We start from the raw sequence: 115,343 nt of genomic DNA on the forward strand, positions 1-115,343 counted from the left end.
ATCGTCAAGCTCACGCCCAACATCACGGACGTGCGCATGCCGGCGCGCGCGGCCAAGGCGGGCGGCGCGGATGCCGTCTCGCTGATCAACACCATCAATTCGATTACCTCGCTGGACCTGGACCGGATGGTGGCCTTGCCTATCGTGGGCGGCGCCAGCACGCACGGCGGGTATTGCGGCGCGGCCGTCAAACCGATCGCCCTGAACATGGTGGCGGAAATCGCCCGCGATCCGCAGACGCGCGGCTTGCCCATATCCGGCATCGGCGGCATCGGAAACTGGCGCGACGCGGCCGAATTCATCGCCCTGGGCGCGGGCTGCGTGCAGGTGTGCACGGCCGCCATGCTGCATGGTTTCCGCATCGTCGAAGAGATGAAGGATGGCCTGTCGCGCTGGATGGATGAAAAGGGCTATGAACGCATCAGCGACTTTTCCGGCAAGGCCGTGGCCAACACGACGGACTGGAAATACCTGGACATGAATTACCAGGTCATCGCGCAGATCAACCAGGACGACTGCATCAAATGCGGCAAGTGCTACGTGGCTTGCGAAGACACCTCGCACCAGTCGATTGCGCAACTGATCGACTCTGCCGGCACGCGCACGTATGAGGTGATCAAGGAGGAATGCGTGGGCTGCAACCTGTGCGAAATCACCTGTCCGGTGCAGGGCTGCATCACGATGGTGCCGCAGACGACAGGCAAGCCATACATGAACTGGACGCAGGATCCGCGCAACCCTCGGGCGTTGGCGGAGTCGGCATAGGGCACGGTTATTGCGTGCGTTTTATTTGTAAACAGCGGCCGGCCTTTGCGGTAAGCTAGATCGACTTAAAGGTCGCGCCGTTTCTATAAAACCGATTCCCTCCCAACCGATGGAGCATACCTGTGAACCACGACTATTCAGGCAACACGCAACTCTGGAATGAAGACCTGGCGCCCACCACGGCGGCGCAGCGCACCTGGCGCTGGTATCACTTTGCCGCGCTGTGGGTCGGCATGGTGATGTGCATTCCCGCCTACACCCTGTCGGCCAGCCTGATCGACAGCGGCATGTCCGGTTACCAGGCCGTGCTCACGGTATTTCTCGCCAACGCCATCGTGCTCCTGCCCATGCTGCTGATCGGCCATGCGGGCACCAAGTACGGCATTCCGTATGCGGTGCTGGCGCGCGCCTCGTTCGGCACCATGGGGGCGCGTCTGCCCGCCCTGATGCGCGCCATCGTCGCCTGCGGCTGGTATGGCATCCAGACCTGGTTCGGGGGCCAGATGATCTACACCCTGATGGGCGTGCTGATGGGGCATGAGCTGGGCGGCGAGAAGATCGCGGGCCTGGGCATCAACGGCAGCCAGTTGCTGTGCTTTTTGGCTTTCTGGGCCATCCAGTTCTATTACATCCTGCATGGCATGGAATCGATCCGCAAACTGGAAACCTATACGGCGCCGCTGAAAATCCTCATTTGCTTCGTGCTGCTGTACTGGGTGCACAGCAAGGCCGGCGGCGTGGCCAGCCTGCTGGACCAGCCATCACAGTTCATCCCCGGCGGTAAAAAGGCGGGCCAGTTCTGGAGCGTCTTCTGGCCATCCTTGACGGCCATGGTGGGTTTCTGGGCCACCCTGGCATTGAACATCCCCGACTTCACGCGCTTTGCCAAGACGCAGCGCGACCAGGTGATCGGCCAGTCGATCGGCTTGCCCGTGCCCATGGGTTTGCTGGCCATGCTGGCCGTGATCGTCACGGCGGGTTCCGTTGTCATGTACGGCAAGGCCATCTGGGACCCTGTCGACCTGGCCAGCCGCATGACGGGCGCCGCCGTGCTGATCGCCCTGATCATCCTGCTGATCGATACGGTCAGCGTCAACCTGGCGGCCAACCTCGTGGGCCCGGCGTACGACTTTTCATCGCTGGCGCCGAAGCAGATTTCGTACAAGATGGGCGGCTACATCACGGCCTTCATCGCCATCGTCATGATGCCGTGGAAGGTGCTCGAGTCGACGCAGGGCTATATCTTCACGTGGCTGATCGGCTACTCGGCCCTGCTGGGGCCCATCGCCGGCATCCTCATCGTCGACTATTATTTTGTGCGCAAGACGCAGCTTGATGTGAAGCAGCTGTACCGCGACGACGGCGTCTACTCGTATGGCAATGGCTGGAACATGGCGGCGCTGATCGCCTTTGTCATCGCCGTGCTGCCGAATATCCCGGGCTTTTTGAACGCGGCTTTTCCCACGGCGTTTCCCGGCGTGGCCGAAGGCTTTAAAACCATTTACACCTACGCCTGGTTCGTGGGCGTGGCCATCGCCGCCGTCGTGTACGGCGCCATGATGAAGGGCAAGGCCGTGGCGCACGTGCAGCAGGCGCCGCAGTCGTAATCACTGAAGGAGACAAGATGACTACACTGATATGTGGCGGTACCGTCGTCAACGCCGACCGCGCGTTTCGCGCCGATGTGCTGATCGAGGGCGACACTATTGCCGCCGTCGGCGAGAACCTGGCCGTACCGGCAGGGGCTACCGTGATCGACGCGGGCGGCCTGTACGTGATGCCGGGCGGAATCGACACGCACACGCACATGAACTTGCCCTTCATGGGCACCGTGACGTCCGACGATTTTTTCACGGGCACGGCGGCGGGGCTGGCGGGCGGCACCACCACCATCATGGACTTTGTCATCCCCGCGCCGAAGCAATCCTTGATCGAAGCCTATCACCAGTGGCGCGAGTGGTCGGCCAAGGCGGCCGGCGACTATACCTTCCATGTGGCGATCACCTGGTGGAGCGAGCAGGTGCATGCAGAGATGGGCACCCTCGTGCGCGAGCATGGCGTGAACAGCTTCAAGCATTTCATGGCCTACAAAAACGCCATCATGGCCGACGATGAAACCCTGGTGAAAAGCTTTACCCGTTCGCTGGAGTTGGGCGCCCTTCCTACCGTGCATGCGGAAAATGGCGAGCTGGTTTTTCAACTGCAGCAAGCCTTGCTCAAGAAGGGGATCACCGGACCGCAGGCGCATCCGCTGTCGCGCCCACCGGCCGTGGAAGCGGAGGCGGCCAACCGCGCCATCGCGATTGCGAATGTCCTCAATACCCCCGTGTACATCGTGCACGTCTCGTGCGCCGAGTCGCTCGATGCCATCACACGGGCGCGCGCCAACGGCCAGCGCGTGTATGGCGAAGCGCTGGCGGGCCATCTGGTGATCGACGACAGCGTCTACCAGAGCGATGATTTCGATTACGTGGCCGGCCACGTCATGAGCCCGCCATTCCGCGGCAAGCACCATCAATCGGCCCTGTGGCATGGTCTGCAAAGCGGCAACCTGCACACGACGGCCACCGACCACTGTACCTTCTGCGCCGAGCAGAAGGCGGCCGGCAAGGATGATTTCACGCGCATCCCGAACGGCTGCGGTGGTGTCGAGGAACGCATGGCCGTCGTGTGGGACGCCGGTGTCAATTCCGGCATGCTGACGCCTTCCGAATTCGTCAAGGTATCGTCCACGAATGCGGCGCAGATTTTCAATATGTATCCGCGCAAGGGTGTCATCGCCGTGGGCAGCGACGCCGACATCGTGCTGTGGGACCCGCAGGGCACGCGCACCATTTCCGCCGCCACGCAGTTCGCCAAAGGGGGCTTCAATGTCTTCGAAGGGCGCACCGTGCGCGGCATCCCCAGCACCACGATTGCCGCCGGCAAGGTGGTGTTCCACCAGGGTGAACTGATGGCCGTCGAAGGGGCGGGGCGCTATATCGAACGGCCCGCTTTTTCCACCACCACCGCATAAGGAGTTGACGATGGATGCATTGCGTATCAATGGCGAACGCCTGTGGGCGGCGCTGATGGAACTGGCGCAGATCGGTGCGACAGCGAAGGGCGGCGTCAAGCGCCTGGCCCTGACGGACCTCGACAAAAAAGGCCGCGACCTCGTGGTGGGCTGGGGCCGGGAAGCGGGCATGAGCATCACGATCGACCAGATCGGCAACGTCTTCATGCGCCGCGACGGCGTGGATAACACCTTGCCGCCCGTGATGACGGGCAGCCATATCGACACGCAGCCCACGGGCGGCAAGTTCGATGGCAATTACGGCGTGCTGGCGGGCCTGGAAGTGGTGCGCACGCTGAACGATTTACAAATCAAGACGCGGGCGCCCATCGAGGTGGCGTTCTGGACCAACGAGGAAGGCTCGCGCTTCGTACCCGTGATGATGGGCTCGGGCGTGTTCTGCGGCGCCTTCTCGCTCGAAACCGCGTATGCGGCCAAGGACACGGAAGGAAAAACCGTGGGCGAGGAGCTGGCGCGCATCGGGTACAAGGGCGAGCAGGTGCCGGGCGACCATCCGATCGGCGCTTATTTTGAGACGCATATCGAGCAGGGCCCCGTGCTGGAAGACGCCGATAAAGTGATCGGCGTGGTGCCGGCCGTGATGGGCTTGTCGTGGTACGACTGCGTGGTGACGGGCATGGAAGCGCATGCGGGTCCCACGCCCATGGGACTGCGCAAGGATGCGCTGCAGGTGGCCGCCACCATCATGCAGGAAGTCGTCGCCATTGCCAACCGCTACCCGCCGTACGGGCGCGGCACGGTGGGCATGGTGCAGGTGTTCCCGAACAGTCGCAACGTGATTCCCGGTGAAGTCAAGTTCAGCATCGACCTGCGCAATGTGAACGATGAACTGCTCAACACCATGCATGGGGAGATCACGGCCTTCATCGACGCCACGCGCGACAGGACGGGCCTGGGCATTTCACTGGAACGGGTGTCCTACTACCCGCCATGCCCGTTCCACCCCGACTGTGTGGGTGCCGTGCGCAACGCCACGGAAAAACTGGGCTATTCCGTGATGGACGTGGTGTCCGGCGCCGGCCACGACGCGATCTACGCGGCCCGGCTGGCGCCGGCCGGCATGATCTTCGTGCCGTGCAAGGACGGCATCAGCCACAATGAAATCGAAGACGCCAAGCCCGAGCACCTGGAAGCTGGCTGCAACGTGCTGCTGCACGCGATGCTGGAGCGGGCCGTGGCGGTATAGTCTTACGGCTTCGGCTGGAAGTTGCGTAAAAACGCCAGCAGCGCGCGCGCCGCGATGTCGGCGTCGTCGGCCGTCATGGTTTCCAGCGGGTTGTGGCTGATGCCGCCATTGCCGCAGCGGGTAAACAGCATCGCCACGTCGGTGATGGCGGCCATGGCCATGGCGTCGTGGCCGGCGCCCGACAGCAGCGCATACGGTTCGATGCCGACTGATTCCACGGCTTGCGCCAGCTGCGCCATCAGCCATGGCGCGCACGGCGCCGCACGCGCCGACAGCAGCAGTTCCAGCTGATAGTCGATCTGGCGCCGCGCGCAGATGGAGGCGATGCCATCGAGAATATCGTCGACGGCACTCTGGCGCACGGCGTCAACAGCTGCGCGGATATCGAGCGACAGGGTGCAGGCGCCGGCGATCACGTTGACGGAACCGTTGGGCACGTGCAGCTGGCCCACGGTGCCTACCAGCGCTTCGCCCTGCCTGCAGCGCTGCTCCACCAGCAGGATGATTTCGGCGGCCGCGCTGGCCGCGTCCTTGCGCATGGTCATGGGCGTGGTGCCCGCGTGGCTGGCCACGCCGCCCAGATTGACCAGGTAGCGCGAGCTGCCTGCAATCGCCGTGACGATCCCCAGCGGCAGGTCGCGCTCGAGCAGCACGGGTCCCTGTTCGATATGCACTTCCACATAGCCAAGCAAGTCGGCGGGATCGCGCGCGATGGCGCCGATGGCGCCCGCTTCGTGGCCGGCGGCGGCCAGCGCGTCGCGCATGCTCACGCCGTCCGTGTCACGCTGCTCCAGCAGCGATACGTCGAACTTGCCCGTGACGGCCGTGCTGCCCAAAAACGTGCTCTTGAAGCGTACGCCTTCCTCTTCGGCGAAGCCGACGACCTCGAAATGAAACGGCAGCTTTTCGCCCCGTTCGTGCAGGTGGCGCACGACGGCGATCGGCAGCACGATCCCCAGGCGGCCATCGTACTTGCCGCCGTTGCGCACCGTGTCGTAATGCGATCCCGTCATCAGGGTCTTCGCGCCGGGGGTATCGGACAGATAGCGGCCGACGACATTGCCGACGGCGTCGACGTGCACCTGCATGCCGGCTTCCCGCATCCAGTCGGCCAGCTGCGCAGCCGTTTTTTGGTGCGCCGGCGTCAGGTAGGCGCAGGTCAGGTTGTAGTCGCTGTCGCTCCAGCCGGCCAGGGTTTCGGCCTGCTGCATGATGGTCGGGCCGAAGTCCAGGCGCACGTCGAACAGCTCGTTCAGGCGCAGCTCGGCGATGCGCTTGATCTGCCGCAGCGATTCGGCCAGTTCATCGGCGTGGCGGTTTTTCAGGCGGCGCGCAAACGTGGAGATGATGTCCTGGCGCGTCAAGCCTTCGCCCGTCGGGCCCTTGACGGCCAGGATGAAGGGAAAGCCGAATTTGGCGTTGTAGTCGCTATTGAGGCGCTGCAGGGTGGCGAATTCGTCGGCACTGCACAGGTTCAGGCCGGACTTGGCCTGCTCGCGCGTCGATTCCGCCGTCAGCTGCCCGGCGATGGCGGCCTTGCCGGCCAGCTCGGGGTGGGCGCGTATCAGCCCCAGCTGCTCTTCGGGCGAGGCTTGCGCCAGCACGCGCTGCAGCTCCGTCTTGAGTGCCGTCAGGCTGGCAAACGGCCGGGCGGCGGCCGCGCGCTGGGCGATCCAGGGCGAATGTTCGTAGATGCCATGCAGGCGCGCGATAAAATCGGCCGGGCTGCCGGCGTTCAGGTCTGAAAGGGTGGTCATGGTTTTCCGATCATGCAAGCGGTGATGATAGCGCCCAGTTCTGCGTCCATTATATGCGCGCGCTGATAGCGGCTATCGCTGCACCAGCGCCTTGGCGGCCGCGCTGACCTGATCGCGCAGCCATTTGTGCTCGGGCGCCTGGTGCACGCGCTGGTGCCACAGCTGGTAAAAGCGCATGGGCGGGAATTTCAGGGGCACGGTGTACGTTTTCAGCGGCAGGGTCTTTTCATAGAAGCGCATGAATTGCCGGCCCGTGGTCAGTACCAGGTCCGTCTGCGTCAGCATGTAGGGGATCAGGCCGAAATACGCCGACTCCACCACCACGTTGCGCTGCAGGTTTTGCCGCTCGAGGAAGGAATCGATCACGCCGTGGTAGCCGGGCATCATCTGCGACGGCGCCACGTGGGGCATGCTCAGATAATCGTCGAGCGTCATGGCGTCGCTGGCCGTGCGCCGCGCATAGGCGTTTTCCGCATGCATGGCGCAGATGATGGGGTCTTCGAACAGCTTCGAGATGTGCAGGTGGGCGGGCGGCTCGTCCCAGTTGGCGATCACCAGGTCCAGGCCGCCATCGGACAGCTGGCGGATATGGTCGATGCCCGGCCCCAGGCTGTGCAGCACGACGCGGCTTTTCGGCGAGCCGCGGCGCAGCAGGGCCACGACGTTGGGCAAGAACTGGCTGTCCAGGTAGTCGGGTGCGGCGATGTGGAAGGTGCGCGCCTCTTCCTGCGCCACGAACGGCGTCTTCTTGACGAACAGGCTTTCCGTCTGGTCGAGGATGCGCTTGGCGGGATTGAGCAGGCTTTCGCCATGCTGGGTGGGCACCATGCCGCGCGCACCGCGCACGAGCAGCGGGTCGCCCGTGAGTTCGCGCAGCTTGCGCAAGGAGGCGGAAATCGAGGGCTGCGGCTGGTTGAGCTTCAATGCCACGCGCGAGACATTCTTTTCCACCAGCAGCAGGTAAAGGATGCGGATCAGGTGCAGGTCGAGGTGTTGCGGCAGGCTGGACATGTGGCGGCGGCTCTGTTGTATATCGATTTGAATATGTCAAATATACGATATTTTTCATGTGATGGGCGGTAAATCCGTTTATCTTGTGTAGATTGGCACGAATATTGGTTCGGTCTGACTAGAGGAAATTTATGGAAGTATTTGCCTACCTGATCCCGTACGGCCTTGAGTGGCTGAACCTGATCGTCCGCTGGCTGCACGTCATCACGGGCATCGCCTGGATCGGTGCTTCCTTTTATTTCGTCTGGCTCGATAATTCGATCCGCCCGCCCGCGCCCGGCTCAGAGCTGGCGAAGAAGGGCGTGTCGGGAGAACTGTGGGCCGTGCATGGCGGCGGCTTCTATAACCCGCAAAAATACCTGGTGGCGCCGGCCGAACTGCCGAAGGAACTGCACTGGTTCAAGTGGGAAGCGTATTCCACGTGGCTGTCCGGCTTTGCGCTGCTGACGATTGCCTACTACTTCAATGCCCAGGCCATGATGATCGACAAGGCTGTGGCGGACATCTCCAGTGGCCAGGCCGTCGGCATCGGCATCGCCACCCTCGTCATCGGCTGGACCGTGTACGACCTGCTGTGCCGCTCGAAGCTGGCGCAATATGAACTGTGGTTCGGCGTGACGGTGTTCGCGCTGATCGTCGGCGCCGCCTACGTGCTCACGCATCTGCTCAGCGGGCGTGCCGCCTACATCCACGTGGGCGCCATGATCGGCACCATCATGGTGGCCAATGTGCTGATGCTGATCATTCCCGGCCAACGCAAGATGGTCGAGGCCATGGCCGCCGGCAAGCTGCCCGACCCGAAGCATGGCTTGAAGGCCAAGCAGCGCAGCGTGCATAACAATTATTTCACGTTGCCCGTGCTGTTCATCATGATCAGCAACCACTACGCGATGACTTACCGGAACGACCACGCGTGGCTGGTGCTGGCGCTGATCATGGCGGCCGGCGTCTTCATCCGCCATTTCTTCAACCTGCGCCACAAGGGGCGTGTCGAGTGGCGCTATCCGGCTCTCGGCGTGGCGCTGCTGCTGGCCGTGGCCGTGGCCATCGCACCGAAGGCACCAGCGCCGGTAGCTGCCGTGGCCGCGGTGGACCCGGCCGCGCAGTTCAAGGCCGTGCATGCCATCATCGCCCAGCGCTGCGCCACCTGCCATTCGGCCCAGCCCACGCAACCGGGTTTTGCCACGGCGCCGGCCGGCATGATGCTCGATAATGAAACTCAAATCCGCCAGCACGCGGCGCAAATCTACAAGCAGGCCATCGAATTGAAGGCCATGCCGATCGGGAACCTGACCAATATGACGGAGGCCGAGCGCAGCGAATTGGGCGCCTGGCTGCAACAGACCATGCAAGGAGCAAAATGACAACGCACGCAGAAAAAATCACGGCCTGGATCGACGACCACTTCGACGAAGAAATCGCCTTTTTACAGCAGGTGGTGCAGCAGCCGACGGATACGCCGCCCGGCAATAACGCGCCCCATGCGGACCTGGTGGCGCAGCTGCTGCAGGCGTATGGCTGGCAGGCCGAAAAGCACGCCGTCCCAAAGGACCAGGTCGAGGCGTACGGCATGCAGAGCATCACCAACCTGATCGTGCGCCGCCCATACGCGGCGGGCGGGCCGACCGTGGCCCTGAATGCGCATGGCGACGTGGTGCCGCCCGGCGACAACTGGACCTATCCGCCGTATGGTGGCCAGATCGACGGCGGTTATATGTATGGCCGCGCGACGGCCGTCTCGAAAGGCGATTTCGCGACCTATGTGTTTGCCGCGCGCGCGCTCGAGGCGCTGGGCATTCCGCTCAAAGGCCAGCTGGAACTACATTTTACGTATGACGAGGAATTCGGCGGCTTGCTGGGGCCGGGCTGGCTGCTGGAACAGCAGCTGACGAAGCCCGATTTCGTCATCGCCGCCGGTTTCAGCTACGGTATCGTCACGGCGCACAACGCCTGTTTGCAACTGGAAATCACCGTGCACGGCAAGTCGGGCCATGGCTCGATGCCTGAGACGGGGCACGACGCGCTGCAGGCGGCCAACAAGATCCTCAACGCCATCTACGGCCAGCTGCCGGAGCTGAAAAAAATCAAATCCAAAGTGGCCGGAATCGACTCGCCCACCATGCTGGTGGGCCGCATCGATGGCGGCACGAATACCAATGTGGTGCCGGGCAAGGTAGTCATGAAGATGGACCGCCGCATGATACCGGAAGAAGACCCGGTGGCGGTGGAAGCGCAGGTGCGCGCGCTGATCGAGGACGCCGTGCGCGGCGAGCCTGGCATCCGCATCGAGATCCGCCGCCTGCTGCTGTCGCACGCGCTGCGGCCCTTGCCCGGTTCCGAGCAGCTGGTGGGCAGCCTGCAGAAAAATGCGCAAGCGATCCTGGGCGAGACGATTCCCGCCGTCGGCACGCCTTTGTATGCGGATGCGCGCCTGTATGGCGAGCGGGGCATTCCTGCCGTGCTGTATGGCGCCGGCCCGCGCACGGTGCCTGAGTCGAATGCGAAGAAGGCCGACGAGCGCCTGGCGCTCGACGATTTGCGCAAGGCCAGCAAGATCGTCGCTCTGACCTTGCTCGACTTCCTGGGCGAGAAATAGGGGCGAGAAATAGAACGGGCGCTTTGGCTTACAATGGGGCGGACACTCAACCTGTGAAGAAGAGCCCCATTGAATACCCGTTTTCTCGAAGCGTTTGTCTGGGCTGCGCGGCTGGGCAGTTTTCGCACGGCGGCCGACAAGCTGCACATCACGCAGGCGGCCATCTCGAACCGCATCGCCTCGCTGGAGCAGGATTTCGGCACGCGTTTGTTCGACCGCGACGCGCGTGAAATCCGCCTGACCTTTGCCGGGCGCAATCTGCTCGTGTACGCCGAACGCATGCTGGAACTGTGCCGCGACATGTATGCGGCCAATTCCTCGCCCGCGCAGATCACGGGCGAAGTGCGCATCGGCGTCATCGAAACCATCGTGCATACCTGGCTGATCCCGTTCCTGCAGCGCGTGCAGGAGCGCTATCCCGGTATCGAGATTCAATTGACGTCGGAATCGACGCGCCGCCTGCACGAACAGCTGCAGCAGGGCGAGCTCGATATCGCGCTGCAGACGGACATGCTGACGGGCGACCATATCCGCAGCAGGGGCAGCGGCGTCATCGCCATGGGCTGGGCCGGCAGGGCCGCCGACTGGCCCGATACGGGCGCGCCATTCAGCGTGGCGCAACTGGCGCAGCATCCGATCATCACCATGAACCGCGGTTCGCAGCCGCATTCGGCCTTGAAGGCGCTGTGCCAGGACGAGGGCGTGCAGCTGGGAAGAGTCCACTGCGTCAGTTCGATCTCCGCCATCGTGCGCCTGGTCAAAGCGGGCTTCGGTATCGCCGTGCTGCCGCTGGCGCCCCTGCGCGAGGAAATCGAGCAGGGCCACATCGCCCTGATCCCCTGCACCAGCAGCCTGGCGCCGCAGCGCATCGTCATCAGCTACAGCGAAGACATCACCACGGAAGCGATCCAATTGGTCGCCATGCTGGCGTGCGAAGAGGCGGCCAGATTCACCCTGGGATTGGGCGCGGAGTACGGTGCGGGCTGACGTCGGCTTACGCTGACGCTAAGCCGACCTACGATGCTGTGGATAGAGAGACGCTGTGACGTAGGTCGGATTAGCGCCCAGGCGCGTAATCCGACAACATTGTTGGCCTCATCCTCACCCACAAGAAAAACTTATCAGTCGCGTTCAGAATAACCCGTTTGCCAAGTGATGGCGTGCCACCTATTCTGGGTTGGCACACCATCCATAACGCAGAACGGAACCATCATGACGACGTCCCCCACCTTGCCAGGCATCCTGTTTGTCTGGACCAGCGCCGACCCCGAACACGAACGCGATTTCAACCGCTGGTACGACCGCGAGCACGTGGAAGAGCGCGTGCGCATTCCCGGCTTCGTCAGCGGCACGCGCTACCAGAGCGTGCGCGGTCCGCGCAAATACCTGGGCCTGTATCGCACCGATTCGCTGGGCGCCTTCCAGACCCCCGACTACTTCAAGGCCTTTGGCCAGCAGACGCCATGGTCGCTGACGAACTTGCAGCGCATGGTCGACCCGATGCGCCGCGTTTGCGCCATCGAGGCGGAAACGGGCATGGGCACGGGCGCCTGGCTGGCCGTGCTGCGCCTGGGCGCGCCAGCCATCGGCCAGGATGCGCAAGCCGTGGACGCCATGGCCACGCTGGGAACGAAGCTGCTGCAGATTGACGGCGTCATCGCCACGCGTCTGCTGACACCTGACGCGAACCTGTCCGGCCCCCTGCCGGCGGAGCGGAAGGAAGGCCGCGTGCTCGACCCGATTTTCCTGATCGATGCGTCCTCCGAAAGCGCCGCCGTGGCGGCCGCCAATGCCGCCAGCGCGGCGCTGGAACTGGATGCGGAACAGGCAGCCATCCTGCAACTGTCCTGGCAATTGCGCGAGGCGGACCTGCGCGCTGCCTGACACGGCCGCGCGCATCTTGCCGGCACCGATAACACGAGACACGGGCCACGGCGCAGGGCAAAGCATCCTGCGCCGGGCCTGCAATAAAACTGACGAGAGAGGTAGGCTATGACCACATATACGAACGCTGCGCATCCGGCAGCCCGGGCACCGGGCGAGAAGGCCACGACGGCCAAGACGGGCCGCCTGGCCACGGCCAGCATGGTCGGCACGACCCTGGAATGGTATGACTTCACCGTCTACAACACCATGGCCGCGCTGATCTTCAACCACCTGTTCTTTCCCTCGTTCGACCCGCTGACGGGCACCATCCTGGCCTTTTCCACGTATGCGGTCGGCTACATCTCGCGCCCCATCGGCGGCGTGATCTTCGGCCACCTGGGCGACAAGCTGGGACGGCGCTGGGTGCTGGTCGTGACCCTGATGCTGATGGGCGTGACGACGGGCCTCATGGGCCTCTTGCCGACTTACGCGACGGCGGGCATCTGGAGCCCCGTCCTGCTGGTGGCGCTGCGCTTCGTGCAAGGCATCGCTTTGGGCGGCGAATGGGCGGGCGCCGTGCTGATCTCCGTCGAACACGGGGCGCCTGACAAGCGGGGCCGCAACGCGTCGTGGACGCAGGTGGGACCGTCGTTCGGCACCTTGCTGGCCACCGGTTGCATCGGCCTGATCACCTATCTGCTGCCGCATGAAGCCTTCATGGACTGGGGCTGGCGCATGCCGTTCATCGCCAGCCTGCTGCTGGTGGCCTTCGGCATGTGGATACGCAGCGGCATCGAGGAAACCCCGCTGTTCAAGGAACTCGACCAGCAGGATGCGAAAGCGGAAGCGCCGATCGGCGACGTGCTGCGCCTCTATTGGCGCCGTCTGCTGATCGCCGGCGGCGTGCGCATCGGCTCGGACGTGCTGTATGCGCTGGTGGTGGTGTTCACCCTGACGTATGTGACGACGGTGCTGCACCTGTCGTCGACCCTGGCGCTGACCGCCATCATGATCGGCACGGCGTGCAATGCGCTGTCGGTGCCCGTGTTTGGCGCGCTGTCGGACAGGATCGGCCGCCGTCCCGTGTATGCGCTGGGCGCCATCCTGGGCCTCGTGTGGGCGTTTGCCTTCTTCACCTTGTTAGACACGGCCAGCCCGGCCGCCATCGTCACGGCCGTCGTCGTGGGCCTGGTCATCCACGCCATCATGTACGGCCCGCAGGCGGCCTTTGTCATCGAGCAATTTCCCACCAAGGTACGCTATGCGGGTTCTTCGCTGGCCTACACCCTGGCCGGCGTCATCGGCGGCGGTTTCGCCCCGCTCGTCATTGCCAGCCTGTACCGCTCGTACAACAGCACCATGGCCGTCTCGCTATACGTGGCGGCGGCCTTGCTGATCACCGGCGCCGCCGTTTTTGCGGCACGCGAAACGGGCCGCGGCCCTCTTGAGGAATAACATCATGACGACATTGCATTTTCAACTGGCAGGCCACGGCCCCGTCACCTTCGACATCGATCACCTGATCATCGCCGGCTGGACGGGGCGCGACATGGCGATGGTGGAGCACCATATCGCCGAACTGGAAGCCATCGGCGTGGCGCGCCCGAAAAGCGTGCCGACGTTTTACCGGGTCTCGGCATCGCTGCTCTCCAGCGACGGGGCCATCGAAGTGCCGGGCGGCGATTCGTCGGGCGAAGCGGAATTCGTGCTGTTCTCCACGGAATACGGCCTGCTGGTGGGCATCGGCTCGGACCACACGGACCGCAAGGTGGAAAGCTATGGCGTGACGGTGTCGAAGCAGATGTGCGGCAAGCCCGTGGGCGATACCTTGTGGCGCCATGCCGACGTGGCCGGCCACTGGGACCAGCTGCAGATGCGCTCCTGGCGCGAGCGCGCCGGCGTGCCGGCCCTGTACCAGGATGGCCCCGTGACGCGCATGCTGTCGCCGGAAGACCTGATTCAGCGCTACACGGGGCAGGCCAGCCTGCCCGTGGGCAGCGCCATGTTTTGCGGCACGCAGCCGATCATCGGCGAGATGGGCCATGGCGACGCTTTCGCGCTGGAGCTGTATGATCCAGCCTTGCAACGCCGCCTGCGGCACCGCTATGCCGTGCAAACCCTGCCCGTGGAAGGATAAACAATGACCAAGACCATCCGTGAACTGGCGGCCGACCTGGCCGCCGGCCGCATCACCAGCGTGGCGCTGACACAGCAGATGCTGGCGCGCGCCGAGGCGCACCGGGCGCAGGGCGGCCATGCCTATGTCAGCCTCGATGGCGAACAGGCGCTGATGGAGGCGCGGGCCAGCGATGCGGCGCGCGCCGCCGGCATCGTTGCCTCGCCGCTGGCCGGCGTGCCCATCTCGATCAAGGACCTGTTCGACGTCAAAGGGCAAACCAGCAGCGCCGCCTCGCTGGCGCTGGCCGATGCACCGCCTGCCGAGGCAGACGCGGGCGCCGTGGCGCGCCTGCGCGCGGCCGGCGCCGTCCTGCTGGGCCGCACCAACATGAGCGAATTCGCGTTTTCCGGCCTGGGCCTGAATCCCCATCACGGCACGCCGCGCAATCCGCACGACGGCGGGCGCGTGGCGGGAGGCTCCACCTCGGGCGGCGCCGTGACGGTGGCGCTGGACATGGCGGCCGGAGCGCTGGGCACGGACACGGGCGGCTCGATCCGCATCCCGTCCGCCTTTTGCGGCCTGACGGGCTTCAAGCCGACGGCCGCTTCCGTGTCGCTGGCCGGCACGGTGCCCTTGTCGCGTTCCCTCGATTCGGCCGGCCCCATCGCGCACAGCGTCGACTGCTGCGCCATTTTGTACGCGGCGCTGTCGGGCCATGACGTCGACGCGCAGGCGCCGGCATTGAAAGGCTTGCGCTTCGGTTTTACCCTGGACTACGTCGGTACGCACGTGGAGCCGCAGGTGCAGCAGGCTTTCGACGCGGCGCTGGACCAGCTGCGGCAAGCGGGCGCCCTGGTGGAGCAGTTCGATTTTCCTGAGTTGCTGGAACTGCCGGGTATCAATGGCGGTGGCGGCCTGGTGGCGGCGGAAGCCTGGCACTGGCACAGGGCGCTCCTGGAAGAGAAGGGCGCGCAATACGACCAGCGCGTGGCGGCGCGCATCCGCCGCGGCCAGCAGCAGGGCGCGTTTGACTACATCGATTTGCTCGATGCGCGCGCGCGCCTGATCGCCACCGCGAAGCAGCGTCTGGCGCCATTCGACGCCTGGCTGATGCCCAGCGTGGCCATACTCGCGCCGGAAGTCGCGCCGCTGGAAGCCGATGACGCCACCTTCTTTGCCACGAATGGCCTGGTGCTGCGCAACGCCAGCGTGATCAACTTCCTCGATGGCTGCGCGCTGTCCTTGCCATGCCATGCCGAGGGCGAGCTGCCCGTGGGACTGGGCATTTGCGGTCTGGCCGGCGCCGACGATCAAGTGCTCCAAATCGGCCGCGCCGTGGAGGCGCTGCTACGGGGGAGTGCAAAAGAATAATGCCGTAGTGCAGGAAAATGCCAACTCTGTCATGATGGCTGGCATTAACATGGGAAAGTCGCGCTTCGGGCGCCGGCAAACTTCACACTGTGCACCGATACGACCTGATTAGCTGTCATGACTGCGGCGTGTTGTACCGCAAGCGTCCGCTGCGTCCACGCGACAAGGCGCGCTGCATCCGTTGCCGCTCGGTGTTGTATCGGGGCGCCCACGCGCGCGGCGCATCGGCCGAATTGAGCAAGGTGGTGGCGCTCACCCTGGGCGCCGCCTTCGTCTTCCTGATCGCCCAGTTTTTCCCCATCGTCGAACTCGACGTCAATGGCCTGACTTCCAGCGCCACCTTGCTCGGTTCCATCCGCGTGCTGTGGTACGAGCAGATGCACATCGTGGCGACGATGGTCTTCCTGTTTACCATACTCTTTCCCGCCATCGAACTCGGTTCGCTGCTGTATGTGGCGCTGGGCCTGCGCTGCGGCGTCAAGGTGCCGGGCTTTAACCGCGTGCTGCGCGCCGTACAGACGGCGCGCGAATGGGGCATGACGGAGGTGCTGATGATAGGCATCCTGATCACCGTCGTCAAGATGACCAGCCTGGCCACGGTGCTGCCGCAACCGGGGCTGTTCGCGTTCGGCGCGCTGACGCTGATGCTGGCCATCGTCGTCTCGTTCGACCCCAAGGCCCTGTGGAACCTGGGCGACGACCTGACCCGCCAGGCGCTGCCCGGCATGCGCTACAAGGCTTTCGCTCCGGGCGAGAAGGTTGTTCCCTGCCATGCCTGCGGCCTGGTGGCGCCGCCCCTGCGCAAGGGCAGGCACCTGGCCTGCGTGCGTTGCGGCACGGCCCTGCACGTGCGCAAACCGGACAGCATCAACCGCACCTGGGCCTTGCTGATCGCCGCCATGATCCTCTACATTCCCGCCAACCTGCTGCCCGTGATGGTGACGCAATCGCTGTTCGGCGCGCAGGACGACACCATCATGAGCGGCGTCGTGCTGTTCTGGACCAGCGGCTCGAAGGGCCTGGCCATCATCATCTTCATCGCCAGCGTGGTCGTGCCGATGCTGAAACTGGGCGTGCTGGCGCTGCTGGCGTTCACGGCGCAGCGGCGTTCGCGCTGGCGGCCGCGCCAGCGCACCATTTTGTACCGCATGGTTGAATTCATCGGCCGCTGGTCCATGCTCGACATCTTTGTCGTCACCCTGACGGTGGCGCTGGTGCGCTTCAAGTCGCTGGCCGTGATTACGGCCGGACCCGGCGCGCTGGCCTTTGGCGCCGTGGTGGTGCTGACCATGCTGGCGGCGATGCAGTTCGACCCGCGCCTGATCTGGGACCCTGTCGACGACAAGGCGGCCGAGGATGAAAAACGCAGCAGTGCGGCAAATACCGGAAACAATACAGTGATTGGAGAACAGCATGGCTGACAAAGAAACGGGCGACCTTGCCGAAACCGGCGCACGGCCTCTGCCCGAACCCGACGTGGACCCGGCCAGCCGCTGGCTGCCGTCGCTGGTGTGGCTCATTCCGCTGCTGGCCGCGCTGATCGGCGCCGGCCTGGCCGCCAAGTCCATCCTCGACCAGGGACCCACGGTGACGGTCAGCTTCAAGAGCGCCGAAGGCCTGGAGCCGGGCAAGACCAAGGTCAAATACAAGGATGTCGATATCGGCCAGGTGCGCGCCATCACCCTGGGCGACGACTTGAGCAAGGTGCTGGTGACGATCGACATGAGCAAGGAAGCGCGCCGCTTCGCCACCGCCGATTCGCGCTTCTGGGTGGTGCGCCCGCAGATCGGCGCCAGCGGCGTGACGGGCCTGGGCACCTTGCTGTCGGGCGCCTACATCGGCGTTGACACGGGAAAGTCGGAAGCCAAAAAAGAGAACTTCATCGGCATGGAAAGCCCGCCCGCCGTGGCGGGAGACCAGAAGGGCAAGCTGTACACCCTGCATGCGGACAGCCTTGGCTCCGTCGACGTGGGCTCGCCCCTGTTCTTCCACCGCCTGCGCGTGGGCAAGGTGGTCAGCTTCGCGCTGGACAAGGATGGCAACGGCATCACCATGTCGGTCTTCGTCAATGCACCGTACGACCAGTTTGTCGGCAAGGATGCGCGCTGGTGGCATGCCAGCGGCGTCGACGTGCGCCTCGATTCGAACGGCTTCAAATTGAATACGCAATCGCTGGCCGCCATGCTGGTGGGCGGTATCGCCTTCGAGGCGGAAAACGGCCGCAAACCCGTCGAACCGGCGCCGGCCGGCACCAACTACCGCCTGGCGGCCGACGAGGCCAGCGCCATGCGCGAGCCCGATGGCGAGGCGATCACCACCGTGTTCTATTTCGACCAGTCCCTGCGCGGCTTGCAGCCCGGCGCCACGGTGGACTTCCGCGGCATCGTGCTGGGCGAAGTGCGTTCGGTGGGCATCGAGTTCGATCCCGTGAAGAAGAACTTCCGCATGCCCGTCACCGTCAACCTGTACCCGGCCCGCCTGGGCATGCGTTTCAAGGCCGCCGTCGACGATGAGGAAGGCTCTGCCGGCCACCAGCTGCTCGAACGCATGGTCAGCCGTGGTTTGCGCGCCCAGCTACGCACGGGCAATCTGCTGACCAGCCAGCTGTACATCGCGCTCGACTTCTTCCCGAAAGCGCCGAAGGTGGCGCTCGATCCGAACCGGTATCCGCTGGAAGTGCCGACCGTGCCGAATACCCTCGACGAATTGCAGACGCAGATCGCCAGCATCGCCCGCAAGCTCGATCAGGTGCCGTACGCCGAGATCGGCAACAACCTGAACGCCACCATCAAGCAGGCCAATACCTTGTTCAAGCAGCTCGATGGCCAGGTGGTGCCGGAAATGCGCGATACCTTGACGGCGGCGAAACAGACTTTTGGTTCGGCCGAACAGGTGCTGCAAAAGGATTCGCCGCTGCAGTCGGACGTGCGCCAGGCCTTGCAGCAGTTGACGCAAACCCTGCAGTCGCTCAATGCCCTGTCGGATTACCTGGAACGTCATCCCGAGTCCCTGATCCGCGGTAAAAAAGGAGATGAAAAAAAATGATGAAAGCGATTTTTTCCGCGCTGCTGGCGGCCAGCCTGCTGGGCGCCTGCTCCACGCCCCAGCCCGAGCATTTCTATACGCTCAGCGGCGGCGCCGACGCGCAGCCGGCCAAGCCCGTCAAATACTATGTCGAGGTGCTGGCCGTCAGCGTGCCGCAGCAGGTGAGCCGCAACCAGTTCGTCGTGACGGCGCCGTCGGGCCGCATCGAATTGCTGGAGCAGCAGCGCTGGGCGGGGCCGCTGGCCGGCGAGATCGGCCAGGCCCTGTCGACGGCCGTGACGAACGACCTGGGCGCCATCGACGTGTTCCGCACGCCATACCCGGACAAGCTGCCCGTGTACCGCATCAGCACCAATGTGCAGCGTTTCGAGTCCGTGATGGGCCAGTATGCGCTGATCGACGCCGTGTGGAGCGTACGCCAGCTGGCCAGCAACAAGGTGGTTACTTGCCGCACGATCGCCAATGAAAAGGTGGGCGCCGGCTACGATGAACTGGTGCTCGGCCATCGCCGCGCCGTGAACCGCATCGCCGCCGATACGGCAAGCGTCGTGCGCGCTTTTGACAACGGCAACGCCGCCTGTCCGGCATCCTGAGCCGCTTTCCGCTACCCAGTCCCGGCGGCCGCTGGTAAAATGCGGCCATGGGAATGACCTTGTTCACGCGCCGCTTTGCCGCCTGGATCGCCTGTTTCGCGATCCTGCTGGCGGCGCTCGCGCCATCGATTTCCCGGGCCATCGCCAACGCCAAGCAGGAATCCGGCTCCGGCTGGGCGGAAATCTGCTCGGTGGCCGGCATCCGTTTTGTCCAGCTTGTGCAGGCCGATGACGGCGCCGCCGATGAGAAATCCGGCGGCAAGGCCATGCAGATGGAGCATTGCGCCTTCTGCTCCACGCATGCGGGTTCCGTCGGCCTGCCGCCCGCCAGCCCCGTGCTGCCGCTGCCCGTCGCCCTGGGCTCGGCCATTTTCCCGTCCCTGTACTACCAGTCTCCATCCCCACTGTTCATCTGGTCCACGGCGCAATCGCGCGCGCCGCCCGCTCTCGTCTGAGTTTTTGCATTTTCAATGCTGGCGCCGTCCACCTTGCGGTGTGATGCGCCGCATCCGTACACTTAGACGAGAATCACATGAACAAGAAATTATTGGTGCTGGCCGCGGCCATCACCGTGGCTTACCCGTGCGCGCAGGCGCAGCAACCTGACCAAACTGATCACGCGATCGACACGGTCGTCGTTTCCGGCTCGCGCGCGCAATCGTGGCTGTCCGAAACGCCGCAGGCGATTGGCGTCGTCAATGCCAAAACGCTGGAACGCGACAAGCCCAGGACCATGGGCGATATCCTCAACCGCATCGCCGGCGTGTACTGGAATGACCTGGGCAATGAACAGCACAGCATGAGCATCCGCCAGCCCATCGGCACGAACGCCGTCTACCAGTACCTGGAAGACGGCATTCCCATCCGTCCGCTGGGCGTCTTCAATCATAACTCGCTCAATGAAATGAACATGGCGGGCGCCGGCGGGGTGGAAGTGGTGAAGGGCGCCGCTTCCTCGCTGTACGGCAGCAATGCCGTCGGCGGCGCCGTCAATTTTCTCACGGCCGGCGCCAGTGCGACACCGACGGCAAGTGTGGGCGTGCGGCGCGACAGCTTGGGCGGTTACACGCGCTACGACACGGCCGCCAGCGATACCTGGGGGCCGCTGGGACTGCGCTTTTCCCATTACAGCTCGCGCCGTTCGCGCGACAACTGGCAAGAGTACAGCTATGGCGACAAGGATTCGTTCTCGCTGCGCGCCGACTATGCGCTCAGTCCCACGTCCCAGCTGCGCGCCACTATCGTCCATACGGATCTCGATGCGGCCATGACGGGCAGCTTGTTCGAGAACGATTACCGCCGCAATCCCGGCAAGAGCCTGAACACGTTCACCTACCGCAAGGACAAGACCACGCGCGTGAATCTGGCGTGGGAAGGGCAGACGACGGCCAATGGCACGAGCACCGTCACCGTGTTTACGCGCAAGAACGATCATGGGCAGCTTCCCGCGTACTCCATCGGCAGTTGCGCGGGACTGTTGTGCAAGGGCGTCATCAACAACAACCACGTCGATTCGCTGGGACTGGACGTGAAGCACCAGCAGGAGTTCGCCTGGCTGCGCTCGCGCCTGGTCGCCGGCGTCTACGTGGACAAGAGCGACAACCCTTTCGTCAGCGACAACCTGTCCATCGTGCGCGATGCGGCCACGGGCCGCTACCTGCGCTATACCCTGGCCAATGCGAGCAATCCGCAGGGCGTGCGCGACTACCAGACGGACATCCTCAACACGGCCGTCTTCGCGCAATGGGAATTTACGCCGCTGGCGGGCACGCGCGTGGTGCTGGGCGGCCGCTCGGACGCCATCCGCTACGACTACCATAACAATCTGGCGCCAGGCGGCAGCGCCAATTACGGCGCGCCCGACGAGTCGCGCAGCTTTTCGCATGTGAGCCCGAAGCTGGGCGCCACCTACGCCATCGCTCCTGCGGGCAGCGTGTATGCGAACGTCAGCCAGGGTTTCACGCCGCCCGAAGTGAGCCAGCTGTATGGCAAGACGGGCATCGCCGACCTGCAACCGTCCGTCTACAACAATTATGAACTGGGCTTGCGCTGGGCTTTTTTGCAGGGCCGCTTGAAACTCGACACGGCCCTGTACCGGCTCGACGGGCGCGACACCATCGTCAGCTATACCGTGTCACCGGGGAATAGCGAAAACCGCAATGCGGGGCGCACGCGCAGCGAAGGGCTGGAGCTGGGCCTGAACTACGACAGCGGCCCGTTCGACGCGCGCTTCGCCACGGCCATCGCGCGCCACCGCTACCTGCGCTACCAGGTGTCCTCCACCCTCGATTACAGCGGCCGCGCCATGCCGCAGGCGCCGCGCGACATCACCTCGTTCGAGATCGGCTACAAGCCCGTGGCGGGCGCGCGCATCGCGCTCGAAGCCGTGCACCAGGGCCGCTACTGGATGAACAACGCCAACACGGTGGAGTACAAGGGCCATGCGCTGCTGAATGTGCGCGCCAGCTACCTGATCGCGCGCGGGCTGGAAGCCTGGGCGCAGGTGCGCAACCTCGCCGACAAGCGCTATGCCGATTCGGCCAGCAGCAGTTACTCGGGCACAGGCAGCTACGCGGCCAATACGCAGAACCAGTACACGCCCGGCGCGCCGCGCAGCGTGATGCTGGGCCTGTCCTATACCTACAGCGCACTGTGAGGATGGCCATGGACGACGCAACTTTTCTCATCGCACGGCGCAAAAGCCTGTACTGGCGCATCCACTTCTGGGCCGCGCTGATCGCTTCGCCCTTCGCGCTGGTGGCCACCCTGACGGGCATCCTGTACGTGTTCACGCCGCAGATCGAAACAAGGCTGTACCAGCACCTCGACCACGTGGCGCCGCAAGCGTCCATGCTGCCGCTGGACGCCGCCGTGGCGGCCGCCGAACGGGCCGCGCCGCGTGGCTGGACGGTGCAGCACGTGGTGCCGCCGTTCCAGGCGAACGACGCGGTGCAGGTGGCGTTCGCGCCGCCCGGCGGCGCGCACGATGAACATGCTGGACATGGGATGCCGGTGAAAGCCAGGCCGAAGTTCGGCCTGCCCGCGCAAGCCATCGTCGTCTACGTGAACCCTTACGATGCGCGCGTGCTGGGCAGCCTGGCCAGCAGCGAGCGCTTTGGCAACTGGGCCAAGAAACTGCATTCGCGCCTGCTGCAAAACGATGGCTGGCGCTGGATGATCGAGCTGGCGGCCAGCTGGCTGATGGTGATGCTGGTGACGGGCGTGGTGCTGTGGTGGCCGCGCGGCGCGCAATCGGGCTTGCCGAAGCGAGGCGCGCGGGGCCGCAACGGCTGGCGCCAGTGGCATGCGTTTCTTGGCGTGGCGCTCGGCATCGTCAGCGTCGTGATCCTGACGACGGGACTGACGTGGAGCCAGCAGGCAGGCGGCCGCATCCGCGCGCTGCGCGACGTCAGCGGCCAGGCGCCGCCGCCCGTGCCGCGCGGCCTGCATTCGCGCGAGGAGGGCGCTCCGCTCGACTGGCAGGATGCGTGGCAGGTGGCGCGCAGCCATGCGCCCGCCATCGCCGTGCAGCTGACGGCGCCGGCCAGCCAGGACGACGTGTGGCGCGCCACCATGGCCGACCGCAGCCAGCCCAGCTTGCGCTTCGACCTGCAGTTCGACGCCTACAGCGGCAAGCCCCTGTATTACGCGGGGTGGGAGGCGCAGACGGCGTTCGGCAAGGCGACCGCCATCGGCATCCCGTTCCATCGCGGCGAATTCGGCTGGTGGAACCAGGCCTTGCTGCTGCTGTTCGGCGCCAGCGTGCTGTTCTCGCTGGTGTCGGGCTGGGTGATGTTTTTCAAACGGCGCTTGCCAGGCTCGCTGGGCTTGCCCAAGCTGCTGCCGGGCGCCTGGACGTCGCCTTCCATGCTGGCCTGGCTGACGGCGGCCGCCATGTGTGCGCTGATGCCCTTGCTGCTCGTTTCCGGCGGCATGCTGATGCTGCTCGAACTGGGGCTGGCACGGGCCATGCGCTGGCGCCGGGCTGCGCGATGAAGGCATACATGGCCAGGCGCTTGCTGGGCTAGAATGAGGGGGCGCGGCCAGGCTCGTTGCCATGGGCCGCACCTTTGCAATGGCCGAACATGATATTCATCGATTTCCCCGCCTTGTCCGCACTGGCCGCCACGTCGGCGCTGGTGACAAAAAAATGCAGCTGCTGCGCCGTGCCGCTCGATGCCTGGCAGCGCCTGCCCACTTCGCTGGAACTGGACCGCTTTGAAGAAATCGGCACCCTGCGCGAAGACCCGTACGAGGAACCGACGTTTGCCGAGCATCACCCGTACGGCACGCGCTACGACAGCGTCGATGCGCCCATCGCGCCGCGCTACTATCCCGCGAACCTGAGCCAGGTGGCCCGCTGCCTGGACTGCGGCCGCCACTACCTGCGCTACAACGAGGCGGGCGGCTATTTCACGGAACTGCGCATCCGCGCGTTGCGCCCGGAATTGCTGGCCGACGCGCCGCTGTCAACGTGAGGGCTACAGGCTTTCCTTGACGTGCGCGATGCCGTGTTCATCGTAGATCGAGTACACGGCAGCGAGGATGTTTTCCAGCTCGGGCGAGCGGTCCCTATGCCGCATGCTGAATAAGATGGGCGAGAACGCATGCTTGTCGTCCAGCTTGCGGTACACGACGTTCCGGTGATGCATGGCCTGCACGCTTTCGGGCACGATGGAAATGCCCTGGCCGGCGGCCACCAGTCCCATGGAAATTTGCAGTTCGCGCACTTCCGTCACGGGGCCGGGCGTGACATTGCCTTCGCTGAACATGGCCAGCACCTGGTCGGCAAAGCTGGGGCGGGGCGCTTTCGGATACACGAGCAGGGTTTCGTGGATCAGGTCAATCAGGCGCAAGCCGCCTTCGCCCTTGGCCAGCCGGTGGCCGGGCGGCAGGGCCACCACCAGCTGCTCCTCGCGCAGCAGGATGCGGCGGATGCTGGGGTCTTCACTTTTCAGGCGTCCGAAACCCACGTCGATGCGGCCTTCCTTCAGGGCCTTCAACTGCTGCACCGTCGTCATCTCATGCAGGGTCACGTCGACCTCGGGATGGCGCTCGCAAAAGCGGTGCACGATGTCGGGCAATTCTCCATACAGGGTCGAGGCGACGAAGCCGATCGACAGCGTGCGTTCCAGCTTGCCCACGCGCTGCGTCATCGCCTGCAGGTCGCGCACCTGGTCGAGCAGGGGGCGCGCATGGGCGAGAAAAAACTCGCCCGCTTCCGTCAGCCGCAAGGGGCGCGACCCTTTTTCGATCAGCGCCACGCCCAAGGTTTCTTCCAGCTGCTGCATCTGCCGGCTCAGCGGCGGCTGCGCGATGTGCAGGCGCGCGGCGGCCCGCGTGAAGTTCCTTTCCTCTGCGACCGCAACGAAGTAGCGCAAGTGCCGTAATTCCATCTTCATACCTTTCAGGTATAGGTTTGATACCAACTCGGTGTTGGACGTGGGGATATTTGGGGAATATCGTGTCACCACTCCACAGAATTATACGGAATAAATATGATTCAAAATATCGAGACCTACCTGGTCGATGTGCCTACCATCCGTCCTCACCGCATGTCGGTCGCCACCATGAATACGCAAACCCTGGTGCTGGTGCGGCTGCGCTGCGCCGACGGCATCACGGGCTGGGGCGAAGCGACCACCATCGGCGGCCTGGGCTACGGCGGCGAAAGCCCGGAAAGCATCAAGACGAATATCGACACCTATATCGCGCCGCTGCTGGTCGGCATGGAAGCGAGTGCAGTGGCCAAGGCCATGGCCAGGGTGCGCAAGCTTATCCAGGGCAACCGCTTCGCCAAGTGCGCGATCGAGACGGCCCTGCTGGACGCGCAGGCGCGCCGCCTGGGCGTGCCGCTGTCGGAATTGCTGGGCGGGCGCGTGCGCGATGCGCTGCCCGTGGCCTGGGTACTGGCCAGCGGCGACACGGCGCGCGATATCGCCGAAGGGGAAAAAATGCTGGACTTGCGCCGCCACCGCATCTTCAAGCTGAAGATCGGTTTGCGCGACGTGATGGACGACGTGGCCCACGTGCTGGAAATCAAGCGGGCGCTGGGCGAACGGGCCAGCGTGCGCGTCGACGTCAACCAGGCCTGGAGCGAGACGGACGCCGTGCGCGGCATCGCCGCACTGGAAGCGGGCGGCGTCGACCTGATCGAGCAACCGGTCAAGGCCGGCAACCGCGCCGCGCTGGCGCGCCTGAAGCAGCGCTTCGACGTGGCCATCATGGCCGACGAAGCCCTGCATGGCCCGGCCGACGCGCTGGCGCTGGCGCAAGCCGATGCGGCCGACGTGTACGCGGTAAAAATCACGCAGTCGGGCGGATTGATGCCGGCGCTGGAAGTGGCCACCGTTGCGCGCCTGGCGGGCGTGGGCCTGTACGGCGGCACCATGCTCGAAGGCGGCGTCGGCACGGCCGCCACGGCCCACGTGTGCTCCACGTTCGCGGAGCTGGCCTGGGGCACGGAGCTGTTCGGGCCACTGCTGCTGACGCAGGAAGTCTTGCGCGAGCCGCTCGTCTACCGCGACTTCATGCTGCAGGTGCCGACAGGCCCGGGCCTGGGCGTCGAGATCGATATGGACAAGCTGCGTTCCATGCAGCGTCAATAAGGAGAAACCATGTTATTCCATGTACGCATGAACGTGAACCTGCCCTTGAGCATGCCCGCCGAACAGGCGGCGCAGCTCAAGCAAACGGAAAAGGAACTGGCGCAGCGCCTGCAGCACGAGGGCAAGTGGCGCCACCTGTGGCGCATCGCCGGCCAGTACGCCAACGTCAGCGTCTTCGACGTGGACAGCGTGGACGAGCTGCATCATTTGCTCACTTCCCTGCCGCTGTTTCCCTACATGCAGATCGACGTGATGCCGCTGTGCCGCCATCCCTCGTCGGTGCGCGACGACGATTCCTGAGGAGGCATGCCATGACGCAGATAGGCAATGACACCGTCGGGCAGACGTGCGACGTGGACGGTATCGGCCTGCATTACCGCACGGATGGCGCGCGCCGCAAGCCTTGCCTGGTCCTGTCGAATTCCCTGGGCACGGATTTGTCCATGTGGGACGCGCAAGCGTCCGCGCTGGCCGGCGACTTTTTCGTCGTGCGCTACGACACGCGCGGCCATGGCCAGTCGGCCAGCGGTAGCGCGCCGTTCGGCATCGAGCGGCTGGGGCTGGACGTGGTGGCGCTGCTCGACCACCTCGATGTGGAGCGCGCCGCCTTCTGCGGCATTTCCATGGGCGGCTTGACGGGCCAATGGCTGGGCATACACCAGCCGCGGCGTTTGACGCACCTTGTGCTGGCGAATACGGCGGCGCGCATCGGCGGCGCCGCGCCGTGGCAGCTGCGGGCGGAGCAGGTGCGCCGCGACGGCATGGCTGCCGTGGCCGAGAGCGCCGCCACGCGCTGGTTCACGCCGCGGTTCATCGCGCGCGAAGCGGACACGGTGGCGCGCCTGGCCGGCATTTTGCGCGGCCAGGATGCGGGCGGCTATGCGGCCTGCTGCGACATGCTGGCCCAGGCGGACTTGCACACCGGCGTCGGCACGATCACCGCGCCGACCCTGATCATCGCGGGCGAGCACGATCCCGTGACCACCGTCGACGACGGGCGCTGGCTGCAACAGCAGATCGCGGGCGCCCGCCTGGCAAGCCTGCCGGCCTCGCATATCTCGAACATCGAGGCGGCGGACATGTTTACGGCGCAGTTGCGGACTTTTTTAGTGTGAGGCTTGCTGTACCGTATCGGTATGGCGGGAATGCGGCTTTCTCCTGAGCACCGCCGCCGGCTGGTCCGGCATGCGGCAGGGGAAGCTTTCTTGAAAAATAATAATAAGAAAAGCAGACTTGGAGTAGACGGATGGAAAACAGATTGATCATCATCGCAGCGGTCACGGTGGGCTATTTCGCCCTCATGTCGTACATTACCTATAGCGTGCGCAAGCATGCCAACAGTGCCGAGGGCATGACGGCGGGCGGGCGCAATTATCCCGCCTTCCTGATCGGCGCCTTGCTGCTGTCGGAATTCATCGGCAGTTCCGTCAGCATCGGCACGGCCCAGAAGGGCTATGAACTGGGCATTTCCGCCGCGTGGAACCTGGTGGCGCTGTCGCTGGGCTTTTTCCTGCTGGCCATCGTGCTGGTGAAAAAATACAAGGAAAGCGGGCAGTCGACGATTTCCGGCATCCTCGCGCAAACGTATGGCGAGCCCGTGCGCTATGCGGCGTCCATCCTCACCATCGTCGCGCTGAGCATCGTTGCCGTGGCCCTGTATGCGAGCGGCGGCGCCGTGCTGGCGGCCGTGCTGCACATCAACAAGACGGTGGCCATCTTGCTGGTGGGCGCCATCACCGTGATCTACGTCAGCCTGGGCGGCATGCGCTCGGTCGTGTACACCAATTTCGCCCATTCCATCGTCAAATACCTGGGCGTGATCCTGGCGCTGGCGTATGCGCTGGAAGCAACGGGCGGCATCGGCGCGCTGCAGGCGCAGCTGCCGGCCAAGATGTTCAACTGGGTCGAGATCGGCTGGGGCCAGATCATCGCCTGGATGATCGGCGGCATCGGTTCCATCTTTGCCACGCAATACGTGATCCAGGCCCTGGTCAGCACGGACAACCCGGCCGTGGCCAAGCGCGCCTGCTATTACGTGTCGTCGCTGATGATCCCGTTCGGCCTGATGGCGGCCTTGATCGGCATGTGCAGCGCCGTGCTGTATCCGGGCATGAAGTCGATCGACGCCTTCCCCACCCTGATCGCCCACATGCCGGCGTTTTCCGCCAGCATCATGATCGTGGGACTGGCCGGCGCCCTGTTCGGCGGCATTTCCGCCACCACGCTGGCATCGGCCACCCTGGCCATGAAGGATTTTTATGATCCCTGGTACAACAAGGCGAAGAACGACGCGAAATCGCTGATGTTCCTGCGCATCGCCATCGTCGTGGCCGGCCTGCTGCCGCTGGTGCTGGCGCTGTATGCGGAAAAACTGCTGATGATCGCCTTCCTCGGCAAGGCCCTGCGCGCCACCCTGGCCGTGCTGGTGCTGATGGCCTTCTATGCGCCGAAATTCGGCACGCCGCGCGGCGCCTTTGTCGGCGTGATCGTTTCCGTGATCGCCACCATCGGCTGGTTCCTGGCGGGTAATCCGTATGGCGTGGACAGTTCCTACCTGGCGCTGGCCGGTCCGCTGCTGACCATGGGCATCAGCCATGTGTTCAAGCCGGCGCAGCCGGTGGGTACCGCGCCGGCCGTGAAATAGCATCAGGCTGGCGCGGCCTTCAGCCAGCGCATCAGGCGTGGCTGGAGGTAGGGCAGGAACACGAGGAAACACAGGCCCACACACAGGTTGAAAATCAGGTGGGCGGCCGCCACGGCCGTGCCGGCCAGAGGCAGCAAAGCGTCCGACAGGGCGGGGATGAAAGGGAAGAAGGCCAGCGCGCCAGCCAGGTTGAACAGGAAGTTGGCCTTGGCCGTGGCTTGCGCGTTGGCGCTCATCTGCAGGCTCGACAGCAGCGCCGTCGAGGTGGAGCCGACATTCGCGCCCACCACGATGGCGATGGCCGCCTCGGCCGGGATCAACTGGTGCTGCGTCAGCACGATGGCCAGGCCGGTGGAGACGCTGCTCGATTGCACCAGCGCCGTAAATAGCGCACCCATCAGCAAGGCGATCCACGGTTCGCGCGCCTGCGCCAAGGTATCGACAAACCACGGCTGCGCCTGCAGCGGCTTGAGTTCGCTTGAAATCAGGTCCAGAGCGAAAAAGATCAGGCCAAAGTAAAACGCCGCCTTGCCCAGCGCCTGTATCTTGCTGGGCAGGCTGGAGACGAGGGCGCCGGCGATGATGAACAGGGGGCCGATGCCCGTTAGCTTCATCGACACCAGCCAGGCCGTGGCCGTCGTGCCGACATTCGCACCCAGGAGGATTGCCAGGCTGCCCGCAAAGCTGATCACTTGCGCGTCGACGAGGGCCACGGCCAGCGCCGTCGTGGCGCTGCTCGACTGCACCAGCGCCGTGGCGATGGCACCGACGAGAAAGCCATACCAGCGGTTGGTAGTGACCCGGGCCAGCCAGGCTTGCATGCCGGCGCCGCCCATCGCTTGCAGCTCGCGGCTGAAGGCTTGCAAGCTGTACAAAAACAGCACCACGGCCGAGACGGCCGCGATCAATACCTGGAAATGATTCATGGAGCGGTGCGAGTGAGCGTCGGGGAAGACGCGATCATACCAGTCCCGTCAGGTAGTAAATGCCGATCACTAAAAACACGGCCACCGTCTTGATGACGGTGATGCCGAAAATGTCGCGGTAGGACTGGCGGTGCGTGAGGCCCGTGACGGCCAGCAGGGTGATCACGGCGCCGTTGTGCGGCAAGGTATCCATGCCGCCGCTGGCCATGGCCACCACGCGATGCATGACTTCGAGCGGAATATGGGCCTGCTGCGCGGCCTGGATGAAACTGTCCGACATGGCCGCTAGTGCGATGCTCATGCCGCCCGAGGCCGAGCCCGTGATGCCGGCCAGGGTCGTCACGGATACGGCCGCGTTGACGAGCGGATCGGGCACGCTGCGCAAGGTATTGCTGACGGCAAGAAAACCGGGCATGGCCGCGATGACGCCGCCAAAACCATATTCGGACGCCGTGTTCATGGCCGCCAGCAAGGCGCCGCCCACGGCCGCCTTGGTGCCGTCGGCAAAGGCGGCGCGGATGCGCCCGAAGGCCGTCACGCAGACGAGCAAAATTCCCAGCAACAAGGCGCCTTCCACGGCCCAGATACCGGTTACGGAACCTATCGACGTCGACACGGGCGCATGCAGGCCGGGCAGGGCCTCGGCGGTGAGCACGTAACTGGCGCCATACCAGTGCGGAATCAGCTTGGTCAGCGCAAAGTTGGCCACGCCCACCAGCACCAAAGGCGCCACCGACAGCAACGGATGGGGCAGGTCGCCCACGCCGGCCGTGGCCTTGTCGGCCTCGGCGCCATAACCTTCGCCCGTCGCCATGACGGAACGGCGGCGCCATTCGAGGAAGGCCAGTCCCATGATCACCGTCAGCACGGCGCCGATGGTGCCCAGCCACGGCGCGGCCCAGCCGGTGGTGTTGAAAAAAGTGGTCGGAATGATGTTCTGGATCTGCGGCGTGCCCGGCAAAGTATCCATGGTGAAGGAAAACGCGCCCAGGGCGATGGCGCCCGGCATCAGCCGCTTGGGAATATTACTCTGGCGGTACAGCTCGGCCGCAAACGGGTAGACGGCAAACACCACGACGAACAGCGACACGCCGCCGTACGTCAGCGCCGCGCACACGGCAACGATCACGGCATTGGCGCGCGCACTGCCGATATAGCGAATGGCGGCCACGACGATGGACTGGGAAAAGCCGGACAGCTCGATCAGCTTGCCGAACACGGCGCCAAGCAAAAAGACGGGAAAATACAGCTTGATAAAGCCCACCATCTTTTCCATGAAGATGCCGCTGAACACGGCCGGCACGGCCGACGGATCGGTCAGCAGCACGGCGCCGAGCGCAGCGACGGGTGCAAACAGGATCACGCTGTAGCCGCGGTAGGCGGCCAGCATCAGGAAGGCCAGAGCGGCCAGAACTATCAGGAAAGACATCGGTCAGGCCCTTGCGAGAGAAGTGGTTAAGATGTTAATGGCGAAATTAATATCATACTTCCCGGCGGCACACCAACGCGCAGGTCAAGGTGCAAGCAGTTCAAGCTGGCGCGTGAGGGGCGAGGCTGGTCGGGGTGAGAGGATTCGAACCTCCGGCCTCTGCGTCCCGAACGCAGCGCTCTACCAGGCTGAGCCACACCCCGCTTTTCTTCATTACAGCAGATGGCGGGGCGGGTTTCAAGCGGCTGCATCAAGCCTGTTTGCTGCAAGCCTGCTTATTTCTTTTCTTGCTGGGCCTTCTTGATTTCCGCTTCGCTCACTTTTTTCGCTGGCGCATTCGTTGCCGGTGCGGTGGGGTTCTTGCGGGTGCGTTGGCTTGGGCCATGACGGCGGCGCAGTCCGTGTCTGGCGCTTTGTCGACGTTGACCAGCGGCAGCAGGGCGGCCAACGGCGTGACGGCGGTGGCCAGGGCCACGGCGGCGCCGGCTTTCAGGGCCAATGGGCCTTTTTGCGGACCCACGTCCGGGTTCTTGAACGTGCCTTTTGCGTACAGTGGCGTGCGCAGGGTGATGATGCGGGCGCCTTTGGTACGGGGGCGCACGTCCAGGTCCAGGGTTTCGGTGGCCAGGTTGACGTTGCCCGTGACATTTACCACGGCCGTGTCCGTGTCGAGCACGAAGCGGCGCACGTCGGCCTGGCCATTCGTGACGGCGAAGTCGCTGGCCAGGCAGTTCAGGTGGACTTGCTTGTCGCCAAAGATTTTCACGAAGACGGCATTGGCCAGGTTCAGGCCCGCCAGTTCCAGCATGAACTGGCTGACGGAGCCTTCGCTGACGGTGGCCGCCAGTTCGCCATTCGCGCTGGCCAGCATGGCCGAGACGGAATTGCCGTGGCCCGTGAGTGCCGCGTCGCCATACACTTCGCCGAAACTCGCTTGCATCGATTGCAGCTTGGGAAACAGCTCGCGTATCTTGAGGTGGCGCGCCGCCACCTTGGCTTGCGCGGCGATGGTCTTTTGACGGCCGTCGAGCGTGATGTTCGAAGTGATGTCGCCGCCCGCCATGCCGAAGTTGAGCGGCGTCAAACTCAGCACCTTGTCTTTCATGCGGATGTTGGCGACGATGTCGTTGAGCGGGATATCATGCGTGCGCACCAGTTTCTTGCCCGTGAACTTCACGTCGGCGTCGAGCGCATCCCATTTGGCCGTATTGAACTGTTCCACGGGCAAGGCTTTGTTGTCGGGCTGCACGGGCGCCTTGCCGCGCGCCTGTTTCCGCGCATTGCTGTCGGCGCCGATGGTGGGGCCCAGGTCTTCCAGGCGTAATTGCTGCGACGTCACTTCGCCGCGCAGCAGGGCGCGCGGTTGGCGCGGCAGGTATTGCAGGGTGCCGGCCAGGTCGCTCTGGCCCACCGTGCCCTTGAAGTTTTGATAGGTCCAGTTCCAGCTGGCGCCGTCCTTCTTGCCCAGCAGGCGGCCCTTGGTGGCGTAGTCCGGTGTTTCCGGCAGCAGCACGCCCGTCAGCGGATACAGGTCGGCCATGCTGGCGCCGGCCAGGCTCAGCTGCAAATCGATGCCGGATAGCGAGCGCGGATCCGTCAGGGTGCCATCGATGCTGGCCTTGTTCTTGCCCAGCACGGCATGCGCCTGCACGGGATACACGGTGTTGTTGTCGGTCAATGACAGCACGGCGCCCGCCTTGCCGCCGCCCGTGACGGGCGCCTTGCGGTAGCTGCCGCCCAGGGTGAAGGCGATGCCGTATTTTTGCATGGGCGCGCTGCCTGGCGCATCGCCGGGCGTGGCGTCGGGCGCCGTCGAGCTGACCTTGGCGTGCACGTCGAGGGCGATGCCCTCGTCCAGATAACGGATGGCGCCGTCGCCGAAGGCCATGCGCTGGATTTCCACGTCCCATGCCGAAGGGCCGTTGTCTTTCAGTGTCCAGCTGTTGCTGCCGTCGGCGCGGCGCTGCAGGGCAATGTTGGGCGCCTCGAGCGCCAGGTCCGTCAGCACCACGCGATGCTGCAACAGGGGCAAGGGATGGATGGCCACGTCGATGCGTTTCGCGCTGGCCAGTTGCGGGCCGGCCGTCGCCCAGTCCGGGTTGCTCATGCGCACGTCCTGCGCGCTGATGACGGGGCGCGGCACGTAGCGGCGCCAGCCCGGCTCCGTCTTCCGCCCTTGCTGCCATTTCACCTGCAAATCGCCGCCGATGACGAAGCTGCGACCCGTGCTTTCCGACACCTTCTCGTTGATGTAGGGGCGGGCGCGGTTCCAGTCGAAGGTCAGCACGAAGATGACGACGATGGCGATCAGGGCCAGCAGGGCGGCCAGGCTCCAGCCGAGGATTTTGAGCGGGGTTGAGCGTGTCATGGTAAGCCAGTCGCAATGATTTTTTCATCAAGGTAGACCGATAGGCCATGACAGTCGGTGCGCTGGGTTACGTAAAATATGTAGCCAAGGCGTGTCGCTTGAAATGATTCAATAATTCGACTATTATTGAATTATGGAAAATGAAAACCCAAATACGGCGCAAGCCGGGCCGCTGACGAGTACGGCCGCCATCGCAGCCCTGGCCGCTTTGGCGCAGGAATCGCGGCTGGCCGTGTTCCGCCTGCTGGTGCAAGCGGGGCCGGACGGCATGGCCGCGACGAAAATCGCCGAAGCGCTGGCGATTGCGCCCTCGTCGCTGTCGTTTCACCTGAAAGAACTGGCGCATGCCAATCTGGTGACGGCAAGCAAGGCGGGGCGCTCCATCATCTATGCCGCCAATTATGCGGGCATGAACGGCTTGCTGGCTTTTTTGACCGAAAACTGCTGCGCGGGCGCGCCTTGCTGCGTCAGCGAACCCACCAACTGAAGGACATCACGACATGACGATCACGATTTATCACAACACGGCGTGCGGCACGTCGCGCAATACCCTGGCCCTGATCCGCAACACGGGCGTCGAGCCCGTCATCATCGATTACGTCAAGCATCCGCCTTCGCGCGAAGCGCTGGTCGACCTGATCAAGCGCGCGGGCCTGTCCGTGCGCGCCGTCATGCGCGACAAGGGCGACCTGTACGATGAGCTGGGCCTGGCCAATCCCGAGCTCAGCGATGCGGCCCTGCTGGACGCCATGCAAGCCCATCCTATTTTGATCAACCGCCCCATCGTCGTCACGGAACTGGGCGTGCGCCTGTGCCGGCCGTCGGAAAAGGTGCTGGAAATCCTGCCGCTGCCGCAGCAAGGGGCATTTGCAAAGGAAGATGGCCAGGCCGTGATCGGCGCCGACGGCAAGCCGGTGAAATAAAAAAACGGCGCCAGTGGCGCCGTTTTGTATGATTGAGAGTGAAACGCGATCAGTGATTGCGGTCCACGGCAAACGAGCACAGTTGCAGCATCGATTGCTTGTAGACGCTGTCGGGCCAGCCGGCGATGGCATCGGCGGCGCGCTGGCCGGCGATTTCCGCCTGCTTGCGCGTGTAGTCGAGGGCGCCGCTGCTGGTGATGGCCGTCAGGACGGTATCGAAATGCTGTTCGTCGCCTTGCTCGATGCAGCTGCGCACCAGTTCGCGCTGTTCCGGCGTGCCGTTTTCCATCAGCCAGATCAGCGGCATCGTCGGTTTGCCTTCGCGCAGGTCGTCGCCCACGTTCTTGCCGATTTCGGCGGCGTCGCCCGCATAGTCGAGCACGTCGTCGATCAGCTGGAAAGCCGTGCCCAGCGAGCGGCCGTATTCGGCGGCCGCTTCGATATCGTCTTCGCTGGCGCCGGCGATCAGGGCGCCCAGTTGCGCCGACGCTTCGAACAGCTTGGCTGTCTTCGAGCGGATGACGTTCAAATAGCTCTCTTGCGTCACGTCAGGATCGTGCATGTTCAGCAACTGCAGCACTTCGCCTTCGGCGATCACGTTGGTGGCGTCGGACAGGATTTGCATGACGCGCATATTATTGAGCGACACCATCAGCTGGAACGAGCGCGAGTGCAGGAAGTCGCCCACCAGCACCGACGCGGAATTGCCGAACAGGGCATTGGCCGTCTGGCGTCCGCGGCGCATCGACGATTCGTCGACGACGTCGTCGTGCAGCAGGGTGGCGGTGTGGATGAATTCGACCACGGCGGCCAGTTCATGGTGCGCCGTGCCGCGATAGGCGTGGGCATTGGCCACCAGCAAAATCAGCACGGGACGGATGCGCTTGCCCCCTGCGCTGATGATGTATTCAGCGATCTGGTTGATCAGAATCACATCGGAGTGCAACTTTTGGCGGATCACCGTATTGACTGCGTCCATATCGGCGGCAATCGTTTGCACGATGGTGTTTTGGTTAACGTGTTTGTTAGCGTCAGACAAGGCGAACCTGCATTAGATTGTGGGTGCCGCGATTATACGACAAGGCTTGCGCGTGCGTGACGTTTGCCTATGACTGTAGGGCAATTGATTGATCTTGTTGGCACTGCCGCGCGTTTTCCTGTCCCCCTGGCGCAAGCCTGACATGATGGTCGGGTTGTCGACATACCACGAACATTCGCCTTTGTGAATAGTTTTTGACGCAATTTCTCAGTCCGTGTATAATCGCTGGTTCCCCCTGTTGTGTACGGCTTGCTTTGCACGGCAATGGGACAAATTCTTTCAACATTTGATGAGGTTTCAAATCATGTACGCGGTCATAAAAACCGGTGGCAAACAATACAAAGTTGTCGCTGGCGAAAAACTTAAAGTAGAACAGATACCGGCAGACATTGGTTCCGAAATCACCATCGATCAAGTTCTCGCAGTAGGCGCGGGCGACAGCATCAAGTTTGGTGCTCCATTGGTCGAAGGTGCAACGGTACTGGTTACGGTTGTGGCGCATGGTCGCCATGATAAGGTCAAAATTTTCAAGATGCGTCGTCGTAAGCACTACCAAAAGCATCAAGGCCATCGCCAGAATTTTACCGAAATCCAAATCGTTTCGATCAACGGCTAATCGCCGCTGTTTGAATTAATCAGCTATCAAGGAGTCTTAAATGGCACATAAAAAAGGCGGCGGCACAACGCGAAACGGCCGTGATTCAGAATCAAAACGTCTGGGCGTTAAAGTCTACGGCGGCCAAGCTATCAATGCTGGCGGCATCATCATTCGTCAACGCGGCACCCCAGTGCGCGCCGGCGAAGGCGTAGGCATGGGCAAGGACCACACGCTGTTCGCGCTGATCGCGGGCAAAGTGAAGTTCGTTGTCAAAGGTGCTGGCTCGAAGCAATTCGTGACCGTTGTACCAAACGAAGCAGTACCAGCGTAATTCATCGCGGAGCGCGTGCTCCGCATGATCGCATGATGTAAGGCGCAAGCCTTCAATCGAAAGGCTCTGCCCAAGGTAGAGCCTTTTTAGTTTTATGGCGGCAAAATTATGAAGTTTATCGACGAAGCAAAAATCGAAGTCATCGCGGGCGATGGCGGCAACGGCTGCGCATCTTTCTGCCGTGAAAAATTCCGGCCTTTCGGCGGCCCCGATGGCGGCGATGGCGGCAAGGGCGGGTCCATCTGGGCCGTGGCCGACCGCAATATCAACACGCTCGTCGATTTCCGCTTTTCCAAAATGCACAAGGCTCGCAATGGCGAGCCTGGCCGTGGCGCAGATTGCTATGGCAAGGGCGCCGATGACATCCATCTGCGCATGCCGGTCGGCACCTTGATCATCGACAACGCGAGCGGCGAAATCCTGGCCGACCTGACCGAACACGGCCAGATCGAACTGCTGGCCAAGGGCGGCGAAGGCGGCTGGGGCAACATCCACTTCAAGTCCTCGACCAACCGCGCGCCACGCCAAAAAGGCGAGGGCAAGGAAGGCGAACGCCGCGAACTGCGCCTGGAACTGAAAGTGCTGGCTGACGTTGGCCTGCTGGGCATGCCGAACGCCGGCAAATCGACCTTCATTTCGGCTGTCTCGAACGCGCGTCCGAAAATCGCCGATTACCCATTTACCACTCTGCACCCGAACCTGGGCGTGGTGCGCGTGTCGCACGAGAAGAGCTTTGTGATCGCCGACATTCCGGGCTTGATCGAAGGCGCTTCCGAAGGCGCGGGCCTGGGCCATCAATTCCTGCGTCACTTGCAGCGCACGGGTCTGCTGTTGCACATCGTCGACCTGGCGCCGTTTGAAACCAACGTCGATCCTGTCAAGGAAGCCAAGGCGCTGGTCAAGGAATTGAAGAAGTACGACGAGTCGCTGGTCGACAAGCCGCGCTGGCTGGTGTTGAACAAGCTCGACATGGTGCCGGAAGAAGAGCGCAAGAAGATCGTCAAGGACTTCCTCAAGCGTTTCGCCTGGAAAGGTCCCGTGTTCGAGATCTCCGCGCTGAACCATCAAGGTTGCCCGGAACTGGTGAATGCGATTTACCAGCATCTGGAAGAGAAGAAACACAGCGAAAGCCGTGCCGAAGAAACGCAGATGACCGAAGAAGCGCGTGGTATCTCGTCGATCGACCCGGATGATCCGCGTTTCAAGATCCTCGACTAAGAGCCTTGCCCTGATGTCGGTACGGATGGCTGCTGCCGCGCCCGCACGCAAGCAAGCGTGGCAGCGCCGAGTATTGCATCTGATCGCGTATGCTTACGGGCTGAGCGCGGTCGCCTGTCTGCTGTTCGCCGATGACATGGCGGCCGGCATGGGCATCTTCCTCAATGGCGTCAACGGCTACAGCCAGTTCTACGCTACTCATGTCGGTGTCTGGGGCGCTACCGCGCTCCTGGCGCTGTTCGCGGCACGGCAGGGCGAACCGCCTGTCCTCGGCGATATCACTGCAATGTTGGTCCTGGCGCAGCCCGCCGGCCGTCTGTTCGCGGCCATCAGCTTCGGCTTGCCCCAGGGTTTTGTGTTGTTCTTGTGCGCAATGGAGCTGACGGCGGGGCTGGTCTTGCTGCTGCTGCGTCCTGCGCGCTGACGTCTATTAAGTGAAGAGCGCCGCCCCATGGATTCCGTGATTCAAAAAGCTACCCGCATCATCATCAAAGTCGGCTCCTCGCTGGTCACCAACGATGGCCGCGGACTCGACCATGCCGCCATCGCGCGCTGGGCCGCGCAGATTTCCGGCTTGCGCGCCCTGGGCAAGGAAGTCGTGCTCGTCAGCTCCGGCGCCATCGCCGAAGGCATGCTGCGCCTCGGTTTCGAGCAGCGCCCCACCGATATCCACGAATTGCAGGCGTGCGCCGCCGTCGGCCAGATGGGCCTGGCGCAAATCTATGAAAGCAGCTTCCGCGCCCACAGCCTGGGCACGGCGCAAGTGCTGCTCACGCACGCCGACCTGGCCGACCGCGAACGCTATCTCAACGCCCGCTCCACCCTGACGACCCTGCTGCGCCTGGGCGTGGTGCCGATCATCAATGAAAACGACACGGTCGTCACCGATGAAATCAAGTTCGGCGACAACGACACCCTGGGCGCCCTGGTCGCCAACCTGATCGAAGCCGATGCGCTCGTCATCCTGACGGACCAGCACGGTCTGTTCTCGGCCGACCCGCGCAAGGACCCGAACGCCTACCTGATCACGCAAGGCATCGCCGGCGATCCGGCCCTGGAAGCGATGGCGGGCGGCGCCGGCAGCAGCCTGGGACGCGGCGGCATGCTGACGAAAATCCTCGCCGCCAAGCGCGCCGCCAAGTCCGGCGCGCATACGATCATCGCCTGGGGCCGCGACAGCGACGTGCTCAGCCGTCTCGCCCAGGGCGAAGCGATCGGCACGCAGTTGCGGGCGCAAACAGGGCAATTGACGGCGCGCAAGCAGTGGATGGCCGATCACTTGCACACGGCCGGCGCCGTCGTGCTGGACGCGGGCGCCGTGCAAAAGCTGCGCCAGGAAGGCAAATCATTGTTGCCGATCGGCGTGACGGGCGTGAACGGCGAATTCGGCCGCGGCGCCGTCATCACCTGCGTCGACGCGGACGGCGCGCCCGTGGCGCGCGGCCTGTCGAACTACACGAGCGGCGAAGCGCGCCGCATCATGCGCAAGCCGTCCACCGAGATCGAGTCCATCCTCGGCTACGTGGAAGGCCACGAGCTGATTCACCGCGACAATATGGTGTTGCTGTAGGTCGGATTAGGTGGAGCCGCCGAGGCCCGAAGGGCCGTAATCCGACAACATTGTTGTCGCGTCCTGTCGGATTACGCGCTGCGCGCTAATCCGACCTACGCAACAACGACAGCGGCCCTTTCGGGCCGTTTTTTTTGGGCTACACCACGGCCGGCATCGGCGACTTGTCCTTGTAGTCGCACAGGTCGGCGATCATGCAATTCCAGCACTGCGGCTTGCGTGCCGTGCACGTGTAGCGGCCGTGCAGGATGAGCCAGTGGTGGGCGTCGTGCAGGAATTCTTTCGGTACGAACTTCAATAACTTTTGCTCGACGATATCGACATTCTTGCCTGGCGCGATGCCGGTGCGGTTCGAGACGCGGAAGATGTGCGTGTCGACGGCCATGGTCGGTTCGCCAAACGCCGTGTTCATGACCACGTTGGCCGTCTTGCGGCCCACGCCGGGCAAGGCTTCCAGCGAGGCGCGGTCGCGCGGCACTTCGCCGCCGTGCTGATCGAGCAGGATCTGGCAGGTGGCGATGACGTTCTTGGCCTTGGTGCGGAACAGGCCGATGGTGCGGATGTAGCTGCTCAGTTCATCGACGCCCAGCGCCAGTATCTTGGCCGGCGTATTGGCGACCGGATACAGCAAACGGGTCGCCTTGTTGACGGACACGTCCGTCGCCTGCGCCGACAGCAGTACGGCGATCAGCAGCTCGAACGGTGTCGTGTATTCGAGTTCCGTTTTCGGGGAAGGATTGGCGGCGCGAAAGCGCGTAAAGATTTCCAGGCGTTTGGCGGCGTTCATGCGTCTTTTTTCGGGCTAGTGGGGGCTGGCGGGGCGGTATCCGTGCTGGCGGCCGCGGCCTTGGCGCGCGCGCGCTCCATGGCGGCGGCGATGATGGCGCGCTTGCGCTCTTTTTCCGCCTGTTCATCTGGCGTCACAGGCACTTCCTGCGTCACTTCGCGCATCTTGGCGACCGCCTTGGCGGCCAGGCGCGCTTCGTTTTCTTCCGTTTCGCGGCGCAAGCGCTGCGTGCGGAAGTCGTGGCGCGCGCGCGCGTCGTCGGCCTCTGCCTGGCTCCAGGCATTCCAGCCCGTGGCGTCGCCGCTGACGGGGTACATGACGATGCAGTCGACGGGGCAGGGCGCCACGCACAGGTCGCAGCCCGTACACAGATCAGTGACCACCGTATGCATCTGCTTGGCGGCGCCGACGATGGCGTCCACCGGGCAGGCCTGGATGCACAGGGTACAGCCGATACACAGCGATTCGTCGATATAGGCGACAGATCGCGGACGTTCGAGGCCGTTGACGGGATTGAGCGGAATGACTTTTTTTCCCAGCAAGCCGGCCAGGCGCGCGATGCCTTGCGCGCCGCCCGGCGGGCACTGGTTGATGTCGGCGCTGCCCGCGGCTATCGCTTCCGCATACGGGCGGCAGCCGTTGTAGCCGCATTTGGTGCATTGCGTTTGCGGCAGCAAGTCTTCGATCTGGTCGGCAAGTGAGGGAGAGGCGGGATGCGGCACGGTCATCTTCGATACGGTAAAACGCCATTATCGGCCATCTGGGGCGCGCACAAGTAAAAACCTGTTTCGTGAGAGGGATTAGATGTGTCGTGGCCGCTTGTTGCAGGCGTGCCGCAATCGTATTTTATTTCCTTTGGGAATGTCAAAGTGCAAATAAACAACTTTGCAATTTCTTTTTTTTGTGGGAGCATGATTTTATCAAGCTCGTTATCAAAAAAAGCCGACCGCCAGTCCTGTTGCCGCATCTGCATTGCAATGCGCGCCAGGCCATAGGAGCCAAACATGCGTTTCCTCCGGACAGTTGGTTTGCCCTTCTGTTTGTTCATGCACGCTGCGCTTGCCCTTGCACACGGGCAGGCGACGTCCCCCATGGCGGCGCCGGGCGCTGCCAGCTCGCGCATCGTCCGCTTCGCGGCGGAAGACTGGCCGCCCTTCATTACCCGCAGCCTGCCTGCCGACGGCATGTCGGGCGCCATGGTCAGCACCGTCTTCGAGCGCCTCGGCTATACGGTCAAATATGAATATTTTCCCTGGAAGCGCGCCATGCAGTTTGGCCTGGCCAGTCCCCGCTACGCCGGGCTGCTGGCCGTCTGGCGCACGCCCGAACGGGAAAAACTCTGCCACTTTTCTGTGCCGGTTGGTAACACGCAAGGGGTGCTGGCCTACTTGAAGGAAGATGGCGTGCCCGGCGCCACCCTGGCCGAACTGGGCAAGTTGCGCATCGGTACCGTGGCCGGCTATTCGAATGGGGAACAATTCGATGGCATGGTGGCGCGCGGCGAGCTGAAGACGGAAGAGGGCTTGAACGATGCGACGAACCTGAAGAAACTGTTAATCAAGCGCTACCGCGTGATCGTCATCGAGCGCCATGTCCTGCAGCATTTGCTGATGGGGCATAATTTCAGCAAGGCGGAACGCGAACGCATCGGCATCATCGATTCCGTCTTCAAGGAGCGGTCCGTGCATGTGTGCTTCCAGCGCGATGCCGAGGGCGCGCTATGGCAAAAGCGTTTCAACGAGGCAGCACGGGATATTGACACGGCCCGGCTCGAACGCGATTACTGGAAGCGGCTCGACCAGAGCCTGGCGACAGGCCCGGTCCATCCCTGACCTGCCGCGCCGCTGTTGTTCGTTGCCAAAACGAAATATCTAAATACGAAACCATTCGTTCTTGTTTGTTTGTCCATCCTTTAGTCTGCAGCCACTGTGTTGACGACTTTGAAAGGATGTTTTCGTATGCCGCAACTGATGCACAAGCAAGACCCCGCCCCCCGTTTGCGGCAGCTGGCGCACGCCGTCTTGGTAGCCGTGCTCGTGCTGGGAGCGCCCGGCGTGGCCCATGCGCAAGCCACGCCGGCCACCGCCCCGCTCGATACCGTCATCGTCACGGGTGCGCGTGGCACGGGTCGCACGGTGGCCAACAGCGCCGCGCCGATCGACGTGATCAGCGCGCAGCAATTGCAGGCCACGGGCAAGTTGAATTTGCTCGACGCGCTCGATACGGCCTTGCCATCGTTTAACTTGCCGGCCCGAGTGCAGCCTGACCTGGGCAGCATCGTGCGCGCCGGGCAGCTGCGCAACCTCGATCCCTCGCATACCCTGGTGCTGGTCAATGGCAAGCGACGCCATACGACGGCCATCGTCAACGAGGACGGCTTTCCCGGGTCCGTCGCCACCGACCTGGCCCTGATCCCCACGGGCGCCATTGCCCGCGTGGAAATCCTGCGCGACGGCGCTTCGGCCATCTACGGTTCCGACGCCATCGCCGGCGTCATCAACATCATCCTGAAAGCGGACGACAAGGGCAGCTTCGGCACGCAGCTCGGTTCCACCTACGAGGGTGATGGCACGAACGGTTCCGCACGCATCGATGGCGGCACGCGCCTTGGCGAACACGGCTTCGCCCACTTCGGCGCCGAGGTCCAGCGCCAGGGCATCGCCGTGCGCAATTTTGGACTCAATCCCGCTTATCTGTCGTATCCGGCCGTGCGCAACAGCGATGGCCAGCTGGTGAAATTGGGACCGAACAACAGCTTGCCAACCGGTGCGTCGCCGAACCCGGCCGAAGCGAAGCGCAACAGCAATCCGTGGCGCAATACGGGCGTGCCGCAAAGCACGACCGCCTCGCTCAGCGCCAACCTCGGCTATGACCTGTCGAACGAGGTGCAGCTGTACGGCTTTGGCACGTATGCGCACCGCAATGCCCGCTCGGCGCAGAATTTCCGCCTGCCCAATACCATTTTCAATAACAACAAAGGCTTGCTGGCCGTGTATCCGGACGGCTTCACGCCATATGAAACGACGAGCGAAAACGATTTCTCCTTGAGCGGTGGCATCAAGGGCGAGACGGCAGGCTGGAGCTGGGACCTGAGCACGACCTATGGCCGCGATGATATCGACGTGGGCGTGGAGCACTCGGCCAACTACTCGCTCACTTATCCCGGCGGCAAGACCGATTTCGACATCGGCAATCAGCGCTACAGCCGCTCGACGACGAATGCCGACGTGCGCCGTCCCGTGCCGCTGGGCTTGAGCGAGCCGGTGGACCTGAGCCTGGGCCTCGAGTATTCGCATGAAACGCAGCAGCGCCGCGCCGGCGAGCCCGCTTCCTGGCAGGGCAGCGGCTCGTCGGCCCTGGCTGGCTACTTGCCCGTCGACGCGTCCGACACGGCGCGCCACAGCTATGCCGCGTACATCGGCCTGGGCGCGAAATTGACGCCGCAATGGCTGCTCGACACGGCCTTGCGCGCCGAGAAATATTCCGATTTCGGCAGTAAGACGACGGGCCGCCTGTCCGCCCGCTATGACCTCACGCCCGCAGTCGCCGTGCGCGGCACGGTCAGCAACGGTTTCCACGCGCCCAGCCTCGTGACGCAATCGTATTCGAACACCTCCGACCATGCGGGCGTGCCCTATACCCTGGCGCAACCGAATTCCGCCGCCGCAAGGGCCCTGGGCGCGCAAGCGTTAAAACCGGAAAAATCGACGAATCTGTCGGCCGGGCTGACCTTCAATCCCTCGTCCACCCTGCGCCTGACCGTTGACGCGTATCAAATCAAGGTCAGCGACCGCCTGGGCGTGTCGTCGAATATCGGCATCGACCGCAGCTCGGGCGTGGCGCTCGACGGCAGTGGCCGGCCACTGACGGCGGCGCAAGCGAACGTCATTGAAAACCTGCTGCGCTCGGCGGGGCTGACGGTGGGCAATGGCCTCGTCGCGCATTACTTTGCCAACGTGGGCGACACGCGCACGCGCGGCGTCGATGTCACCGCCGAGGATGTCTTGCGCCTGGCCGATGGCAAGCTGCGCTGGACGGCGGCCGCGAATATCAACCACACGAGCCTGGTTGGCAAGGCGGAACTCCCCGTCGTGCTGCAAGGCTTGCCGAACATCGGCACCCTGAGCAAGTCGGCCGAGTACGATTTGCTCTACCGCGCGCCGCGCGACAAGGAAATCGTCACCCTCGCGTATGAAAAAGCCGGCTGGACATTCAACCTGCGCGAGACGCGTTACGGCAAGCTCAGGCGCCTGAACGTCATCACGGGTGGCGACTACCAGCTGAAAGCCGCTTTCGTGACGGACGTGAGTGTGGGTTACGACATCAGCAAGCGCATCAACGTGACGGTGGGCGCCAACAATGTCTTCAACCAGAAACCGGGCCAGGTGCCGCGCGAGGCGCGCAGCGCCCCGAATCTGGCGCAGTACACGGGCGCCTACGACAACTCTGGCCCATTGGGCGTACTGGGCGGCTATTACTACGCCCGCGCTACCGTCTCATTCTGATTTGCCGTATCCCTCTATCGATCATCAAGAACAGGAAAACCTATGTCTGACAACAATCAACACGCGGCCATCGATCTGGAATGGGCCAATCTTCTTTCGCCGCAACGCCGCACGGTCTTGCGCGGCGGCGGCCTGGTGGCGGCGCTGGCCGCTTCCGGCCTGGCTGGTTCGGCCTTGGCGCAGGAAGCCAAACCGTCGCGTGTAAAACCTGCACCCGGCAAGAGTCCATGGGGCGAGCATACGGACACGGCGCCCACGCCGCGCCCCGTCAGCGTGCGGCCCGGCGAGGAAACCTTGCCGTCGACACCGCGCGCCTACACGGATATCGAGAGCTATCACGCGCACATCTATTTTGACGAAGACAGCTACCTGAAGGCGGCGCTGATACGCAAGTGGGCGGCCGAACGCTTCCAGATCGAACTGGGCGACTGGAACCTGGAGCCGCGCGGCCCGCACGTGACGCCGTCGTTTTATTTCGGTTTCACCAATGACTTGCTGCCCGTGATCGTGCCGTGGCTGCAATTGAACAGCCTGGGGCTGACGATACTGATCCACCCGAACACGGAAGACCCGCGCGCCGATCATCTGTATTACGCGCTGTGGGTGAACCGCTCGCAGCCTGTGAATGGCTATGCGATGAAGAAGCCGGGGCCGGGCGAGCCGCGGGTCGAGCAGATTTTTGTCAATACGCGCCCGACGGTGAAAATCGAAACGTCGCGCGCATGAGGCGGGCATAAAAAAACGCCACGCCGGTGTGAGCCGGCGTGGCGTGTTGGATGGAACTATCCGGATCAGGAATGCTTCTGGATGAATTCACCGATTTTCGGGCAAATGATTTCGCGCCAGCGGCGGCCCGAGAAGATGCCGTAGTGGCCGCATTTCGGCGCCACGAAGTCTTGCTGCATGTCGGCAGGGATGCCGGAGCACAGGTCGTGCGCCGCCTGCGTCTGGCCGGCGCCGGAAATGTCGTCCAGCTCGCCTTCCACCGTGAACAGTGCCACGTTCGTGATGTCTTGCGGACGCACCAGCTGGCCGCCCACTTTCCACGTGCCCTTGGGCAGGCTGAATTCCTGGAATACCGTTTTAATCGTTTCCAGGTAGTACTCGGCCGGCATGTCCAGCACGGCGTTGTACTCGTTGTAGAACTGGCGATGGCCTTCCGCCGGTTCGTCGTCGCCCGTCACCAGGTGCATATAGAACTCGCGGTGGCTTTGCGCGTGGCGGCCCGGGTTCATGGCGATGAAGCCGGCGTGCTGCAGGAAGCCCGGATAGACCTTGCGGCCAAAGCCCGGATAGTTTGGCGGCACCGCGTAGATCACGGTGTTTTCAAACCACGAGAATTTCTTTTCCGTCGCCAGGTTGTTCACTTGCGTGGGCGAGCGGCGCGGGTCGATCGGACCACCCATCATCGTCATGGTTTTCGGCATGTGCGGATCCTTTGCCGTCGCCATCAGCGAGATGGCGGCCAGCACGGGCACGGTCGGTTGACAGACGGAAATCACGTGCAAGTCAGGCGCCAGCAGGCGGATGAATTCCTGCACATAATAAATGTAGTCATCGAGGTGGAACGGGCCTTCCGTCAGCGGTACCATGCGCGCGTCCGTCCAGTCGGTGATGTAGACATCGTGCTCGGCCAGCAAGCCGCGCACGGTGTCGCGCAGCAGGGTCGAGTGGTGACCGGACAGGGGGGCAACCAGCAAAATTTTGGGCTGTTGCAAGCCAGTGCTTTCTTTTTTGAAGTGAATCAGGCGGCAAAACGGTTTTGTCACGACAACGTGTTCGCGGATGTCGACGCTCTCGCCTTGGACGAGAACGGATTTGATGTCGAATTGTGGTTTTTCGTAGTCTTTGCCAAGGCGGTACATCAGCTCGTAGCCGGCTGCGATGCGTTGCGAAAACGGGGTGTGGGCCAGTGGAGAAACCGGGTTGGTAAATAACTTGGAGGACATGTCTGCCCATTGCATCACCGGAGTGAGGAAAGAGCGTTGCAGTTCGTGCAGTTGGTAAAGCATATAGAGTCCTTGTTTGATTCCAAGCGCCAATATCGGCTCAAATATCATAATCCAATTTTACGATATTTGTTGAGGACAAAATGTGCTTTACCGCGCATAGATTCACAGTTTGCGCATAGTTGTGACAGCGCGCCACACTTGCGTGGATAGACCTGCAACGATGCCTTAAAAGCAAAAAAAGCAGCGTTTCCGCTGCTTTCTGTGTATTTTTTTGCCGCCACGCCGCTGCAGGGAAGTATCTCCCCGCAAGAAGCGCCGCCGCAGCTGCCGTGCGCTTAGCGCACCAGCATGTCCAGCTTGTCCTTGACGTCCTTGTATTGCTCGGCTTCCGGCAAGGCAGCCTTCGTCTTGGTGATCGAAGGCCAGTTACGGGCCAGATCGACGTTGATCTTGATGAAGGCTTGCTGGTCGCCCGGCACGTCTTCTTCCGCGAAAATCGCGTTCACCGGGCACTCTGCCACGCAGACGGCGCAGTCAATACATTCGTCCGGATCGATCGCCAGGAAGTTCGGGCCTTCCCGGAAACAATCTACCGGGCAGACATCGACGCAGTCGGTATAGCGACAGGCGATGCAGGATTCGGTGACAACGTGGGTCATAACAGTCCTATCAATTTTTGGGGGAGGTGCTGTAGCGCCTGCAGGAACCTCGACGGCGCATACTAAAGCAAAGCATTGTATTTTAAGGCAATTCGCTATTTCTCACAAATCCCGCTTATATACAATACATATAAGCAAATTCATTTTTTGGCAGTGCCGTTGCCGCGCAGAGCGGGCAATTCAGCGACTATCGGGGACGTTGCCATGAAGAACGCGGCAAGAAAGCGACAGTCGCCCGATGCGGCAAGGGCAGGGCGGGCGGCGTGCCGGCTTGCCGTGTGGTGTTTTTGTTTTACCCAAATCAAGATCGGCACACAATATGTGCCGGAACCGTCAGGCGCTGGCGCGTATCTGCGTCAGCAGTTGCTGCCAACGTGCATTTTCAGGGCTGCCATCCTCGGCGAACGTGATGGTGCGCCGCGCGGTGGGCGCGTCGACGGTGATCTGCCAGTGGGGAATATCGGCACCCACCTGTTCTCCTGTGGCCTGCGGCTGCGTGAAAAAGCCACTGCTGGCCAGTGCCGCTTCCAGTCGGGAGCCAGCCGGATGGGCTTGCGTATCGATCTCATACTGTTCGCTCAGGCCGGCAAAGCCGCCGCTGCTGCGGGCTGAAATTTTCATGTTGCTCCTTGCTGTGGGTGGTGGTGGGACGCGCCACGGCCTGCCGCAGCTGCGGCTGGCATGACGCGGGCGCGCTGGTGCGCTGTTGTATTCGCCGCTGTATTGTTTAGCGGGGACCGTAATCGCGGCACCAGGCGGCCAGCGCTTCGCGCTCCGCTTCGAGCAATTGATCCGACTCGCTGTATTCCGCATGGTTCATGGTACCGCAGCAGGCACGCCTGTCTTGTACGGCGTCGTCTGCGTCGACGACATCGGGGGCGAATGTCATTTGTCCATCTTCCGTCATGGCATTGGCTTTCAATACTTCGCGCACGGTAAAGCTGTTGCGGATGAAGTCCAGGTAGGCGCCGTTGCCGTCAGCCTGGGCGATCGTCAGCATGTGGCCGGCTACGTCGGCATAGGTGGCGGCCTGGTCGGGCGATGCCACCAGGGCGCGCAGGACGAGGCTGCGCAGGTAGTCGCCGCAGCGGTGCAGCACGGCCGCGTCGTCTTCCAGCTGCGGCTGGCGTTCGCGGGCAAAGATGTCGGCCAGGATGTCGTAGATGGCGCCCGTAAACACTTGCGAGATGGCGTGCACTTCCGTGCCCGCTTCCGATAATTTGATGTCGTTGTCGGCATTGCGCAAGCCGTTGGGACGGCCCAGGGCGAGGCCGAACTGTTCGGCCAGGTCGGCCAGGAACGTTTTATCGTGCAAGTCGGATTTCGTTTGCGCGATCACCGCTTCCACCTGGTCCAGCTGCGACAGGGCCAGGAAGATGGCCGTCAGGTCGCCGAACGATTCGTGCAGGCCGCCCGTTTGTGGCGGGTTGTTGCTGAGCAGCCAATTCGGCTTCAAGCCATCGAGCACGGCGTGCCCCGTTTCATGCGAGACGATGTCGAGCGAGCGGCAGGTATAGACGCGCTCGGTGGCGCCGCTGGGGATGAAGTCGCCGAATTTCAGGGCCTTGTCGCTGCGGCTGTAATAGGCATTCATGACATTGGGCAAGCCGTGCGGGAACACGCGCAGCGGTGCCGTGTTGCTGGCGCTGTTCCATTGCCAGGGCAGGGGCGGCGCCGTGTCGTTGCTGGCCAGCGCGCGCTGGTACATGGTGAGCGTCATGCGCACGATGGCGAACGTGTGCACGGCGTCGAACTGGTCGGTGTTGGGCGAGACGATGAAGTCGCCGAAGGCGTTCGGGCTGACCTGCGCGATGCCCGGTTCGCCAAACGTGATGCGCGCGTCGCGCGGACCTTGCAAGATCAGCCCGGGCAAAAAGCTCTTGCGCGTGCCCAGTTCGCTGACGGACGGGTCTTGCTTCCAGATCAGCACGCGCGAACCGACGGGCACGGCGGCCACGTTGCGCACCGTGGCCTCGGTCAGGCGGGGCGGGCCCGGCTGCAGGGTCAGTTGCGCATTCTTGCGGTGCAAACGGTACGGCGCCGAAGGGGTAGGGACATAGCCGACGGGCAGGGACACGCATTTGGTCAGTACGGCTTCGACCGGCACGATGACTTTCTGGTCCATGGTGGTTCTCCAAGACACGCGCAGCTGGAATTGGAATAGTCGTCCCGCTTCGGCGCATCCGGTTTGATACGGCGCAAGCGATGCGTGGAAAGGACGGGCTTTTTTAGCCGTCTGGCGCTCGCTGCCGCCGTGCCAGCCGCATGGCGGCTGGTATGATGCTGGCCGTATTGCACCCGTTTTTATAATAAAAGGATCGTTTGATGGCGGATATAAATATAGTTCAGCAACATAAGCTGACAGCAGCAAGGGCGCGCGAAGCGGCGCAGCAAGTGGCCGACAAGCTGGCCCAGGAATATGACCTGGCGTGCGCCTGGGATGGCGATGTGCTGCGCTTCGAGCGCAGCGGCGTCGATGGGTCGCTGACCCTGGAAAAAGAGCAGGCGCAACTGCAAATCAAGCTGGGTTTCATGCTCAGCGCCTTCGCTTCCACCATCGAAGGCAAGATTGCCGAGAAGATGCGCAAGGTGTTTGCCGAGCCAGCCTGATGGCGTTTTATCCGCTTGTCTGGCGCTCCATTTGGTGGTAAAAAATGAAGCTGCGGCGGAAGGCGAAAAGACGACGAAAACACGTCGCTTTTCGCCTTTTTACCATCTGACTGTACGCTGGCGAACATTGCTAGCACATTTCTATTTGGAAAGCCATTGGACTTTGCTGGCTTTTTGCGTTATACTTGAGTCATATTTACAACAGCTACACCGCGTTTCACCTTCTGCTTCGCAGTACTCCCCACTCGCTGAGTGGTGAATAATTCTTCGGGTTTTACACCCGCATCCAGTTAAAGTAGCTTGGTCGATTTTTTCTTCGGTCAAATACATTTGGTGCCATGTATTTGCATGGCGCTAGCGTTGTTAAAAGTCCTGAACCACAGCCTCTTTTAGCACGCACACGGCACCCCGGCACCGGCCTTGGCCATCCGCTGGTCACACGCGTGTCACCCCCTGTTTCCTGTCGCTCCCGTGCGCTTGTGCGCCGTGGCGTAGCCGACGCAACAGGGTTTGTCGATTCCCGCCGCAAGCTGGCAGCTTGCTGGGTTTCATTCCATTCGTCAAATCGAGGGAGAACCACATCGTGGCAAAACAAATCATTATCGACCATGTGTTCAAAGTGTTCGGCGACAAGCCAGAAGAAGCACTTGAACTCGTTCATCAAGGCGCCAGCAAGCAGGACATCCTGGCCAAGACCGATTGCACCATCGGCGTTTTCGACGCCACCTTTACCATTGAAGCGGGCGAAATCTTCGTCATCATGGGCCTGTCCGGTTCGGGCAAGTCGACCCTGGTGCGCATGCTGAACCGTTTGATCGAGCCGACCGCCGGCCGCATCCTGATCGACGGCAACGACATCAATACCTTGCCGGACGCCCAGCTGCGCGCCCTGCGCCGCAAGGACATCAGCATGGTGTTCCAGTCGTTCGCGCTGCTGCCGCAAATTACCGTGCTCGACAACACTGCCTTCGGCATGGAACTGGCCGGCATGCCAAAAGCCGAGCGCCATGCGCTGGCCCAGCAAGCGCTGGAGCAGGTTGGCCTGGACGGCTACGGCGCCAGCTATCCCGACGAATTGTCGGGCGGCATGCAGCAGCGCGTGGGCCTGGCCCGTGCGCTGGCTTGCGATCCATCGATTTTGCTGATGGACGAAGCGTTTTCCGCGCTCGATCCGATTATCCGTACGGAAATGCAATCGGAACTGCTGCGCCTGCAGCAAATCAAGCGCCGCACCATCGTCTTCATTTCGCATGACCTCGACGAAGCCATGCGCATCGGCGACCGCGTCGCCATCATGAAAGACGGCCACGTGGTGCAAGTGGGCACGCCGGAAGAAATCCTGCGCAAACCGGCCAACGATTACGTGCGCAACTTCGTGCGCGGCGTCGATGCGGCGGCCGTGTTCAAGGCCAGCGATATTGCCCGCAAGAGCCAGATCGTCGTGTCCGAGTCGCCGAGCCGCGGCTCGCGCGCCGCGCTGTCGATGCTGGAAGAGCAGGATCGCGCGTTTGCCTATGTCGTCAATCCGCAGCGCAAGTTCCTCGGCGTCGTGTCGGCCGATTCGCTGCGCAGCGCGCTCGACGGCCATGTTGGTCCGCTGGGCCTGGCGCATGCCTACCTGCCCGACGTGCAGACCATCAATGCGGACGAACCGGTCGCCGGCCTGTTCGGCCAGGTGGCGCAGCTGCCTTACGCCGTCCCCGTGGTGGCCGATGACGGCAGCTTCCGCGGCGCCATCAGCAAGACAACCTTGCTGAAGTTCCTCGACCGCGATACGCCAGCCATTGCCGAACAACAACAGAAAGGACAAGCATGAATCCAAGCACCGTTTCCACAGTAGAAGCTGTTGTTGAACAGCCGGCCGCGCAAATCAATCCCTGGGCGCTGACGCCGCCGGGCGACACGTCCTGGCTGGATGCGGCCGGACCGGCCGTGCAGCCCGAACACGCGGCCTCCGGTTTTCACCTGACGCAGATTTTCGATGGCTCGCTGCCGCTGGAAAGCTGGATCAACCAGGGCCTGGGCTGGGTTGTCGCCCATTTCCGCCCATTCTTCCAGGCCGTGCGCGCGCCGATCGACAGCGTGCTGTCCGGCGTGGAAGGCTTGCTGCTGGCGGCCCCGTCGCTGACGGTCATCGCCATCATCGGCTTGCTGGCGTGGCAATTTACCAGCCGCACCTTGGCCATCGGCACCGTGCTGGCGCTGCTGCTCGTATCGATGCTGGGCATCTGGCCGGAAGCCATGACGACCTTGTCGCTGGTATTGACGTCGCTCGCGTTCTGCCTGGCCATCGGTTTGCCGCTCGGTATTTTCCTTGCCAGCAGCGACCGCGCGCAGAATATCCTGCGTCCCTTGCTCGACGCCATGCAGACGACGCCTGCGTTTGTTTATCTGGTGCCGGTGGTGATGCTGTTTGGTATCGGTAATGCGCCAGGCGTGATCGTGACGATCATCTTTGCCTTGCCGCCGCTCGTGCGTTTGACCAACCTCGGTATCCGCCAGGTGCGTCCCGACCTGATCGAAGCGGCCCGCGCGTATGGCGCCTCGCCGTGGCAGTTGCTGACCCGCGTGCAGTTTCCGCTGGCCATGCCGTCCATCATGGCTGGTATCAACCAGTCGCTGATGCTGTCGCTGTCGATGGTTGTGATCGCCTCGATGATCGCCGTTGGCGGCCTGGGCCAGATGGTATTGCGCGGCATCGGCCGCCTGGACATGGGCCTGGCAACCGTCGGTGGCCTCGGTATCGTGCTGCTGGCCATCACCCTGGACCGCTTGACGCAAGCGATGGGCCAGCCACGCCGCGGCGTGCGCCATTGGTACCAGACGGGGCCTGCCGGTTTCGTGCTGCGCCTGGTGCGCGGCAATACGGAGAAAAATAATGTTGAACAGCAAGCTACGCTGGCCAACGCACAATAAAGGAACCACATGCATCAAATTGACAATTTTAAAGTGACGCAAAAATCGCAACGCAAGTTCCAGCTGTTTTCCGCCCTGGCAATCGCCGCCATGGCCCTGACCACGAGCCTGGCCATGGCGCAGACGTCGGCCGCGTCCGCCGATGCGCTGCCCGGCAAGGGCATCAAGGTGCAGCCGCTGCAAAGCTCGATCGCGGAAGAAACCTTCCAGACCATGCTGGTCGACAAGGCCCTGGAAAAGCTCGGCTACGAAGTGCAGCCGATCAAGGAAGTGGAATATCCGACCGCGCATATCGCGATCGCCAACGGCGACGCCACCTTCATGGCCGTGCATTGGGATCCGATGCACAAGGATTTCTATAACAACGCGGGCGGCGACGCCAAGCTGTTGCGCACGGGCCAGTATGCCGGTCCTGCCGCACAAGGTTATCTGATCGACAAAGCGACGGCCGAGAAGTACAACATCACGAATATCGACCAGTTGCGCGACCCGAACCTGGCCAAGCTGTTCGATCACGATGGCGACGGCAAGGCCGACTTGACGGGCTGCAACCCTGGCTGGGGCTGCGAAGCGCTGATCGAAAACCACATGGATGCGTATAAATTGCGCGAAACGGTAACGCACGTGCAGGGCAGCTATGCGGCCCTGATCGCCGACACCCTGGGCCGCTACAAGCGCGGCGAACCGATTTTGTACTACACGTGGACGCCGTACTGGGTCAGCGGCGTGCTGGTGCCGGGCAAGGACGTGGTCTGGCTGAAAGTGCCGTTCTCGGCCAATCCGGAGAAAGTAAACACGCGTCTGGACAATGGCAGCGATTACGGCTTTGCCGTCAACACGGCGCGCATCGTGTCGAACAAGGCCTGGGCCGAGAAAAACCCGGCGGCAGCCAAGCTGTTCGAAGTGATGCAGCTGCCCGTGGCCGACATCAATGCGCAGAACGAGCGCATGCGCCGCGGCGAAAACACGCAAGCCGATATCGCACGCCATACGGCTGGCTGGATCAAGTTCCACCAGCAAAAGTTTGACGGCTGGATCGCGCAAGCGCTGGCGGCGGCGAAAAAGTAAGTTCTAGCACCGTTTCAACATGAAAAAGTGGCTACCATTTTGGTAGCCACTTTTGCGTTAACGGCCTGTTTTGGTGGTTTTTGGTGAGTTTTTAGCCGTTTTCGGCCAGTTTCAGGTGCAAAATGGGGAAAGGCTGGCCGAACGGGTCGCGTTCGGAGCGGCTTTCCCCGATAAAGCCCAGGTGGCTGTAAAAGCCATGCGCTTGCGTGTTGTGTTCATTGACGTCGACGGCCGTGGCGCCCAGGGCGGCGATGGCGTGCCGTACCAGCGCGCGGCCGGCGCCGCTGCCGCGCTGGTCGGGATGCACGAACAGCATCTCGATCCTGGCGTGTTCGACGCACAGGAAGGCATAGGCGACGCCGTCATCGGCGCGCAGCACGTGCAGCAGGCGTTCGGCCATCACCCTGGCCAGCTCGTCGCGGACGAAGGGCTCCAGGAAGGCGATATCGCTATCGGCGAGGAAATCGTGGGTGGCGCGTACGGACAGGTGCCAGACATCGAACAAGCGGGGCAGGTCGGTGGCATGGGCCACGGAAACCAGGGAATTCGGTGATGGTGTCATGCAGAAATTATACTGCCCCGGAAGGCGCCGGGGCAGGGAGGGACGATCAGTCCTTCAAGTCTTCGATCAGGTCGATGTATTGTTGCTGCGCATCTTCCTTCGAAGTGCCGGCCAGGGCCGCCCAGGCGTCGAACTTGGCGCGATTGACGAAGTCGGTCATGCCAGGACGCTCGCCCGTGGCGTCACCGCTCGACGCTTGCTTGAACAAGGCGTAGATTTTCAACAAGGTCATATTGTCCGGACGCTCGGACAGGGTCTTGGAATCGAGCTGCGCTTGTTCGAATTGCTCTTGTAAACTCATGATGGCTCCTGTGTGCTGATGGAATCGCTGGAAAAGTGCGGCAGGCCCGGCGGAGTGGCCACCGTGCGTGCTGCAGTGCCTGACATCATAGTGAAAAAAGGGCGCCGTGCATTAGAGGACACCCTCAAAACAAAAACGCCGCCGCTGAGTGAACAGGGGCGGCGCCTGGCGCGGTCGTTGGAGCGCAGCCTTCAGCTTCTTATACGCCCAGCAGTTCGACGTCGAAAATCAGGGTGGCGTTCGGTGGAATCACGCCGCCGGCGCCGCGCGCGCCATAGCCCAGTGCCGCAGGGATGATCAGCTGGCGCTTGCCGCCCACTTTCATGCCCTGCACGCCTTCGTCCCAACCCTGGATGACGCGGCCGGCGCCCAGCGGGAATTCGAATGGATCGTTGCGGTCCTTGCTCGAGTCAAATTTTGAACCGGCGCTGCCGTCGTCGTTTTGCAGCCAGCCCGTGTAATGCACGACAACATTGTTGCCGGCTTGCGCTTCAGCGCCTTCGCCAACGACGGTATCGATGTATTGCAGGCCGGAAGCGGTAGTGGTGGTGGTCATGATAATCCTTGTGTAGGCGATGAAAGCTTCAGATTGTAGAGCAATGAGTTGCAAAGCGCCATTCCAGGCCCGGTGCGGGAAAAAGGGATAATTTCGGCGATGTGTGGCTGCCGCTCGCATTTAAGGGGGGATTTCACACAATAAATACAGTGTTCCACGTAAAATGCATGTTTTGTATTTAACAGTGATTTCTTCCATGTTCCGCAGTCTACGCCGCCTTGTTTTTTCCTCGCTGTGCCTGGTTTCCGCAATATCGACGGCGCAAGCCGAAGTGGTGGTGGTGCTCAATTCCCGTGATGCTACGGTGCAACTGCTGGACCAGAAAACCTATGCTCCCCTGTCCACCTTTGCCGTCGGCAAGGAACCGCACCATCTGATGGAAACGCCCGATGGCAAGTCGCTGATCGTCGCCAGTTCCGTCGGCAATGAGCTGATTTTCCTCGACCCCGTGTCGGGCCAGATCCAGCGCCGCATCAGCAACATCCTCGACCCGTACCAGATCGGCTTTTCGCCGGACCAGAAGTGGTTCATCTCGAATTCGCTGCGCCTGGACCGCATCGACCTGTACCGCTACGACGGCAAGAACCTGACCCTGGCCAAGCGCATCGCGCTGCCGAAACTGCCCAGCCACATGGCGTTCACGGCCGACAGCACCATGGCTTTCATTACGCAGCAGGGCAGCAACCAGGTCAGCGCCATCGACCTGGCCACGCAAACCGTCAAATGGACGATGCCCGTCGGCCCCGCGCCGGCCGGCATCACGATGACGCCCGATGGCAAGCATTTGCTCGTCGGTATCATGGGCAGCGATTACGTGGAAGTGATCGACTGGCGCACGCAAAAGACCGTCAAGCGCATCAAGGCGGGCGCCGGCACGCACAATTTCCGCGCGCTCGGAGACAACCGCATGACGTTCGTCTCGAACCGCGTGTCGAACACGATCAACATCATCGACCAGCAAACCCTGGAAAACGTGGGCACCATCAATGTGCCGGGCGGCCCCGATTGCATGGAAATCACGCCGGACGGCAAGACCATGTGGGTGACCCTGCGCTGGATCAAGAAAGTGGCCGTGATCGACCTGACCACGCGCAAGGTCATCAAGACGATACCGGTGGGCCGCTCGCCCCATGGCGTGTATTTCGCCACCCACTCGCCGCGCATGTAATGGCGGGTGTGATGATGAAACGCTTCATTTTCGCGGGCCATGCGCCCGCCATGCTGCTGTGCGCCAGCGCCATGCTGTCGCCCGCGCATGCCGCCGCGCCGGCACCGGCAGCACAGCCCCCAACCGCATCTTCCGCCCCGGCCGCCTGCAAGGGCACCATCTACATGACCTTCGACACGGGCAGCCAGTCGCAAGCGCAACTGATCGCCGACGTGCTCAATCGACGCCATGTGAAGGCGACCTTCTTCCTGGCCAACGAAAAGACGACGCGCGGCGACTATTCGCTCGACCCCTCTTGGGCGCAGTACTGGAAAGCCCGGGTCGCCGAAGGCCATGCGTTCGGCACGCATACGTTCGACCACGTGTACTGGAAGAAGGATCTGGCCAACGGCTTGATCCAGGTCAAGCCCCAGTTCGGCAAGGATGGCGGCAAGCTGGCCTCGTTTAGCGATAAACAGTTCTGCGAGGAATTGCGCCGCGTCGATACGCGCTTCCAGGAGCTGACCGGCCGCAAGCTCGACCCATTCTGGCGCGCGCCGGGCGGCTACACGTCGCCGCGCACCCTGGCGGCCGGCAGCGCTTGCGGCTACCAGCACGCGGGCTGGGCGCCAGCGGGCTACTCGGGTGATGAGCTGCCCAGCGACAAGTATCCGAACGCCATGCTGCTGAGAAAAGCGCTGGCGAACTTGCGCAGCGGCGACATTTTCATTTCGCACATGGGCATCTGGTCGCGCAAGGATGCGTGGGCACCGGCCAACCTCGATGCCTTGATTTCCGGCTTGCAAGACAAAGGATTCTGCTTTGCCACCCTGCGCGAGCATCCTGCCTACGCGCAAAAGAAGGGCCAGCCATGATGGCCGCCGACATCCTCGGCTTCGTCACGCCCGTGATCGATGCCGTGGTCGACGCCTTTGGCGTGGCGCAAGGCTGGCTGTTCCAGACTATCGTCAATCCGCTCGTGTATCACCTGGGCTTTGGCGAATTCACGGAAGAAGCGTTCGAGGGCACGGAATGGCTGCTGATCGGCTTGTGCGAACTGGTGCTGCTGTTTCTCGTACTGCGCCCGCTCGAGGCCCTGATTCCCGCGCAAAAGATCACGGATCCGCGCGCCCGCTGGAACGATTTCATTTACACGGTGCTGCACCGGATCGGCCTGTTTTCCGTGCTGGTGTTTTTCACGCTCGATCCGCTGATGGATGCGCTGGCGGGCGCCTTGCGTTTCGATGACATCCATCCCTTGAACCTGGAATCGCTGTTGCCCGGCATCAGCCCCTTGCTCAGTTTTATCATTTATTTTGTGATACTGGACTTCGTCGATTATTGCTACCATCGGGCTTCGCACCACTTCGGCTGGTGGTGGGGCTTGCACAGCCTGCACCACAGTCAGCAAAACATGAATCTGTGGAGCGACGACCGCAACCACCTGCTCGACGACTTTCTGCGCGACGTGGTGATGGCCCTGGTGGCGCTCGGCATCGGCGTGCCGCCGGGCCAGTACGTGTTGCTGGTGTCGATTTCGCGCATCCTGCAAAGCTTGCAGCATGCGAATGTGAGGATACACTTCGGCCGCATCGGCGAGCGGCTGTTGATCTCGCCCCGTTTCCACCGCACGCACCATGCGATCGGCGTGGGGCACGAATCGAAAGGCAAGGGCAGCATGGGCGGTTGCAACTTCGGCGTCGTCTTGCCGATTTGGGATATGCTGCTGGGCACCGCGAATTTCTCGGCCGGCTATGCGCGCACGGGCGTGCGCGACCAGCTGGCCCGCATCGACAGCAAGGGCATGGGCCGGCCGGGACGCAACTATGGCCGCGGCTTCTGGCAGCAGCAATGGCTGGGCCTGCGCCGCATGGTGGAATTTGCAAGAATCAAACGAAAAGGACGCCGTTGATGCGTAATGTGTTGAATTCGTATGGCCGCGCCTTGCTGTCGCAATTGCATGGCCGGATATTGCTGCTGAGCGTGGCGCCATTCATCCTGTCGCTGGTGCTGTGGGGCGGCCTGTTGTACGTGGGCCTGCAGCCGCTGATCGACAGCCTGCATGCGCTGTTCACGCAATACGATTTCTTCCGCACCAGCGGCCAGGTGCTGTCCACCTTTGGCCTGGGCACGCTGAAGGCCGTCATCGTGCCGCTGATCGCCATGTTCATGCTGCTGCCGCTGATGATCCTGACGGCGCTGATCTTCATGGGCCTGTTTGCTATGCCGGCCATCGCCCGCCACGTGGGCGGGCGGCACTATCCGCAACTGGACAAGAAGCATGGCGGCAGCCTGCTCGGCAGCGTCGGCACCTCGCTGGCCACCTTTTTGCTGTTTATTATCGCCTGGGTCATCCTGCTGCCCCTGTACGCGTTTCCGCCTGCCGCCCTGGTGGGGCAAGCCGTGCTGTGGGGCTGGCTGACCTATCGCGTAATGGCGTATGACGCCATGGCCGACTACGCCAGCGCGGAAGAGCGCCACGCCATCATGCGCGAACAGCGCTGGCCCCTGCTGGCCATCGGCATGGTGTCCGGCGTGGCTGGCGCCGTGCCGGGCATGCTGTGGATGGGCGGCGTCATGGCCGTGGTGTTCTTTCCCTTCCTGGCGGCGTTCGCCATCTGGCTGTATGTGCTGATCTTTATTTTTACGGGTCTGTGGTTCCAGTATTACTGCCTGGAAGCACTGTCGCGTTTGCGGGGCGTACGCGGCATGACCGACGTGGCGCCAGCGGACGCTTGAGTATTTTATCGAATTCTACGAGGGAGCTTCATGGCTATCGGATTGATTATCATCGGCGACGAAATCCTGTCGGGCAAGCGCACGGACCAGCATTTCCCGAAAGTGGTAAGCATGCTCAAGGCGCGGGGCTTGCAGCTGAGCTGGGCGGAATACGTGGGCGACGAACCGGCCCGCCTGGTGGCCTTGCTCAAGCGCAGCTTTGCCAGCGGCGACATCGTCTTCAGCTTTGGCGGCATCGGCGCCACGCCGGACGACCATACGCGCCAGGCGGCGGCCGATGCGCTGGGCTTGCCGCTGGTGCTGCATCCGCAGGGCAAGCTCAATATCCAGCAGCGCATCACGGAAATGGGCGAGGAAGCTGGCGTGCCGGCCGATTTGAACTCGCCGGAAAACCTGCACCGCCTGAAAATGGCGGAATTTGTCGAAGGTGCCGAGCTGATTCCGAATCCGTACAACAAGATTGCCGGCTTTGCCGTGCGCGAGCATTATTTCGTGCCCGGCTTTCCCGTCATGTCCTGGCCCATGATCGAATGGGTGCTCGACACGCATTATGCCCACCTGTTCAACCAGGTGCCGCATGCGGAACATGCCTTGCTCGTGTATGAAACGGCCGAATCCCTGCTGACGCCGCTGATGGTGCGCCTGGAAGCGGAGTTTCCGCTGATCAAAGTGTTCAGCCTGCCCAGCGTGGGCGATGCGCAGACGCGCCGGCATATCGAACTGGGCGTCAAGGGCGAGCCTGAGCAGGCGGCAGCCGCCTTCGCGCAGATGTGCGCCGCACTCGATACCTTGCGGGCGGAATACACCACCATCTGAGATGCGGCCAGCCCGGCGCCGGCAGCATTTTTGCTGGCGTCCAGCCCGCCTTGCGCCTATGTACGCAAGCGCACACTCCAAGACGTTGTTTTTTTGCGAAAATCTTCAATGAAGCAAGATTTTTGTGCGCGCTCGTCAGTCGTTTTCATGCCGATGTGGTGGAATGGTGAACAGGGGCCTTGCGTGTCGAACGCGGGGCCGCCTGCCTGTGCAGCAACGTGTTTTTTTGATTCACCGGTATGGACATCATGTTAAGCAAGCTTTGTTGTGACCGGCCCTGGCTGGCCCTCGTCTTATCCCGCGCGGAGCGGTATCGCTGCCGCATTTTCCGCGCCGTCCAAACCCAACCTTACCCCAGCATCCCATGAAAGACACAGGCGTCAATCTGGCCGCGCAAGAGCGGCCCCCCTCTGATCCAGCCCCCGAGGCGCCGCCGCCGACGAGCCCGCCGAAGAAGCGCCGTTCGCGCATCTGGCCCATCTTTGCCATCATCGTGCTGGCGCTGATTGCCGGCGTGGCCTGGTTCGTCATGCGCGAAGTGCGCACGTCGGCCCTGCAGGCGGAATTCTTCACGCGCCTGGACCGCCAACTGACGTACAAGGTCGAGCCTGGCCCGGCACCGGCCGGCGCCATCCGCTATCCGCAGCACGGCCCGTATGACGAGCGCCTTGGCTATGCCAGCTTGCCGGATTTTATTAGCAAGCTCAATGCGCGCGACTATGCCGTCACGGCGCAGGCGCGCATGTCGCCGAAGATGGTGCAACTGGTCGACCGGGGTATCTTTGCCACGTATCACGAGAAAAACCGCGCGGGATTGTCCATCCTCGATTGCCGCGCCGCACCCCTGTTCGCGGCCAGCTACCCCGAGCGCATGTTCGACGGCTTCGCCGAAGCGCCGCCCGCGCTCGTGCAAAGCCTGCTGTTCATTGAAAACCGCGAATTGCTCGACCCGGGCACGCCCGAGCGCAATCCGGCCGTGGAATGGGACCGCCTGAGCAAAGCCGTCCTCGACAAGGCGCTGAACCTGTTCGGCGGCCACCGCGGCGGTGGCGGCAGCACCCTGGCCACGCAGATCGAAAAATACCGGCATTCGGAAGACGGCCGCACCAGCTCCATGCAGGACAAGCTGCTGCAGATGATTTCGGCCAGCCTGCGCTCCTACCAGGATGGCGAAAACACCATGGAAGCGCGGCGCAAGATCGTCGTCAATTACCTGAATACCGTGCCGCTGTCGGCCAAGAGCGGTTTTGGCGAAGTCAACGGCATCGGCGACGGCATGTGGGTCTGGTATGGCCGCCCATTTTCCGAAGTGAAAACTTTGCTCAAAGGTAAGATGGACCAGCCGGGCAGTGCCCTGGCCTACAAGCAGGCGCTGAGCCTGCTGATCGCACAGCGCCGTCCCTCGCATTACCTGGTGGCCGGCGGCGCAGACCTGGAAGCGCTGGCGAACAGCCATCTGCGCCTGCTGGCGCAGGCGGGCGTGATTTCGCCGCAGCTGCGCGATGCGGCCATCGCCGAAAAGCTGCGCCCATCGACGGCCTCGGGCGTGCAATCGGAAGCGTCGACCTCGTTCGTCACGCGCAAGGCCTCGAATGCCGTGCGCAACCACCTGGCCAGCATGCTCGGTGATCCGCGCTTGTACAACCTCGACCGCCTCGACCTGAAAGTGGTCAGCACGCTCGATGCGCAGGCGCAAAACGCCGTCACCAAGGTCTTGCGCGAGCTGCGCGACCCGGAAGTGGCGAAGGCGGCCGGCTTGACGGGCAAGGGCATGCTGGGCAATGGCGACCCCGCCAACGTGGTCTACAGCTTTACCTTGCTGCAAAAGGGCGAGCAAGCCAACTTGCTGCGCGTGCAGACGGACAATTTCGACCAGCCGCTCGACATCAACGAAGGCGCCAAGCTGGACTTGGGTTCCACGGCCAAGCTGCGCACGCTGGTGACGTATATGGACATCATCGACCAGCTGCACCAGCGCTACAGTGGCATGGGCGCCGCCGAGCTGGGCAAGGCGGCCGTCGATCCCAAGGACATGCTGTCGCAGTGGGCAATTGCCTATCTGAAGCCATTGCCACTCGGCGAGGCGCGCAACCTGCCAGCCATGCTGGCGGCCGCCATGGAACGCAAGTATTCGGGCAACCCGGCGGAAGGCTTCTTCACGGGTGGCGGCTTGCACCATTTCGGCAACTTCTCCAAGCTTGACGACAGCCGCATCATGACGGTCCAGCAGGCGCTGCGCCAGTCGACCAACCTGGTGTTCGTGCGCCTGATGCGCGACGTGGCCCGCTACTACATGTTCTCGCGCCCGGATTCCTCGGCTTCCTTGCTGGCGGATGCGGACGATCCGCGCCGCGCCCAGTACCTGAGCCGTTTTGCCGACAAGGAAGGGCGCGAGTTCCTGCACCGCTTCTACCAGAAGTATCGCGGCAAGAGCGTCGACGAGCAGGAGAAGATCCTGCTGGCCAGCATCCGCCCGACGCCAGTGCGCCTGGCCAATATCTTCCGCACCGTCAATCCGAAGGGGACCGTGGCGGAATTCGGCGATTTCCTCAACGCCAACTTGACGTCGCAAAACGAAGTGCCGCCCGAGCGCGTGGCCAAGATGTATCAGCAATATGCGATGGAAAACTGGTCCTTGGCCGACCGTGGCTATCTGGCCAATGTGCATCCGCTGGAACTGTGGATGGTGGCATATCTGCGCCAGCACGAAGGTTCCACCCTGTCGCAGATGGTGGCGGCCAGCGAAAAGGAACGCCAGGAAGTCTATAAATGGCTGTTCAATACGCACCGCAAGCATGCGCAGGACCGCCGCATCGCCAACTTGCTGGAAGTGGAAGGTTTCCTGGAAATCCACCGCCAGTGGAAGAAGATGGGCTATCCATTCGACTCGCTCGTGCCGTCCTATGCGACGACCCTGGGCGCGTCGGCCGACCGTCCCGCCGCGCTGGCCGAGTTGATGGGCATCATCATTAACGATGGCGTGCGCAAGCCGAGCGTGCGCATCGATTCCATGCATTTCGCGGCCAACACGCCATACGACACCATGGTCAAGCGGGGCAGCAAGGTGGAAGCGGAGCAAGTGCTGTCGCCGGACGTGGCGAAAGCGGTCGCCAAGGCCATCCGCGAAGTGGTGTCGGACGGCACGGCCAAGCGGGCGAAGACGGCATTCGTCGGCGCCGACGGCGTGCCCATCCCGATGGGCGGCAAGACGGGTACGGGCGACCAGCGCTTCGACGTGTATGGCGCCGGTGGCCGCCTGATCGAGTCGCGCTATGTGAACCGTTCGGCCACGTTCGTGTTCAATATCGGCGAGCGCTTCTATGGCAGCATGACGGCGTACGTGCGGGGACCGGAATCGAAAAACTACGATTTCACGAGCGCCTTGCCCGTGCAATTGCTGGTCTCGCTGGCGCCTAGCCTGATGCCGTTGATCGAGCCGCCTGCGCCGGCCGACGGCGTGGCCAAGCAGTGCAGTAATTAGCAGCTGGCAGGCAGTTGTGGCAAAACGCCGGCGTTCACGCCGGCGTTTTTTTTAACCGGCAAACACGGCCGTCTTGTCCGCCAGCCGCGCATGGTAGGCGGCGATGGCCGGATACGCGGGACGTTGCATGGGCGCCATCAGCCAGCGCTTGACGGACAGGCCCAGCACGATATCGGCCAAGGTAAATTGTTCGCCGCAGACGAAGGCGCCCGTGCGCTGCAGTTGCTGTTCCAGCACGCCCATCATCTTGTTCCATCCGGCAATGCCGGCCGCCAGTTGCGCCGCGTCCTGATGCGCCGGGCTCTGGCGCACGAGCGACATGAAGGCGTAGCGCCAGCTGTTGTTCAAATCGCCCATTTGCCAGTCCATCCATTTTTCCACTTCCGCGCGGGCGCGGGGCGTGCTTGGCAGCAAGTCGTCGCGGCCCGCCTGGGCGCACAGGTAGCGGCAAATCGTGTTCGATTCCCACAGCACCAGGTCGCCATCGAGCAGCACGGGCACCATGGCGTTCGGGTTCAAGGCCAGGAAGGCGGGGTCGTCGGTGCTGCGAAAGCCGCTGCCCCAGTCTTCGCGTTCGTAGGGCAGGTCGATTTCCTCGCACGTCCACAGGACTTTGCGGACATTGATCGAGGCGGCTTTTCCAAGAATTTTCAGCATGCGGGGCTCCGGAGGGCAGGTGGTTGATCTGCCACTGTAGCGGATTTGGCCACGCCGCGCTTGCGAAAGTGCCTTGCATAGTTGAGCTTTTCTTGGCATCGTAGCCACCCATGAAACCTATGCGCCACCACATGTCCAAAATCCTCGCGTTCAGCCGCTTTTCCGTGCGCGATTTCCTCGCCACCGCCGGTCCCACCTTGCTGCTGGTCGGCGCCGTTTGCGCGCTCGCTTACTGGCTGGTCGACCCGGCGCCGCCGCGCCAGGTGAGCCTGTCGACGGGGCAGGACAATAGCGCCTATGAAGAGTTCGGTAAAAAATATGCGGCCACCTTGGCCAAGCACGGCATCAAGGTGACCTTGCAGCCATCGCTGGGGTCGCAGGAAAACCTGCAGCGCCTGAACGCGGGCAAGACCGATATCGCCTTCGTGCAAAGCGGCTCGACGGAACACGCCGATGCCGAGCGGCATGGCCTGATTTCGCTGGGCAGCCTGTTTACGGAACCCGTCTGGCTGTTCATGCGCGAAGACAAGATGGTGACGGAAATGACGCAGTTGAAGGGCATGAAGATCAACCTGGGGCCGGAAGGCACGGGCGTGCCCAGCCTGTTCCGACAGTTGCTGTCCGTCAATGGCGTGGAAGCGAAGGACTTGACGGTGAGCGACCTGCAAAATACGCCCGCCACGGTGGAGCTGCTGGAAGGACGCATCGACGGCCTCGTGTTCAGCTCGGCGCCGGAAGCGCCGCTGATCCAGATGCTGCTGCAAACGCCGGGTATCAAGCTGTTTGATTTTTCGCAGGCGGAAGCCTACACGCGGCGCCTGCCTTTCCTCACGCACGTCGTCTTGCCGCGCGGCATAGTCGACCTGGGGCAGAACATTCCCGCGCAGGATTATCATTTGATCGCGCCGACGGCCACCCTGGTTGCGCGCGAAGACTTGCATCCGGCCCTCGTCGACCTGTTCGTGCAGGCAGCGGCCCGCATCCACGGCGGCACCGGCTGGTTCCAGCAGCAGGGGCAATTCCCGTCCGCGCGCTACACGGAAATTCCCGTGGCGCCCGAAGCGTTGAAATTCTACAAGGATGGCGCACCCGTGCTGCAGCGCTACATGAGCTTCTGGCTGGCCAATTTCTTTGACCGCATGTGGGTGCTGGTGGTGGCGCTCGGTGCCTTGATCTTGCCCCTGTCGCGCGTCGTGCCGCCGCTCTACGTGTGGCGTATCCGCTCGCGCGTGTACCGCTGGTATGGCCAGTTGCGCACGGTGGAGCAGGCGCTGGAAGACGTGCCGCCAGAGCAGCGCGCGCAAGTGTATGCGGAACAACTGAAGCGGCTGGACCAGATCGAGGAGATGGTCAACCAGATCTCGATTCCATTGTCGTTTGCCGATGGTTTATATGGCTTGCGCAGCCATATCAATTTCGTGCGCAAGCGCATCCTGACCCTGATGGGCGAACACCCCGAGGTGGCTTAAACGAGGGTAACGGACAGCTTGCGCCCCAGCAGCGCCGCTGCCCGCTCCAGCGTGGACAGTGTTACGTCGCTGCCGGGATCAAGCAGGCGGTCGAGCTGCGAGCGGCTCGTCTGCAGCAGAGCCGCCATGCGCGTCTTCGACATCGATTGTTCCTGCATCGCCTGCGTCAGTTGCCAGGCGATCACTTCCTTGATGGCGCGGTTTTGCGTTTGCTCGAAAATGCCTTCTTCCTTGAGGAAGTCGTCGAGACTGCTGCCTAGGTGCGAAGCGGTGGCGTTCATGTCAATTCCTTGTAGCGTTTGCGGGCCAGCGCCAGGTCATCGTCGGGCGTGGCGCGGGTTTTCTTGATAAAGCCGTGCAGCGCCACCAGGCAGTCGCCGTGATGGCAGATCAGCACGCGCGCGATGCGGTTGCCGGGCAGGCTGCTGCGTACCTCCGACAAGCCTTGCCCCAGATGGCGGCACAAGGGCATGCCCACGGGCCAGCGCCATTGCGCATGCATCAAGTCTTGTCCGATCACATGGCGCTCTTCGATGGGCAACGATTTGAGCCAGTCGCGCACGGGTTCGCCGCCATTGCCGTTCGCATAGAACGCAGGGTAATCTGCCGCAAGCCGGAAGCATCCATGACGCACCTCTGCGTTGTACTATATAAGGTACATATTCGCAAGGAGAATTTGCGCCGCAATTGAAAAAATCGGGCGCGCATGGATGGTTGTAGCCGATGGCGGACCGCAGGGTGGCCCGCCAGATCAAACACGGTTCAGATAATCAGGCTGCCAGCGTCAGGCGCCCAGCCACGGCAGCCCCGCCTTGCACCAGCCGCCGATCTGCTTGCGGTGGCCGTCGGCATCCTTGTCGCCTTCAAAACCTTCGAGGATGTCGAAGCAGTTCAGGTAGCCGTGCTCGGTCGCCAGCTTGGCCGCGTGGCGCGAACGCACGCCGGAGCGGCACAGGAACAGCAGCACCTCGTTCTTGCCGGCCTGGGCGGCCAGCTGCGCGAGGAAGTCGGGATTGGGCACGCCACCCGGATAGGTGGCCCATTGCACCGCGCCATGCTGGGTATCGGCGATATCGACCCGGCCGACCCAGTCGCGCTCGGCATTCGTGCGCACATCGATGAGCTTGACGGCGGGATCGCCCTGCAGCAAGTCATACGCTTCCTGCGGCGTGACGGCGCCGGCATACGGCGTACCTTCATTGGCCCGGCTGCGGGCGGTGGTCAGGATGTCGGCGGCGGTGGTCATGGCGTCCTCGATGAAAGTGGGCAGGTATGGTCGATTATAGTGCGCCGTCCGCGCCCCGCAAACGGGAAACCACGGTGCGCGGCACATGCACCACAACGAGGCGTTTTTCAGGAATGCGCATAAAATGCACGATAATGGTGCGTTATTCGTTTTTTGCACTTGCATAGTGCATTCTTGATTTGACGCAAACGCAGCAGGAAAATCGCAGGCATGAAAACTTACACTGGGATGGCCGGGTTTTGACCTTGGAGTCCACATCCCTCCAGAAGCTGGCATGGAATCTGCTATGATCCTTATGAGTTTTGGTGGCACGCAATGTTTGCTTCGCTTCATCAGCCCAGACGCACTAAGGTCGGCTCACCCCACATTCATTTAGGAGATACGCATGGCAATGACAGCCGCAGAAGTCTTGAAGATGGTAGAAGAAAACGAAGTCAAATTCGTTGATTTCCGCTTTGCTGATACCCGTGGTAAAGAGCAGCACGTGACGGTACCCGTGTCGCACTTCGACATGGACAAATTCGAGTCGGGCCACGCCTTTGACGGTTCTTCGATCGCTGGCTGGAAAGGTATCGAAGCGTCCGACATGATCTTGCTGCCGGATCCAAACACGGCCAATATCGACCCGTTCATGGAAGAAACGACCTTGTTCATGCAGTGCGACGTGATCGAACCGTCGGACGGCAAGGGCTACGACCGCGACCCGCGCTCGATCGCGAAACGCGCCGAAGCCTACCTGAAATCGTCGGGCATGGGCGACACCGCCTACTTCGGCCCTGAGCCAGAATTCTTCATCTTCGACAACGTGCGCTGGAAGATCGACATGTCGGGCTGCTTCGTCAAGATCGGTTCGGACGAAGGTTCGTGGTCGACCGGCAAGGACATCGAAGGCGGCAACAGCGGCCACCGTCCTACCGTCAAGGGCGGCTACTTCCCCGTGCCACCAGTGGACAGCTTCCAGGACATGCGTTCGGAAATGTGCCTGATCCTGGAATCGCTGGGCATCCCGGTTGAGGTACATCACCACGAAGTGGCCGGCGCCGGCCAGAATGAAATCGGCACCAAGTTCTCGACCCTGGTCGAGCGCGCCGACTGGACGCAAAACCTGAAATACGTGGTGTGGAACGTGGCGCACAGCTACGGCAAGACCGCCACCTTCATGCCGAAACCTATCGTTGGCGACAACGGTTCGGGCATGCACGTGCATCAATCCGTATGGAAAGATGGCAAAAACCTGTTCGCCGGCGACGGCTATGCCGGCCTGTCCGATTTCGCCCTGTACTACATCGGCGGCATCATCAAGCACGCAAAGGCATTGAACGCGATCACCAACCCGGGCACCAACTCGTACAAGCGTCTGGTACCAGGCTACGAAGCGCCGGTGAAACTGGCGTACTCGGCGAAAAACCGTTCCGCCTCGATCCGTATCCCGCACGTGGCCAATCCAAAAGGCCGCCGCGTCGAAGCGCGCTTCCCGGATCCACTGGCAAACCCGTACCTGTGCTTCGCCGCACTGCTGATGGCTGGCCTGGACGGCGTTGCCAACAAGATCCATCCGGGCGAAGCCGCCTCGAAAGATCTGTACCATCTGCCACCGGAAGAAGACGCACTGATCCCGACCGTGTGCGCTTCGCTGGAAGAAGCACTGGACGCCCTGGACAAGGACCGCGAGTTCCTGACCCGCGGCGGCGTGTTCAGCGATTCCATGATCGATGCTTACCTGGAACTGAAAATGCAGGACGTACAGCGCATGCGCATGACCACGCATCCTGCCGAGTTCGACATGTACTACTCGCTGTAATGGCGCCACGCCGGCAATGTGCCGGTAGTGAATAAGAAACGCGGGTGAGGCGATGGTCTTGCCCGCGTTTTTTTATGCCATGCGCCAATGCGGTGATACTGCGGTGTTGTATAGTCGGCCCAGGAACGATGCGGCACGCGCCGACAGGAGTGAAGATTGACCAAGCATTACAGAATGGCGCTGATGGCAGGATTGCTGGGCGCGGCGGCACAGGCGCACGGGCAGTTGTATGTGTGCGCCGATGCGCAAGGACACAAGACGTACACGGACAAGCGGGCTGGCGCGCATTGCCAGCTGCTCGATTTGCCTGGCGCCATGACGGAGCCGCCACGCAAGACGGCGCCGCTGGCCGGCACACCGGCCCGACCGGCCACGCAGGCTGCGGCCACGGCGGCGCCTGCCGCCGGCGCGTTTCCCAAGGTCGATGGCGCCGAGCAGCGCGCGCGCGACCTGGACCGGCGCCAGATCCTGCAGGACGAATTGCGCAGCGAAGAACAGAAGCTGGCGGCGCAGCGCCTGGAATTCAATGGCGGCCAGCCCGAGCGCCTGGGCAACGAGCGCAATTACGCGAAATACCAGGAAAGAGTGGCGCAGTTGAAGGACAACATTAGCCGGACACAGCAGAACGTCGAGGCCCTGAAACGCGAGATCGCGAATATTCGGTAAAGCATATGACACTAGACAACCATTCCAGCCGTCCCGCCCACCTGGCCGGCCTTGATTTGCTCGCTTCGGCCGTGATCCTGCTCGACGGCGACGGCCGCATCAGCTATGCCAACGCGGCGGCGGAAAACCTGCTGGAAAGCTCATTGAAGGCCCTGTCGCGGCAAAAGCTGACGGCGCTGTTCTTGAATCCAGACGAGCTGGCCGGCATTTGCGCGCAGGCGCTCGAACATAAATTTTCCGACTTGCGCCAGGACCTGACTCTGGAACGCCTGGGACGCGAGCCGCTGCGCGTGCACAGCATCGTCAGCGCGCTCGACGCGCCGCGCGACGGCGTGCTGATCGAGCTGCGCGAGAACGTGCAGCAGCTCAAACTCGACCGCGAAGAGCGCATCCTCGACCAGAGCCAGGTCAACAAGGAGCTGATCCGCAACCTGGCGCATGAAATCAAGAATCCGCTGGGCGGCATCCGCGGCGCGGCCCAGCTGCTGGAGCTGGAATTGCCGGCCCTGCACCTGAGCGAGCTGCGCGAGTACACGCAAGTGATCATCAAGGAGGCGGACCGCCTGCAAACCCTGGTCGACCGGCTGCTGGCGCCGCACCGCCGCCCGCACATCGTGGGCGACGTGAATATCCACGAAGTGTGCGAGCGCGTGCGCAGCCTGATCCTGGCCGAGTTTCCCAGCGGCCTGACCATCTCACGCGATTACGATGCGTCGATTCCCGAGTTTCGCGGCGACAAGGAGCAACTGATACAGACCGTGCTCAACATCGCGCACAATGCGGCGCAGGCGCTGGCCGAGCGCATCGAGGCGGGCGATGCGGAGCTCATTTTCAAGACCCGCGTGGCGCGCCAGGTGACTTTGGCCAAGGTCCGCTACAACCTGGCATTAGACTTGCATATCATTGACAATGGACCGGGCATCGCACCCCAGATCCGCGACCGGATTTTCTACCCGCTGGTGTCGGGCAGGGAAGGCGGCAGCGGACTGGGGCTGACCTTGGCGCAAACCTTCGTGCAACAGCACCTGGGCGTGATCGAGTGCGAAAGCCGGCCTGGATACACCGATTTCAGGATCGTTCTACCCTTGCCATAAGCGAGGCGGTATCCCACCCATGAAATCCATTGCGGGACGCACACACTAATGAAGCCAATCTGGATAGTTGACGACGACGAATCAATACGCTGGGTGCTGGAAAAAGCCCTGGCGCGGGAAAATCTCGCCACCAAGAGTTTTGCCAATGCGCGCGACGCCATCGCCGCGCTGGAATTTGACACGCCGCAAGTGCTCGTGTCCGATATCCGCATGCCGGGCGCGTCCGGCCTGGAATTGCTGCAGACGGTCAAGTCGCGCTTTCCCGGCTTGCCAGTCATCATCATCACGGCCTTTTCCGACCTTGATTCGGCCGTCGCGGCCTTCCAGGGCGGCGCCTTCGAATACCTGGCCAAGCCTTTCGACATCGACAAGGCTGTCGAGCTGATCCGCCGTGCGCTGGAAGAAAGCCTGCGCGAGACGAGCATCGAGTCGGGCCCGTCGGAAACGCCGGAAATCCTCGGCCAGGCGCCGGCCATGCAGGAAGTCTTCCGCGCCATCGGCCGTTTGTCGCAATCGAACGTGACGGTGCTGATCACGGGCGAATCCGGTTCCGGCAAGGAACTCGTGGCGCGCGCGCTGCACAAACACAGCCCGCGCGCGGCCCAGCCTTTCATTGCGCTGAATACGGCGGCGATCCCGAAGGATTTGCTCGAGTCCGAACTGTTCGGCCACGAACGCGGTGCCTTCACGGGTGCGCAGACGACGCGCCGGGGCCGCTTCGAGCAGGCCGAGAACGGCACCTTGTTCCTCGATGAAATCGGCGACATGCCGTTCGACCTGCAGACACGCTTGCTGCGCGTGCTGTCCGACGGCCATTTCTACCGCGTCGGCGGCCACCAGCCCATGAAGGCGAACGTGCGCGTCATTACGGCCACGCACCAGAACCTCGAACAGCGCGTGCGCGACGGCCTGTTCCGCGAAGACTTGTATCACCGCCTGAACGTGATCCGCCTGCGCCTGCCCAGTTTGAGGGAGCGGCGCGAGGATATCCCCATCCTGGTGCGCCACTTCCTGGTGCAAAGCGCGCGCCAGCTGGGCGTGGAAGCCAAGCGCATGAGCGAACCGACGATGCAGTTCTTGAGCAGCCTCGACTTGCCAGGCAATGTGCGCCAGCTGGAAAACCTGTGCAACTGGATTACCGTCATGGCGCCGGGCCAGACGGTGGAAATCAAGGATTTGCCGCTGGAATTGACGCAGGGGCAGGGCGATGGCGCGGCGACCACGGCGGCGGGCGAGGCTGCGCCGGCGGCCGTTGCCCAGCCGCACGGCGGCCAGGTATTCGAGGCGGCCGCGCCTGCCAACGGCGCGCCGCCGGGCTGGATCGGCTTGCTGGAACTGCAGGCGGCCGGCATGCTGGGCGCGGGGCAGCAGGAAGTCATGGCCGTGCTGGGTCGGCAATTCGAGTCGGCCCTGATCAAGACGGCGCTCAAGCATACGCATGGGCGCAAGAACGACGCCGCCGTGCGCCTGGGCATCGGCCGCAACACCATCACCCGCAAGATATCGGAACTGGGCATCGACGGCGCCAAGGACGACTGATTCGCGTCCGGACGGGGCTTGGTCCCGTCCGCTTCCCCTCCTGGCGTTTCTCGCACGCCACACCACCCACAGCAGGCGATAAGGTAAGCTAGCGCCTGCCGGACTGTTTCGTCCGGTGTTAACTTGAACTGTGGAATAGCATGCTCATAAACTGCGTGGCCTACCAGGATGGCAAAAAACTGGCCGACTTGCCGATCGACGATATCAGCGATTATGTCGAACGCCCCGATTGTTTCGTCTGGGTGGCCCTGCTCGACGCCACGCCGGACGAGCTGAAACAGATGCAGCACGAGTTTTGCCTGCACGAATTGGCTGTCGAGGATGCCCAGCGGGGCCACCAGCGCCCGAAGATCGAGGAATATGGCGATTCCCTGTTTGCCGTCGTGAAAACCGTGGAAATGGTCGAGAACGAACTGGTGCTGGGCGAAGTCGACATTTTTGTCGGCGCCAATTACGTGCTTTCGTCGCGCAGCAACAGCTCGCAAGGCTTCCTCGGCGTGCGCGCGCGTGCCGAGCGCGAACCGCATCTGCTGCGCCAGGGCTCGGCCTTCGTGCTGTACGCGCTGATGGACGCCGTCGTCGACCGCTACTTCCCCGTGCTCGACGCGCTCGAATCGGAACTGGAATTGATCGAGGACCGCATCTTCGACCGTGGCACCGAGCGCGACAATATCGAACGGCTGTATCAATTGAAACGCAAGGTCATGGTCTTGCGCCACGTGGTGGCACCCCTGATGGAAGCGGTGGGCAAGCTGCACGGCGGGCGGGTGCCGCCGCTGTGCCACGATACCCAGGAGTATTTCCGCGACGTGCACGACCACCTGGCGCGCATCAACGGCACGCTCGACACCATCCGCGACACGATCAGCACGGCCATCCAGGTCAATCTGTCGATGGTGGCCATCGACGAGAGCGAAGTGAACAAGCAACTGGCGGCCTGGGCCGCCATCTTCGCCGTGTTCACGGCGTTTGCCGGCATCTGGGGCATGAACTTCAAGTTCATGCCGGAATTGGACTGGCATTATGGCTATCCGGCCGCCGTGGCAGTGATGAGCTGTGTCTGCGGCTATATGTATTACTTGTTCAAGCGTTCCGGCTGGCTATAAAAAATTCCTGTGTATCTGTATTATTAAACAATAGCCAGGGGTACAATCGCGGCAAGTCCGTTAACCCGGACCTTTGCTGAGGATCGCCGCGCCGGCAGCCGTGCCTGCGCTTTCCGTGCCGCGCAGGAGCATTCATGAGTATTCCGTTGTTTGATGTGAATTCGCAAGAACCCCTGTTCGATGCCGAGCAGCGTCGCACCCTGGCGGAGGCGGCCCTGCGCTCGATCACCGCCTCGACGGCGCACGCCCGCGGCGACGACTTCCTGCGCATCCTCGTCAAGGACCTGGCCGAAGCGCTCGACGTGCACTATGTGATCGCCGGGCGGCTGGTGCGCATGGACGATGGCAGCGAAGGCATCCGCACCCTGGCCCTGTGGGGCGGCGGCGACTACCAGCCGAATATCGAATACAGCCTGCAGCACACGCCTTGCCAGGACGTGACCTGCCAGAGCATGTGTTTTCACGGCAGCGATATCCAGCGTCGCTTTCCATTCGATAGCCTCCTCGTCGACATGCAGGCGGAAAGTTATGTCGGCATGCCGCTGATCGATACCGATGGCAAGACCCTGGGCATCCTGTCGGCCATCGACACGCGGCCCATCGATGAAAACAAGCGCTTGCTGGCGCTGTTGCTTCTGTCGATCTTCTCGGCCCGCGGCGCAGCCGAGCTGCAGCACCAGGAGCGTACCCAGCAGCTGGAAGAGATCGTGCGCGTGCGCACCGAGTCGCTGCTGGCGGCGCAGGCCAACCTGATCGAGCAGGAGCAGATGGCGGCCCTCGGTTCGCTCGTGGCCGGTGTCTCGCATGAAGTCAATACACCCATCGGCGTGGCGCTGACGGCGGCGTCGAGCATGGGCAGCTATGCAGACCAGCTGGTGCAACTGCTGGGCGGCGCCAAGGTCAGCCGCGCCGAACTGGTCGACATTGCCGAATCCTTGAAAGGCGCGGCCGCCCTGATCGAACGCAACCTGGCGCGCGCCGCCGACCTGATCGGCAACTTCAAGCAGCTGGCCGTAGACCAGGTCAGCGAATACGTGGCCGATCTGGCGTTGCACGACTATGTGCACGGCCTGGTATCGGCGCACAGCCCGGAACTGCGCAAGGCGGCGCTGGGCGTGGAACTCGATATCGCGCCCGATTGCCAGGTGCGCCTGGCGGCCGGCAAGCTGTCGCAGATCCTCTCGAACCTCTTGATGAACAGTGCTCGCCACGGCTATCCGCAGGGCGGACCAGGGCGCATCACGATACGCGCGCGCATCGAGGCGGATGGCGATGACGCGCAAGCGCGCTGGCTGCTGCTGGATTTTGCCGACGACGGCATCGGCCTGGCACCGGCCGTGCGCGAACACATGTTTGAACCGTTTTTCACCACCAAGCGTGGCCAGGGCGGCTCCGGCCTGGGCATGCACATCGTCTACACCATCGTGCAGCAACTGGGCGGCCAGGTGTGCGCCATCGACTGCACTCCCGGCTGTCATATACAGATCAGGTTGCCGCTGGCGCATTGATCTCACCTGCTGCTGCACAATATTTGGTGGAATACCTACCTGGATTTATCTTTTTATTTTCACAATGTTGTATGGACGCCATACACCTCGTGAGTTCTGTTGACACCTGGAATGTCCCCGTGATTCTATGCAGTTGTCTAGCTAACTTTCAGTTAGCTGGCATCCGTCTTTTTTGCCATGCGACCATTGCAATGTCATTTCTGGATTCTCGACCTTAAAACCTGCAGTGCAACACCTTGATTGAATGATTGAAGTCCGGATAGTTGATCCGATACTTAATAAATTACAACTTAAAAGGGTTCACTATGCTTAAAGAAACCGTCATCTCCCGTGCCGTTCGCGTTGTCTGTGCCGGCGGCATGGCAGCGGCCTTGTCCGTCGCTTCGCAGTCCGCAGTGGCACAAGATGCACAAGATGCGCAGATACAGCGCGTGGAAGTGACTGGCTCGTCGATCAAGCGCATCGCCGCCGAAGGTGCCTTGCCTGTCACCGTGCTGACAGCCGAAGCCATCCGCACTTCGGGCGCCACATCGGTCACCGATCTGGTCAAAAAACTGTCTTCCGCCCAGGGGGCCACGACGGAAAGTTCTTCAGTTGGCGGTAGCACCTTTGGTTTTTCCGGTATTTCTGTGCACAACGTGGGTGAGACGCGCACTTTGGTCTTGCTGAACGGCAAGCGCCTGGCCCAGTTCGGCGGACAGACGCTGACGGGTTTTGCGGCCGGCTTCGATTTGAATTCCATTCCCATCTCGGCCATCGAACGTGTGGAACTGTTGACCGACGGCGCCTCCGCCCTGTACGGCGCCGATGCCATCGCTGGCGTGGTCAACTTCATTACCAAACACGATACGACAATGGGCGATGTGACCATCGGCTATTCCGCGCCGAAAAATGGTGCACGCGAGAAACGCCTCAGCGCCACCAAGGGCTTCGGCAACCTGGAAGACGATGGCTACAACGTGGTGCTGACCTTTGGTCACGATGAGCGTGACAAGCTGAGCTCGGTTGACCGCTCGTTCGCCAGTACGGGCCAGGTACAGTTCTCGGCCAACGGCAAACGCTATCAGAAGCAGCAGTCCTCGGTCAGCCCGATTCCCGCCAACGCCGTCGATGACAATGGCCAGCTGATCAGTCCATATCAAAAAACCACCGGCTCCTGCCCCGCCAAGACTTTCCGCGTGCTGGAACCGTATGCAGACCCGGATGGCACCCCGCGGTTGAATGACTACTGCGGTTATGATTTTGTAAAAGACTTGGAGATCTATCCGGAACGCAAGCGCGACAATTTCATGGCATCGGGCACGTTCAAGATCGCCGGACAGGAAGTGTATGCCGACGTTCTGTTGTCGCGCACCAAGCAGACTTCGCGTATCGCCCCCGTGCCGGGCGAGATATCCATCGATAAGGGGACGCCGCTGCATGACAAATATTTGTTGCCAATCGGTATTGCCGATAACAGCGTGGCGACCTATCGCCTGTTCGACATGGGACAGCGCACCTCGAAGGATACGGCCGACTTCGCCAGCGTGGTGGTGGGGACGCGCGGCATGGCTGCCGGTTGGGATTACAACGCATCCTACAACTTTTCGGAAAGCCGCGTAAAAGGCAGTATTTCCGGTTATCCTGGCGCGCTCGCCGTCAGCAACCTCACGGCGAGCGGTTTGCTCGATCCCTTCGTCGGTCCGGGCAAGCAGTCCACCGCGGCGCAGGACGCCATCAAGGCGGCCACGTTTACCGGCTATTGGGACGGCGGCACGTCGCGCCTGCAAACGATTAACCTGAATGGCTCGACGGAACTGCGGCGCCTGGCGGGCGGTGCGATGATGTTGGGCATGGGCGCGAACATCAACCGCGAGGAATTCTCCTCGAAACCGAGTCCGTTTGCGCAAGGCATCCTGGCAGACCCTGTGAAGGGCACCTTGTGCGGCGGCACGACGGGGCTGGAGTGTGATCAGCGTTTCGGCGACGCGGCCAGCAGCAAGCCGTACAGCGCCAGCCGCACCTCGAAGGGCATCTTTGGCGAAGTCATCGCGCCCGTGTTGAAGGAACTGGAACTGGGTGCGGCCCTGCGTTTCGACGAGTTCTCGGACTTCGGCGGCGCCACCACGGCCAAGGCCAGCTTCAAGTGGACGCCAGCGTCTACCTTGCTGATCCGCGGCTCCGTCGGCAATGGTTTCCATGCACCAACGGTGCCACAGGTCAATGCCCTGCAACGCGGCTATGGCGTCACCAGCGACAATTACACGTGTACGCCAGCCCTGCAAGCCATCGCCACGCGCCTCAATGCGCAATGCCAGCCTGGCAACCACCAGTACGACCAGCTGGCCGGCGGTAACCGCAACCTGCAGCCGGAAAAGTCGAAACAGGCCACACTGGGTTTCCGCTATGAGCCGATCAGCGCTATCACCCTGGGCGCCGACCTGTGGCATGTGCAGATCCGCGATTCCTTCGGCCAGTTAACCGAGCAGCTGGTGTTCGCCAATCCCGCCGCATATCCGAAATCGTGGGGGGTCAATACGGACGTCGGCACGGGCAAGACGTATCTGGCCTTCCTGGCCGATAACCAGAACTTGGGCAAGTCGTTCGCCACCGGTGTCGATATCGATATCAGCGCCCGTTACCGCTCGGGCATCGGACTGTTCACTTCGCAGCTGAACGCGACGCAGATGCTGCGCGAAGATATACAGCTGGAGCGCGGTGGTCAGTATTATTCTGCGCTGGGTAACTTCGCCGAGCTCGGTACTGTCACCTTCCGCACGCGCGGCCAGTGGACGAATACCCTGAAAACGGACAACTGGGCCAATTCGCTGACGGTCAACTTCCTGTCCGGCTACAAGGACCAGGAAACGACGGTCGACGTGCTTGATGCTTCCGGCGCCGTGACGGGCCAGGAAGATATCCGCATGCGTGTCGGCTTCTATTCAACGCTCGACTGGCAGACGGTATGGACGCCGAGCAAGAGCTGGGTTCTTACCGCAGGCGTGCTGAACCTGACCGACAAGAGTCCGCCATTCGTACCATCGACATCCGGTGCGAACCGCGGCCAGCAATTCGGCTATGACGATCGCTACTACGATCCGCGCGGCCGTACCGGCTACCTGAACGCTTCGTACAAGTTTTAAGCGCAGCGCAGGCGTAAAAAAACCGGCACGGAGTGCCGGTTTTTTTACGTTCCGCCGCAGGGCGAGGAGCGCCAGGCCTATCGCCGTGCCGCCATCGACAGGGCCACCGCCTCGGCCACCTTGATGCCGTCGACGGCCGCCGACAGGATGCCGCCCGCATAGCCGGCGCCTTCGCCGGCGGGGAATAGTCCCCGCGTATTCAGGCTTTGCAGGTCGTCGTCGCGGCGCTTGATGCGGATCGGCGACGAAGTGCGCGTTTCCACGCCCGTCAGCACGGCATCGGCCTTGTAGTAGCCCTTGATTTGCTTGTTGAACGCCGGAAATGCTTCGCGCAAAGCCGTGATCGCGTATTCGGGCAAGGATGGCGCCAGGTCCGTCAGGTGCACGGCCGGTTTGTACGACGGCACCACGCTGCCAAATTCCGTCGAGGCGCGGCCGGCCACGAAGTCGCCGACCAATTGTCCTGGGGCATCGTAGTTGCCGCCACCCAAGGCAAATGCGCGCTCTTCCAGTTCGCGCTGCAGGGCGATGCCGGCCAGCGGGTCGCCCGGGTAGTCGGCCGGCGTGATGCCGACGACGATGGCGCTGTTGGCGTTGCGCTCGTTGCGCGAGTACTGGCTCATGCCGTTCGTCACCAGGCGGCCCGGTTCCGAGGCGGCCGCCACTACCGTGCCGCCCGGGCACATGCAGAAGCTGTACACGGAGCGGCCATTGCTGGCGTGGTGCACGAGCTTGTAGTCGGCCGCGCCCAGGATCGGGTGGCCGGCGCTGGGGCCGAAGCGGCAGCTGTCGATCAGCGATTGCGGGTGTTCCACGCGGAAGCCGATCGAGAACGGTTTCGCTTCGATGTACACGCCGCGGCGGTGCAGCATCTCGAAGGTGTCGCGCGCGCTGTGGCCGATGGCCAGCACGACGTGGTTGCTGGCGATGATTTCGCCATTGTCCAGCACCACGCCGCGCACCTGGCCGCCATCGCTGCCAGGCTCGATGTCGAGATCGACCACTTTGCTGCTGAAGCGGTATTCGCCGCCCAGCCGTTCGATATTGGCGCGCATTTCTTCCACCATCTTGACCAGGCGGAAGGTACCGATGTGTGGCTTGCTCACATACATGATTTCTTCAGGCGCGCCGGCCTTGACGAATTCCGTCAGTACCTTGCGGCCGTAGTGCTTGGGATCCTTGATTTGGCTATACAGCTTGCCGTCCGAGAAGGTGCCGGCGCCGCCTTCGCCGAATTGCACGTTCGATTCCGGGTTCAGCTCGCGCTTGCGCCAGAAGCCGAAGGTGTCGACCGTGCGTTCGCGCACCTGTTTGCCCCGCTCCAGAATGAGGGGGCGCAAGCCCATCTGCGCCAGGATCAGCGCCACGAACAGGCCGCACGGGCCGGTGCCGATGACGATGGGGCGCGGTTCATTGCTGTGGCCGGCCAGCTGTTCGCCGCCGGCAACGAATTTATAGTCGGTGTCGGGCGCGGGCATCAGGTGGATATCGTGGACCAGGCGTGCCAGCACGGCCGCTTCATTCTTGACGTCCACGTGCAGCGAGTAAATCAACACCACGGCACTGCGCTTGCGCGCGTCATAGCTGCGCTTGAAGACGGTAAAGCCGAGCAGCTCATCGGCGGCGATGCCGAGGCGGGCCAGGATGGCGGCCGGCAGGGCGGCATCGTCGTGTTCGAGGGGGAGTTTTACTTCGTTGAGTCGCAACATGGTGTGTATTTTCAAAAATTGCCGGGCTCCGTATCTAGCGGAGAGTATGTGGTGCCGCGTGAGGGCATCAAGGCGCTATTTTACCTGCATGTCCGGCTGCGGGCCATCTGCAGGGTATCGGCGAGGGAGAGGGGGCGCCACAGGAAAGAGGCGGCTGAAAAGAAAAAATCCGGCGGCCAATACATGGCCGCCGGATTTTCTTGCTAACTAGCTGTTATATCTTGCCTGGCGATTAGAACGTGTAGCGGCCGCCCAGCGTGAAGTAACGGCCCACAGCGCCCGACTGGTGCAGCGATGGGTTGTAGTTGATGCGGCCGTAGGTTTGCACGTCCAGCGGTGCCATCTTGTCGAACAGATTCGTGATCGACGCGGTGAGTTCCCATTGTTTCGTGACATTCCACTTGGCAAACAGATCCGTCGTGGTGAACGAAGCGATGCGGCAGTTTTTGTACGGCACCTCGTTGGCATCGACGTCCAGGCAATCGCCGTTGACTTCGTTCTTGTTGCTGATGCTGCTGACGTAGTTCATGTTGGCCGTGACGTTGACCGGACCTTGATCCCAGCCCAGCGTCAGGCGGACTTTGGTCTTCGGCGTACCGCCGTTACCGGACAGGTTGACGTCACCGTGGGTGCCTGCAAATTGCAGTACCGTGCCATCGGCATTGGTACGGGTGAATTCCTTCATGTACGTCACCGTCACGCCCGAGTTGAAGCGGCCGTATTCGCCGGCGTTGTACTTGCCGCGCAGATCCAGGTCGATACCGGAGGTCTTGGTCTTGCCTGCGTTCAGGTAAGGCGCTTTGACCATCAGGATAGGACCAGCCAGGCCTGGGAAGTTGCTCGTAGGTTCGCCACGAACGATTTCCGCATCTGGGTAGCCAGCTGGATTGGCGACCACTGCGCCAGGATCGGAGCCGTTGATTTCGCCATCGCGGACGATTTTCCACCAGTCGATCGACAGGCTGATGTTCTTGATCGGCTCAAGCACCATGCCCAGGCTGTAGCTCTTCGATGTTTCCGGCTTGATGTTCTTGTTGCCGATGGTGATCGCGCCAACTTGTTGCGACGAGCAATCGATAGGCAGTTTCGTCACGGCGCAACGCACTGGATCGCTGGCGATGCTGGTGAACGCCGCCACGGCGCTGTTGCCGTTTTCCGCTGCGCTAGGCGCGCGGAAACCTTCCGCATACGTACCGCGGAAAGCCACAGCCGATGCTGGCGTGAACTTGAAGCCGACTTTTGGCGTGGTCGAGCGGCCATAGTCCGAGTAATCATCGCTGCGCAGCGCGAATTGCAGTTCCAGCTCTTTCATGACTGGAGCGGCGAGCTCGGCGTACAGAGCCTTGACGTTGCGCGAACCTTGCGAAGCGGAATAGCCCAGGCCAACGATATCGTTGATGTCGGTGTATGGCGTCGACTGGCTGTTCGTTTCTTCCTTGCGGTACTCGGCGCCCAGCGCGAGGCCCATCATGCCGCCTGGCAATTGGAACAGTTCGCGCGAAGCCTTGAAGTCCAGCGAGGTGCTCTTCGTCGTGCCCGAGTTGCTCAGCGTAGGCGATACCAGTGCCAGTACTTCAGGGCTGTTGATCACGCCCTTGCCGATGCGGAAGGTGCCGTTGTTCAGCGCCGTGCGCAGGGCGCTGGTACGGTAGTAGCCCGTTTGCGTACGGTCGGTTTTGCTTTCCGCGTACATCAGGCCCGTATCGTAATCCCAGTTGGCGTACGTACCCTTGACGCCGGCCAGGACACGCGTGACGGTCGTTTCGAGGTTCGATACGCGTGGACGCGATGCGTCGACCCAGCGCGGACGTGCATCGACGCCCAGGATGTTGTCCGGGTGGTTTGCTGGCATCAGCAGCTGATCCGGGCCGGTGCCGGTGTTGTTGACACGGGCGTTGACCAGGTCAAAGCCGGCGCCGGTCAGGCCGGACGGGGTGGTGTAGGTGTCGGCCTTCGACTTGAAGATGCCCACTTCCGTGTAGCCTTGCGCATTGGCGCCCAGCGCCAGGGTGCCGCGCATGAACAGGTTGACGTTTTCGGTCTTTGGCTGGATGGTCGCGAACTGGACCGGATCCCACAGGCAACCGCCGCGCGAGTTGTCGTTCGAGCTGCCGCCAGTTGGATCGAGGTTGATCGGATCGCACGAACCTGGCAAGTTGGTTACATTGCCGAGCTTTGGCGAGATTGGACGCAGGGTGCCCAGGAAGGAGCTGCCGCCGCCGTTGCCTGCGGTCGTCTGGCCGGCACGCTGGTCGCGGCCGCCCCATGGACGCGCATCGGCTTGGCCGATCCACTTGTCGCGGTTGCTTTGCTTGATTTCGCCCGATTTTTTCGCATCGAGGGTGGCGAAGACGTTGAATTTGTCGGTGTCCATGTCACCGAAGCCGATGGCGCCGGAGATGCTGGTGACGGTGCCGTCGCCGTGGCCGCTCTGGCCGACGTTGGCGGAGATGGTCTTGCCGACATAGTTCTGGCGCAAGATGATGTTGACCACGCCGGCGATCGCGTCGGAACCATAAATGGCGGAAGCGCCGTCTTTCAGGATGTCGATGCGGTCCACGGCATCGAGGGGAATCGAGTTCAAGTCGACGAAGCTGCGCTGGCCGTCATCGCCGAAGCCGTATGGCGCCGTGCGGCGGCCATTGATCAGCACGAGGGTCGAGCTGACGCTCAAACCGCGCAGCGAAACGCCTGAGGCGCTACCGGCGAAACCGTTGGTGAAGGAGCCGCTGATACTGCCGTTGTTGTCAGCGGAGATGCTGCGCACGACGTCGGCGATCGATGCCTTACCGGTTTGCTCGATGTCCTTGCGGGTCAGCGTTTGAATGACCGAAATGGTTTCGGCTTCCGCGCGCTTGATGCTCGAACCGGTCACTTCGACCTTTTGAATGTTTTCGCCAGTGGTTTGTGCGTTGGCCATGTGCATGCCGAACGCTATGCTGCCGATAAACATCAAACGTATAGAACGCGATAATCCTGTTTCCACCATCATTGCAAAACTCCTCACTTTATGAATATGCAGCTTGTGATCGCCTTGTATTGGCAATGCCGGCCGTATATGTATCTATTATTTTATCGATCGTCTCATGGACGGTTTCTTTGAAACGTTTGAGTATTCAAAATTTCAAGACGTTAATGAAACCATCGCAGCTGCTTGGCTGTCAATTTTTATAGTGGAAATACATATAAAAAAACAACACAAGGCTCAGTTTGGCATGTCCGTTTTGCTGCAGTGCAGCGTCGCGGCTAGCCTGAAAGCCGCATGTTTGCAGGCTTGATGGGGAGGCGCAGGCGGATGATAGTGCAACAAAAGCGTTGTTTTTTTGTGCTAAGTCGGAGAACGATAGACGTAAGCGCCATCATGGTGCAATATTAGGTTTCCGCATCAAATGAGTGCGGCGCCGTACCATATTGGTGCTTAATCGTCGATGCTTGGTCGTTTTATTTATTTCTATATCTGAAAATATAATAGCGGGTCCGCCATTTTATGAATGCGCGGATTATCTTTGTTTGTTGTCTTATTTGTGATGCTTGTGCGATAAAGATGGTGCGGTGATATTCTGCATTGCGGCCAGGCCGGTATTATCGGCGGCGAATTGAGACGCGCGGCATTTTCCGCTCAATGGCAGCGCCGTGGGGCGCTGCGCCCTACCAAGACCGGCCGATGGCGCTGGCGGCCAGGGCTGCCTTTTCTTCTGTTTCTGAAATCCTCTTCCTGCCCCATCATCACGATGACCGCGTGCGGCCGCTGCTAATCCAGCGAGCGCTGCTGGCCGCTTCTTTATCCCGGGACTTGCATACACGTTCTATAGCTGCGCGGCACGATCGCTGATGGTTTCCGTGCCCCGAACATTCCAGAGACGCTGGGTAAAGTGGGCCTGACCGGTTTCTACAACCGTCAGATCGATCTTAAGCGTTGTGCCACGGCTAGCGTCCTGCGCAATGTATTGAAACCGGCAATGCCACTATATCGATGCCAATAAATACCGTCCTAACCTGATTGGCAAGCTGGGCAACCCGCACCTGGTGTCGGTACAGAGTGCCGCATGGCGCAAGAGCCCATTGAGCGCCGGCGTGTGCGTGAATTATGTCTCGAAGCAGGAACTGATCAAGAACGAGACCGCCACCGAAGCCACAAGCTTGGGCGAGGCTGGTTGCCGTGCCGCACTCAAGGGTGCCGATCTGCCATGCGAAGTGGCCAGCGATGTACGTACGGATTTGAACTTTGCATACACGGGCTTCAACAACCTGCGTTTGCTGGCAAATATCAATAACGTCTTCGATCAGCTGCGTCCTATCAACGTGCGTGACGGCTACGCCATGCGTCCACGTACCCTGAAACTGGGCGCCGAGTACACGTTCTAATAGGAAAGAACAGGGCGGCGCCGTAATGGGCCGCCTGATGATGTGCTTGTGCTTGTGCGTAGCTGCTACGCGCAAGCTCTGGCGCAGTGCGGGAAACCGCGCTGCGCTTTTTTATTGTTTTTGCGTATTACATGCCGCCCCACAATGCACTCAGCGTCGCCAGCGCCGTCAGTCCCGCCGTTTCCGTGCGCAGGATGCGCGGCCCCATGGACAGGCCGATGGCGCCAGCGGCGATGGCAGCTTTTTCTTCTGCCTCGGTAAAGCCGCCTTCCGGTCCCACCATCACCGTGATCGCCTGCGGCGGCTGGTGACGGGCCCAGTCGGCCAGCGACTGCTGCGCGCGCGGTGTCAGGATGATGCTTTTATGTAAATCTTGCTGGCCGCTCCAGCTATTGAAGTCTTGCAATGGCGCCAGCTGCGCCAGGCGGTTGCGTCCGCATTGTTCCGAGGCGGACACGATAATGCCTTGCCAATGAGCCAGTTTTTTCTCGGCCCGCTCGGCGGACAGGCGCACGACGCAGCGCTGCGCCGACAGCGGCACGATGCCGGCCGCGCCCAGTTCGATGGCTTTTTCGATGATCCAGTCCATTTTGGATGCTTCCGGCAGCGCTTGCGCCAGGGTCACGGCGTAGGGCAGTTCCGCTTCGCGCGCCGTGTGGGACTTCAGCTCGGCGTTGGCGCGTTTTTTCTCGACGTTGCACAAGACAGCCGTGTACTCGCCGCCCTCGCCGTTGAAGACGGTGATGGCCTCGCCCGGCATAAGGCGCACTACATTGACGTGGTGGGCTACGGCGTCGGGCAGAGAGATGGTGGCGCCTATGGCGAGTGGCTGGGGACAGAAAAAACGCGGCATGCAACATCCTGGCGGAGAGAAACAATGGGAGGTGCCGCGCCGCGCGCGGGTAGGGCGCGCGCGGCTGCGACTCGAGGGTGCAATTTTAGTGCCGCTGCGCGCGGCCGGGTGAAATTCTTGCCGCTGGGCCTACGCGCGGCGCATCCGGGGCGGGAAATTGCGTGGAGATAACAAGCTGGCTAAAAACGAAATGTTGTTTTTTGATTTCAGAAATCATTGCATTATTGACAGTGATACTTTTAGCGTGGTTTGATGACTATACAAGTTGTGTTGAACGGCATCAATTGTTTCCAGCAATGTCGTCCGTGATGTGATTCGGTCTGGTATGGGGAGACGCCGCACGTTTCAATGCCTGGGCCTATGACCCCGGGCGCGTTGCGGCCAGCTTAAATTGGTTGGAAAAGCATGACACTGTAGTTGTAGTTGTAGCGGGAGGGGCCTTGCAGTTTTTCGCAAGACCATGAGAGATTTAAGTGATTATAAAAATACAAACTAATCGCTTATCAAGTGATATCAGGGATCAGAAAAGGAATAAGTTATGATGTTTCGCGAAAAAAAGAGTGTGCAGGTGGTGAGATTGGCGTTGGCCGCGTTCGCCGGCGTCGCAACGATGAGCGTGCACGCGCAGGAAGCGATCGATGCGCCTGTGCCTAAGGTGCAGCGCGTCGAAATCACCGGTTCGAGTATCAAACGCATCGAAGCCGAAGGTATTTCCCCGATCACCGTGATGACGCGCGAATCGATTGCCCGTTCGGGCGCGACGTCGGTGCTGGATCTGATGCGCAACCTGACTTCTGCGGGCGGTAACGGCGGTGAGCTGGCGACGTCGGGTTCCTTCCGAAACGGCGCCACCAGCGTCTCGCTGCGCGGTCTGCCGACCCTCATCCTGTTGAACGGCTATCGCCTGCCGGCGTCCGGTTCGGACGAGTACAGCGGCCAGACCTCGGTCGATCTGAACGCCATTCCGCTGTCGGCCATCGAGCGCATCGATGTGCTCAAGGACGGCGCCTCGGCCATTTACGGCACCGATGCCGTTGGCGGCGTCATCAACTTCATCCTGCGCAAGGATTACCAGGGATTGACCCTCGACGCCAGCACCGGTTCGACCACCTATGGCGACGGGCAGAACCATAAGGTGTCCGTGTCCGGCGGTTTCGGCGACCGTGACGCTCAGAAATTCAACGTGACCTATTCGGCCTCGTACGAAAAAACCGAGGCCATCCACGGCGTCGGCCGCGATTGGGCGAACAGTACCGATTTCACTGGCCACAAGGGCGGCCTGTATCAGGGTGGCGTCTACGGCGCCAAGGGCCGCGATCCCGGCACCATATCGCTGGGTGGTTCGCAGCGCATGCCCGATCCGGAGTGCGACGCGGCCCACAGCAAGCCCTATCCGGATGCGCCGGAATGGGTGGCTGCGCCGAATCGCAGTTCCTGCATGTATTCCGCCGCTGAGTCGATAGACCTGGTGCGTCCGTCCACACGCTACGGCGGGGCGGTCACGGCGAACTGGGATTTGACGCCGGATGTGTCGCTGTTCGCCAATCTGTTTTACAACCACTTCGACACGCGCATCCAAGGTTCGCCGGCCTGGATCCAAAATGCCGACCGCTCCGGCGTGCTCCGTGTGGCGGCGAACAACCCCTTCAATACCTACGGCGTGCCGGTCAATATCCGCCGCCTCTTCCCTGCTGCCGAGGGTGGTACGGGCACCAATGTTGACACCACCTGGCTGGTTGGCGGCGCCACCGGCCGCGCAGCCAACTGGGATTGGACCGTGTCCGTGGGCCACAGCCAAGAGAAGGGCGAAACGCGCGTGTACGGCTCCTTCATGCACGATAAATTGCAGAGTTACCTGGCGCAGGGCAAATTCAACCCCTTCGGCGGCAACCATAATTCGGAGCAGATCATCAACGAACTGACGGCCGACCAGTACACCAAGACCAAGTCCTCGACGGACTTTGCCAAGGTGACCGCTTCCAGCGAATTTGGCCAACTGCCCGGCGGCAAGATCGGTGTGGCCGTCGGTGCCGAGTACAAGCGCGAGAAGCTCACCTACGATCCGTCGCAGGCCTGGCGCGATGGCGCGATCGGCATCTATTCGACCCTGCGCGGCATCGACGGCTCTGAGTCGCTCGGCGCCGTGTTCGGCGAGTTGGCCCTGCCGCTGCTGAAAAACCTGGAAGCGCAGGCGGCCGTCCGCTATGACCGCTACCAGTTGGCTGGCGGTACCACCAACCCGAAGCTTGGCCTGCGCTGGACCGCCTTGCCGACCTTGATGTTCCGCACCAGCTACAGCACCGGTTTCCGTGCGCCGACGCTGTCGCAGCGCTTTAACGAAGGCCGCGGCGGTTTCGTCGCGACCAAGGATCCGAAGCGCTGCATCGTGGGTGACGCTTATTTTGACACCGCTTGCAGCGGTTCGGCGCTGTCCTTGCTGTCCGGCACGAAGGATTTGAAGCCCGAAAAATCGAAGCAGTTCAACCTGGGCGTGGTCGCCGAACCGATCAAGAACCTGACGCTGGGTTTAACCTACTGGAATATCAAGTGGAACGATCGGGTCGAGAATCTTGACAACGAAACCGTGTTGGCGGGCGAGGATGGTCAGTACAAGAACGCCGTCACGCGCTACGACGTGACGGCGGAAGACCAAGAGAAGTATAACGCGCTGAGCGCCGCCCAGCGCGCGACGCTGGGCCCGTTGGTAGGTCGCCTGAAGCAGCTGCAGGTTGGCCTGATCAACCGCAGCAAAGTCGTCACCGACGGTCTGGATGTCGACGCGTCGTACACGCTGCGCACGGCCGAGATGGGGCGTTTCAAGGTGTTCGGCGAGGCCAGCTACACGCTGTCCTACAACCGCGTGCTGCTGCCTGACGATCCGGCGATCAATTGCGGCAACAACACGGCGTGCGAGGCCGGTGAATACGGCTACCCTAAGCTGCTGGCCAAGCTGGGTGTCAACTGGGACCGCGGTGCTTGGGCGGCGACGACGAGCGCCAACTTCACCTCGCATTATCACGTGGACCGGACACCGTCGGCGACGATCAACCTTTACTACGACGAGTACGCGAGCGGCCTGATGATCCCGAGCGCGACCCTGGTTGACGCCTCGCTGTCCTACAGCGGGTTCAAGAACCTGGTGCTGCGCGGTGGCGTCAATAACGTGTTCGATCGTGCGCCGGCGTTCGATCCATCGTCGAACATCGGCTACGATACCGCCTACGGCAATCCGCGTGGCCGCTACATCTACATGTCGGCGTCGTACTCCTTCAAATGACGTGAGGGTAGACTGACGGGTGGGGCGGGCCGATTTGCGGCGCGCTCCGCAGCGGCGTACGTCGCGAAAAACCGGGCCTGGCCCGGTTTTTTTTCGTCCCTGCCGGGCGCAAGGGGCACAAGCTGCAGCGGCGGCGTTGCGCGGTTTGATTTTTCCCCTTGCTGGTCTGGTAAAATACATAGCTCTGACTGCGCCCAGCTGCGCTGCAAACGAATTCCAAACTCGCGACTGACCCACACCATCATGACAACTACGCTCCCGACTACCAAAATGGCCAATGCGATCCGCGCACTGGCAATGGACGCTGTACAAAAGGCCAATTCCGGCCATCCAGGCATGCCGATGGGCATGGCCGAGATCGCAGTTGCCCTGTGGAGTGGTCACTATCGCCACAATCCCGCGAACCCGAAATGGCAGAACCGCGACCGCTTCCTGTTGTCGAACGGCCACGGTTCGATGCTGCACTACGCGCTGCTGCACCTGACGGGCTACGAGCTGTCGATGGAGGACATCAAGGCCTTCCGCCAGATGCATTCGAAAACCCCGGGCCACCCGGAAGTCGACATCACGCCAGGCGTGGAAACGACCACCGGCCCGCTGGGCCAGGGCATCGCCAACGCCGTCGGCATGGCCCTGTCGGAGCAATTGCTGGCCGCTGAATTCAACAAGCCTGGCCACGACATCGTCAACCACTACACCTACGCTTTCGTCGGCGACGGCTGCCTGATGGAAGGCATTTCGCACGAAGTGTGCGCGCTGGCCGGCACCCTGGGCTTGAACAAGCTGATCGCCCTGTATGACGACAACGGCATTTCCATCGACGGCAAGGTCGAAGGCTGGTTCACGGACGACACCCCGGCGCGTTTCGAAGCGTATGGCTGGAACGTCATCCGCGCCGTCGACGGCCATGATGTTGCCGCCGTGGCTGCCGCCATCGCCGCCGCCAAGACCGCCAGCAAGCCCACCCTGATCTGCTGCAAGACCATCATCGGCAAGGGTTCGCCGAACCTGCAAGGCGGCGACAAGGTCCACGGCGCCGCGCTGGGCGACAAGGAAATCGCCGCCGTGCGCGAATACATCGGCTGGGATGCCGCACCGTTCGAAATGCCGGCCGACGTGTACGCGGCCTGGGATGCCAAGAAACAAGGCGCCCTGCTGGAAGCGGACTGGAACGAGCGCTTTGCCGCCTACAGCCGCGAATTCCCGCAGCAAGCCGCTGAATTGTCGCGCCGCATGCAAGGCGATCTGCCGCAGGCATTCGAAGCGGCCCTGAGCGCCGCCATCGCTTCCTGCGTGGAAAAGAAAGAAAACATCGCCACCCGCAAGGCCAGCCAGAACGCCATCCAGGCGCTGGCTTCGTCCCTGCCGGAATTCCTGGGCGGCTCGGCCGACCTGACCGGTTCGAACCTGACCAACTGGAAAGAGTGCGTGGCCGTGCGTTCGGGCCAGCCTGGCAACCACATCAACTACGGCGTGCGCGAATTCGGCATGAGCGCCATCATGAACGGCATCACCCTGCACGGCGGCTACATCCCGTTCGGTGCCACGTTCCTGACGTTCTCCGACTACAGCCGCAATGCGCTGCGCATGGCCGCCCTGATGAAGCTGCGTTCGATCTTCGTGTTTACCCACGATTCGATCGGTCTGGGCGAAGACGGCCCGACGCACCAATCGGTCGAGCACGTCTCGTCGATGCGTCTGATCCCGAACCTGGACAACTGGCGTCCATGCGACACCGTCGAGTCGGCCGCTGCCTGGGGCGCCGCCGTGCGCCGCAAGGATGGCCCGTCGACCCTGATCTTCTCGCGCCAGAACCTGCCATACCAGGAGCGTAGCGCCGAACAGATCGAGAACATCTTCCGCGGCGGCTATGTGCTGAACGACGTGGCCGATGCCAAGGCCATCCTGATCGCCACCGGTTCCGAAGTGGAACTGGCCGTCGCCGCCGCCGGCGCGCTGGCGGCCGAAGGCATCGCCGTGCGCGTGGTGTCGATGCCGTCGACCGACGTGTATGACCGCCAGGACGCCGCCTACAAGGCCAGCGTGCTGACGAAAGGCGTGCCGCGCGTGGCCATCGAGGCGGGCGTGACCAGCTTCTGGTACAAATACGTGGGCCTGGAAGGCGCCGTGGTCGGTATCGACACGTTCGGCGAATCGGCGCCGGCTGGGGTGCTGTTCAAGCACTTCGGCTTCACGGTCGAGAACGTCGTCGCCAAGGTGAAAGCCGTTATCGCTGGCTAATATTGATTTTGAGCAGACCCTGGCCAATGCTGGCCGGGGTGCTGTGCTGATACCTTTTTTTTTAATCAGGAGCAGAGTATGACGATCAAAGTTGCAATCAATGGCTACGGCCGCATCGGCCGTAATGTGTTGCGCGCTTTCTACGAAGGCGGCAAGAAACAGGATATCCAGATCGTTGCCATCAACGACCTGGGCGATGCCAAATCGAACGCCCACCTGACCCGCTACGACACCGCGCACGGCAAGTTCCCGGGCACGGTCACCGTCGAAGGCGACAACATGATCGTCAATGGCGATCCGATCCGCGTATTCGCACAGCGCAATCCTGCTGAAATCCCATGGGGTGAGCTGGGCGTGGACGTCGTGCTGGAGTGCACGGGCTTCTTCACCACCAAAGAGAAAGCTTCGGCTCACCTGAAGGGCGGCGCCAAGAAAGTCATCATCTCGGCACCAGGTGGCAAGGACGTCGATGCGACCGTCGTGTTCGGCGTGAATCATCAAGTGCTGAAAGCAACGGACACCGTCATCTCGAACGCTTCGTGCACCACCAACTGCCTGGCACCGCTGGTCAAGCCGCTGAACGACGCCATCGGTATCGAAACGGGCCTGATGACCACCGTGCACGCCTACACCAACGACCAGGTGCTGTCCGACGTGATGCATGAAGATCTGCGCCGCGCCCGTTCGGCCACCATGAGCATGATCCCGACCAAGACGGGCGCCGCTGCCGCCGTGGGCCTGGTGCTGCCTGAGCTGAATGGCAAGCTGGACGGCTTCGCCATCCGCGTGCCGACCATCAACGTGTCGCTGGTCGACCTGTCGTTCATCGCCAAGCGCGACACGACCGTGGAAGAAGTCAACGCGCTGATGAAAGCCGCTTCGGAAGGTGCCCTGGAAGGCATCCTGACGTACCAGACCGAACCGCTGGTCTCGATCGACTTCAACCACAACCCGGCTTCGTCGAACTTCGATTCGACCCTGACCAAAGTGTCGGGCCGCCTGGTGAAAGTATCGTCGTGGTACGACAACGAGTGGGGTTTCTCGAACCGCATGCTCGACACCACCGTTGCACTGATGTCGGCGAAGTAATTTTTTGACTGCATAAGAAAAACGCCCTTCGGGGCGTTTTTTTTCATTCGTGAATTTGCGACGCCTAACAAAACCTTAGCGAGCGGCAGTGATTTATGGCCGAGAAGCGCAACGCGCAGTAGGTTTTGTCAGGTGGACCTACAAGCGGCGCCGGTAAAAGCGCCACAGCAGGCGCAAGTCGCGCAGCACGGGCACGCCCGACAGCAGGGTCAGCACGCCGGCGAGCAGGATGGTGGCGGCGGGAAAGCCGATGTGCTTGAAGGCCAGGGCGCCGCTGACGCCGCCGATGAAGAAGCAGGCGATCAGCAGGCTGTGCGTTCTGAGCTTGCCGCGGTTGACCTTGACCATCCGGTCCGGCAGGTGGCGCCGGTTGTAATACGCCATCTTGCCCAGTTCGATGCCGATGTCGGTAGACAAGCCCGTCACGTGCGTGGTGCGGATGACGGCGCCCGAAATCTTGGTGATGATGGCGTTTTGCAAGCCCATGACAAAGCACAGCAGCAAGATGGTGACGGGGCCCAGCACGTCGGGCATGGCGGCCAGGTAATTACCCGTCAGGCCGAACAGCAGCAACAGCGCCGCTTCCAGCAGCAGGCTGGCGGCAAACTGGCTGTGCAGGCGTCGCCGCTTGCCCCAGTTCACCATGATGGCGGTCACGGCCGCGCCGCTGACGAAGGCCAGCCAGGCGCCCAGCGCGGCCAGGGCCACCGTGATATTGCCCAGCGCCAGGTCGTCCGCCATGCCGGAAACGATGCCCGTCATGTGCGAGGTATAGCCGCCGATGGCCAGAAAGCCACCCGCATTCACGGCGCCGGCCACCAGCGCCAGCACGCAGCCCAGTTGCAGATTGGCTTGCGTATCGCGCGCCGCTCCGCTCAGGCGGGACAGGTAATGGAGTGGCATGCCTTGGCCGGCCTCAGGCGGTAGCGCCGAAAATGGCTTGCCACAGGCGCACGACGTTATCCGCATGCACGCGCACCCGTTCCGGTTCCACCCTGGCCAGGTCCTGCCCCTGCAGGCGCAACTGGTGCTGCAGCTTGCGCAGCGCGCGGTAGGCGTCGGCGACCAGGCCGGCCAGCTGCGCGTCGATCAGTCCCAGCTCGCCGCACAGGCGCAGCAGGGCGATATTGCCCGAGTTGGCCGTCAGCTGCGGATACTGCGCCGCATGCTGGAGCACCAGGTATTGCACCATGAATTCGATGTCGATCATGCCGCCCGGATCCTGCTTCAAATCGAAGCTGCCGGGGCGGGGCGGATGCGCATCGAGCATCTTCTTGCGCATGGCCACCACCTCGCCCTTGAGCGGGCCGTTTTCAGGGCGTTCCTTGCGCAGGATCGTGTCGCGGATGCGTTCGAAATGCTTGCCGATGGTGGCGTCGCCGGCGCAGAAGCGCGCGCGCGTGAGCGCCTGGTGTTCCCATACCCAGGCCGCGCTGCCCTGGTAGCGCTCGAAGGCCTGCACGCTGGAGACGAGCATGCCCGAGGCGCCGTCGGGACGCAGGGCGATGTCGATGTCGAACAAAATGCCGGCCGACGTGTGCGATGTCATCCAGGTAATGAAGCGTTGGGCCAGCTTGGCGTACAGGCCGGGCGCGTCCTGGTCGTCATCGTCGAACAGGAAAATGACGTCGAGGTCCGAGACATAGCCGAGTTCCTTGCCGCCCAGCTTGCCGTACGCGATGACGGCGAATTTCGGCACCTCGCGGTGGCGCGTCGGCAAGGTTTGCCAGACGGCTTGCACGGTGGCGGCGACGATGATGTCGGCCAGCTGCGACAGGTAGTCGGCCAGCTTTTCCACGCTGAGGTCGCCCGCCAGGTCTTGCGCCAGGCGCTGGAACAGCTGCGCGTGGTGCATTTCGCGCAGGATATCCATCTGCCGCTCCGTGTCGCCGGGCGCGTCGTCGAGCTGGCGCTGCAGGTCCAGCGCCAGGGCGGCCGGGTCCGGCACCGTGTTGCGGATGCGTTCATCGAGCAGTTCGTCGAGCAGGATAGGGTGCTGCGTGAGGAAGGTGGCGGCCCAGCCGCTGGCACACACCATGCGCACGACGCGCTCGAGCGTGTGCGGATATTCCGTCAGCAGCGACAGATAGGCCGAGCGGCGCGCAATCGCTTCCAGGAAATCTAGCAGCCGGCCCAGGGTGGCCAGCTGGCTGGCGTTGCCGTTGGACACGGAACAGTCGGTGATCAGGGGCAGGGCGGAGTTGACGAGGGCGACGAGGCGCGTGCGGCTCGCCTCGGGCAACGATTGCAGACGGGGCGCCTGCCACGTGGCCAGCAGGCGGCGCGCGCAGGCGGCCGGCTCATGGAAACCCAGGGCGGCGAAACGCGCCTCGATGGCTTCCTGCTGGTCCGAGGCGGCGCAGTCGTTCGACGTTTGCGGGTCGATGCCCGTGTCGGCCGGCGGCGTGCCGCTGCTCTTGTCGCTGAACATTTCGTCGAACTGGCCTGCAACAAACACGCGGTGCGCTTCCAGCTGGGCCAGCAGGGTGGGCGTGTCGGGCAAGCCCATCATCTGCGCCACGGTCAGGCGGTCGGCCTCGTTGGCGGGCAAGGTGTGGGTTTGCGCATCGTCGAGATACTGCAGCCGGTGTTCGAGGTTGCGCAGGAAGGTGTAAGAACCCAGCAATTGTTCCACGATGGCCGGTTCCAATAGCCCCTTGTCCGCCACCGTGCGCAGGGTGGCGCGCGTGGAACGGTCGCGCAGCTCGGCGTCGCGCCCGCCCCGTATCAGCTGAAACACTTGCGCGAGGAATTCGATTTCGCGGATGCCGCCGCGGCCCAGCTTGACGTTGTTGCTGCGGTCCGGATGCAGCCGCTCCTGGCGGTTGACCTCGGCGCGGATCTGGCCGTGCATGGTGCGGATGGCATCGATGACGCCGAAATCGAGGTAGCGGCGGAAGACGAAGGGGCGCACGATGGCGTCAAGGGACGCAATATCTTCCGGCTTGCCCGTCACGGCGCGCGCTTTGACCCAGGCATAGCGTTCCCATTCGCGGCCCTGCACGATCAGGTACTGCTCCACCATGCCCAGGCTGGCGGCCAGCGGGCCCGAATTACCGTTCGGGCGCAAGGCCATGTCCACGCGGAAAGTAAAACCGTCCTGCGTGATCTCGGCCAGGGCGGCGATCAGCTTCTTGCCCATGCGAATGAAAAACTCGTGGTTGGACAGGCTGCGCTGGCCCGGTTCGGTGACTTGCGTGTCGCCATCTTCCGGGTAGACAAAGATCAGGTCGATGTCGGACGAGACATTGAGTTCGCCACCGCCCTGCTTGCCCATCGCCAGCACCATCAAGGCCTGTTCCTCGCCCGATTCCTCGCCGACCGGCATGCCGTGCAGGGCCACCATCTCGGCCATGATGGCGTCCACGTGCGTGCGGATGGCGAAATCGGCAAAGCCCGTCATGGCCGTGACGACTTCGTTCAAGTCGGCCTGGCCGCCAAGATCGCGCGCGATCAGGCCGCAGACGAGCAGGTTGCGCAGGCGGCGCATGGCCCGCTCGGGCGGCAGCGGCGGCGTGGCGGCGTTCGCCTGGGCGGCCAGCGCGGCGGCAAAGTCGAGCCCGTCCAGCGGCGCGCGCACCAGTTGGGCTACCTGCGCGGCCCGCTCGGGGGCGGCGTCCAGCCAGCGCTGGTAGAAACGGGAGGCGGAAATCAAAGGCTGTGTGCTCATGGTATCGGTAAGTGTCTCGTGGATGCGGCGTGCATGTTCTTGTTTAACTTGGCTGCGAACGGCGGGGGATGCGGTAAAATTGTGCCGCCGGCCCAATACTGCCGGTAGTGCGTGCTCTTCCGGACGATGGTAAGGGAGGCTTTGCTCAGACGCAAGCGCAAGGATGCAGGCGCGCACCACGAATGCAGACGATTTTTGCCATTATTTGACGCCGGGCCAGTTTATTAGCTTATTGATGCAAAAACCGCCAGAAGCAAGCGTGACAGAACATGTGCCATTGGCTCTGCGCTGGCAGCGGCTGCGTGCCGCCTATCGCATGGCCAACCTGGCCACCCACCATGTGTTGGGTTTTACCATTAAATTGGTGCTGCTCGCGTATTTCGCCTTCGCCGTGCTGTTTTTATTCCTGCGCTACGCGATCTTGCCGAATATCGACTATTACAAAGGCGATATCGAGCGGGCGGCCAGCCGCGCGCTGGGCAACCCCGTCACCATCGCGCGTATTTATGCCTCCTGGCATGGCGTGCGCCCCAATCTTTTCCTCGGCGACGTGACCCTGCGCGACCAGGCTGGGCGTCAGGCGCTGAGCTTGCCGAGCATATCGGCCACCGTGTCGTGGTGGAGCGTGCTCGGTTCCGTGCGCTTCACCACCCTGGAAATCACGCGGCCGGACCTGGACGTGCGGCGCAGCAAGGATGGCAAGCTGTACGTGGCCGGAGTGTTGATCGACAGCACGCAAGGCAGCGATGGCAAGGGCGCCGACTGGCTGCTGTCGCAGCATGACATCATCATTCGCGATGGCAAGGTGCGCTGGACGGACGAAGCGCGCGGCACGCCCGAGCTGGCTTTATCCCAGGTCAATCTGCTGCTGCGCAACCGCTGGCGCAGCCACCGCCTGGGCTTGCAGGCCACGCCGCCGGCCAGCCTGGCCGCGCCCATCGATGTGCGCGCTCACTTCACGCATCCGCCTTTCAGCACGCGTATCTCGGATGTGTCGATGTGGAAGGGCGAGCTGTACGCCGACCTGAAAAACGCCGACCTGGCCGCCTGGCGCCGCTATCTCGATTACCCGTTCGAACTGAGCCAGGGCAAGGGCGCCCTGCGCGCTTGGTTGAGCCTGGACCACGCGCGCCTGGCCGGCTTCACGGCCGACGTGGGCTTGACGGATGTGCAGGCGCGGCTGGCCAAGCATATCGCGCCGCTCGATCTGCTGTCGGTCAGCGGGCGCATGTCGGCAAAAGAAGAGCTGTCGGCGCAGGTGCCCGACGGCAAACCAACCTTTGGCGCGAATGGGCACCAGGTGGAGTTGACGAATTTTGCGGTGGAAACTCGCGATGGCCTCAGCTTGCCGCCCACGACCTTGTCCGAACGCTTTGTTGCCGCCACCAAGCGCAAGCCGGCGCGCACGGAAATCACGGCCAAGTCGCTCGATCTGCAAACCCTGGCCGCGCTGGCCGACAAGCTGCCGCTGGGCGAGCAGCAGCGCCAGCGCCTCGACGCCCTGGCGCCGCGCGGGCGCCTGCAGGATTTTTCAGCGCAATGGGAAGGCGACATGGCCACGCCCGCCAGCTACCGTTTGCGCGGCAAGCTCATCGATCTGGGCCTGAACGCACAGCCGGCGCGCCTGGCCGTGGCGAAGACGGCAAGCAGCCCCGCCCAGGCGGCAGCGCCAGCCATTCCCGGCTTCGACCACCTGACCGGCAGCATCGATGCCAGCGACAAGGGCGGCACCATTGCCATCGATGCGCAGGATATGGTGCTGCAATTGCCGACTTACTTGAGCGAGCCGGCCCTGCCGTTCGAACAATTTGCCATGCAGGCGCGCTGGACGTTTGAGGCGGCCAATATGCTGCAAGTCGATCTGGACAAGCTTGACTTCAATCAGCAAGGCTTGCGCGTCGCCCTGCAAGGCACGCACCGGCTGCCGCTCGACGGCAAGAACCTGGGCCAGGTCGACTTGACGGGCACGATCGATAATTTCCAGATCAACACCATCGGCCGCTATCTGCCCGTGCAAACGCCCGAGCACCTGCGCCACTGGCTGACGGGCGCGCTCGAAGGCGGCATGGCGCACGATGTCAGCCTGCGCCTGCGCGGCGAACTCGAGCATTTCCCGTTCAAGGCCGACACACCGGCCCAGCGCAACCGGGGCGACTTCCGCGTGGCCGGCAAGATCGAGAACGGCACCTTGAACTATGCGCCAGGCGAATTCGCGGAAAGCGGTCCGCTGGCGGGCAAGGCGCCCCTGTGGCCGCAGGCGGAAAAGATCAAGGGCAGCTTTGTGTTCGAGCGGGCGCGCATGGAAATTCGCGGCGACACGGCCACCACGGGTGGCGTGGCCCTGACGAACGTCAAGGCCGTGATTCCCGACCTGACCGTGTTCGACACCTTGCTCGATATCGAGGGCAACGCGGCCGGCCCCATGCAGGAATTCCTCAAGTACGTGACGGCCAGCCCCGTGCTGGGCTGGATCGAGAATTTCACGGATGAAACGACGGCGACGGGCAACGCCAAGCTGGCCCTCAAATTGCACTTGCCGATAGAACGCATGCTCGAGTCGACCGTGCAAGGCAGTTTGCAGCTGGCGGGCAACGACGTGGTGCTGTTCCACGACATGCCGCCCGTGCTGGGCACGCAGGGCAAGATCGAATTCAATGAAAAAGGCGTCAACCTGAATGGCTTGAATGGCAATCTGCTGGGCGGCCCGCTGGCAATCTCGGGCGGCACGCAGCCGGACAGTTCCATCCAGGTGAAACTGGCCGGCAACATGACCATCGATGGCTTGCGCAAGACGTATCCGGTGCCCGTGCTGCAGCGCCTGGCGAAACATTTGAGCGGCGGCGCACGCTACAACGGCCTGATCACGGCGCGCGAGCACCAGGTGGTGGTCAATGTCGAGTCGCCGCTGACGGGCCTGGGCCTGGATTTCCCCGCCCCCCTGAAAAAGCCGGCCGGCGACAGCCTGCCCGTGAAATTCACCCTGACGGGCAATGCGGCCAACGGCGCCGGCCTGCGCACGGACGATATCCGCATCGCGTTGGGCTCCGGCATTGCCGCGCGCTACCAGCGCCAGAAGCAGGGCAAGGACGCCTGGCGCCTGGTGCGCGGCGGCATCGGCGTGAACGTGCCGGCGCCGGAACCCGATAGCGGCATGATGCTCAACGTCAACATGAAAACCCTGGACGTGGACAGCTGGATCGCCGCCGGCAGCGAGATCGCCGGCAGCGCCACGGCGCCCGCCGACAGCGGCGCCGTCGACGATGCGCCCGATATCGCGCAATACGTGGTGCCGGACATGATGGCGGCCCGTGCCAGCGAACTGATGCTGGGCGAGCGCAAGCTGGAAAACGTGGTGGTCGGTGCCACGCATCAAAAGGACGTGTGGCAAGCCAATATCGACGCGAAACAAGTGTCGGGCTATGTGACCTGGCTGGAAACGCCGTCGGGCCTGGGCAAGATGACGGCGCGCCTGTCGTCGCTGATCATTCCCGAATCGGCCGCCAACGATGTGAAGAATTTGCTGGAAGGAAAAAGCGGCGCCCAGTCGATTCCTTCGCTCGATATCATTGCCGAGCAATTCGAGCTGTTCAACAAGAAGATCGGCCGGCTGGAGTTGCAGGCCTATAATACCGTGGCGGCGGGCGGGCGCGAATGGCGCGTCGGCAAGCTGCAGCTGTCGAATCCCGATGGCGCCTTGAGCGGCAGCGGCAAATGGGTCATCAAGGATGGACAAAGCACGACCAGCCTGCGTTTCGGACTCGACATCGTCGACGCGGGCAAGCTGCTCGACCGTTTCGGCTTTGCCGATACGGTGCGCCGCGGCAAGGGCCGCCTGAGCGGCGACATCGCCTGGAACGGCTTGCCGTATTCGTTCGACATTCCCACCTTGTCGGGGCAGATCGAGATGAACGTGGAGTCGGGCCAGTTCCTCAAGCAGGACCCGGGCGCGGCCAAGCTGTTGGGCGTGCTCAGCCTGCAAGCCTTGCCCCGCTTGCTGAAACTCGATTTCCACGACGTGTTCTCCGAAGGCCTGGCCTTCGACGGCATCACGGCCAACGCCAGCATCAAGCGCGGCGTGGTGACCACCGACAACCTCAAGATGCACGGGGTGGCGGCCACCGTGCTGATGGATGGCATGGCCGATATCGTCAATGAGACGACGAATCTGCACGTGGTGGTGATTCCCGAGTTCAACCTGGGCACGGGCCCGCTCGTGTACGGACTGGCCGTCAATCCCGTCATCGGCCTGGGCGGCTTCCTGGCCCAGCTGTTCCTGCGCGCGCCCGTGATGAAGGCGCTCACTTACCATATGCAGATCGCCGGTCCATGGAAAGCGCCCGTCGTGACCAAGCTCGATGGTGGTAAATTGCTACCTGCAGCCGTACCTGCCGCAGCAGCGGCGGAGGCGGTGGCGAAATAGGGACGTCGTTCGAATGGAGAAGAGGTGGCAATGATGCATACAGTCGCAGCAGTACAAATGATTTCCTCGCCTTCCGTGGAAGACAATCTGGCCACGGCGCGGCGCCTGGTGGCGCAGGCCGCCGCCGGTGGCGCGCAGCTGGTGGTGCTGCCCGAATACTGGGCCATCATGGGCAAGCAGGAAACGGACAAGCTGGCCCATGCGGAACAGCCCGGCAGCGGCCCCATCCAAGACGGCATGGCGCAGATGGCGCGCCAGCACGGCATCTGGCTGATCGGCGGCACCTTGCCCCTGATTTCCGGTGAGGCGGGCAAGGTCCTCAATACAACGCTGGTGTACGACCCGCAAGGCGAGCCTGCCGGCCGCTATGACAAGATCCACCTGTTCGGTTTTACGCGCGGCACCGAGTCGTACAATGAATCGCGCACCATCGTGCCCGGTGCGCAGGTGCGCTCGATCGAGACGCCATTCGGCCGGGTCGGCCTGTCCATCTGCTACGACCTGCGCTTTCCCGAGCTGTACCGCGCCATGGGCGATTGCGCGCTGATCGTCGTGCCGGCCGCGTTTACCCACACGACGGGCAGCGCCCACTGGGAAGTGCTGCTGCGCGCGCGCGCCATCGAAAACCAGTGCTATGTGCTGGCCTCGGCGCAGGGCGGCCTGCATCCGAACGGCCGGCGCACCTGGGGCCACAGCATGCTGATCGACCCGTGGGGTGAAGTGATCGCCGTGCTGCCCGAAGGCGAGGGCGTGGTCAGCGGCGAGATCGACCTGGTGTTTTTGGCCGGCGTGCGCGAGTCCTTGCCGGCACTCACACACCGCACCATGTAAATTGAATGTTGAGAAAAGCCATGATCCCATTTGAACCCAATCTGTCCAGCCTGGCCGTGGCGCGCGAGATACTGCTCACGCCGTTCGGCCTCGATGAAGACAAGCTGCTCAACGCCCTGGGCACGATGTTTACGCACAAGGTCGACTATGCCGACCTGTATTTCCAGTCGACCAAGAGCGAAGGCTGGAGCCTGGAAGAGGGCATCGTCAAGACGGGCAGTTTTTCCATCGACCAGGGCGTCGGCGTGCGCGCCGTGTCCGGCGACAAGACGGCGTTTGCGTATTCCGACGACATTTCCGAACGGGCCCTGCTGGAAGCGGCGGCGGCCACGCGCACGATTGCGCGCGCCGGTGCCGGCAAGATCAAGATCGCGGGCCAGATGCTTGCGCAGGGCGGGCGTTCCTTGTACCTGCCCGACGATCCGCTCGCCTCGCTCGACGCCACGGCCAAGGTGCAGCTGCTCGAACGCGTGGAAAAGATGGCGCGCGCGAAAGATCCCAGGGTGGTGCAAGTGATGGCGGGCCTGGCCGGCGAGTACGACGTGGTACTCGTGCTGCGCAGCGACGGCGTGCTGGCGGCCGATATCCGTCCGCTGGTGCGTGTGTCGCTGACCGTGATCGCGGAACAGAATGGCCGCCGCGAAACGGGCTCGGCCGGTGGCGGCGGGCGCTTCAGCTATGACTATTTCAGCGATGCCGTGCTGGAACAATATGCGACGGATGCCGTCAATTCGGCCCTCGTGAACCTGGAAGCGCGTCCCGCGCCCGCCGGTCCCATGACCATCGTGCTGGGACCGGGCTGGCCCGGCATCCTGCTGCACGAGGCCATCGGCCATGGCCTGGAAGGCGATTTCAACCGCAAGGGTTCGTCCGCGTTTTCGGGACGTATCGGCGAGCGCGTGGCCGCCAAGGGCGTCACCGTGGTCGACGACGGCACCCTGGCCGGTCGGCGCGGTTCCCTGAATATTGATGACGAGGGCAATCCCACGCAGTGCACGACTCTGATCGAGGACGGCATCCTGAAGGGCTACATCCAGGACACGATGAATGCGCGCCTGATGAAGATGCCCGTGACGGGCAATGCGCGCCGCGAATCGTTCGCCCACCTGCCCATGCCGCGCATGACGAATACGTACATGCTGGGCGGCGACAAGGATCCGGGCGAGATCCTCGCGTCCGTCAAAAACGGTCTGTATGCCGTCAACTTTGGCGGGGGCCAGGTCGACATCACGAACGGCAAGTTCGTCTTCTCGGCCAGCGAGGCGTACATGATCGAAAACGGCAAGCTCAGCTACCCGGTCAAGGGCGCGACCCTGATCGGCAATGGCCCGGACGTGCTCAACCGCGTCTCCATGATCGGCAACGACATGCGCCTGGACTCGGGCGTGGGCGTGTGCGGCAAGGAAGGGCAGAGCGTGCCCGTGGGCGTGGGGCAGCCGACCTTGCGGCTCGATGGCATTACGGTTGGCGGGACTGCCTGATTTTTTTCGGGCACTGCGCGGCCAACAACGGTGTCGGATTACGCGCGGCTGCGCCCCGCTAATCCGACCTACATTTCTGCCATGCTGATCGCGTAGGTCGGGTTAGCCCGAAGGGCGTAACCCGACACCACCGCTATTTCTCAGAACTTGTACTTCACCCCCGCACTGATGAACCGTCCCGCAGCGCCCGCGTAGTCGAGCGGGTTGTAGCCCGTGGCGCCATAGGTCAGCGGATCGAGCGGGGCGATTTTGTCGAACAGGTTTTGTATCGTCGCAAACACTTCCAGCTTGGGCGTGGCCAGCCAGCGGGCCGTCAGGTCCACCGTGGTGAACGAGGCGATGCGGCAGCCGCGCGGCGCGTCCGTGCCGTCGGCGAAATGCGTGGCGCAGCCGTCCGGGTCATTCTTGAACAGGATGTTGTCGAGCGGCGCGCGGTAGTTGACGTTGGCCGTGACCCGCCAGTTCTGGCGTTCCCAGGTGGCGCCCAAGTTGATGCGGTCGTCCGGCGTGCCCATGCAGTTGGATACATCGCAATTGCCATGCGTGCCGGCGAAATCGCGCTGCGTGCCATCGCGTTCCGTGCGCAGCCATTTGTACAGATGCGTCCACTTCAGGTCGAAGGTCAGGCTGCCATAGCCGTTGTCCAGGTTGAAGCGCTGGCGGGCGTCGATATCGATGCCGCGCACCGTCGTTTGCGCCGAATTCACATAGTTGGCCAGCACGGCCGTGATGGCGCCCGGATCGCCGGGAATGCCCGTGGCCGTCGACGGGTCGCGCGCCACGTTGCCGGCGGCGATGGCCGCATCCGTCTGCTCCTGATTGATTTCATTTTTGCGGCGGATTTGCCACAGGTCGACGGAAATGCTGCTGCGCGGCAGCGGGTCCCACACGGCGCCGACGGAATAGCTGCGCGAACGCTCGGGTGACAGGTTGGGATTGGGCGAGGTGATGACGGCGATCGGCGCGGGATCGCACGCCACTTCCACGCCCAGAGCGCAGCGCAGCGGATCGCTGGCGGTGGAGAACGCGGCCAGGCCGCCGACGCCGTTTTCCGCCGCGCTGGGGGCGCGGAAGCCCTTGGCGAAGGTGCCGCGCAAGGCCAGTTCGCGTATGGGCGTCCATTTCACGCCCACCTTCGGCGTGTAGGAATTGCCCACGTCGGTGAAATGGTCGGCGCGCAGGGCGCCCGACAGTTCCACGGTTTTCAGCACGGGCGCCAGCACTTCGGCATAGATGGCCGAGGCGTTGCGGCTACCCTTGTAGGCGGAATAGCCGAGGCCGATGATATTGCCCCGCTCCGTCCCTGTGGTGGGCTTGAGTTCCGTCGATTCGTGGCGGAATTCGGCGCCCACGGCCACGCCCAGGCTACCACCGTCGAGCTTGGCCACCTCGCGGCTGGCCTTGAAGTCGATCTGCGCGATATGCGTCTTGGCGTCGTTCGAGATACGCGGCGACAGTGCGCCGTACAGCTCGGGCGAATTGAGACCCGCATTTTCCGCGATGCGCCACAGGCTGCCGGCCGGCAGGGCCGCGTAGGCGGGGTTCAGGCTGGCCGCCGCCACAGTCGCGGCGGTCGGGTTGAGCAGGGCGAATGCGACGTCGCGCTGCAGGTAGCCGTTCAAGTCGTTCGACACCTTGTTCTGCGAATACAGCAGGGCGCTGTCGATATCCCAGCCCGCCACGGTACCCTTGATGCCGGCGACAAAGCGCGTGAAGGTGGAATCGACTTCGGACAGGCGCGGCCCCACGTCGGCCGCCAGGTAGCGCAGCCGCGCCGCCGTGCCGAAATACGGATTGTCGGGATGGGCGGCGCCCAGCGACACGCCCGCATTGCTGACGGGGCCGCCCGGGTAGCCGACCGAGCCGCTGACCGTCGATGGCGTGGTGGCCGAGTTCGATTCGCTGTGATACAGGTTCAATTCGGCATACGTCTGCAACGCTGGCGTCAGTTGCCAGGCGGCGCGGCCGAAGAAATTGATATTCTTTTGTTTCGGCTGGATCTGGCCGTACTGCTGCGCGGCATCGGTCAGGCAGCCGCCGCCCGGGTCGCCCTGCGGATGCGTGGTGAAGTTGCCGCAGGCGGCGCCGGGGAAGGTGCGCGTAAAGCCCGCGCCGGCCAGATTGCCGCGGTTGTAGTAGTCGAGCGTGTCGGGATTGCGCACGTTGCCGTTGACGGCGCTGCCGGCCGCGTTGTTGGTGGTGATGGCGCCCGCGCCGCTGAGCGACTCTTGCGCGCTGAAACCCAGGTCGCGCAAGTCGCTGCGGCCCACGGCGCCACGTCCGGCCCGGTCGCGGTTCCAGATGGCGGCCTTTTCGCTGTATTCGAGGTTCAGGAGCACGTTGTAGCGGTCGCTGTCGATGTCGCCGAAGCCGTGCGTGATGGCGGCGCGCGCGTCGCGCCCGTCCCACTCCTTCGTCTTGCCGTAATTGCCCTTGATGGCCGTGCCCTGGTAGTCGCGCCGCAGGATCACGTTGACCACGCCGGCGATGGCGTCCGAACCGTAGATGGCCGAGGCGCCATCCTTGAGGATTTCCACCCGCTCCACCGCTTCCAGGGGAATGATGTTCAGGTCGGCAAATACTTTCTGGCCATCGTCGGCCAGGCCATACGGCGCCACCCGGCGGCCATTGAGCAGCACCAGGGTCGAGGCCGTTCCCAGGCCCCGCAGCGAGACGCCGGAGGCGCCGGCGGCAAAGCCGTTGCCGAAGGTGGTGGGCACGGAACCCTGGTTGTCGACGGCCAGGGTCTGCAGCAGTTCGGCCACGCTGGACTTGCCCGATTTTTCGATGTCGGCCGCGTTCAGGGTTTGCACGGCCGACGCCGTTTCCGCCTGCGCGCGGCGGATGTTCGAGCCGGTGATTTCCACGCGGGCAATCGGGGCGGCATCCTGGGCCAGGACGGGTAGGGCGAGCAGGGCGCTTGCCAGTGCCAGGCCCACGCGTGGCGGTGAAAAGGATGGATGGGCGGATTTTTTGTAGATCATGCGATTCTCCGGAAGGTCAGACAGAAAAAGGTGAGGTACACCTTCCAGTCTTGGCCGTGTCGCCTTGCCGGGATTCGATCTACATCAGTAGTACGCCGCTTACCCGCGTCAAAATGGACTGGCGTGGCGTGCACGCCACGGCGGCCACAGCGTTGTTAGCCAGCCGGTGCGTATCGGCAGCGCACAACTTTTTATGCTTTTTGACGTGTTTTACAGTGTAAAGCGGCGGCGGCATGCGGATTTACCGACAAATATGCTTGCCAAGCCTTGCAATTTAGGTTTATAGTCGTTCATCACTTACGGATGACTCGCATGTTCGCTCGCCACTTTTTTACCGCTTATTTTTACTTTAGCAATTCCAGCCCAAAGGCGGTGGAGTAGCGGTCGGTTCACGTAGCAGCAAAACGAGATCCCAGCAAATTCTAAAAAACCGCCACCGATGGCGGTTTTTTTTTACCCAGATGTTTTACCCATCCTTAAATTTTGGAGAAAATGATGCCCCGCACCGATGATTTGCGTATTCGCGAAATGAAGGAATTGACCCCGCCGTCCCACCTGATCCGCGAATTCGCCTGCTCGGAGCAAGCCGAACAGACCGCCGCCAGCGCCCGCATCGCCCTGCACCGTATCCTGCACGGCCAGGACGACCGCCTGATGGTGGTGATCGGTCCTTGCTCCATCCACGACACCAAGGCGGCGATGGAATACGCGCGCCTGCTGGTCAAGGAGCGCGCGCGCTTCGCGGGCGAACTGGAAATCGTCATGCGCGTCTACTTCGAGAAGCCGCGCACCACGGTGGGCTGGAAGGGTCTGATCAATGACCCGTACATGGACAACAGCTTCCGCATCAACGACGGCTTGCGCATGGCGCGCGAACTGTTGCGCGATATCAATGAACTGGGCTTGCCGGCCGGCACCGAGTTCCTCGACGTGATCAGCCCGCAATACATTGCCGACCTGATCAGCTGGGGCGCCATCGGCGCGCGCACGACGGAGTCGCAGGTGCACCGCGAGCTGGCGTCGGGATTGTCCTGTCCCGTCGGCTTCAAGAATGGCACGGACGGCAATGTGAAAATCGCCGTGGAAGCCATCAAGGCCGCCTCGCAGCCGCACCATTTTCTTTCCGTCACGAAGGGCGGCCACTCGGCCATCGTCTCGACCAACGGCAACGAGGATTGCCACATCATCTTGCGCGGCGGCAAGACGCCAAACTATGACGCGGCCAGCGTGGACGACGCTTGCAAGGCCATCGCGGCGCAAGGCCTGGCGGCGCGCCTGATGATCGACGCCTCGCACGCGAACAGCTCAAAAAAACCGGAAAACCAGATTCCCGTGTGCGCCGACATCGCCAGCCAGGTGGCGGGCGGCGACGACCGCATCGTCGGCGTGATGGTGGAATCGCATCTGGTGGCAGGGCGCCAGGATTTGATCCCCGGCAAGGAATTGATCTACGGCCAATCCGTCACGGATGGCTGCATCGACTGGAGCGCCAGCGTGGCCGTGCTGGAAAACCTGGCGCAAGCCGTGAAGCAGCGCCGCCTGAAGGGCGACGCGGAATAAAGTGACGTGGCGCGCAGCATGAAAAAAAAGCCCGGAAAGCTAAGCTTTCCGGGCTTTTCAGTTTTCAGCCGAGAGCAGATGCCGTCAGCTTAGAACTTGTAGGAACCGCTCAGGTAGAACTGGCGGCCCAGGGCGCTCGAGTACGATGGGTTGTAGCCCACTTGATGCGAACCCGTGTTGCGCAGGGTGAATGGCGGATTGCGATCGAACATGTTCAGGATGCCGCCCGTGATTTCCACATTCTTCATAGGACGGTAGGCCGTCTGGAAGTCGAAGGTGGTGTAGCTCGGCACTTCCAGCTGGATGCCATAGCATTCGCCAGGGCTGCCGGCCACGATCACGGCGCAATCGTCAGCCGTCTGTTCCTTGTCCATATAGCCGTTGCGGTAGCTGGCGCTCAGCGTATGCGTGAACTTGGCCGTCTCATACGTGCTGGTGGCGCGGATGATGTTGCGGAAGCTGACCTTGTCGTTCGAACCGTAGCGATTCAGGCTGGTTTCCCATTGGTCATCGGTGCCTGGCGTCGTGTAGCGCGAACGCAGCAAATAGGTACCCATCAGGCGGCTCGTCAGACGGCCGTCCAGCAGCTTCATCTTGTGGGTGAAGTCGTAGTCGATACCGCGGTTTTCCACCTTGCCGATATTAATTGGCAGCAGTTTGATGGCCAATACGTCGAGGCCCGTCGAGCTGATGTGCTTGGTGGTGAACAGGTTGGCGTACTTGGCAGGATCGTTGAAGATCAGGCCTTCGGACACCGCGGTCACCTGGTCGCGGATTTCCACGTTCCACAGGTCGAACGACATCGACAGGCTGTCGATCGGCTCGAACACGGTACCGATGCTCCATTGCTTCGACGTTTCCGGCTTCAGGTCAGGGTTGCCGCCCTGGAAGGCTTCGAACTGCTGGCGTCCCACGCCGCTGCAGTAGCTGGCCAGCGGATGGCCGCCCATGCCGTTTGCCGCCGTCAATGGGCATTGGTAGTTACCGCCCGTGACGCCCCAGTCTTCCAGTGGGCCGGCGATTTCCTGCATGCTGGCGGCGCGGAAGCCGGTGCCGGCAGCGGCGCGGAACATCAGGCTCTTGGTGGCGGAATACTTGCCGCTGACTTTCCAGGTGGTGGCGTTTTCTTTCTTGCCTACCGTCTTGCCCGTCAGCTTGTCGTCGATGGCGCCGATCTGGTCATAACGCACCGAGCCGGTCATTTCCAGTTTTTTCGAAATCGGCATCATCAGTTCGGCATAGGCGCCGGCATTGTCGCGTGCGTAGTTACTGTCGACTTGCGCATTGTCAAACAGGATCTGCGCCTGCTTGGCGACATCCGCCTGCTGCACCTTGAACGAGGTGTTGCGGTAGTCGGCGCCCACGCCCAGCATGGCCGTGCCGCCCGGCAGCGAGAACACAGGGCGCGAAGCACGGCCGTCAATGCCCTTCATTTCTACGGTTTGCGTGTTGTACGTGCCGCTGAAGCCCGTGCCCAGCAGTGCCTGGCGCATGGCGTCCGGCATGGAACCCACAGGGTAGGCGAACGGATCGATATTGCCGGCGTCGATTTGGGCGTTGAATTTGTCGGACAGTGGGAAGCCACTGACGTAGTCCTGCGTTTGCTTGTTTTTCGAGTACGTCACGGCCGTGTTGATGTCCCAGCCGAATGCGCTGCCTTCCACGCCACCGACGAGGTGGGTGGCCTTGGTGCCATAGTCGTACACGCGGTTGCCCATTTCGGACAGGCGGTATTTGGCGACACCGCTCACGGCATTGGCCAGTTGCGATGGGCTCAACTGCGGGGCCAGATACTTGCTGAACAGTGGCGAATTCGCGGAAATGGAGAAATCTGCCGGGTATGGCGCGATGCTGGCCTTGATGCTCGCTTCGGTGTATGCGAAATCGTAGAAACCCTGCCAGCCGGTCTTGCCCAGCTTGACGCTCCCGGAACTGAACAGCGAGTCGCGCTTCGATTCCGGGTTGATTTCGATGGTCGACGGCGAGTCGAAATAGCAGTTGCCATCGCCGTAGAAGTCCATATTACTAGGTGCGCATTTGCCGCCATGGGCCAGTGCATACGGATTGGCCAGGTTGACGCTGTCGACAAATGGTTTGTTGGTTTCCGGGTTGATCACCACATTGCCGTTCGCATCGGTACGGTTGTAGTTGACGCTGGCATTGGCTGGCGCCGAGCGCGAGGAACCGTTGATGAATTGCAGTGCCTTGCCGGTCTTCGGATCATTGAAATTGATGATGCCGCTTTTTGCGAAGCTGCGCTGCGATGCTTTCAGCGATTTTTGTTCATCATGGCTGGCCGACACGAAGATGCTGTAACCGTCTTCGTCGATGTCGCCGAAGCCTTTGCTGATCGAAATCGAGTTGCTGGCGCCGCCTTTTTCTTCGGGACGCGAATACTTGGCATTGATTTCCAGCGGCGATGCGCCTTTTTTCAGGATGAAGTTGACCACGCCAGCGATGGCGTCGGCGCCATACAGTGCCGAGGCGCCGTCCGTCAACACTTCCACGCGCTCGATGGCCGACAGGGGAATCGAATTCAAGTCGATGGTGGTGCCGGAATTGGATGGCGCAATACGGCGGCCGTTCAGCAGCACCAAGGTGTAGGCTGCGCCAATATCGTGGATCGATGCCGTAGTGACGCCGCCGCCGCCGCCGCCCACCGAATCGGCGGCCACGGAGAAGCCCTGCATCGCAGGAATTTGCTGGATGAAATCGGTCACCGTGGTGACGCCGGTTTTCTTGATGTCTTTCTGATTGAATGACTGCACGGGCAGCGACGCTTCGGAGGCGATGCGCTTGATGCTCGAACCCGTAACTTCCACGCGTTGCATGGTGCCATCTGTTGTTTCTTGCGCATATGCGGCGTGCATGCCCAGGGCCAAACTGCCAGCAAACATCAGGCGCAGCGACCGCGATATTACATTTTCTATCATCATCTGAAATTCCTTGTTATTGTGATAAAGGCGGCAATTATTTTGAAATAACTTGTTGCTTACTAACAATTTATTTGCCTTTTTACAAATCCACCAATGAAAATTCTGTAAATTTTCAGGGCCCTCATCAAAACATTCACGATTCAGATTGTCAATTTCGTGCGGACTTTTTGGACGAAATGCAACATATTGCTATTTTTTTTGCATTAGTTCAGGAATAAAATATCGCCAACCCTTGTCAGGCGCACTCAGGCGCGTAAAATAAAACGGCGCACAGCATCGCTGCTGGCGCCGTCTCTGGTGCTGCAGGCAAACGCTTGTCGGCGCCGCCCCGTCGATCCCTGTTTCTGCCAATCTCCCTTAGAACGTATAGCTGCCGCGCAGGTAATAGGCGCGCCCGATCGGGTCCGTGTAGCGCGGATCATAGCCTTTCTGGAACAGGGTGCCCTGGTTCGAGAATGGCGGTTCCTTGTCGAACAAGTTTTTCACGCCAGCCGTCAGCAGCAAGCCTTTCCACAAGTAGCTGCCCGATACGTTCAGCAGGCTGTACGAGGGCACGTCGTGGCGGTACTGCGGGTCCACCTGGTTCTGATCCGTGTAGCCGGACTTGAACGATTGCGACACGGTGGCGCCCCAGTTGCCCATGCGCCAGTTCAGCGCCGCCGTATGTTTCCAGCGGAACACGGGATTGTTGTCCGCGTAGCGGCCCACATTGGCGATGAATTCGCCGCCGCGTTCGTTCTGGTAGTCGTACTTGTGGGTCCAGGTGCCATCGACGGACACGCTGAAATCGCCATACGCGCCGCGTCCCAGGCGGGCATTCAGGCTGACGTCGATGCCGTCGGTTTTCACTTCGCCGAGGTTATCGTTCAAGTCGAGGATGGCGAAGGGCGAACCGTCGGGATTGCGCAGGAACAGGGCCTTGTATTTTTCGTAGTTGCCGTAGATGGATTGCTCGGGCAACGATGAAATCTTGTCCTTCAGGTGGATGTTCCAGTAATCGAGGGCAAGCGTGACTTCCTTGACCGGTTCGAGCACGAAGCCGACGGCGAAGGTGGTGGATTTTTCCGGTTTCAGCTTTTCATTGCCGCCTTGCAGCTTGAACTGCTGCAAATCGCAATCGCGCAGGGGATTGGCGCCCGGCTGCGGCACGCCGCCCGGGCAGAGGATGGGATCGTCGTAGGAATCGTTGGTATCGTTCTTCGACGGCGGCGCATTCTTTTCAAACAAGGTGGGCGCACGGAAACCCGTGCTGGCCGATCCCCGCAGCACCAGTGCGCTGCTGGCCTGGTAGCGCAGGGCCAGCTTGGGGTTGGTGGTGCTGCCCACGTCGCTGTAATGGTCGAAGCGGGCCGCCAGCTGCACTTCCAGGTCCTTGATCAGCGGCAAGTTGACTTCGCCGAAGACGGCCTGGATCGTGCGCGAACCGCTCTTCGACAGCGAGCCGGACAAGCCGGAACTGGCAGCCTGGCCGGCGATATCGCGGTTGACGTTGAAGTCGGCTTTTTCACGTCGCAGTTCGCCGCCCAGGGCGATGGCCAGCGGGCCGCCGGCCAGCTGCATCAGGTCGCGGCTGCCCTTGATGTCGAAACCCGTGGTGGTGACCTTGGCGTTCTGTACTTCGCCGCGCAGGGCCGTGCTGTCCAGGTAAGTCTTGCCGGCCGCGTCCTGCATGCCGAAAGGATTCAGGATGCCGTTCAGTACGCCTGCGGCAAAGCTCGCATCCTGCACATAGCCACCGGTGAATTTTTCCGATGATTTGCTGATCGCGTGGCTCAGGCCCGTCTTGTAGTCCCAGCCGGCCAGTTCGCCTTCGAGGGCCAGCACCAGGCGGTCCGCCTTGCCGTCCGAATCGATCTGCCGCTGGCCCGCTTCCACGGGACGCCAGTTGACGCTCAGCGGCTGGCCCGACAAGCCCGGCTGGGCCGGCACGCCGCCCGCATTGCCTGGATAGTATTTGCTCGTGTTGGGCAGAATCAAGCCCGTTTGCGGCGGCGGCGCCGTGCGTGCCTTCACCTTGTTTTCCGAATGCAGGTATTCCACCGTGGCCAGGTGGCCGCCACCGAGCTTGAAGGCGCCCTTGCCGAAAAAGGCCACTTGTTCCTGGGCGGGCAAGTTGTCGATCTGGCGCGTGTAATCCTGGCGGCAGGTGCCGTTGGCGGCTGCCACTGACAAGGGGGGCAAACAGCCGCTGGCCGCGTAGGGATTGCCGGCCAGGCCGTCGCCGCCGTTGGCTGCTGCATCAAAATAATTGCCGGGGAAAGTCGTGCCGCTGGTAATGGACAGACCGCGCGAGGGGACGATGCCGGTCTTCGAAAAATCGCGGTCCTGCGAGGTGAGCACATTTTGCTTGTGGTAGTCGAGCACGCCGAAAATATTGTAGCCGTCCGTGTCGAGCTTGCCGAAACCCGTCGACAGGTTGACGCGGTGTTCGCCGCCGCCCTTGTGTTCGGGCGCGACGACTTCGGCGGTGATATTCGTGACGTTGACCGAGCGTTTGGTGATGAAGTTGATGACGCCGCCGATGGCATCCGTGCCATAGATGGCCGAGGCGCCGTCGCGCAGCACTTCGACACGCTCGAGGGCGGCAATCGGGATGATGTTCAGGTCGACGCTGGCGCCGTCGTACGGATGGTTGGCGATGCGCCGGCCATTGAGCAGCACCAGGGTCTTGTCGCCGCCCAGGCCGCGCAAGTCGGCGCTGGCCTGGCCACCCGTGGGCAAGCCGCTGGTGTTGCCGCCGACGGCGTTGCCGCTGCCCATGCTTGACGCATTCGAGGGTATCTTGTTGAGGACTTCCTGGGCCGTCGTCAAGCCTTGCTTGGCGAAATCTTCGGCCTTGAAGATGGAGAGCGGCGTGGCCGTTTCCGAGACGAGGCGCTTGATGGAGGAACCGGTGACTTCTACGCGCTGCATGGTGCTCGTGTCGCTGGCTTCTTGCGCCAGCGCTTGCTGGCTGAACAGGCTGGCGGCAAGGCCGCCGGTGCAGATCAAGCGGATGGAACGGGACAGGCGTGTTTCTCTGATCATGTTCAAGACTCCTGGAAAAGCGGTTGGCTAGAAGGGCGAGAACGGCCGCGCTGGTTGGCGCACCGAGAACATTGAAAAGTATTTATATCCTTTCAAGCGATCCACTGTAATGAGCTGCAAAAGTCCTTGTCAACATGGCAAACGGGTTTGTGTGCCTAAACAACGTAGTGCGCTTTTGGTACTGATTTAAAACAAAGAAGATGCATTTTGTGCCGCATTTTTAAGAAAGACGGCTGTGCCCGGCCTGAGCTTCGGGCGGGCAATAAAAAACGCCCGCTGCGGGGCAACGGGCGTTGGGGTGGCTGGCATGGCGATAGTCACGCATGCCAGCATGGCGGGTGCTTAGAAGAACTTGTAGCTGGCGCCCAGTTTGAAGTAGCGGCCGATGGCGCCGCTGGCATCCATCGGGTTGTAGCTCATGCCACCGTAGGTCAGCGGGTCGAGCGGCGCGATCTTGTCAGTCACGTTGTTGATCGAGGCAAACAATTGCAACTGCTTGTTGACGTTCCAGCGGGTCGACAGGTCGAGCGTGGTGAACGAGGCGAGCTTGCAACCGTTCGGCGCCGGTGTGCCATCGGCCAGCTTGGACGCGCACGGCTTGCCTTCAAACAAGATGTTCTTCAGATCCGAACGGTAGTTCAGCACGCCGCTGACGTTCCAGTTGCCCAGGTCCCACGAACCGGTCAGATTGATCTTGTCCTTCGGCGTGCCAGCGCAGTTGGAGGTATCGCAGTTGCCATGCGTGCCGGCGAACTGGTAGCGCACGGTGGACGACTCGGCCCGTACCCACGAGGCGATGTGGGTCCAGGTCAGGCCGAACGTGGCGCGGCCGTAGTCGCCCAGGCGCACGCGCTGCTTGACGTCCAGGTCGATACCCTTGATCTCCGTGAAGCTGGAGTTGCGGTACGGCGCCTTGGTGATCAGCAAGGTGCCCGTGTTCGGTACCACGACGCCGTTGATGGTCAGGTTGTTGTCGGCGCGAATGGCGGTCGGCAGGGCGGCCGCTTCGTTGTAAGGCAGCGGGTTGATTTCGTTTTCGCGCTTGATCTTCCAGGCATCGAGCGACAGGCTGGTATCGTTGAACGGATCCCACACCAGACCCAGGGTGTAGCCCTTGGATTTCTCGGGCTTGAGGCTGGGGTCGCCGATCTTGACGGCCGCCACTTGCAGTTCGCAGTCGCTGGCATTGGCGCCCGGCAGTTTCGTGCCGCCCGGGCAGCGCACGGGATCGCTCACGGTCGAGGTACCCGTCGATTGCGAATTGGCATTGCTTTCGGCCGGGCCCGGCGCGCGGAAGCCTTCCGAGTAGGTGCCGCGCACGGCGAAGGTTTTCAGCGGCGTCCACTTGGCGCCCAGTTTCGGCGTCGTCGACGAGAAACGGTCATATTTGTCGTAACGCAAGGCGCCCGACAGTTCCACCGTCTTGATGACGGGCGCCAGCACTTCGAGGAACACGGCCGAGACCTTGCTGTCGCCCTTGGCCGCCACGTAGCTGGAGTTGATGGAACCGTTTTCCGTACCCGACAGCGATGGATTGTCGAGCTTGTCGCGGCGGTGTTCCGCGCCGATCGCCAGGCCCATGGCGCCGCCCGGCAACTGCATCAGCTCGCGCGAGGCCTTGAAGTCGATGATGTCGAGCTTGGTGGTGGAATCGGAGGTGGCGTTCGTCACCATGGCCGCGTACAGCGAGGCGGGATTCTTGCCCGCCTGCGCGCCGATGTAGTACGGGAAATACTTGCTGTTCGGATTGCCCAGCGCATCCTTGACGACGGCCATGTTCAGCATGTTGCTGTAATCGAGGTGCAGCTTCGATTCCGAATGCGTATAGCCTGCATCGTAGTCCCAGCCCATGGCGTTGCCCTTGACGCCGAGCACGATGCGGTTGAACTCATTGTTGGCCTGGCGCGTGCTGGCGCCCACGTCGAAGGCCTGGTAGCGCACGCGCACGGGCACGCCATACGGATTTTGCGGGTGGTTGGCGGCCAGCACGATGGTGGTGCCGGCGCCGGAACCGTAGTTGACGACGCCAGTCGGGCTGGTGGCATTCGGCGGGAAGGCGATGGTCGGCGTGATCGACGGCGGTATCAGGGTAAATGCCGTATCGCGCTTCGAGTAGCCCGCTTCCGCGTAGACCTGGGTATCGGCATTGACTTGCCAAGTGCCGCGCGTGTACAGGTTGATCGATTCGATCTTCGGCTGCATCGAGCGGAACTGGTCGTGGTGCCACAGACAGCCACCCTTCGGATCTTGCGGCGAAGACACGGACAAGGTGGAGCAGCCCGGCAGGGCCACATAGTTGTTGGTGACGGGATCGCGTATCAGGCCCGTGGGCGCGGCATTCGCATCGTTGGTGCCATTGATGTAGCCGCCGGCGAACTGGGTGTTGATCGCATAGCCGTACGGACGCAGGTCGGCCTTGCCTATCCATTTGCGGCCGGCACGCTCGTTGTTCATCAACATGTCCGATTTGGTGTATTCGGCATTGACGACGAAGTTGTATTTGTCCGTATCGAGGTTGCCCTTGCCGAAGGTCAGCGAGGCGCGGTGCTGTTTGGCGTCGCTGTCGCCGGAAATGCCCGTGTCGCCTTTCAGAGTCAGGCCTTCGAAGTCCTTGCGTAGGATGATATTGACGACGCCGGCGATGGCGTCCGCGCCGTAGGTCGAGGAGGCGCCGTCTTTCAGAATTTCGATGCGCTCGACGATCTGCATCGGCACGGTGGACAGGTCGGTAAAGCTCTTCTGGCCGTCATCGGCGCGCGCGAACGGCGCCATGCGGCGGCCATTGAGCAAGACCAGGGTCGAGGTGGCGCCCAGGCCGCGCAGCGAGATGGCCGTGGAACCGGCGGCAAAGCCGTTACCGAAGCCCGTCGGCAGGGAGCCGGCGCCATCGGCGGTCAGGGTTTGCAGGTATTCGGCGACGGTCGCCTTGCCCGATTTCATCAAGTCGTCGCGGGTGATGACCTGTACCGGCGATGCGGTTTCGGCCGTGGCCCGTTTGATGCTTGAGCCTGTAATTTCCACCCGTTGCACATTGGCATCTTGCGCCATTGCCGGCGCCGCCATCATGCCCAGGCCAAGCGCTGCTACGCTACCCGAAAAAATAAGGCGTACGGAGCGGGACATCACTGTTTCCATCATCATTCTCAGAACTCCGAAAGTGTGCTCGGCCGGCCCTTGTGCGGCACAGCCTTGCCAGGGTGATAAAGATTGCTGCGTTGGCAATCGCTGTTGGTCAAACGGCATATCGTGTGAGATGCCGCCATTGATAAGACCATTTGCCGAGAAACCTTGTCAACGCGCAGATGTGACATTTCGGGATGGAAACAACAGTGTTTTTTATAAAGTTTGGATGTTTCATTATTGGCAATTATTTTAATGCTGCACTGCGCTATGCGTTTTCTGCCCGTCGACAAAAAGTGCGCTCATTCACGGACATAAGGGTTTCTACCAATGCGCTTTTGCGCGGCATTGGCCTGGCTATGTTGCGACGCGGAAAATTTCCTCGGCAATGCGCATGGCTGTTGCTGCGCACGCGAGAACTGCCGCGGCTTTTC

General features: G+C 62.4%; 90 protein-coding genes and 1 tRNA gene (2 of these 91 cut by a window edge). 60 read left to right on the plus strand and 31 right to left on the minus strand.

What is annotated here, in order from left to right:
- The 4 genes from preA to CLU90_RS23400 all read left to right on the plus strand — a co-directional run.
- On the plus strand, positions 1-765 hold the 3' portion of the coding sequence (gene preA, locus CLU90_RS23385; protein WP_198511254.1) for an NAD-dependent dihydropyrimidine dehydrogenase subunit PreA. Its footprint begins 516 nt before the window's first position; the window shows 765 of its 1,281 coding nt (coding positions 517-1,281); the start codon falls outside the window, past its left edge; it ends in the stop codon at positions 763-765.
- A gap of 122 nt (positions 766-887) precedes the next feature.
- Positions 888-2,372, plus strand: a complete 1,485-nt coding sequence (locus CLU90_RS23390) for an NCS1 family nucleobase:cation symporter-1 (RefSeq protein WP_092715853.1) — start codon at positions 888-890, stop codon at positions 2,370-2,372.
- A 17-nt stretch (positions 2,373-2,389) separates the two neighbouring features.
- Positions 2,390-3,781 (plus strand): dihydropyrimidinase, encoded by a 1,392-nt coding sequence (hydA, locus tag CLU90_RS23395; protein ID WP_092715856.1) that lies wholly within the window; start codon positions 2,390-2,392, stop codon positions 3,779-3,781.
- A gap of 10 nt (positions 3,782-3,791) precedes the next feature.
- Positions 3,792-5,027 (plus strand): Zn-dependent hydrolase, encoded by a 1,236-nt coding sequence (locus tag CLU90_RS23400; RefSeq protein ID WP_092715858.1) that lies wholly within the window; start codon positions 3,792-3,794, stop codon positions 5,025-5,027.
- Positions 5,028-5,029: 2 nt separating this feature from the next.
- On the opposite strand, the gene CLU90_RS23405 is transcribed toward CLU90_RS23400, so the two are convergent.
- Positions 5,030-6,784, minus strand: coding sequence for an allantoate amidohydrolase (locus CLU90_RS23405; RefSeq protein WP_092715860.1), 1,755 nt, complete (start codon positions 6,782-6,784; stop codon positions 5,030-5,032).
- A gap of 72 nt (positions 6,785-6,856) precedes the next feature.
- Complete coding sequence (locus CLU90_RS23410; RefSeq protein WP_100429025.1) at positions 6,857-7,795, minus strand: LysR substrate-binding domain-containing protein; 939 nt, start codon at positions 7,793-7,795, stop codon at positions 6,857-6,859.
- 131 nt (positions 7,796-7,926) lie between these two features.
- On the opposite strand from CLU90_RS23410, the gene CLU90_RS23415 reads away from it, so the two are divergent.
- From CLU90_RS23415 to CLU90_RS23480, 14 genes are all read left to right on the plus strand, one after another.
- Positions 7,927-9,159: a urate hydroxylase PuuD gene (locus CLU90_RS23415; protein ID WP_092715862.1), complete on the plus strand. Its 1,233-nt coding sequence runs from the start codon at positions 7,927-7,929 to the stop codon at positions 9,157-9,159.
- A complete protein-coding gene (locus tag CLU90_RS23420; protein ID WP_092715864.1) occupies positions 9,156-10,391 on the plus strand; it encodes a M20/M25/M40 family metallo-hydrolase in 1,236 nt (411 codons plus the stop codon). Before CLU90_RS23415 ends, CLU90_RS23420 begins: the two co-directional genes overlap by 4 nt.
- Before the next feature lie 69 nt (positions 10,392-10,460).
- Entirely contained in the window at positions 10,461-11,378 is a 918-nt protein-coding gene (locus tag CLU90_RS23425; RefSeq protein WP_100429026.1) for a LysR family transcriptional regulator, read from the plus strand.
- Between the two features lie 225 nt (positions 11,379-11,603).
- Positions 11,604-12,275 (plus strand): DUF4286 family protein, encoded by a 672-nt coding sequence (locus CLU90_RS23430; RefSeq protein ID WP_100429027.1) that lies wholly within the window; start codon positions 11,604-11,606, stop codon positions 12,273-12,275.
- A 108-nt stretch (positions 12,276-12,383) separates the two neighbouring features.
- A complete protein-coding gene (locus CLU90_RS23435) occupies positions 12,384-13,712 on the plus strand; it encodes an MFS transporter (protein ID WP_092715871.1) in 1,329 nt (442 codons plus the stop codon).
- Between the two features lie 4 nt (positions 13,713-13,716).
- Positions 13,717-14,394 carry a DUF2848 domain-containing protein gene (locus CLU90_RS23440; RefSeq protein ID WP_100429028.1) on the plus strand — a complete coding sequence of 226 codons (678 nt, stop codon included), beginning with the start codon at positions 13,717-13,719 and terminating at the stop codon, positions 14,392-14,394.
- Between the two features lie 3 nt (positions 14,395-14,397).
- On the plus strand, positions 14,398-15,747 hold the full coding sequence (locus tag CLU90_RS23445) for an amidase (protein ID WP_092715875.1): 1,350 nt from the start codon (positions 14,398-14,400) through the stop codon (positions 15,745-15,747).
- Between the two features lie 128 nt (positions 15,748-15,875).
- On the plus strand, positions 15,876-17,168 hold the full coding sequence (locus tag CLU90_RS23450; protein ID WP_442906708.1) for a paraquat-inducible protein A: 1,293 nt from the start codon (positions 15,876-15,878) through the stop codon (positions 17,166-17,168).
- Positions 17,161-18,792: a PqiB family protein gene (locus CLU90_RS23455; RefSeq protein ID WP_070303398.1), complete on the plus strand. Its 1,632-nt coding sequence runs from the start codon at positions 17,161-17,163 to the stop codon at positions 18,790-18,792. The genes CLU90_RS23450 and CLU90_RS23455 overlap by 8 nt, the downstream gene beginning before the upstream one ends.
- Complete coding sequence (locus CLU90_RS23460) at positions 18,789-19,385, plus strand: PqiC family protein (protein WP_092715879.1); 597 nt, start codon at positions 18,789-18,791, stop codon at positions 19,383-19,385. Before CLU90_RS23455 ends, CLU90_RS23460 begins: the two co-directional genes overlap by 4 nt.
- A gap of 47 nt (positions 19,386-19,432) precedes the next feature.
- Positions 19,433-19,840 carry a DUF2946 domain-containing protein gene (locus CLU90_RS23465; protein ID WP_232731308.1) on the plus strand — a complete coding sequence of 136 codons (408 nt, stop codon included), beginning with the start codon at positions 19,433-19,435 and terminating at the stop codon, positions 19,838-19,840.
- Between the two features lie 77 nt (positions 19,841-19,917).
- Positions 19,918-22,041, plus strand: a complete 2,124-nt coding sequence (locus CLU90_RS23470; protein WP_232731309.1) for a TonB-dependent receptor family protein — start codon at positions 19,918-19,920, stop codon at positions 22,039-22,041.
- 8 nt (positions 22,042-22,049) lie between these two features.
- The gene (locus CLU90_RS23475; RefSeq protein ID WP_092716192.1) at positions 22,050-23,381 is read left to right on the plus strand and encodes a PepSY-associated TM helix domain-containing protein; all 1,332 of its coding nucleotides are present in this window, start codon (positions 22,050-22,052) and stop codon (positions 23,379-23,381) included.
- An 89-nt stretch (positions 23,382-23,470) separates the two neighbouring features.
- The gene (locus tag CLU90_RS23480; RefSeq protein ID WP_092715883.1) at positions 23,471-23,863 is read left to right on the plus strand and encodes a hypothetical protein; all 393 of its coding nucleotides are present in this window, start codon (positions 23,471-23,473) and stop codon (positions 23,861-23,863) included.
- Between the two features lie 3 nt (positions 23,864-23,866).
- Here the strand turns inward: CLU90_RS23480 and CLU90_RS23485 are convergent, their stop codons facing one another.
- The gene (locus CLU90_RS23485; protein ID WP_100429552.1) at positions 23,867-24,781 is read right to left on the minus strand and encodes a LysR family transcriptional regulator; all 915 of its coding nucleotides are present in this window, start codon (positions 24,779-24,781) and stop codon (positions 23,867-23,869) included.
- A gap of 102 nt (positions 24,782-24,883) precedes the next feature.
- Between CLU90_RS23485 and CLU90_RS23490 the strand changes: the two genes are divergently transcribed.
- The 4 genes from CLU90_RS23490 to CLU90_RS23505 all read left to right on the plus strand — a co-directional run bounded on the left by CLU90_RS23490 (position 24,884) and on the right by CLU90_RS23505 (position 28,637).
- Positions 24,884-25,993, plus strand: a complete 1,110-nt coding sequence (locus CLU90_RS23490; protein ID WP_092715885.1) for a muconate/chloromuconate family cycloisomerase — start codon at positions 24,884-24,886, stop codon at positions 25,991-25,993.
- Positions 25,994-26,002: 9 nt separating this feature from the next.
- Positions 26,003-26,293 (plus strand): muconolactone Delta-isomerase, encoded by a 291-nt coding sequence (gene catC / locus CLU90_RS23495; protein ID WP_034754617.1) that lies wholly within the window; start codon positions 26,003-26,005, stop codon positions 26,291-26,293.
- A gap of 11 nt (positions 26,294-26,304) precedes the next feature.
- Positions 26,305-27,108, plus strand: coding sequence for a 3-oxoadipate enol-lactonase (pcaD, locus tag CLU90_RS23500; RefSeq protein ID WP_092715887.1), 804 nt, complete (start codon positions 26,305-26,307; stop codon positions 27,106-27,108).
- Positions 27,109-27,239: 131 nt separating this feature from the next.
- Entirely contained in the window at positions 27,240-28,637 is a 1,398-nt protein-coding gene (locus CLU90_RS23505) for a sodium:solute symporter family protein (RefSeq protein WP_092715889.1), read from the plus strand.
- Positions 28,638-28,639: 2 nt separating this feature from the next.
- Here the strand turns inward: CLU90_RS23505 and CLU90_RS23510 are convergent, their stop codons facing one another.
- From CLU90_RS23510 to CLU90_RS23525, 4 genes are all read right to left on the minus strand, one after another.
- Positions 28,640-29,563 (minus strand): Na/Pi cotransporter family protein, encoded by a 924-nt coding sequence (locus CLU90_RS23510; RefSeq protein WP_051959398.1) that lies wholly within the window; start codon positions 29,561-29,563, stop codon positions 28,640-28,642.
- A 34-nt stretch (positions 29,564-29,597) separates the two neighbouring features.
- A complete protein-coding gene (locus CLU90_RS23515; protein WP_092715894.1) occupies positions 29,598-30,992 on the minus strand; it encodes a GntP family permease in 1,395 nt (464 codons plus the stop codon).
- 126 nt (positions 30,993-31,118) lie between these two features.
- A tRNA-Pro gene (locus tag CLU90_RS23520) sits at positions 31,119-31,195 on the minus strand.
- Between the two features lie 113 nt (positions 31,196-31,308).
- Complete coding sequence (locus tag CLU90_RS23525) at positions 31,309-33,360, minus strand: AsmA family protein (RefSeq protein WP_092715896.1); 2,052 nt, start codon at positions 33,358-33,360, stop codon at positions 31,309-31,311.
- Between the two features lie 133 nt (positions 33,361-33,493).
- On the opposite strand from CLU90_RS23525, the gene CLU90_RS23530 reads away from it, so the two are divergent.
- The gene (locus CLU90_RS23530) at positions 33,494-33,847 is read left to right on the plus strand and encodes an ArsR/SmtB family transcription factor (RefSeq protein WP_175539363.1); all 354 of its coding nucleotides are present in this window, start codon (positions 33,494-33,496) and stop codon (positions 33,845-33,847) included.
- Positions 33,848-33,860: 13 nt separating this feature from the next.
- A complete protein-coding gene (arsC, locus tag CLU90_RS23535; protein WP_092715898.1) occupies positions 33,861-34,283 on the plus strand; it encodes an arsenate reductase (glutaredoxin) in 423 nt (140 codons plus the stop codon).
- A 49-nt stretch (positions 34,284-34,332) separates the two neighbouring features.
- On the opposite strand, the gene ispB is transcribed toward arsC, so the two are convergent.
- Positions 34,333-35,322 (minus strand): octaprenyl diphosphate synthase, encoded by a 990-nt coding sequence (gene ispB, locus CLU90_RS23540; RefSeq protein WP_092715900.1) that lies wholly within the window; start codon positions 35,320-35,322, stop codon positions 34,333-34,335.
- A gap of 304 nt (positions 35,323-35,626) precedes the next feature.
- Here ispB and rplU point away from each other — a divergent pair, with 304 nt between their 5' ends.
- The 5 genes from rplU to proB all read left to right on the plus strand — a co-directional run bounded on the left by rplU (position 35,627) and on the right by proB (position 39,039).
- Positions 35,627-35,938, plus strand: a complete 312-nt coding sequence (gene rplU / locus CLU90_RS23545; RefSeq protein ID WP_034754730.1) for a 50S ribosomal protein L21 — start codon at positions 35,627-35,629, stop codon at positions 35,936-35,938.
- A 40-nt stretch (positions 35,939-35,978) separates the two neighbouring features.
- Positions 35,979-36,251, plus strand: a complete 273-nt coding sequence (rpmA, locus tag CLU90_RS23550) for a 50S ribosomal protein L27 (protein WP_070219281.1) — start codon at positions 35,979-35,981, stop codon at positions 36,249-36,251.
- 108 nt (positions 36,252-36,359) lie between these two features.
- Complete coding sequence (obgE, locus tag CLU90_RS23555) at positions 36,360-37,469, plus strand: GTPase ObgE (protein ID WP_071325171.1); 1,110 nt, start codon at positions 36,360-36,362, stop codon at positions 37,467-37,469.
- 13 nt (positions 37,470-37,482) lie between these two features.
- A complete protein-coding gene (locus CLU90_RS23560) occupies positions 37,483-37,893 on the plus strand; it encodes a hypothetical protein (protein WP_092715902.1) in 411 nt (136 codons plus the stop codon).
- A gap of 27 nt (positions 37,894-37,920) precedes the next feature.
- Positions 37,921-39,039: a glutamate 5-kinase gene (gene proB, locus CLU90_RS23565; RefSeq protein WP_092715905.1), complete on the plus strand. Its 1,119-nt coding sequence runs from the start codon at positions 37,921-37,923 to the stop codon at positions 39,037-39,039.
- 139 nt (positions 39,040-39,178) lie between these two features.
- Here the strand turns inward: proB and nth are convergent, their stop codons facing one another.
- From nth to CLU90_RS23580, 3 genes are read right to left on the minus strand one after another with little or no spacing between them, the layout of a single operon-like run.
- Positions 39,179-39,826, minus strand: a complete 648-nt coding sequence (gene nth, locus CLU90_RS23570; protein WP_092715907.1) for an endonuclease III — start codon at positions 39,824-39,826, stop codon at positions 39,179-39,181.
- On the minus strand, positions 39,823-40,554 hold the full coding sequence (gene rsxB, locus CLU90_RS23575; RefSeq protein WP_092715909.1) for an electron transport complex subunit RsxB: 732 nt from the start codon (positions 40,552-40,554) through the stop codon (positions 39,823-39,825). The genes nth and rsxB overlap by 4 nt, the downstream gene beginning before the upstream one ends.
- Positions 40,551-40,832, minus strand: a complete 282-nt coding sequence (locus CLU90_RS23580) for a hypothetical protein (RefSeq protein ID WP_092715911.1) — start codon at positions 40,830-40,832, stop codon at positions 40,551-40,553. The genes rsxB and CLU90_RS23580 overlap by 4 nt, the downstream gene beginning before the upstream one ends.
- Positions 40,833-40,917: 85 nt before the next feature.
- Between CLU90_RS23580 and CLU90_RS23585 the strand changes: the two genes are divergently transcribed.
- The 3 genes from CLU90_RS23585 to CLU90_RS23595 all read left to right on the plus strand — a co-directional run bounded on the left by CLU90_RS23585 (position 40,918) and on the right by CLU90_RS23595 (position 45,057).
- Positions 40,918-41,658 (plus strand): substrate-binding periplasmic protein, encoded by a 741-nt coding sequence (locus tag CLU90_RS23585; RefSeq protein ID WP_100429030.1) that lies wholly within the window; start codon positions 40,918-40,920, stop codon positions 41,656-41,658.
- A gap of 126 nt (positions 41,659-41,784) precedes the next feature.
- A complete protein-coding gene (locus CLU90_RS23590) occupies positions 41,785-44,331 on the plus strand; it encodes a TonB-dependent receptor plug domain-containing protein (protein ID WP_100429031.1) in 2,547 nt (848 codons plus the stop codon).
- A gap of 42 nt (positions 44,332-44,373) precedes the next feature.
- On the plus strand, positions 44,374-45,057 hold the full coding sequence (locus tag CLU90_RS23595; RefSeq protein WP_092715917.1) for a DOPA 4,5-dioxygenase family protein: 684 nt from the start codon (positions 44,374-44,376) through the stop codon (positions 45,055-45,057).
- A gap of 65 nt (positions 45,058-45,122) precedes the next feature.
- On the opposite strand, the gene CLU90_RS23600 is transcribed toward CLU90_RS23595, so the two are convergent.
- The 4 genes from CLU90_RS23600 to CLU90_RS23615 form a co-directional block, all read right to left on the minus strand.
- Complete coding sequence (locus CLU90_RS23600) at positions 45,123-46,343, minus strand: polyhydroxyalkanoate depolymerase (protein ID WP_092715919.1); 1,221 nt, start codon at positions 46,341-46,343, stop codon at positions 45,123-45,125.
- A 275-nt stretch (positions 46,344-46,618) separates the two neighbouring features.
- A complete protein-coding gene (gene fdxA / locus CLU90_RS23605) occupies positions 46,619-46,942 on the minus strand; it encodes a ferredoxin FdxA (protein ID WP_010395176.1) in 324 nt (107 codons plus the stop codon).
- A 333-nt stretch (positions 46,943-47,275) separates the two neighbouring features.
- Positions 47,276-47,563 carry a protealysin inhibitor emfourin gene (locus CLU90_RS23610; protein ID WP_092715921.1) on the minus strand — a complete coding sequence of 96 codons (288 nt, stop codon included), beginning with the start codon at positions 47,561-47,563 and terminating at the stop codon, positions 47,276-47,278.
- A 106-nt stretch (positions 47,564-47,669) separates the two neighbouring features.
- Complete coding sequence (locus CLU90_RS23615; RefSeq protein WP_092715923.1) at positions 47,670-49,067, minus strand: hypothetical protein; 1,398 nt, start codon at positions 49,065-49,067, stop codon at positions 47,670-47,672.
- Between the two features lie 200 nt (positions 49,068-49,267).
- Here CLU90_RS23615 and CLU90_RS23620 point away from each other — a divergent pair, with 200 nt between their 5' ends.
- From CLU90_RS23620 to proX, 4 genes are all read left to right on the plus strand, one after another.
- Positions 49,268-49,552, plus strand: a complete 285-nt coding sequence (locus tag CLU90_RS23620) for a polyhydroxyalkanoic acid system family protein (protein ID WP_092715925.1) — start codon at positions 49,268-49,270, stop codon at positions 49,550-49,552.
- Between the two features lie 583 nt (positions 49,553-50,135).
- Positions 50,136-51,368, plus strand: coding sequence for a glycine betaine/L-proline ABC transporter ATP-binding protein ProV (proV, locus tag CLU90_RS23625; protein ID WP_035828675.1), 1,233 nt, complete (start codon positions 50,136-50,138; stop codon positions 51,366-51,368).
- A complete protein-coding gene (gene proW, locus CLU90_RS23630) occupies positions 51,365-52,468 on the plus strand; it encodes a glycine betaine/L-proline ABC transporter permease ProW (RefSeq protein ID WP_092715927.1) in 1,104 nt (367 codons plus the stop codon). The genes proV and proW overlap by 4 nt, the downstream gene beginning before the upstream one ends.
- A gap of 9 nt (positions 52,469-52,477) precedes the next feature.
- Positions 52,478-53,536, plus strand: coding sequence for a glycine betaine/L-proline ABC transporter substrate-binding protein ProX (proX, locus tag CLU90_RS23635; protein WP_092715929.1), 1,059 nt, complete (start codon positions 52,478-52,480; stop codon positions 53,534-53,536).
- A gap of 91 nt (positions 53,537-53,627) precedes the next feature.
- On the opposite strand, the gene CLU90_RS23640 is transcribed toward proX, so the two are convergent.
- From CLU90_RS23640 to CLU90_RS23650, 3 genes are all read right to left on the minus strand, one after another.
- Positions 53,628-54,098 carry a GNAT family N-acetyltransferase gene (locus tag CLU90_RS23640; protein ID WP_092715930.1) on the minus strand — a complete coding sequence of 157 codons (471 nt, stop codon included), beginning with the start codon at positions 54,096-54,098 and terminating at the stop codon, positions 53,628-53,630.
- 46 nt (positions 54,099-54,144) lie between these two features.
- Complete coding sequence (locus tag CLU90_RS23645) at positions 54,145-54,399, minus strand: acyl-CoA-binding protein (protein ID WP_034760268.1); 255 nt, start codon at positions 54,397-54,399, stop codon at positions 54,145-54,147.
- Between the two features lie 199 nt (positions 54,400-54,598).
- Positions 54,599-54,955 carry an FKBP-type peptidyl-prolyl cis-trans isomerase gene (locus CLU90_RS23650; protein ID WP_034760263.1) on the minus strand — a complete coding sequence of 119 codons (357 nt, stop codon included), beginning with the start codon at positions 54,953-54,955 and terminating at the stop codon, positions 54,599-54,601.
- A gap of 196 nt (positions 54,956-55,151) precedes the next feature.
- Here CLU90_RS23650 and CLU90_RS23655 point away from each other — a divergent pair, with 196 nt between their 5' ends.
- The 6 genes from CLU90_RS23655 (at position 55,152) to CLU90_RS23680 (ending at position 63,138) form a co-directional block, all read left to right on the plus strand.
- Entirely contained in the window at positions 55,152-56,123 is a 972-nt protein-coding gene (locus CLU90_RS23655; protein WP_070312776.1) for a YVTN family beta-propeller repeat protein, read from the plus strand.
- An 11-nt stretch (positions 56,124-56,134) separates the two neighbouring features.
- On the plus strand, positions 56,135-56,977 hold the full coding sequence (locus CLU90_RS23660; protein ID WP_232731310.1) for a polysaccharide deacetylase family protein: 843 nt from the start codon (positions 56,135-56,137) through the stop codon (positions 56,975-56,977).
- The gene (locus CLU90_RS23665) at positions 56,974-58,014 is read left to right on the plus strand and encodes a sterol desaturase family protein (protein ID WP_442906709.1); all 1,041 of its coding nucleotides are present in this window, start codon (positions 56,974-56,976) and stop codon (positions 58,012-58,014) included. The genes CLU90_RS23660 and CLU90_RS23665 overlap by 4 nt, the downstream gene beginning before the upstream one ends.
- Positions 58,014-58,841 carry an EI24 domain-containing protein gene (locus CLU90_RS23670; protein ID WP_092715931.1) on the plus strand — a complete coding sequence of 276 codons (828 nt, stop codon included), beginning with the start codon at positions 58,014-58,016 and terminating at the stop codon, positions 58,839-58,841. The genes CLU90_RS23665 and CLU90_RS23670 overlap by 1 nt, the downstream gene beginning before the upstream one ends.
- A 30-nt stretch (positions 58,842-58,871) precedes the next feature.
- On the plus strand, positions 58,872-59,657 hold the full coding sequence (locus CLU90_RS23675; RefSeq protein WP_092715933.1) for a competence/damage-inducible protein A: 786 nt from the start codon (positions 58,872-58,874) through the stop codon (positions 59,655-59,657).
- Positions 59,658-60,021: 364 nt separating this feature from the next.
- A complete protein-coding gene (locus CLU90_RS23680; protein WP_100429032.1) occupies positions 60,022-63,138 on the plus strand; it encodes a transglycosylase domain-containing protein in 3,117 nt (1,038 codons plus the stop codon).
- A gap of 51 nt (positions 63,139-63,189) precedes the next feature.
- Here CLU90_RS23680 and CLU90_RS23685 read toward each other — a convergent pair whose 3' ends face one another.
- Positions 63,190-63,795, minus strand: a complete 606-nt coding sequence (locus CLU90_RS23685; RefSeq protein ID WP_092715937.1) for a glutathione S-transferase family protein — start codon at positions 63,793-63,795, stop codon at positions 63,190-63,192.
- Between the two features lie 131 nt (positions 63,796-63,926).
- Here CLU90_RS23685 and CLU90_RS23690 point away from each other — a divergent pair, with 131 nt between their 5' ends.
- A complete protein-coding gene (locus tag CLU90_RS23690; protein ID WP_092716203.1) occupies positions 63,927-65,264 on the plus strand; it encodes a TAXI family TRAP transporter solute-binding subunit in 1,338 nt (445 codons plus the stop codon).
- On the opposite strand, the gene CLU90_RS23695 is transcribed toward CLU90_RS23690, so the two are convergent.
- The 3 genes from CLU90_RS23695 to CLU90_RS23705 form a co-directional block, all read right to left on the minus strand.
- Positions 65,261-65,545 (minus strand): XRE family transcriptional regulator, encoded by a 285-nt coding sequence (locus CLU90_RS23695; RefSeq protein ID WP_092715939.1) that lies wholly within the window; start codon positions 65,543-65,545, stop codon positions 65,261-65,263. The genes CLU90_RS23690 and CLU90_RS23695 overlap by 4 nt on opposite strands.
- The gene (locus CLU90_RS23700) at positions 65,542-65,826 is read right to left on the minus strand and encodes a type II toxin-antitoxin system RelE/ParE family toxin (protein WP_232731311.1); all 285 of its coding nucleotides are present in this window, start codon (positions 65,824-65,826) and stop codon (positions 65,542-65,544) included. Before CLU90_RS23700 ends, CLU90_RS23695 begins: the two co-directional genes overlap by 4 nt.
- A gap of 222 nt (positions 65,827-66,048) precedes the next feature.
- The gene (locus tag CLU90_RS23705) at positions 66,049-66,510 is read right to left on the minus strand and encodes a rhodanese-like domain-containing protein (protein ID WP_092715943.1); all 462 of its coding nucleotides are present in this window, start codon (positions 66,508-66,510) and stop codon (positions 66,049-66,051) included.
- Positions 66,511-66,895: 385 nt separating this feature from the next.
- Between CLU90_RS23705 and glnA the strand changes: the two genes are divergently transcribed.
- From glnA to CLU90_RS23740, 7 genes are all read left to right on the plus strand, one after another.
- A complete protein-coding gene (gene glnA, locus CLU90_RS23710; RefSeq protein ID WP_092715945.1) occupies positions 66,896-68,311 on the plus strand; it encodes a type I glutamate--ammonia ligase in 1,416 nt (471 codons plus the stop codon).
- A gap of 183 nt (positions 68,312-68,494) precedes the next feature.
- Positions 68,495-68,977 carry a DUF4124 domain-containing protein gene (locus tag CLU90_RS23715; RefSeq protein ID WP_100429553.1) on the plus strand — a complete coding sequence of 161 codons (483 nt, stop codon included), beginning with the start codon at positions 68,495-68,497 and terminating at the stop codon, positions 68,975-68,977.
- Positions 68,978-68,982: 5 nt separating this feature from the next.
- A complete protein-coding gene (gene glnL, locus CLU90_RS23720; protein ID WP_100429033.1) occupies positions 68,983-70,071 on the plus strand; it encodes a nitrogen regulation protein NR(II) in 1,089 nt (362 codons plus the stop codon).
- A gap of 48 nt (positions 70,072-70,119) precedes the next feature.
- Entirely contained in the window at positions 70,120-71,610 is a 1,491-nt protein-coding gene (gene ntrC, locus CLU90_RS23725) for a nitrogen regulation protein NR(I) (RefSeq protein WP_100429034.1), read from the plus strand.
- A 140-nt stretch (positions 71,611-71,750) separates the two neighbouring features.
- A complete protein-coding gene (corA, locus tag CLU90_RS23730) occupies positions 71,751-72,716 on the plus strand; it encodes a magnesium/cobalt transporter CorA (RefSeq protein ID WP_034760218.1) in 966 nt (321 codons plus the stop codon).
- 134 nt (positions 72,717-72,850) lie between these two features.
- Positions 72,851-74,224, plus strand: a complete 1,374-nt coding sequence (locus tag CLU90_RS23735; protein ID WP_092715949.1) for a GAF domain-containing sensor histidine kinase — start codon at positions 72,851-72,853, stop codon at positions 74,222-74,224.
- A gap of 359 nt (positions 74,225-74,583) precedes the next feature.
- On the plus strand, positions 74,584-77,346 hold the full coding sequence (locus CLU90_RS23740) for a TonB-dependent receptor plug domain-containing protein (RefSeq protein ID WP_092715951.1): 2,763 nt from the start codon (positions 74,584-74,586) through the stop codon (positions 77,344-77,346).
- A 77-nt stretch (positions 77,347-77,423) separates the two neighbouring features.
- Here CLU90_RS23740 and CLU90_RS23745 read toward each other — a convergent pair whose 3' ends face one another.
- Both CLU90_RS23745 and CLU90_RS23750 read right to left on the minus strand, forming a co-directional pair.
- Positions 77,424-79,055: an NAD(P)/FAD-dependent oxidoreductase gene (locus CLU90_RS23745; RefSeq protein WP_092715953.1), complete on the minus strand. Its 1,632-nt coding sequence runs from the start codon at positions 79,053-79,055 to the stop codon at positions 77,424-77,426.
- A 232-nt stretch (positions 79,056-79,287) separates the two neighbouring features.
- Positions 79,288-81,975, minus strand: coding sequence for a TonB-dependent receptor (locus tag CLU90_RS23750; RefSeq protein ID WP_232731312.1), 2,688 nt, complete (start codon positions 81,973-81,975; stop codon positions 79,288-79,290).
- 166 nt (positions 81,976-82,141) lie between these two features.
- Between CLU90_RS23750 and CLU90_RS29425 the strand changes: the two genes are divergently transcribed.
- Positions 82,142-82,333 carry a hypothetical protein gene (locus tag CLU90_RS29425; protein ID WP_157808885.1) on the plus strand — a complete coding sequence of 64 codons (192 nt, stop codon included), beginning with the start codon at positions 82,142-82,144 and terminating at the stop codon, positions 82,331-82,333.
- 802 nt (positions 82,334-83,135) lie between these two features.
- Positions 83,136-83,420 (plus strand): TonB-dependent receptor, encoded by a 285-nt coding sequence (locus CLU90_RS23755; protein ID WP_232731313.1) that lies wholly within the window; start codon positions 83,136-83,138, stop codon positions 83,418-83,420.
- Positions 83,421-83,547: 127 nt separating this feature from the next.
- On the opposite strand, the gene CLU90_RS23760 is transcribed toward CLU90_RS23755, so the two are convergent.
- On the minus strand, positions 83,548-84,273 hold the full coding sequence (locus CLU90_RS23760; RefSeq protein ID WP_092715959.1) for a 16S rRNA (uracil(1498)-N(3))-methyltransferase: 726 nt from the start codon (positions 84,271-84,273) through the stop codon (positions 83,548-83,550).
- Positions 84,274-84,811: 538 nt separating this feature from the next.
- Between CLU90_RS23760 and CLU90_RS23765 the strand changes: the two genes are divergently transcribed.
- The 3 genes from CLU90_RS23765 (at position 84,812) to gap (ending at position 90,880) form a co-directional block, all read left to right on the plus strand.
- Complete coding sequence (locus CLU90_RS23765) at positions 84,812-87,550, plus strand: TonB-dependent receptor (protein ID WP_100429035.1); 2,739 nt, start codon at positions 84,812-84,814, stop codon at positions 87,548-87,550.
- Between the two features lie 243 nt (positions 87,551-87,793).
- On the plus strand, positions 87,794-89,791 hold the full coding sequence (tkt, locus tag CLU90_RS23770; protein ID WP_100429036.1) for a transketolase: 1,998 nt from the start codon (positions 87,794-87,796) through the stop codon (positions 89,789-89,791).
- A gap of 78 nt (positions 89,792-89,869) precedes the next feature.
- Positions 89,870-90,880 carry a type I glyceraldehyde-3-phosphate dehydrogenase gene (gene gap, locus CLU90_RS23775; protein ID WP_100429037.1) on the plus strand — a complete coding sequence of 337 codons (1,011 nt, stop codon included), beginning with the start codon at positions 89,870-89,872 and terminating at the stop codon, positions 90,878-90,880.
- 138 nt (positions 90,881-91,018) lie between these two features.
- Here the strand turns inward: gap and CLU90_RS23780 are convergent, their stop codons facing one another.
- Both CLU90_RS23780 and glnE read right to left on the minus strand, forming a co-directional pair.
- Entirely contained in the window at positions 91,019-91,783 is a 765-nt protein-coding gene (locus CLU90_RS23780) for a YoaK family protein (RefSeq protein ID WP_092715968.1), read from the minus strand.
- Positions 91,784-91,796: 13 nt separating this feature from the next.
- A complete protein-coding gene (glnE, locus tag CLU90_RS23785) occupies positions 91,797-94,550 on the minus strand; it encodes a bifunctional [glutamate--ammonia ligase]-adenylyl-L-tyrosine phosphorylase/[glutamate--ammonia-ligase] adenylyltransferase (RefSeq protein WP_232731314.1) in 2,754 nt (917 codons plus the stop codon).
- A 259-nt stretch (positions 94,551-94,809) separates the two neighbouring features.
- Here glnE and CLU90_RS23790 point away from each other — a divergent pair, with 259 nt between their 5' ends.
- Genes CLU90_RS23790 through tldD form a run of 3 tightly spaced genes read left to right on the plus strand, consistent with a single transcriptional unit; the run spans position 94,810 to position 101,282 of the window.
- Positions 94,810-98,970 (plus strand): YhdP family protein, encoded by a 4,161-nt coding sequence (locus CLU90_RS23790; RefSeq protein ID WP_332870874.1) that lies wholly within the window; start codon positions 94,810-94,812, stop codon positions 98,968-98,970.
- 30 nt (positions 98,971-99,000) lie between these two features.
- Entirely contained in the window at positions 99,001-99,801 is an 801-nt protein-coding gene (locus CLU90_RS23795) for a carbon-nitrogen hydrolase family protein (RefSeq protein ID WP_092715972.1), read from the plus strand.
- Positions 99,802-99,821: 20 nt separating this feature from the next.
- The gene (gene tldD / locus CLU90_RS23800) at positions 99,822-101,282 is read left to right on the plus strand and encodes a metalloprotease TldD (RefSeq protein ID WP_092715974.1); all 1,461 of its coding nucleotides are present in this window, start codon (positions 99,822-99,824) and stop codon (positions 101,280-101,282) included.
- A gap of 140 nt (positions 101,283-101,422) precedes the next feature.
- Here tldD and CLU90_RS23805 read toward each other — a convergent pair whose 3' ends face one another.
- A complete protein-coding gene (locus CLU90_RS23805) occupies positions 101,423-104,266 on the minus strand; it encodes a TonB-dependent receptor (RefSeq protein ID WP_100429039.1) in 2,844 nt (947 codons plus the stop codon).
- A gap of 495 nt (positions 104,267-104,761) precedes the next feature.
- Between CLU90_RS23805 and aroG the strand changes: the two genes are divergently transcribed.
- Entirely contained in the window at positions 104,762-105,826 is a 1,065-nt protein-coding gene (gene aroG / locus CLU90_RS23810; protein WP_092715978.1) for a 3-deoxy-7-phosphoheptulonate synthase AroG, read from the plus strand.
- Positions 105,827-105,915: 89 nt separating this feature from the next.
- Here the strand turns inward: aroG and CLU90_RS23815 are convergent, their stop codons facing one another.
- From CLU90_RS23815 to CLU90_RS23825, 3 genes are all read right to left on the minus strand, one after another.
- On the minus strand, positions 105,916-108,762 hold the full coding sequence (locus CLU90_RS23815) for a TonB-dependent receptor (protein ID WP_092715981.1): 2,847 nt from the start codon (positions 108,760-108,762) through the stop codon (positions 105,916-105,918).
- A 357-nt stretch (positions 108,763-109,119) separates the two neighbouring features.
- The gene (locus CLU90_RS23820; protein WP_092715983.1) at positions 109,120-111,789 is read right to left on the minus strand and encodes a TonB-dependent receptor; all 2,670 of its coding nucleotides are present in this window, start codon (positions 111,787-111,789) and stop codon (positions 109,120-109,122) included.
- A 342-nt stretch (positions 111,790-112,131) separates the two neighbouring features.
- Entirely contained in the window at positions 112,132-114,912 is a 2,781-nt protein-coding gene (locus CLU90_RS23825; protein WP_092715985.1) for a TonB-dependent receptor, read from the minus strand.
- Positions 114,913-115,106: 194 nt separating this feature from the next.
- Between CLU90_RS23825 and CLU90_RS29430 the strand changes: the two genes are divergently transcribed.
- On the plus strand, positions 115,107-115,343 hold the 5' portion of the coding sequence (locus tag CLU90_RS29430) for a hypothetical protein (protein ID WP_139178380.1). The gene runs 84 nt beyond the window's last position; the window shows 237 of its 321 coding nt (coding positions 1-237); it begins with the start codon at positions 115,107-115,109; its stop codon lies beyond the right edge, outside the window.

Origin of the sequence: Janthinobacterium sp. 67 (assembly GCF_002797895.1) — a bacterium.
Taxonomy (GTDB): Bacteria; Pseudomonadota; Gammaproteobacteria; order Burkholderiales; family Burkholderiaceae_D; genus Janthinobacterium.

Coding starts and splice junctions, on each gene's coding strand:
- hydA (WP_092715856.1), top strand. CDS start 2,390: ATGACTACACTGATATGTGGCGGTACCGTCGTCAACGCCGACCGCGCG.
- CLU90_RS23400 (WP_092715858.1), top strand. CDS start 3,792: ATGGATGCATTGCGTATCAATGGCGAACGCCTGTGGGCGGCGCTGATG.
- CLU90_RS23405 (WP_092715860.1), bottom strand. CDS start 6,784: ATGACCACCCTTTCAGACCTGAACGCCGGCAGCCCGGCCGATTTTATC.
- CLU90_RS23410 (WP_100429025.1), bottom strand. CDS start 7,795: ATGTCCAGCCTGCCGCAACACCTCGACCTGCACCTGATCCGCATCCTT.
- CLU90_RS23415 (WP_092715862.1), top strand. CDS start 7,927: ATGGAAGTATTTGCCTACCTGATCCCGTACGGCCTTGAGTGGCTGAAC.
- CLU90_RS23420 (WP_092715864.1), top strand. CDS start 9,156: ATGACAACGCACGCAGAAAAAATCACGGCCTGGATCGACGACCACTTC.
- CLU90_RS23430 (WP_100429027.1), top strand. CDS start 11,604: ATGACGACGTCCCCCACCTTGCCAGGCATCCTGTTTGTCTGGACCAGC.
- CLU90_RS23435 (WP_092715871.1), top strand. CDS start 12,384: ATGACCACATATACGAACGCTGCGCATCCGGCAGCCCGGGCACCGGGC.
- CLU90_RS23440 (WP_100429028.1), top strand. CDS start 13,717: ATGACGACATTGCATTTTCAACTGGCAGGCCACGGCCCCGTCACCTTC.
- CLU90_RS23445 (WP_092715875.1), top strand. CDS start 14,398: ATGACCAAGACCATCCGTGAACTGGCGGCCGACCTGGCCGCCGGCCGC.
- CLU90_RS23455 (WP_070303398.1), top strand. CDS start 17,161: ATGGCTGACAAAGAAACGGGCGACCTTGCCGAAACCGGCGCACGGCCT.
- CLU90_RS23460 (WP_092715879.1), top strand. CDS start 18,789: ATGATGAAAGCGATTTTTTCCGCGCTGCTGGCGGCCAGCCTGCTGGGC.
- CLU90_RS23465 (WP_232731308.1), top strand. CDS start 19,433: ATGGGAATGACCTTGTTCACGCGCCGCTTTGCCGCCTGGATCGCCTGT.
- CLU90_RS23470 (WP_232731309.1), top strand. CDS start 19,918: ATGAACAAGAAATTATTGGTGCTGGCCGCGGCCATCACCGTGGCTTAC.
- CLU90_RS23475 (WP_092716192.1), top strand. CDS start 22,050: ATGGACGACGCAACTTTTCTCATCGCACGGCGCAAAAGCCTGTACTGG.
- CLU90_RS23480 (WP_092715883.1), top strand. CDS start 23,471: ATGATATTCATCGATTTCCCCGCCTTGTCCGCACTGGCCGCCACGTCG.
- CLU90_RS23485 (WP_100429552.1), bottom strand. CDS start 24,781: ATGGAATTACGGCACTTGCGCTACTTCGTTGCGGTCGCAGAGGAAAGG.
- CLU90_RS23490 (WP_092715885.1), top strand. CDS start 24,884: ATGATTCAAAATATCGAGACCTACCTGGTCGATGTGCCTACCATCCGT.
- catC (WP_034754617.1), top strand. CDS start 26,003: ATGTTATTCCATGTACGCATGAACGTGAACCTGCCCTTGAGCATGCCC.
- pcaD (WP_092715887.1), top strand. CDS start 26,305: ATGACGCAGATAGGCAATGACACCGTCGGGCAGACGTGCGACGTGGAC.
- CLU90_RS23505 (WP_092715889.1), top strand. CDS start 27,240: ATGGAAAACAGATTGATCATCATCGCAGCGGTCACGGTGGGCTATTTC.
- CLU90_RS23510 (WP_051959398.1), bottom strand. CDS start 29,563: ATGAATCATTTCCAGGTATTGATCGCGGCCGTCTCGGCCGTGGTGCTG.
- CLU90_RS23515 (WP_092715894.1), bottom strand. CDS start 30,992: ATGTCTTTCCTGATAGTTCTGGCCGCTCTGGCCTTCCTGATGCTGGCC.
- CLU90_RS23525 (WP_092715896.1), bottom strand. CDS start 33,360: ATGACACGCTCAACCCCGCTCAAAATCCTCGGCTGGAGCCTGGCCGCC.
- CLU90_RS23530 (WP_175539363.1), top strand. CDS start 33,494: ATGGAAAATGAAAACCCAAATACGGCGCAAGCCGGGCCGCTGACGAGT.
- arsC (WP_092715898.1), top strand. CDS start 33,861: ATGACGATCACGATTTATCACAACACGGCGTGCGGCACGTCGCGCAAT.
- rplU (WP_034754730.1), top strand. CDS start 35,627: ATGTACGCGGTCATAAAAACCGGTGGCAAACAATACAAAGTTGTCGCT.
- rpmA (WP_070219281.1), top strand. CDS start 35,979: ATGGCACATAAAAAAGGCGGCGGCACAACGCGAAACGGCCGTGATTCA.
- obgE (WP_071325171.1), top strand. CDS start 36,360: ATGAAGTTTATCGACGAAGCAAAAATCGAAGTCATCGCGGGCGATGGC.
- CLU90_RS23560 (WP_092715902.1), top strand. CDS start 37,483: ATGTCGGTACGGATGGCTGCTGCCGCGCCCGCACGCAAGCAAGCGTGG.
- proB (WP_092715905.1), top strand. CDS start 37,921: ATGGATTCCGTGATTCAAAAAGCTACCCGCATCATCATCAAAGTCGGC.
- nth (WP_092715907.1), bottom strand. CDS start 39,826: ATGAACGCCGCCAAACGCCTGGAAATCTTTACGCGCTTTCGCGCCGCC.
- rsxB (WP_092715909.1), bottom strand. CDS start 40,554: ATGACCGTGCCGCATCCCGCCTCTCCCTCACTTGCCGACCAGATCGAA.
- CLU90_RS23580 (WP_092715911.1), bottom strand. CDS start 40,832: ATGTTTGGCTCCTATGGCCTGGCGCGCATTGCAATGCAGATGCGGCAA.
- CLU90_RS23585 (WP_100429030.1), top strand. CDS start 40,918: ATGGCGGCGCCGGGCGCTGCCAGCTCGCGCATCGTCCGCTTCGCGGCG.
- CLU90_RS23590 (WP_100429031.1), top strand. CDS start 41,785: ATGCCGCAACTGATGCACAAGCAAGACCCCGCCCCCCGTTTGCGGCAG.
- CLU90_RS23595 (WP_092715917.1), top strand. CDS start 44,374: ATGTCTGACAACAATCAACACGCGGCCATCGATCTGGAATGGGCCAAT.
- CLU90_RS23600 (WP_092715919.1), bottom strand. CDS start 46,343: ATGCTTTACCAACTGCACGAACTGCAACGCTCTTTCCTCACTCCGGTG.
- fdxA (WP_010395176.1), bottom strand. CDS start 46,942: ATGACCCACGTTGTCACCGAATCCTGCATCGCCTGTCGCTATACCGAC.
- CLU90_RS23610 (WP_092715921.1), bottom strand. CDS start 47,563: ATGAAAATTTCAGCCCGCAGCAGCGGCGGCTTTGCCGGCCTGAGCGAA.
- CLU90_RS23615 (WP_092715923.1), bottom strand. CDS start 49,067: ATGGACCAGAAAGTCATCGTGCCGGTCGAAGCCGTACTGACCAAATGC.
- CLU90_RS23620 (WP_092715925.1), top strand. CDS start 49,268: ATGGCGGATATAAATATAGTTCAGCAACATAAGCTGACAGCAGCAAGG.
- proW (WP_092715927.1), top strand. CDS start 51,365: ATGAATCCAAGCACCGTTTCCACAGTAGAAGCTGTTGTTGAACAGCCG.
- proX (WP_092715929.1), top strand. CDS start 52,478: ATGCATCAAATTGACAATTTTAAAGTGACGCAAAAATCGCAACGCAAG.
- CLU90_RS23640 (WP_092715930.1), bottom strand. CDS start 54,098: ATGACACCATCACCGAATTCCCTGGTTTCCGTGGCCCATGCCACCGAC.
- CLU90_RS23645 (WP_034760268.1), bottom strand. CDS start 54,399: ATGAGTTTACAAGAGCAATTCGAACAAGCGCAGCTCGATTCCAAGACC.
- CLU90_RS23650 (WP_034760263.1), bottom strand. CDS start 54,955: ATGACCACCACCACTACCGCTTCCGGCCTGCAATACATCGATACCGTC.
- CLU90_RS23655 (WP_070312776.1), top strand. CDS start 55,152: ATGTTCCGCAGTCTACGCCGCCTTGTTTTTTCCTCGCTGTGCCTGGTT.
- CLU90_RS23660 (WP_232731310.1), top strand. CDS start 56,135: ATGATGAAACGCTTCATTTTCGCGGGCCATGCGCCCGCCATGCTGCTG.
- CLU90_RS23665 (WP_442906709.1), top strand. CDS start 56,974: ATGATGGCCGCCGACATCCTCGGCTTCGTCACGCCCGTGATCGATGCC.
- CLU90_RS23670 (WP_092715931.1), top strand. CDS start 58,014: ATGCGTAATGTGTTGAATTCGTATGGCCGCGCCTTGCTGTCGCAATTG.
- CLU90_RS23675 (WP_092715933.1), top strand. CDS start 58,872: ATGGCTATCGGATTGATTATCATCGGCGACGAAATCCTGTCGGGCAAG.
- CLU90_RS23680 (WP_100429032.1), top strand. CDS start 60,022: ATGAAAGACACAGGCGTCAATCTGGCCGCGCAAGAGCGGCCCCCCTCT.
- CLU90_RS23685 (WP_092715937.1), bottom strand. CDS start 63,795: ATGCTGAAAATTCTTGGAAAAGCCGCCTCGATCAATGTCCGCAAAGTC.
- CLU90_RS23690 (WP_092716203.1), top strand. CDS start 63,927: ATGTCCAAAATCCTCGCGTTCAGCCGCTTTTCCGTGCGCGATTTCCTC.
- CLU90_RS23695 (WP_092715939.1), bottom strand. CDS start 65,545: ATGAACGCCACCGCTTCGCACCTAGGCAGCAGTCTCGACGACTTCCTC.
- CLU90_RS23705 (WP_092715943.1), bottom strand. CDS start 66,510: ATGACCACCGCCGCCGACATCCTGACCACCGCCCGCAGCCGGGCCAAT.
- glnA (WP_092715945.1), top strand. CDS start 66,896: ATGGCAATGACAGCCGCAGAAGTCTTGAAGATGGTAGAAGAAAACGAA.
- CLU90_RS23715 (WP_100429553.1), top strand. CDS start 68,495: ATGGCAGGATTGCTGGGCGCGGCGGCACAGGCGCACGGGCAGTTGTAT.
- glnL (WP_100429033.1), top strand. CDS start 68,983: ATGACACTAGACAACCATTCCAGCCGTCCCGCCCACCTGGCCGGCCTT.
- ntrC (WP_100429034.1), top strand. CDS start 70,120: ATGAAGCCAATCTGGATAGTTGACGACGACGAATCAATACGCTGGGTG.
- corA (WP_034760218.1), top strand. CDS start 71,751: ATGCTCATAAACTGCGTGGCCTACCAGGATGGCAAAAAACTGGCCGAC.
- CLU90_RS23735 (WP_092715949.1), top strand. CDS start 72,851: ATGAGTATTCCGTTGTTTGATGTGAATTCGCAAGAACCCCTGTTCGAT.
- CLU90_RS23740 (WP_092715951.1), top strand. CDS start 74,584: ATGGCAGCGGCCTTGTCCGTCGCTTCGCAGTCCGCAGTGGCACAAGAT.
- CLU90_RS23745 (WP_092715953.1), bottom strand. CDS start 79,055: ATGTTGCGACTCAACGAAGTAAAACTCCCCCTCGAACACGACGATGCC.
- CLU90_RS23750 (WP_232731312.1), bottom strand. CDS start 81,975: ATGGCCAACGCACAAACCACTGGCGAAAACATTCAAAAGGTCGAAGTG.
- CLU90_RS29425 (WP_157808885.1), top strand. CDS start 82,142: ATGGACGGTTTCTTTGAAACGTTTGAGTATTCAAAATTTCAAGACGTT.
- CLU90_RS23760 (WP_092715959.1), bottom strand. CDS start 84,273: ATGCCGCGTTTTTTCTGTCCCCAGCCACTCGCCATAGGCGCCACCATC.
- CLU90_RS23765 (WP_100429035.1), top strand. CDS start 84,812: ATGATGTTTCGCGAAAAAAAGAGTGTGCAGGTGGTGAGATTGGCGTTG.
- tkt (WP_100429036.1), top strand. CDS start 87,794: ATGACAACTACGCTCCCGACTACCAAAATGGCCAATGCGATCCGCGCA.
- gap (WP_100429037.1), top strand. CDS start 89,870: ATGACGATCAAAGTTGCAATCAATGGCTACGGCCGCATCGGCCGTAAT.
- CLU90_RS23780 (WP_092715968.1), bottom strand. CDS start 91,783: ATGCCACTCCATTACCTGTCCCGCCTGAGCGGAGCGGCGCGCGATACG.
- glnE (WP_232731314.1), bottom strand. CDS start 94,550: ATGAGCACACAGCCTTTGATTTCCGCCTCCCGTTTCTACCAGCGCTGG.
- CLU90_RS23795 (WP_092715972.1), top strand. CDS start 99,001: ATGATGCATACAGTCGCAGCAGTACAAATGATTTCCTCGCCTTCCGTG.
- tldD (WP_092715974.1), top strand. CDS start 99,822: ATGATCCCATTTGAACCCAATCTGTCCAGCCTGGCCGTGGCGCGCGAG.
- CLU90_RS23805 (WP_100429039.1), bottom strand. CDS start 104,266: ATGATCTACAAAAAATCCGCCCATCCATCCTTTTCACCGCCACGCGTG.
- aroG (WP_092715978.1), top strand. CDS start 104,762: ATGCCCCGCACCGATGATTTGCGTATTCGCGAAATGAAGGAATTGACC.
- CLU90_RS23815 (WP_092715981.1), bottom strand. CDS start 108,762: ATGATGATAGAAAATGTAATATCGCGGTCGCTGCGCCTGATGTTTGCT.
- CLU90_RS23820 (WP_092715983.1), bottom strand. CDS start 111,789: ATGATCAGAGAAACACGCCTGTCCCGTTCCATCCGCTTGATCTGCACC.
- CLU90_RS23825 (WP_092715985.1), bottom strand. CDS start 114,912: ATGTCCCGCTCCGTACGCCTTATTTTTTCGGGTAGCGTAGCAGCGCTT.